The organism is Streptomyces sp. NPDC051322, from assembly GCF_040689485.1.
GTDB lineage: Bacteria > Actinomycetota > Actinomycetes > Streptomycetales > Streptomycetaceae > Streptomyces.
Genome location: NZ_JBFBAK010000009.1, coordinates 227,459 through 340,888 on the forward strand (window position 1 = coordinate 227,459; position 113,430 = coordinate 340,888).

Annotated in this window: 102 protein-coding genes, 1 tRNA gene and 3 pseudogenes (2 of these 106 only partly in view); 49 read left to right on the plus strand and 57 right to left on the minus strand. The window is 70.8% G+C overall.

Annotation, left to right across the window (positions count from 1 at the left end; all coding sequences use genetic code 11):
* The 5 genes from AB0436_RS22180 to AB0436_RS22200 all read left to right on the plus strand — a co-directional run.
* A protein-coding gene (locus AB0436_RS22180; protein WP_366469649.1) for a potassium/proton antiporter crosses the window boundary here: on the plus strand, positions 1–272 show its final stretch. It extends 1,243 nt beyond the left edge of the window; the window shows 272 of its 1,515 coding nt (coding positions 1,244–1,515); its start codon lies off the left edge, out of view; the stop codon is at positions 270–272.
* A 236-nt stretch (positions 273–508) separates the two neighbouring features.
* On the plus strand, positions 509–1,804 hold the full coding sequence (locus AB0436_RS22185) for an MFS transporter (RefSeq protein WP_366469650.1): 1,296 nt from the start codon (positions 509–511) through the stop codon (positions 1,802–1,804).
* A 66-nt stretch (positions 1,805–1,870) separates the two neighbouring features.
* Positions 1,871–2,242, plus strand: coding sequence for an FmdB family zinc ribbon protein (locus AB0436_RS22190; RefSeq protein WP_366469651.1), 372 nt, complete (start codon positions 1,871–1,873; stop codon positions 2,240–2,242).
* Between the two features lie 88 nt (positions 2,243–2,330).
* Positions 2,331–3,269 (plus strand): S-methyl-5'-thioadenosine phosphorylase, encoded by a 939-nt coding sequence (locus tag AB0436_RS22195; protein ID WP_366469758.1) that lies wholly within the window; start codon positions 2,331–2,333, stop codon positions 3,267–3,269.
* Positions 3,270–3,385: 116 nt separating this feature from the next.
* Positions 3,386–3,985, plus strand: a complete 600-nt coding sequence (locus AB0436_RS22200; RefSeq protein WP_366469652.1) for a hypothetical protein — start codon at positions 3,386–3,388, stop codon at positions 3,983–3,985.
* A 9-nt stretch (positions 3,986–3,994) separates the two neighbouring features.
* On the opposite strand, the gene AB0436_RS22205 is transcribed toward AB0436_RS22200, so the two are convergent.
* The gene (locus AB0436_RS22205; RefSeq protein WP_366469653.1) at positions 3,995–4,189 is read right to left on the minus strand and encodes a hypothetical protein; all 195 of its coding nucleotides are present in this window, start codon (positions 4,187–4,189) and stop codon (positions 3,995–3,997) included.
* Positions 4,190–4,295: 106 nt separating this feature from the next.
* Between AB0436_RS22205 and AB0436_RS22210 the strand changes: the two genes are divergently transcribed.
* On the plus strand, positions 4,296–5,309 hold the full coding sequence (locus tag AB0436_RS22210; protein ID WP_366469654.1) for a P1 family peptidase: 1,014 nt from the start codon (positions 4,296–4,298) through the stop codon (positions 5,307–5,309).
* 185 nt (positions 5,310–5,494) lie between these two features.
* On the plus strand, positions 5,495–6,241 hold the full coding sequence (locus AB0436_RS22215) for a DUF6227 family protein (protein ID WP_366469655.1): 747 nt from the start codon (positions 5,495–5,497) through the stop codon (positions 6,239–6,241).
* A gap of 92 nt (positions 6,242–6,333) precedes the next feature.
* Here AB0436_RS22215 and AB0436_RS22220 read toward each other — a convergent pair whose 3' ends face one another.
* The 4 genes from AB0436_RS22220 to AB0436_RS22235 form a co-directional block, all read right to left on the minus strand.
* Positions 6,334–8,337, minus strand: coding sequence for a fructose-specific PTS transporter subunit EIIC (locus AB0436_RS22220; RefSeq protein WP_366469656.1), 2,004 nt, complete (start codon positions 8,335–8,337; stop codon positions 6,334–6,336).
* Positions 8,334–9,305: a 1-phosphofructokinase gene (gene pfkB, locus AB0436_RS22225; RefSeq protein ID WP_366469657.1), complete on the minus strand. Its 972-nt coding sequence runs from the start codon at positions 9,303–9,305 to the stop codon at positions 8,334–8,336. Before pfkB ends, AB0436_RS22220 begins: the two co-directional genes overlap by 4 nt.
* The gene (locus AB0436_RS22230; RefSeq protein WP_366469658.1) at positions 9,302–10,063 is read right to left on the minus strand and encodes a DeoR/GlpR family DNA-binding transcription regulator; all 762 of its coding nucleotides are present in this window, start codon (positions 10,061–10,063) and stop codon (positions 9,302–9,304) included. The genes pfkB and AB0436_RS22230 overlap by 4 nt, the downstream gene beginning before the upstream one ends.
* Before the next feature lie 182 nt (positions 10,064–10,245).
* On the minus strand, positions 10,246–11,757 hold the full coding sequence (locus AB0436_RS22235) for an MFS transporter (RefSeq protein ID WP_366469660.1): 1,512 nt from the start codon (positions 11,755–11,757) through the stop codon (positions 10,246–10,248).
* 62 nt (positions 11,758–11,819) lie between these two features.
* On the opposite strand from AB0436_RS22235, the gene AB0436_RS22240 reads away from it, so the two are divergent.
* Positions 11,820–12,815 carry a WYL domain-containing protein gene (locus AB0436_RS22240; protein WP_366469661.1) on the plus strand — a complete coding sequence of 332 codons (996 nt, stop codon included), beginning with the start codon at positions 11,820–11,822 and terminating at the stop codon, positions 12,813–12,815.
* A gap of 61 nt (positions 12,816–12,876) precedes the next feature.
* Here the strand turns inward: AB0436_RS22240 and AB0436_RS22245 are convergent, their stop codons facing one another.
* Positions 12,877–13,857: a sigma-70 family RNA polymerase sigma factor gene (locus AB0436_RS22245; protein WP_365856019.1), complete on the minus strand. Its 981-nt coding sequence runs from the start codon at positions 13,855–13,857 to the stop codon at positions 12,877–12,879.
* A 182-nt stretch (positions 13,858–14,039) separates the two neighbouring features.
* On the opposite strand from AB0436_RS22245, the gene AB0436_RS22250 reads away from it, so the two are divergent.
* A complete protein-coding gene (locus tag AB0436_RS22250; protein WP_366469662.1) occupies positions 14,040–14,564 on the plus strand; it encodes an N-acetyltransferase family protein in 525 nt (174 codons plus the stop codon).
* A 28-nt stretch (positions 14,565–14,592) separates the two neighbouring features.
* On the opposite strand, the gene AB0436_RS22255 is transcribed toward AB0436_RS22250, so the two are convergent.
* Positions 14,593–15,375 carry a class III extradiol ring-cleavage dioxygenase gene (locus AB0436_RS22255; RefSeq protein WP_366469663.1) on the minus strand — a complete coding sequence of 261 codons (783 nt, stop codon included), beginning with the start codon at positions 15,373–15,375 and terminating at the stop codon, positions 14,593–14,595.
* Between the two features lie 93 nt (positions 15,376–15,468).
* On the opposite strand from AB0436_RS22255, the gene AB0436_RS22260 reads away from it, so the two are divergent.
* The gene (locus tag AB0436_RS22260) at positions 15,469–15,990 is read left to right on the plus strand and encodes a MarR family transcriptional regulator (RefSeq protein WP_366469664.1); all 522 of its coding nucleotides are present in this window, start codon (positions 15,469–15,471) and stop codon (positions 15,988–15,990) included.
* A 74-nt stretch (positions 15,991–16,064) separates the two neighbouring features.
* Here the strand turns inward: AB0436_RS22260 and AB0436_RS22265 are convergent, their stop codons facing one another.
* Complete coding sequence (locus AB0436_RS22265) at positions 16,065–17,606, minus strand: MFS transporter (RefSeq protein WP_366469665.1); 1,542 nt, start codon at positions 17,604–17,606, stop codon at positions 16,065–16,067.
* Positions 17,607–17,690: 84 nt separating this feature from the next.
* The gene (locus AB0436_RS22270) at positions 17,691–18,329 is read right to left on the minus strand and encodes a TetR/AcrR family transcriptional regulator (RefSeq protein WP_366469666.1); all 639 of its coding nucleotides are present in this window, start codon (positions 18,327–18,329) and stop codon (positions 17,691–17,693) included.
* 284 nt (positions 18,330–18,613) lie between these two features.
* On the opposite strand from AB0436_RS22270, the gene AB0436_RS22275 reads away from it, so the two are divergent.
* Positions 18,614–19,918 carry a M6 family metalloprotease domain-containing protein gene (locus tag AB0436_RS22275; protein ID WP_366469667.1) on the plus strand — a complete coding sequence of 435 codons (1,305 nt, stop codon included), beginning with the start codon at positions 18,614–18,616 and terminating at the stop codon, positions 19,916–19,918.
* Here the strand turns inward: AB0436_RS22275 and AB0436_RS22280 are convergent.
* Both AB0436_RS22280 and AB0436_RS22285 read right to left on the minus strand, forming a co-directional pair.
* Positions 19,891–21,591, minus strand: coding sequence for a class I adenylate-forming enzyme family protein (locus tag AB0436_RS22280; RefSeq protein WP_366469668.1), 1,701 nt, complete (start codon positions 21,589–21,591; stop codon positions 19,891–19,893). The genes AB0436_RS22275 and AB0436_RS22280 overlap by 28 nt on opposite strands.
* Before the next feature lie 90 nt (positions 21,592–21,681).
* Positions 21,682–22,026 (minus strand): ATP-binding protein, encoded by a 345-nt coding sequence (locus AB0436_RS22285; RefSeq protein ID WP_366469759.1) that lies wholly within the window; start codon positions 22,024–22,026, stop codon positions 21,682–21,684.
* A gap of 269 nt (positions 22,027–22,295) precedes the next feature.
* Between AB0436_RS22285 and AB0436_RS22290 the strand changes: the two genes are divergently transcribed.
* Positions 22,296–22,466 carry a hydrophobic protein gene (locus AB0436_RS22290; protein WP_366469669.1) on the plus strand — a complete coding sequence of 57 codons (171 nt, stop codon included), beginning with the start codon at positions 22,296–22,298 and terminating at the stop codon, positions 22,464–22,466.
* Positions 22,467–22,648: 182 nt separating this feature from the next.
* A complete protein-coding gene (locus AB0436_RS22295) occupies positions 22,649–23,521 on the plus strand; it encodes an RNA polymerase sigma factor SigF (protein WP_366469760.1) in 873 nt (290 codons plus the stop codon).
* A gap of 45 nt (positions 23,522–23,566) precedes the next feature.
* Here AB0436_RS22295 and AB0436_RS22300 read toward each other — a convergent pair whose 3' ends face one another.
* The 10 genes from AB0436_RS22300 to AB0436_RS22345 all read right to left on the minus strand — a co-directional run bounded on the left by AB0436_RS22300 (position 23,567) and on the right by AB0436_RS22345 (position 33,294).
* The gene (locus AB0436_RS22300; RefSeq protein ID WP_366469670.1) at positions 23,567–24,244 is read right to left on the minus strand and encodes a response regulator transcription factor; all 678 of its coding nucleotides are present in this window, start codon (positions 24,242–24,244) and stop codon (positions 23,567–23,569) included.
* Positions 24,241–25,575, minus strand: a complete 1,335-nt coding sequence (locus AB0436_RS22305) for a histidine kinase (protein ID WP_366469761.1) — start codon at positions 25,573–25,575, stop codon at positions 24,241–24,243. Before AB0436_RS22305 ends, AB0436_RS22300 begins: the two co-directional genes overlap by 4 nt.
* A 202-nt stretch (positions 25,576–25,777) precedes the next feature.
* The gene (locus AB0436_RS22310; protein WP_366469671.1) at positions 25,778–26,629 is read right to left on the minus strand and encodes an ABC transporter permease; all 852 of its coding nucleotides are present in this window, start codon (positions 26,627–26,629) and stop codon (positions 25,778–25,780) included.
* The gene (locus tag AB0436_RS22315) at positions 26,626–27,555 is read right to left on the minus strand and encodes an ATP-binding cassette domain-containing protein (RefSeq protein WP_366469672.1); all 930 of its coding nucleotides are present in this window, start codon (positions 27,553–27,555) and stop codon (positions 26,626–26,628) included. The genes AB0436_RS22310 and AB0436_RS22315 overlap by 4 nt, the downstream gene beginning before the upstream one ends.
* Before the next feature lie 183 nt (positions 27,556–27,738).
* The gene (locus AB0436_RS22320; protein WP_366469673.1) at positions 27,739–28,686 is read right to left on the minus strand and encodes a M56 family metallopeptidase; all 948 of its coding nucleotides are present in this window, start codon (positions 28,684–28,686) and stop codon (positions 27,739–27,741) included.
* 2 nt (positions 28,687–28,688) lie between these two features.
* On the minus strand, positions 28,689–29,072 hold the full coding sequence (locus tag AB0436_RS22325; protein ID WP_366469674.1) for a BlaI/MecI/CopY family transcriptional regulator: 384 nt from the start codon (positions 29,070–29,072) through the stop codon (positions 28,689–28,691).
* Positions 29,073–29,141: 69 nt separating this feature from the next.
* Entirely contained in the window at positions 29,142–29,927 is a 786-nt protein-coding gene (locus tag AB0436_RS22330) for a polysaccharide deacetylase family protein (protein WP_366469675.1), read from the minus strand.
* Positions 29,927–31,309 carry a UDP-N-acetylglucosamine--N-acetylglucosamine transferase gene (locus AB0436_RS22335; protein ID WP_366469676.1) on the minus strand — a complete coding sequence of 461 codons (1,383 nt, stop codon included), beginning with the start codon at positions 31,307–31,309 and terminating at the stop codon, positions 29,927–29,929. The genes AB0436_RS22330 and AB0436_RS22335 overlap by 1 nt, the downstream gene beginning before the upstream one ends.
* Positions 31,310–31,522: 213 nt before the next feature.
* On the minus strand, positions 31,523–32,743 hold the full coding sequence (locus AB0436_RS22340; protein ID WP_366469677.1) for a hypothetical protein: 1,221 nt from the start codon (positions 32,741–32,743) through the stop codon (positions 31,523–31,525).
* 41 nt (positions 32,744–32,784) lie between these two features.
* A complete protein-coding gene (locus AB0436_RS22345) occupies positions 32,785–33,294 on the minus strand; it encodes a SigE family RNA polymerase sigma factor (RefSeq protein ID WP_366469678.1) in 510 nt (169 codons plus the stop codon).
* 361 nt (positions 33,295–33,655) lie between these two features.
* Between AB0436_RS22345 and AB0436_RS22350 the strand changes: the two genes are divergently transcribed.
* From AB0436_RS22350 to AB0436_RS22370, 5 genes are all read left to right on the plus strand, one after another.
* Positions 33,656–33,731, plus strand: a tRNA-Arg gene (locus tag AB0436_RS22350).
* 399 nt (positions 33,732–34,130) lie between these two features.
* Positions 34,131–34,532: a hypothetical protein gene (locus AB0436_RS22355; RefSeq protein ID WP_366469679.1), complete on the plus strand. Its 402-nt coding sequence runs from the start codon at positions 34,131–34,133 to the stop codon at positions 34,530–34,532.
* 13 nt (positions 34,533–34,545) lie between these two features.
* Positions 34,546–34,788, plus strand: a complete 243-nt coding sequence (locus tag AB0436_RS22360; RefSeq protein ID WP_366469680.1) for a type II toxin-antitoxin system prevent-host-death family antitoxin — start codon at positions 34,546–34,548, stop codon at positions 34,786–34,788.
* Positions 34,785–35,231 carry a PIN domain-containing protein gene (locus AB0436_RS22365; RefSeq protein ID WP_366469681.1) on the plus strand — a complete coding sequence of 149 codons (447 nt, stop codon included), beginning with the start codon at positions 34,785–34,787 and terminating at the stop codon, positions 35,229–35,231. Before AB0436_RS22360 ends, AB0436_RS22365 begins: the two co-directional genes overlap by 4 nt.
* A gap of 397 nt (positions 35,232–35,628) precedes the next feature.
* Positions 35,629–37,191: a carotenoid oxygenase family protein gene (locus tag AB0436_RS22370; RefSeq protein ID WP_366469762.1), complete on the plus strand. Its 1,563-nt coding sequence runs from the start codon at positions 35,629–35,631 to the stop codon at positions 37,189–37,191.
* On the opposite strand, the gene AB0436_RS22375 is transcribed toward AB0436_RS22370, so the two are convergent.
* Positions 37,164–37,664, minus strand: a complete 501-nt coding sequence (locus tag AB0436_RS22375) for a hypothetical protein (protein ID WP_366469682.1) — start codon at positions 37,662–37,664, stop codon at positions 37,164–37,166. The two genes, AB0436_RS22370 and AB0436_RS22375, sit on opposite strands and share 28 nt — an antisense overlap.
* A 209-nt stretch (positions 37,665–37,873) precedes the next feature.
* On the opposite strand from AB0436_RS22375, the gene AB0436_RS22380 reads away from it, so the two are divergent.
* Complete coding sequence (locus AB0436_RS22380) at positions 37,874–38,281, plus strand: VOC family protein (protein ID WP_366469683.1); 408 nt, start codon at positions 37,874–37,876, stop codon at positions 38,279–38,281.
* Positions 38,282–38,592: 311 nt separating this feature from the next.
* On the opposite strand, the gene AB0436_RS22385 is transcribed toward AB0436_RS22380, so the two are convergent.
* Positions 38,593–39,705 carry an ABC transporter substrate-binding protein gene (locus tag AB0436_RS22385; RefSeq protein ID WP_366469684.1) on the minus strand — a complete coding sequence of 371 codons (1,113 nt, stop codon included), beginning with the start codon at positions 39,703–39,705 and terminating at the stop codon, positions 38,593–38,595.
* 239 nt (positions 39,706–39,944) lie between these two features.
* A pseudogene (locus tag AB0436_RS22390) lies at positions 39,945–40,314 on the minus strand (type II toxin-antitoxin system VapC family toxin); the annotation flags it as partial.
* A 24-nt stretch (positions 40,315–40,338) separates the two neighbouring features.
* Between AB0436_RS22390 and AB0436_RS22395 the strand changes: the two are divergent.
* Positions 40,339–40,437 (plus strand): annotated as a pseudogene (locus AB0436_RS22395) (branched-chain amino acid ABC transporter); the annotation flags it as partial.
* A gap of 32 nt (positions 40,438–40,469) precedes the next feature.
* Here the strand turns inward: AB0436_RS22395 and AB0436_RS22400 are convergent.
* Both AB0436_RS22400 and AB0436_RS22405 read right to left on the minus strand, forming a co-directional pair.
* Positions 40,470–41,615: a PP2C family protein-serine/threonine phosphatase gene (locus AB0436_RS22400; RefSeq protein ID WP_366469685.1), complete on the minus strand. Its 1,146-nt coding sequence runs from the start codon at positions 41,613–41,615 to the stop codon at positions 40,470–40,472.
* 160 nt (positions 41,616–41,775) lie between these two features.
* On the minus strand, positions 41,776–42,738 hold the full coding sequence (locus tag AB0436_RS22405) for a carbohydrate kinase (RefSeq protein WP_366469686.1): 963 nt from the start codon (positions 42,736–42,738) through the stop codon (positions 41,776–41,778).
* Positions 42,739–43,065: 327 nt separating this feature from the next.
* Between AB0436_RS22405 and AB0436_RS22410 the strand changes: the two genes are divergently transcribed.
* On the plus strand, positions 43,066–44,097 hold the full coding sequence (locus AB0436_RS22410) for a LacI family DNA-binding transcriptional regulator (protein ID WP_366469687.1): 1,032 nt from the start codon (positions 43,066–43,068) through the stop codon (positions 44,095–44,097).
* 15 nt (positions 44,098–44,112) lie between these two features.
* Here the strand turns inward: AB0436_RS22410 and AB0436_RS22415 are convergent, their stop codons facing one another.
* Positions 44,113–45,033, minus strand: a complete 921-nt coding sequence (locus AB0436_RS22415) for a class I SAM-dependent methyltransferase (protein ID WP_366469688.1) — start codon at positions 45,031–45,033, stop codon at positions 44,113–44,115.
* Positions 45,034–45,043: 10 nt separating this feature from the next.
* Positions 45,044–47,548: a YfhO family protein gene (locus AB0436_RS22420; protein ID WP_366469689.1), complete on the minus strand. Its 2,505-nt coding sequence runs from the start codon at positions 47,546–47,548 to the stop codon at positions 45,044–45,046.
* 124 nt (positions 47,549–47,672) lie between these two features.
* On the opposite strand from AB0436_RS22420, the gene AB0436_RS22425 reads away from it, so the two are divergent.
* Together AB0436_RS22425 and AB0436_RS22430 are read left to right on the plus strand one after the other, a co-directional pair.
* Complete coding sequence (locus AB0436_RS22425) at positions 47,673–48,650, plus strand: glycosyltransferase family 2 protein (RefSeq protein ID WP_366469690.1); 978 nt, start codon at positions 47,673–47,675, stop codon at positions 48,648–48,650.
* Positions 48,647–49,057, plus strand: coding sequence for a GtrA family protein (locus AB0436_RS22430; RefSeq protein ID WP_366469691.1), 411 nt, complete (start codon positions 48,647–48,649; stop codon positions 49,055–49,057). The genes AB0436_RS22425 and AB0436_RS22430 overlap by 4 nt, the downstream gene beginning before the upstream one ends.
* A gap of 31 nt (positions 49,058–49,088) precedes the next feature.
* Here the strand turns inward: AB0436_RS22430 and AB0436_RS22435 are convergent, their stop codons facing one another.
* Positions 49,089–50,771: an MFS transporter gene (locus tag AB0436_RS22435; RefSeq protein ID WP_366469763.1), complete on the minus strand. Its 1,683-nt coding sequence runs from the start codon at positions 50,769–50,771 to the stop codon at positions 49,089–49,091.
* Positions 50,772–51,090: 319 nt separating this feature from the next.
* Positions 51,091–53,559, minus strand: coding sequence for a serine hydrolase (locus AB0436_RS22440; protein WP_366469692.1), 2,469 nt, complete (start codon positions 53,557–53,559; stop codon positions 51,091–51,093).
* Positions 53,560–53,752: 193 nt separating this feature from the next.
* On the opposite strand from AB0436_RS22440, the gene AB0436_RS22445 reads away from it, so the two are divergent.
* From AB0436_RS22445 to AB0436_RS22460, 4 genes are all read left to right on the plus strand, one after another.
* Positions 53,753–54,481 carry a GPP34 family phosphoprotein gene (locus AB0436_RS22445; RefSeq protein WP_366469693.1) on the plus strand — a complete coding sequence of 243 codons (729 nt, stop codon included), beginning with the start codon at positions 53,753–53,755 and terminating at the stop codon, positions 54,479–54,481.
* A gap of 239 nt (positions 54,482–54,720) precedes the next feature.
* Positions 54,721–55,578 (plus strand): helix-turn-helix transcriptional regulator, encoded by an 858-nt coding sequence (locus tag AB0436_RS22450; RefSeq protein ID WP_366469694.1) that lies wholly within the window; start codon positions 54,721–54,723, stop codon positions 55,576–55,578.
* 180 nt (positions 55,579–55,758) lie between these two features.
* Positions 55,759–55,968: a DUF397 domain-containing protein gene (locus AB0436_RS22455; RefSeq protein ID WP_366469695.1), complete on the plus strand. Its 210-nt coding sequence runs from the start codon at positions 55,759–55,761 to the stop codon at positions 55,966–55,968.
* Between the two features lie 478 nt (positions 55,969–56,446).
* Positions 56,447–58,039, plus strand: coding sequence for a sodium:solute symporter family protein (locus AB0436_RS22460; protein WP_366469696.1), 1,593 nt, complete (start codon positions 56,447–56,449; stop codon positions 58,037–58,039).
* A 92-nt stretch (positions 58,040–58,131) separates the two neighbouring features.
* Here AB0436_RS22460 and AB0436_RS22465 read toward each other — a convergent pair whose 3' ends face one another.
* From AB0436_RS22465 to AB0436_RS22475, 3 genes are all read right to left on the minus strand, one after another.
* The gene (locus AB0436_RS22465; protein ID WP_366469697.1) at positions 58,132–59,247 is read right to left on the minus strand and encodes an ADP-ribosylglycohydrolase family protein; all 1,116 of its coding nucleotides are present in this window, start codon (positions 59,245–59,247) and stop codon (positions 58,132–58,134) included.
* 117 nt (positions 59,248–59,364) lie between these two features.
* Entirely contained in the window at positions 59,365–61,971 is a 2,607-nt protein-coding gene (locus AB0436_RS22470; RefSeq protein WP_366469698.1) for a bifunctional FO biosynthesis protein CofGH, read from the minus strand.
* A 425-nt stretch (positions 61,972–62,396) separates the two neighbouring features.
* Positions 62,397–63,224 carry a TIGR03619 family F420-dependent LLM class oxidoreductase gene (locus AB0436_RS22475; protein ID WP_366469699.1) on the minus strand — a complete coding sequence of 276 codons (828 nt, stop codon included), beginning with the start codon at positions 63,222–63,224 and terminating at the stop codon, positions 62,397–62,399.
* 204 nt (positions 63,225–63,428) lie between these two features.
* Between AB0436_RS22475 and AB0436_RS22480 the strand changes: the two genes are divergently transcribed.
* Both AB0436_RS22480 and AB0436_RS22485 read left to right on the plus strand, forming a co-directional pair.
* Entirely contained in the window at positions 63,429–64,946 is a 1,518-nt protein-coding gene (locus tag AB0436_RS22480; protein WP_366469700.1) for a CehA/McbA family metallohydrolase, read from the plus strand.
* Between the two features lie 234 nt (positions 64,947–65,180).
* On the plus strand, positions 65,181–66,416 hold the full coding sequence (locus AB0436_RS22485; RefSeq protein ID WP_366469701.1) for a PP2C family protein-serine/threonine phosphatase: 1,236 nt from the start codon (positions 65,181–65,183) through the stop codon (positions 66,414–66,416).
* Positions 66,417–66,470: 54 nt separating this feature from the next.
* Here AB0436_RS22485 and AB0436_RS22490 read toward each other — a convergent pair whose 3' ends face one another.
* Positions 66,471–66,809 (minus strand): MerR family transcriptional regulator, encoded by a 339-nt coding sequence (locus tag AB0436_RS22490; RefSeq protein WP_366469702.1) that lies wholly within the window; start codon positions 66,807–66,809, stop codon positions 66,471–66,473.
* A 630-nt stretch (positions 66,810–67,439) separates the two neighbouring features.
* Between AB0436_RS22490 and AB0436_RS22495 the strand changes: the two genes are divergently transcribed.
* A complete protein-coding gene (locus AB0436_RS22495; RefSeq protein WP_366469703.1) occupies positions 67,440–67,856 on the plus strand; it encodes an ATP-binding protein in 417 nt (138 codons plus the stop codon).
* 78 nt (positions 67,857–67,934) lie between these two features.
* On the plus strand, positions 67,935–68,603 hold the full coding sequence (locus tag AB0436_RS22500) for a methyltransferase domain-containing protein (RefSeq protein WP_366469704.1): 669 nt from the start codon (positions 67,935–67,937) through the stop codon (positions 68,601–68,603).
* A gap of 6 nt (positions 68,604–68,609) precedes the next feature.
* Here AB0436_RS22500 and AB0436_RS22505 read toward each other — a convergent pair.
* Positions 68,610–68,705, minus strand: a pseudogene (locus AB0436_RS22505) (mini-circle protein); the annotation flags it as partial.
* Between the two features lie 84 nt (positions 68,706–68,789).
* On the opposite strand from AB0436_RS22505, the gene AB0436_RS22510 reads away from it, so the two are divergent.
* From AB0436_RS22510 to AB0436_RS22525, 4 genes are all read left to right on the plus strand, one after another.
* Positions 68,790–69,512 carry a phytanoyl-CoA dioxygenase family protein gene (locus tag AB0436_RS22510; RefSeq protein ID WP_366469705.1) on the plus strand — a complete coding sequence of 241 codons (723 nt, stop codon included), beginning with the start codon at positions 68,790–68,792 and terminating at the stop codon, positions 69,510–69,512.
* A 47-nt stretch (positions 69,513–69,559) separates the two neighbouring features.
* Complete coding sequence (locus AB0436_RS22515; protein WP_366469706.1) at positions 69,560–71,074, plus strand: hypothetical protein; 1,515 nt, start codon at positions 69,560–69,562, stop codon at positions 71,072–71,074.
* 126 nt (positions 71,075–71,200) lie between these two features.
* Positions 71,201–74,152 carry a BTAD domain-containing putative transcriptional regulator gene (locus tag AB0436_RS22520; protein ID WP_366469707.1) on the plus strand — a complete coding sequence of 984 codons (2,952 nt, stop codon included), beginning with the start codon at positions 71,201–71,203 and terminating at the stop codon, positions 74,150–74,152.
* A gap of 253 nt (positions 74,153–74,405) precedes the next feature.
* A complete protein-coding gene (locus AB0436_RS22525; protein WP_366469708.1) occupies positions 74,406–74,561 on the plus strand; it encodes a hypothetical protein in 156 nt (51 codons plus the stop codon).
* Between the two features lie 149 nt (positions 74,562–74,710).
* Here AB0436_RS22525 and AB0436_RS22530 read toward each other — a convergent pair whose 3' ends face one another.
* Positions 74,711–75,232 (minus strand): hypothetical protein, encoded by a 522-nt coding sequence (locus AB0436_RS22530; protein WP_366469709.1) that lies wholly within the window; start codon positions 75,230–75,232, stop codon positions 74,711–74,713.
* A gap of 162 nt (positions 75,233–75,394) precedes the next feature.
* On the opposite strand from AB0436_RS22530, the gene AB0436_RS22535 reads away from it, so the two are divergent.
* Complete coding sequence (locus tag AB0436_RS22535) at positions 75,395–75,973, plus strand: hypothetical protein (protein WP_366469710.1); 579 nt, start codon at positions 75,395–75,397, stop codon at positions 75,971–75,973.
* 67 nt (positions 75,974–76,040) lie between these two features.
* On the opposite strand, the gene AB0436_RS22540 is transcribed toward AB0436_RS22535, so the two are convergent.
* On the minus strand, positions 76,041–78,437 hold the full coding sequence (locus AB0436_RS22540) for a PQQ-binding-like beta-propeller repeat protein (protein WP_366469711.1): 2,397 nt from the start codon (positions 78,435–78,437) through the stop codon (positions 76,041–76,043).
* 403 nt (positions 78,438–78,840) lie between these two features.
* Here AB0436_RS22540 and AB0436_RS22545 point away from each other — a divergent pair, with 403 nt between their 5' ends.
* Positions 78,841–79,488: a TetR family transcriptional regulator gene (locus tag AB0436_RS22545; protein WP_366469712.1), complete on the plus strand. Its 648-nt coding sequence runs from the start codon at positions 78,841–78,843 to the stop codon at positions 79,486–79,488.
* 1 nt (position 79,489) lies between these two features.
* Here the strand turns inward: AB0436_RS22545 and AB0436_RS22550 are convergent, their stop codons facing one another.
* Both AB0436_RS22550 and AB0436_RS22555 read right to left on the minus strand, forming a co-directional pair.
* Positions 79,490–79,729, minus strand: coding sequence for a DUF397 domain-containing protein (locus AB0436_RS22550; protein ID WP_366469713.1), 240 nt, complete (start codon positions 79,727–79,729; stop codon positions 79,490–79,492).
* The gene (locus AB0436_RS22555) at positions 79,726–80,562 is read right to left on the minus strand and encodes a helix-turn-helix transcriptional regulator (protein WP_366469714.1); all 837 of its coding nucleotides are present in this window, start codon (positions 80,560–80,562) and stop codon (positions 79,726–79,728) included. Before AB0436_RS22555 ends, AB0436_RS22550 begins: the two co-directional genes overlap by 4 nt.
* Before the next feature lie 84 nt (positions 80,563–80,646).
* On the opposite strand from AB0436_RS22555, the gene AB0436_RS22560 reads away from it, so the two are divergent.
* Together AB0436_RS22560 and AB0436_RS22565 are read left to right on the plus strand one after the other, a co-directional pair.
* Entirely contained in the window at positions 80,647–81,054 is a 408-nt protein-coding gene (locus AB0436_RS22560) for a hypothetical protein (protein ID WP_366469715.1), read from the plus strand.
* Positions 81,055–81,065: 11 nt separating this feature from the next.
* Positions 81,066–81,725, plus strand: coding sequence for a pyridoxal 5'-phosphate synthase (locus AB0436_RS22565; RefSeq protein ID WP_366469716.1), 660 nt, complete (start codon positions 81,066–81,068; stop codon positions 81,723–81,725).
* Here AB0436_RS22565 and AB0436_RS22570 read toward each other — a convergent pair.
* Positions 81,674–82,303, minus strand: coding sequence for a GNAT family N-acetyltransferase (locus tag AB0436_RS22570; protein ID WP_366469717.1), 630 nt, complete (start codon positions 82,301–82,303; stop codon positions 81,674–81,676). The genes AB0436_RS22565 and AB0436_RS22570 overlap by 52 nt on opposite strands.
* An 89-nt stretch (positions 82,304–82,392) precedes the next feature.
* Here AB0436_RS22570 and AB0436_RS22575 point away from each other — a divergent pair, with 89 nt between their 5' ends.
* On the plus strand, positions 82,393–83,532 hold the full coding sequence (locus tag AB0436_RS22575) for an NAD(P)/FAD-dependent oxidoreductase (protein WP_366469718.1): 1,140 nt from the start codon (positions 82,393–82,395) through the stop codon (positions 83,530–83,532).
* 16 nt (positions 83,533–83,548) lie between these two features.
* Here the strand turns inward: AB0436_RS22575 and AB0436_RS22580 are convergent, their stop codons facing one another.
* Both AB0436_RS22580 and AB0436_RS22585 read right to left on the minus strand, forming a co-directional pair.
* Complete coding sequence (locus AB0436_RS22580; protein WP_366469719.1) at positions 83,549–84,847, minus strand: MFS transporter; 1,299 nt, start codon at positions 84,845–84,847, stop codon at positions 83,549–83,551.
* A 106-nt stretch (positions 84,848–84,953) separates the two neighbouring features.
* Positions 84,954–86,222 carry an MFS transporter gene (locus AB0436_RS22585; RefSeq protein WP_366469720.1) on the minus strand — a complete coding sequence of 423 codons (1,269 nt, stop codon included), beginning with the start codon at positions 86,220–86,222 and terminating at the stop codon, positions 84,954–84,956.
* Between the two features lie 62 nt (positions 86,223–86,284).
* Here AB0436_RS22585 and AB0436_RS22590 point away from each other — a divergent pair, with 62 nt between their 5' ends.
* A complete protein-coding gene (locus AB0436_RS22590; protein ID WP_366469721.1) occupies positions 86,285–87,271 on the plus strand; it encodes a helix-turn-helix domain-containing protein in 987 nt (328 codons plus the stop codon).
* Positions 87,272–87,282: 11 nt separating this feature from the next.
* Here AB0436_RS22590 and AB0436_RS22595 read toward each other — a convergent pair whose 3' ends face one another.
* The 3 genes from AB0436_RS22595 to AB0436_RS22605 form a co-directional block, all read right to left on the minus strand.
* Complete coding sequence (locus AB0436_RS22595) at positions 87,283–88,899, minus strand: alkaline phosphatase D family protein (RefSeq protein ID WP_366469722.1); 1,617 nt, start codon at positions 88,897–88,899, stop codon at positions 87,283–87,285.
* Positions 88,900–89,050: 151 nt separating this feature from the next.
* On the minus strand, positions 89,051–89,518 hold the full coding sequence (locus AB0436_RS22600) for an ATP-binding protein (RefSeq protein ID WP_366469723.1): 468 nt from the start codon (positions 89,516–89,518) through the stop codon (positions 89,051–89,053).
* Between the two features lie 416 nt (positions 89,519–89,934).
* The gene (locus AB0436_RS22605; protein WP_366469724.1) at positions 89,935–90,330 is read right to left on the minus strand and encodes an STAS domain-containing protein; all 396 of its coding nucleotides are present in this window, start codon (positions 90,328–90,330) and stop codon (positions 89,935–89,937) included.
* Positions 90,331–90,596: 266 nt separating this feature from the next.
* Between AB0436_RS22605 and AB0436_RS22610 the strand changes: the two genes are divergently transcribed.
* Complete coding sequence (locus AB0436_RS22610) at positions 90,597–91,178, plus strand: sigma-70 family RNA polymerase sigma factor (protein ID WP_366469725.1); 582 nt, start codon at positions 90,597–90,599, stop codon at positions 91,176–91,178.
* Positions 91,179–91,231: 53 nt separating this feature from the next.
* Positions 91,232–92,425, plus strand: coding sequence for a zf-HC2 domain-containing protein (locus AB0436_RS22615; protein WP_366469764.1), 1,194 nt, complete (start codon positions 91,232–91,234; stop codon positions 92,423–92,425).
* A 16-nt stretch (positions 92,426–92,441) separates the two neighbouring features.
* Here AB0436_RS22615 and AB0436_RS22620 read toward each other — a convergent pair whose 3' ends face one another.
* Genes AB0436_RS22620 through AB0436_RS22630 form a run of 3 tightly spaced genes read right to left on the minus strand, consistent with a single transcriptional unit; the run spans position 92,442 to position 94,482 of the window.
* A complete protein-coding gene (locus AB0436_RS22620; protein WP_366469726.1) occupies positions 92,442–93,104 on the minus strand; it encodes a histone deacetylase in 663 nt (220 codons plus the stop codon).
* A 50-nt stretch (positions 93,105–93,154) separates the two neighbouring features.
* The gene (gene purU / locus AB0436_RS22625; RefSeq protein WP_366469727.1) at positions 93,155–94,006 is read right to left on the minus strand and encodes a formyltetrahydrofolate deformylase; all 852 of its coding nucleotides are present in this window, start codon (positions 94,004–94,006) and stop codon (positions 93,155–93,157) included.
* A gap of 29 nt (positions 94,007–94,035) precedes the next feature.
* Positions 94,036–94,482 carry a hypothetical protein gene (locus AB0436_RS22630; protein ID WP_365857285.1) on the minus strand — a complete coding sequence of 149 codons (447 nt, stop codon included), beginning with the start codon at positions 94,480–94,482 and terminating at the stop codon, positions 94,036–94,038.
* Between the two features lie 170 nt (positions 94,483–94,652).
* Between AB0436_RS22630 and AB0436_RS22635 the strand changes: the two genes are divergently transcribed.
* Entirely contained in the window at positions 94,653–95,960 is a 1,308-nt protein-coding gene (locus tag AB0436_RS22635; protein ID WP_366469728.1) for an ABC transporter substrate-binding protein, read from the plus strand.
* A 5-nt stretch (positions 95,961–95,965) separates the two neighbouring features.
* Here AB0436_RS22635 and AB0436_RS22640 read toward each other — a convergent pair whose 3' ends face one another.
* Positions 95,966–97,318 (minus strand): hypothetical protein, encoded by a 1,353-nt coding sequence (locus AB0436_RS22640; protein WP_366469729.1) that lies wholly within the window; start codon positions 97,316–97,318, stop codon positions 95,966–95,968.
* A gap of 297 nt (positions 97,319–97,615) precedes the next feature.
* A complete protein-coding gene (locus AB0436_RS22645) occupies positions 97,616–99,004 on the minus strand; it encodes a transcriptional regulator (RefSeq protein WP_366469730.1) in 1,389 nt (462 codons plus the stop codon).
* Between the two features lie 259 nt (positions 99,005–99,263).
* On the opposite strand from AB0436_RS22645, the gene AB0436_RS22650 reads away from it, so the two are divergent.
* Genes AB0436_RS22650 through AB0436_RS22660 form a run of 3 tightly spaced genes read left to right on the plus strand, consistent with a single transcriptional unit; the run spans position 99,264 to position 102,457 of the window.
* Positions 99,264–99,932, plus strand: coding sequence for a bifunctional DNA primase/polymerase (locus AB0436_RS22650; RefSeq protein ID WP_366469731.1), 669 nt, complete (start codon positions 99,264–99,266; stop codon positions 99,930–99,932).
* A gap of 54 nt (positions 99,933–99,986) precedes the next feature.
* Positions 99,987–100,763 carry an ABC transporter ATP-binding protein gene (locus AB0436_RS22655; protein ID WP_366469732.1) on the plus strand — a complete coding sequence of 259 codons (777 nt, stop codon included), beginning with the start codon at positions 99,987–99,989 and terminating at the stop codon, positions 100,761–100,763.
* Entirely contained in the window at positions 100,760–102,457 is a 1,698-nt protein-coding gene (locus AB0436_RS22660) for a transporter (protein WP_366469733.1), read from the plus strand. Before AB0436_RS22655 ends, AB0436_RS22660 begins: the two co-directional genes overlap by 4 nt.
* 57 nt (positions 102,458–102,514) lie before the next feature.
* Here AB0436_RS22660 and AB0436_RS22665 read toward each other — a convergent pair whose 3' ends face one another.
* Positions 102,515–103,378, minus strand: coding sequence for an alpha/beta hydrolase (locus AB0436_RS22665; protein WP_366469734.1), 864 nt, complete (start codon positions 103,376–103,378; stop codon positions 102,515–102,517).
* 576 nt (positions 103,379–103,954) lie between these two features.
* A complete protein-coding gene (locus AB0436_RS22670) occupies positions 103,955–104,647 on the minus strand; it encodes a metal-dependent transcriptional regulator (RefSeq protein WP_366469735.1) in 693 nt (230 codons plus the stop codon).
* A 167-nt stretch (positions 104,648–104,814) separates the two neighbouring features.
* Here AB0436_RS22670 and AB0436_RS22675 point away from each other — a divergent pair, with 167 nt between their 5' ends.
* The gene (locus AB0436_RS22675; RefSeq protein ID WP_366469737.1) at positions 104,815–105,594 is read left to right on the plus strand and encodes an SIS domain-containing protein; all 780 of its coding nucleotides are present in this window, start codon (positions 104,815–104,817) and stop codon (positions 105,592–105,594) included.
* Between the two features lie 26 nt (positions 105,595–105,620).
* Here AB0436_RS22675 and AB0436_RS22680 read toward each other — a convergent pair whose 3' ends face one another.
* The 4 genes from AB0436_RS22680 to AB0436_RS22695 all read right to left on the minus strand — a co-directional run bounded on the left by AB0436_RS22680 (position 105,621) and on the right by AB0436_RS22695 (position 110,789).
* Positions 105,621–107,069: a PAS domain-containing protein gene (locus AB0436_RS22680; protein ID WP_366469738.1), complete on the minus strand. Its 1,449-nt coding sequence runs from the start codon at positions 107,067–107,069 to the stop codon at positions 105,621–105,623.
* A 417-nt stretch (positions 107,070–107,486) separates the two neighbouring features.
* Positions 107,487–108,110 carry a pyridoxamine 5'-phosphate oxidase gene (pdxH, locus tag AB0436_RS22685; protein WP_366469765.1) on the minus strand — a complete coding sequence of 208 codons (624 nt, stop codon included), beginning with the start codon at positions 108,108–108,110 and terminating at the stop codon, positions 107,487–107,489.
* A gap of 110 nt (positions 108,111–108,220) precedes the next feature.
* The gene (locus AB0436_RS22690; protein ID WP_366469739.1) at positions 108,221–108,895 is read right to left on the minus strand and encodes a DUF4097 family beta strand repeat-containing protein; all 675 of its coding nucleotides are present in this window, start codon (positions 108,893–108,895) and stop codon (positions 108,221–108,223) included.
* A 55-nt stretch (positions 108,896–108,950) separates the two neighbouring features.
* Complete coding sequence (locus AB0436_RS22695) at positions 108,951–110,789, minus strand: BTAD domain-containing putative transcriptional regulator (RefSeq protein ID WP_366469740.1); 1,839 nt, start codon at positions 110,787–110,789, stop codon at positions 108,951–108,953.
* A gap of 376 nt (positions 110,790–111,165) precedes the next feature.
* Between AB0436_RS22695 and AB0436_RS22700 the strand changes: the two genes are divergently transcribed.
* Positions 111,166–113,067: a BTAD domain-containing putative transcriptional regulator gene (locus tag AB0436_RS22700; protein ID WP_366469741.1), complete on the plus strand. Its 1,902-nt coding sequence runs from the start codon at positions 111,166–111,168 to the stop codon at positions 113,065–113,067.
* Positions 113,068–113,276: 209 nt separating this feature from the next.
* On the opposite strand, the gene AB0436_RS22705 is transcribed toward AB0436_RS22700, so the two are convergent.
* Positions 113,277–113,430: the end of an amino acid adenylation domain-containing protein gene (locus tag AB0436_RS22705; RefSeq protein WP_366469742.1), read on the minus strand. 2,732 nt of this gene lie beyond the right edge of the window; the window shows 154 of its 2,886 coding nt (coding positions 2,733–2,886); its start codon lies off the right edge, out of view; it ends in the stop codon at positions 113,277–113,279.

Here is a 113,430-nt window from a genome sequence, read left to right on the forward strand (position 1 = left end):
TGCACGGCGTGGAGGTCGGCGAGCTGCGGCTGCCGGCCGGCGCCGCCGTCACCCTGGTCGTGCGGGACGGCAAGAGCTTCGTACCGGCACCCACGACGGTGCTGCGGCGCGGGGACGAACTGCTGGTGGTGGCGACCGACCCGGTACGGGACGCGGCCGAGGCACGGCTGCGGGCCATCGGACAGGGCGGCAAGCTGGCGGGCTGGCTGCACAACACCAACAGAAACAACGGCGGCACGAACAACAGCGGTACCATGAGCCGGTCGGCCTGACCGGTCGGCCCGACGTACCGAAGTCTCGAAGTCTCGAAGTACAGAACCACCTGATTCACCAACTCTGCCTGATGCAGAGCTGGCGCGACCGTATGGCGGTCGTGGCACCCTCCTCAGCGGGGCGGCCCGACATCTACCGCAGTTCCGCGCAAGAGGACAGCTCTCGGCAGCTCCCATACCCATGGCCTCGCATGCCGTGACCCGGGAGCGCCACCAGGCGGCAGAAAGGCAAGGCCGTGGTGTCCACGGTCTCCGATCCCCGACCCGGGTACGGGAAATTGTTGCGTACACCTGGCGCCTGGACGTTCCTGCTGCCCGGCTTCGCCGCGCGGCAGCCGTTCGCGATGCTGACCATCGGCATCGTGCTGCTGGTGCAGCACACCACCGGCTCGTACGGCAGTGCCGGCGTGGTCGCCGCGGTGACCGGCGTCGCGATGGCGCTGTTCGCGCCGCAGAGCGGGAAACTGGCCGACCGATTCGGGCAGGGCGCCGTACTGCTTCCCGGCGTCCTCGTCCATACGGCATCCGTGAGCGCGCTGACGGCGCTCGCGCTGGCGCACGCTCCGTTGTGGGCGCTGTTCGCCGCCGCCGTACCGACCGGGGCGTCCGTCCCGCAGATCGGGCCGATGGTGCGGGCCCGCTGGGCGGCGAAGTTGGACGGCTCACCGCTGATGACGACGGCCGCGGCCTTCGAGTCGGTGACCGACGAATTCACCTTCGTCATCGGGCCGGTGCTGGCGACCGCGCTGTGCACCGGGGTCCACCCGGCGGCCGGACTGATCGCCGAGGCCGTACTCACGCTGGCCGGCGGCATGGCCTTCGCGGCCCAGCGCCGCACCCAGCCCGCGGTCGGCGGCGGCACAGCTCAGCACAGGGCCGCCCGGCAGATGTCCGCGCTGTCGGTACCCGGTGTGCGCGTACTGGCCGTGGTCTTCCTCGGGATCGGCACGGTGTTCGGCGGCATGCAGGTCTCGCTCACCGCCTTCGCCGAGGAGATCGGCCGGCCCGGCGTGAACGGTCTGCTGTACGGGGTCTTCGCGGCCGGCAACATGCTCTCGGGCATCGCCTGCGGCGCCATCGCCTGGAAGTCCGCACCCCGGCGCCGGCTGCTCGTCGCGTACCCGGCGCTGGCGCTGACCGCGTCCGGGCTCTGGGCGATGCACACCGTGCCGCTGCTCGCGGGTCTCGGCCTGCTGGTCGGGCTGTGCATCGCGCCCGCGCTGATCACCGGTTACACCCTGGTGGAGACGCTGATCCCGGCCTCCGCACGGACCGAGGCGTTCACCTGGCTGACCGGTTCGGTGGCGCTGGGGCAGGCGGCGGCGGTCACCGTGGCCGGTCAACTGGCGGACGGATACGGCGCGAGCACCGGGTTCCTGGTGCCGATGGGCGGGACCGTACTGGCGCTGATCACCCTGCTGGCGCTCCGGTCCCGGCTGGCTCCGAAAGGGGTGGGCCGGGTGGTGAACGGCAGCGCGGCGAGTGCTGCCGAGCGTGTGATCGGTCACCGACCGCCGGTCTCAGTGGACTGATCCAGCGGAATAGGTCACTATAGAACGTCGTTAGCACTCACTGAGTGAGAGTGCCAGGAGGAGCAAGTGCCGACCTATCAATACCAGTGCACCGAGTGCGGCGAGGGCCTCGAGGCGGTGCAGAAGTTCACCGATGACGCCCTGACCGTATGCCCGAGCTGCGAAGGACGCCTGAAGAAGGTGTTCTCAGCGGTCGGCATTGTCTTCAAGGGATCCGGCTTCTACCGGAATGACAGCCGGAGCTCGTCGTCGAGCAGCTCGGCGCCGTCTTCCAAGACTGCCGCGTCCGCTTCGACGGGATCTTCCACGTCGGGCTCGTCCGCGTCGTCCTCTTCGGGCTCCGAGTCGAAGTCCGGGGCTGCGAAGTCGTCGACGTCCGCCGCGACGTCGTCCACGTCTTCGTCGAGCTCCAGCGGCAGCAGCAGCTCGGCCGCCTAGTTCAGCCTTGCCGGGACCCTGTCGTCATGGTGGACGACGGGGTTCTTGGCGTGTGCCGCGCCCGGATAGTCTGACCGGTATGGCGAATGTGGCGAATGCGGTCGGCGCGACGGTTGGTACAGCGGCCGGTACTGCTGGTACTGCGGCCGAGGCGGCGGCCGATGCGGCGGCCGATGCGGGGATCGGCGCCGAGATCGGCGTGATCGGCGGCTCCGGGTTCTACTCCTTCCTGGACGACGTGACCGAGGTCCAGGTGGACACCCCTTACGGGGCGCCGAGCGACTCTCTTTTCCTCGGCGAGATCGAAAGCCGCAGGGTGGCGTTCCTGCCCCGGCACGGACGCGGCCACCATTTGCCGCCGCACCGCATCAACTACCGGGCCAATCTGTGGGCGCTGCGGTCGGTGGGAGTGACGCAGGTGCTCGGGCCGTGCGCGGTGGGCGGGCTGCGGCCGGAGTACGGCCCCGGGACGCTGCTCATCCCCGACCAGCTGGTGGACCGTACGAAGGCCCGCGAGCAGACGTATTACGACGGCCACCCGCTGCCGGACGGCAGCCTGCCGAACGTGGTGCACGTATCGCTGGCCGATCCGTACTGCCCCAACGGCCGCAAGGCAGCCCTCGCGGCCGCGCGGGGTCGCGGGTGGGAGCCGGTGGACGGCGGCACCCTGGTGGTCATAGAGGGGCCGCGTTTCTCGACCCGGGCGGAGTCGCGGTGGCATGCCGCGATGGGCTGGTCGGTGGTCGGCATGACCGGGCACCCGGAGGCTGCGCTCGCCCGCGAGCTGGGGCTCTGCTACACGTCGATGACGCTGGTGACCGACCTCGACGCCGGCGCGGAGGCCGGCGAGGGCGTCTCCCACGAAGAGGTGCTCGAGGTGTTCGCCGCCAACGTGGACCGGCTGCGGACCGTGCTGTTCGACGCGGTGGCGGGGCTGCCGACGTCGGAACGGCCGGCATCGGAGCTGCAGGACTGTATCTGCTCGCATGCGCTGGACGGGCTCGACACCGGCATCGAACTGCCCTGATCCGGTGACGGGTTTGTCCACAACCGCCGGGTAGTCCACAAGCCGCAGCGGGATTCCACGGAAGCCTGGATCGTGGAGGGCGTTCGACAAGCTCCTCTCACCAGGCGGTGGTTGCCATGATCCCCATGCCCGTACCGGTCGTCTCCGCGCCCGAGCCGCGCGGTGTGCCGTTGTTCGCCCCGCTGCGGGTGCCCGGCGGCAGGCAGCGGCTGCGGCGGGCCCTGCGCCGCAGGCACCGCGCGCTGTCGGCGGGGCTGGTGGTCACCGCCGCCGCGCTGGTGGCGTGGGCGCCACCGGATCGCGGGGGCCCAGCAGCCCCGGACACACCACCAGCCGCACACGCCGCCCGGGCAGCGCCGGGTGCGGCTCATCGTCGGCCGGTGGTCCGGTCCGGCGTTCCCGGTGCCGGGAAGGCCGCTGTGGTGTCTGCTCCGGTGCGGATCGCCGATGCGGCGACGGTGCGACTGCTGGAGCCGGGAGACCGCGTCGATGTCATCGCGATCGGCGACCTTGACCGGGCGCCGGGCGCCGGGGGCGCCCCGGCCGGGGCACGCGTGGTGGCCACCGATGTCCGGGTGACCGGCGTACCCGACGTGGAGCGTGCCTCCCCGCCGGGCGGCGGAGGAGCGCTGATCGTGCTGGCCGTGTCGCGGAGCACGGCCACGGCGCTGGCGGGCGCGGCAGCCCACTCCGACCTGGCGGTGACCCTGTGCTGAGCAGCCGCGTCAGATGTGGTGCGGCGGCTTCTCGTCGAGGAAACGGGCCAGGTCCGCCTCGCCGTCCCCCGATGCGGGCCGCTCACCCCACCCGCGGTCCGTGTCGTCCGATGACTGCTGGTCGAGCGGATCGTCGAAGACCAGCTTCGGGCGGGGCCGTGGCTGCTGGTCGTCGCGCGGTCCGTGGGCGGGGGCGGAACTCATACTGCAAGGGTACGGCTCCCGTTCGACCGAGGTGAAGATGAACCCAGCAGGCACTCCGTCGCACCGACCGCCGCACCCGCCGACGCACCCGCCGACGCACCCGCCCGTGGACTCGCTGACGGACGTGGCCGGTCTCCGGGTCGGTCATGCCCGGGTGCCGGGCGGCCGGGCGCTGAGCGGCACCACCGTCGTCCTCGCTCCGCCCGGCGGTGCGGTCGCCGCGGTGGACGTGCGCGGCGGTGGTCCGGGCACCCGTGAGACGGATGCCCTGGACCCGCGCAATCTGGTCCAGCGGGTGGACGCCGTCGTCCTCACCGGGGGCAGCGCGTACGGACTGGATTCCGCGTCGGGCGTGATGAGCTGGCTGGAGGAGCAGGGCCGCGGCTTCCAGGTGGGTCCCGACCCGGCGCAGGTCGTTCCGGTCGTGCCCGCGGCGTGCGTCTTCGACCTGGGGCGCGGCGGCGACTGGCGGGCCAGGCCGGATGCGGCGACCGGCCGCGCCGCTGTGGAGGCAGCCGCCGGTACGGAGTCCGGCGCACCGGTCGAGCAGGGCAACGTCGGCGCGGGCACCGGCGCGGTCGCCGGCGGCATGAAGGGCGGCGTCGGCTCGGCGAGCCTCCTGCTCCCCTCGGGGATCGTCGTCGGCGCCCTCGCGGTGGTCAACGCGGTGGGGTCGCCGGTCGATCCGCTGACGGGCGTGCTCCACGGGGAGTACGGCTGGGGCCGGCCCGAATATCCACCGCCCGCGATGCACCAGGAGGCGCAACGGAAGCTGGCCGAAGCGCGCGAACACCAAGCGCATCCACCGCTCAACACCACCATCGCCGTGGTGGCCACCGACGCGGAGCTGACCCGGGCCCAGGCGCAGAAGCTGGCCGGTACGGCTCATGACGGACTCGCCCGGGCGGTGCGCCCGGTCCATCTGCTGCATGACGGAGACACCGTCTTCGCCCTGTCGACGGGCACCGCGGCCGTCCCGGACCTGGATGGGCTGAACAGCATTCTGGCCGCGGGCGCCGATGCCCTCAGCCGGGCGGTGGTGCGGGCGGTTCGGGCTGCGGAGTCCGTGCACGGGCCGGGGGGCAGTTTTCCCGCGTACCGCGATCTGTACCCGCGGTGATCTGACCCGCGATCCGTACCGATCTGACACGGCATCTACTGACTTGCCCTGACAGGTGAGTTGGCGAAGGAGGGCTGGAACTTTCGCTGTATCCCGGACGTTTTTCCGAACGAAGGCCCGTTGTCGGACCCAGGCGCTACGTTGAGTTCCGACCCCATGACTTGTCGCTACGGCCTGGAGAGACCTTGAGCGATCCGCACGAGACGACCGAGGCCCACCTCGCACGGCTCCTCGGCCGCGCCCTGAACACCTTCGAGCTGCCCGACTCCTCCGTCGAGCGACTCGGCTCCGCACTCGCCCACAGCAGTGCGCTGCACTCCTCGCACCACAGCTCGGGCGCCGGGCTGCACCGCGAGACCTACCGGCACACCTTCCTCCTCGCCGACGGCAGCGACCTGACACTCTGGGAGTTGGTGTACGAGACCGGCACCGGAGCGGGCCCGCAGCACGAGCTGTATCCGGCCGAGGACGAGGCGCGCCGCGCCGTCACCCGTATCCGCGGCGCGGACGCCGCGGAGATGTTCCCGGACGACGACGCGGACTGCGACTTCGACCTCATCAGCGCCCTGAAGAACGCTCCGGCCGCCGCTTCCGCCCGGACGTATGCCGCCGACCGCTCGGCGGATCACGCCCGTCGGCTGCTGCGCCGCGCCGAGAATCCGGATCGCCCCGGTGAGAGCGTGGCGCGCCTGCTGCGTTCCGCGTTCGCCCATCAGATCAGCCAGGCCTTCGGCAGTCAGTGCCACTTCGACAGCGGCCGGGCCGCCGGCTTTTTCCTCTACGAACACGCCTTTCTGCTGATCGACGGCCAGGAGATCAGCCTCTGGGAGGTCGAGCACACGGCGACGCCGGACGGCCGGCACATGTGCGAGGTGTACACATCGCAGAGCGACGCCCGTGACGCGATGGAGCTCCGGTCACGGGTGCGCTGAGCCTGTCCCGCCCGGGGGTGTCGGGCGGGGATACCAGGTGGGGTGTGCCAGGTGGGGCGTCAGTCGGGCGGGGCCTCGGTCGAGCTCGGGCGTCAGGCGGCCACCGGCTGGGCCGGCCTCTCCTCGGCCAGGTCGGTGGCGGGTTCGGCCGGCGCCGGGTCGGCGGTCTGCCGCATCCCCTTGAGCAGGACGACCAGTCCGGTTGAGACAACCGTGCCGGCGGCGATGGCGACCAGGTAGAGGAACGGGTTGCCGATCAGCGGGATCACGAAGGCGCCACCGTGCGGTGCCCGCAAGGTGCACCCGAAGGCCATCGACAGCGCACCGGTGACCGCGCCGCCCGCCATGGACGCCGGGATCACCCGCAGTGGATCGGCTGCGGCGAACGGGATGGCGCCCTCGGTGATGAAGGAGGCGCCCAGCACCCAGGCCGCCTTGCCGTTCTCGCGTTCGGTCCTGGTGAAGAGCTGCCCGCGGACGGTCGTCGCCAGCGCCATCGCGAGCGGCGGCACCATACCGGCGGCCATGGTGGCTGCCATGACCTTGAGGCTGCCGTCGGTGGGATTGGCGAGGCCGCCGACCGCGAAGGCGTACGCGACCTTGTTGAGCGGGCCGCCCAGGTCGAAGCACATCATCAGGCCGAGGATGACGCCGAGGATGACCGCGTTGGCTCCGGAGAGCCCGTTCAGCCAGTCGGTGAGCGCCCGTTGCAGGGAGGCGATGGGCTTGCCGATGACCAGCAGCATCAGGAAGCCGACCACCGCCGAGGAGATCAACGGGATCACCACCACCGGCATGATGCCGCGCAGCACCGGCGGCACCTTCACCCGCTGGATCGCCATCACCACGGCGCCCGCGATCAGACCGGCGGCGAGGCCGCCCAGGAAGCCCGCGTTGATGCTGAGCGCGATGGAACCACCGACGAAACCGGGGACCAGGCCGGGCCGGTCCGCCATTCCGTAGGCGATGAAGCCGGCCAGGACCGGCACCAGGAAGGCGAAGGCGATGCCGCCTATCTGGAAGAGCAGCGCGGCCCAGCTGGTGTGGTCGGTCCAGACGAAGTGCTCGGCCACCGAAGGCGCCTTGTCGACGGTGTAACCGCCGATGGCGAATCCGAGGGCGATCATCAGTCCGCCGGCTGCGACGAAGGGGACCATGTAACTGACCCCGGACATCAGCCACTTGCGCAGCCTGGTGCCGTATCCCTCGCCGGCTTCACCCGCCCGGTCGATGGGTGAAGCGGACGAGCCCGCGGTGATCTCGCCGCGTTCGGCCTTGTCGCGGGCCTCGGCGATGAGCTCGGCCGGCCGGTTGATACCGGCCTTGACGCCGACGTCGACGGTCGGTTTCCCGCCGAAGCGCTGCTTCTCCCGGACGGGGACGTCGTGCGCGAAGATCACCGCGTCGGCGGCGGCGATGAGCGTGGGGTCCAGACGGTCGAACCCGGCCGAGCCCTGGGTCTCGACGACGAGTTCGACCCCTGCTTCGCGGGCCGCGTTCTCCAGGGACTCGGCGGCCATGTAGGTGTGCGCGATGCCGGTGGGGCAGGAGGTGACGGCGACCACCCGGAAGGCGGCGGTCGGCGCGGCCGACTCGGCCGGCGCCGGTTCCGCCGCTGCCGCATCCGGGGTGGGGGCCGCGGCGACCGTCGCCGGTGTGTCACCCCGTACCAGGGCCGCTGCCGCGGCCGCGTCCACCACTGCGCGCAGCGCATCGGTGAACTGTGCGTCCATCAGCTTGCGGGCCAGCGCGGACAGGATGGTCAGGTGTGCGTCGTCCGCTCCCGCCGGTGCCGCGATCAGGAAGATCAGGTCCGCCGGGCCGTCGGGGGCGCCGAAGTCGATGCCCTCGGCGCTGCGGCCGAAGGCCAGCGTCGGCTCGCTGACATGGGCGCTGCGGCAGTGCGGAATGCCGATGCCGCCATCCAGGCCGGTCGGCATCTGGGCCTCGCGGGCGGCGACGTCGGCGAGGAAGCCGTCCAGGTCGGTGATCCGGCCGAGGGCCACCATCCGTTCGGCCAGCGAGCGGGCCGCTGCCTCTTTGGTGTCGGCGGTCAGGTCGAGGTCGACCAGGTCCGCGGTGATCATCTCGCTCATCGGGGGCTCCCTTGCTCCACCAGTACGTGGTCAAGCGGGACCTCCGCGGTCACGGTGACCGCAGCCAGGTCCAGATCATGTGGGGTCGGCATCACGCTGCCGGGTAGTTGCACCGCCGCCGCCCCGTGGGCGACCGCCGACCTCAGGGCGTCCTGCCCGGCGTCACCCCCGGTCGTGCGGAATCCGGCCGTGAGGAATCCGGCCAGTGAGGCGTCGCCGGCGCCGACGTTGCTGCGTACGGCGGCGACCGGGGCGGACCCGAAGTATGCGCCCGACTCCGTGACCAGCAGCTGGCCGTCCGCACCGAGGCTCGCCAGCACCGCGCGCGCCCCCAGGTCCAGGAGTTCGCCCGCCGCCTTGACCGCGTCGCCCACGGTGGCCAGGGGGCGGCCCACGGCCTGGGCGAGTTCGTCGGCGTTGGGCTTGACGACGTCCGGGCGCTCCCGGAGTGCCGCCAGCAGCGAGGGCCCCGAGGTGTCCAGCGCGATCCGCTTCCCCGCGCTGTGTGCACCGGCCACCAGGTCCGCGTACCACCCCGGCGCGAGGCCGGGCGGAAGGCTGCCGCAGCAGGCGATCCAGTCGGCGTCTGCCGCGTGCGTACGGATGGCGGTGAGCAGCGCGGCGGCTTCGGCGGCGGAGAGTTCGGGGCCGGGTGCGTTGATCTTCGTCAGGGTGCCGTCGGGTTCGGCGACCGAGATGTTGGAGCGGGTGGGTTCGGCGACTCGCACCGGCGCGACCAGGATGCCCTCGGCGACCAGCAGTTCGGCCACCACCGCGCCCGGCGCACCGCCCAGCGGCAGCACGGCGACCGTCCGGTGTCCGGCGACGGAGACGGCGCGTGAGACGTTGACGCCCTTGCCGCCGGGGTCCATCCGCTCGGCGGTGGCGCGCAGCACCTCGCCGCGTCCCAGGACGGGCACCTCGTAGGTGCGGTCCAGGGACGGGTTGGGTGTGACGGTGAGGATCATGCGCGTACGACCTCCGTGCCGGCCGCTTCGACGGCGGCGGCGTCCTCGGGGCTGAGCCCGGTGTCGGTGATGAGCAGGTCGACGCCGCTGAGGGCGCCGAACCGGGCGAAGTGCTCCTGGCCGTATTTGGCCGAGTCGGCGAGCAGGACGACGCGGCGGGCGGCCGCGGCCACGGCCTGCTTGACCGCGGCCTCGGCGAGATCCGGGGTGGTCAGCCCGGAAGCGGGCGAGAATCCGTTGGCGCCGATGAAGGCGACATCGGCGCGGATCTCACCGTAGGCCCGCAGCGCCCAGGCGTCGACGGCTGCGCGGGTACGGTGACGGACCCTGCCGCCGACCAGGTGGAGGTCGATACCCGGGTGGTCGGCGAGGCGCGCGGCGACGGGCAGCGCGTGGGTGACGACGGTCAGCCCGCAGTCCAGCGGCACCACGTTCGCGAGCCGGGCCACGGTGGAGCCGGCGTCGAGAATGACGCTGCCCTCGGCGGGGAGTTCGGCGACGGCCGCCAGCGCGATCCGGTCCTTTTCACCCGCGGCGGTCGACTCGCGCTCCGCGAGATCCGGCTCGAAGTCGAGCCGCCCCGCCGGGATGGCCCCGCCGTGCACCCTCCGCAACAGGCCGGCCCGGTCGAGGGCCTTGAGGTCGCGGCGGACGGTCTCCGCGGTGACCTGGAACTCGTCGGCGAGCGAGAGGACGTCCACCCGCCCGCTGTCGCGGGCGAGGCGGAGGATCTCTTGCTGACGTTCCGGTGCGTACATGTGGATTTACGTCCGTTCGATGACCGAACCTGTGGTTTAGCCGTCAGGTTACGAGGCCACATCCGGAAAGTAAACACATCCGGGCACATCTGGGCACGATCGGGCCTGCCCCGCGGCTGGAACGGGGCTGGAACGCGAGGTGGGGCCGGAGCAAAGCCCCGGCCCCACCTCGCACAGCCGCCTCAGGACACCGGCACCCGCTCCACCGCCCGCTCCTCCACCGCCACGACCGGCGGAGAAGCGATGGTCCCCGCCCCGCCCCGCTTCGGCAGAGCGAACATCACCAGGAAGATGATGCCGAGCACCGCGACGACCCACCACAGCGAGTCCATGAACGCATGGGCAAAGGCGTCGCCCACCGCCGACGGTGCCAAGCGGTCGCTGATCGAGCCGAAGAAGACCACCGACACCAGACCGAGCCCCAGCGCGTTCCCCATTTGCTGGACGGTGTTGATCAAGCCGGACGCCGAGCCGGCGTGTTCCTTCGGCACGTCGGAGAGGACCGCGTCGGTCAACGGCGCGACGATCAGGCCCATACCGACGCCCATGACGACCAGCGGCAGCGCCATCTGCCAGGGCGCGATACCGGTGCCGTAACGGTCCGCCTCCCAGATGTAGATCAGCAGACCGGCCATCATCGTCAGCGCGCCCGCCTGCAGTACCTTCCGGCCGAAGCGCGGCACCAGCTTCTGTACGGACATGCCCGCCGCGGCAGACACCGCGATGGAGAACGGAATGCCGGTGGTGCCCGCCTTCAGCGGGCTCCAGCCGAGGCCGATCTGCATGTACAGCGTCCAGACCAGGAAGAAGATGCCGAGCGCCACCCCGAAGGTGGTCTGCACGGCGATACCGGCCGCGAAGCTCTTGACCTTGAACAGCGAGAGCTCCACCAGCGGCGAACCGTCCCTGCGGGCCTTGTGCTTCTCGTACGCCACCAGCGCGGCGAAGACGACCGCACTGCCTGCCATCGACAGATATCCCCAGAGCGGCCATCCCAGCTCGCGGCCCCGGGTGAGCGGGTAGAGCAGCATCAGCAGGCCGAGGATGACCAGGACGACGCCGACCAGGTCGAGCCTGAGCGCCTTCGGCGCCTTGGATTCGCTGATGAACTTGACGCCGAGGATCAGACCTGCGATGCCCACCGGCAGGTTGATCAGGAAGATCGGCCGCCATTCCAGGCCCGCGATGTTCCACTCGGTGAGCAGCGCACCGAGCAGCGGGCCGGTCACCGCTCCGAGCCCGACGACCGCGCCGAACAGGCCGAAGACCTTGCCGCGCTCCTCCGCCGGGAAGGTCGCGTGCACGATCGAGAGCACCTGCGGCACCATCATCGCGGCCATGCCGCCCTGCAGGATGCGGGAGGCGACCAGCATCTCCGGATCGGCGGCGAAACCGCAGAGCGCGGAGGCCAGGGTGAATCCGGCGATGCCGATGAGGAAGAGCCTCTTGCGGCCGTGGATGTCGCCGAGCCGGCCGCCGGTGATCAGTCCGGCGGCGAACGCCAGTGCGTACCCCGCGGTGATCCACTGGATCTGGCTGAAGGTGGCGCCGGTGTCGTCCTGGATGGACGGGATCGCGATGTTCACGATCGTCACGTCGACCAGGTCCATGAATGCTGCCGTCATGACGATGGCGAGCGCGAACCACCGACGGCGGTCCGACTGCAGCACGGTCTGCTGGGGTGTGGAAGTCATGGCCTCAAGCTAAACGGGATATAGGACAGATGATGTCCCACTGATCCGGCATCCTGAAGTGCATGACGGACACTCCGGCACGGCTGCTGCAATTGCTCTCGCTGCTCCAGACCCCGCGGGAATGGCCCGGGGGTGAGCTCGCCGACCGGCTGGCCGTCAGCCGCCGCACCATCCGGCGCGATATCGACCGGCTGCGTGATCTCGGCTATCCGGTGCAGGCCACCATGGGCTCGGACGGCGGCTATCGTCTGGTCGCGGGCAAGGCCATGCCCCCACTGGTCCTCGACGACGAGGAGGCGGTGGCCATCGCGGTCGGGCTGCGCGCCGGGGCCGGGCACGCGGTGGAGGGCATCGAGGAGGCATCGGTCCGGGCGCTGACCAAGCTGGAGCAGGTGCTGCCGTCCCGGCTCCGGCACCGCGTGGCCACGCTCCAGGCCGCGACCATCCCGCTGACCAGCGGCGACGGCGCGAGCATCGACCCGGACACGCTGACCGTGATGGCCGGCGCGGTCACCGGTCCCGAGCGGCTGCGGTTCGGCTATCGGGCGGGGGACGGCCGGCAGACGAAGCGACTGGTGGAGCCGTACCGGCTGGTCTCCACCGGGCGGCGCTGGTATCTGGTCGCTTACGACATCGACCGCGAGGACTGGCGCACGTTCCGGGTCGACCGGGTCAGTGAGCCGTTCGCGACCGGAGCGCGGTTCGTGCCGCGTGAGTTGCCCACGGGTGACGCGGCCGAGTTCGTCATCCGGTCCATGTCGCGGCGGCAGCCTTCGGTCGACCTCGATGTCACCTTCGAGGCCCCCGCGGAGTTCGTGGCGGCCCGGCTGCCGGGTTCGCTGCCGGCGCCTCGGCCGCTGGGCGATCGCCGCTGCAGGCTGCGCGCTTCAGCAGCCGACTCGGTGGAGTGGCTGGGGCTGCGGATCGCCCTGGTGGACGCCGAGTTCACGGTCCATCAGCCACCGGAACTGGTCGGCTACCTGGCCGGCCTGGGCTCCCGTCTGACCCGCGCGGCGACACAACGAACCACTGGAAGCAACACAGAAGGAACCCCCTGACACGGGGGGGGTTGTGTCAGGGGGCTCCGGTATGGGGCGGCGGTGCGATTGCGGGGTGGTGTCACGCCGCCGCGTCGAAGCCGGTGTCGCGCGCCATCTTCTTCAGTTCGAGCAGCGCGTGCTTTTCGATCTGGCGGATCCGCTCGCGGGTCAGGCCATGCTCCTTGCCGACCTCGGTCAGCGTGCGCTCCCGGCCGTCCTCGATGCCGAACCGCATCTTGATGATGGAAGCCGTGCGGTTGTCGAGCTTGCCGATGAGGTCGTCGAGCTCCTCGCTGCGCAGCAGGGTCATCACGGACTGCTCGGGCGACACCGCCGAGGTGTCCTCGAGGAGGTCACCGAACTGGGTCTCGCCCTGGTCGTCCACCGGCATGTTGAGACTCACCGGATCACGGGCCCAGTCCAGCACATCGCTCACTCGCTCCGGCTTGGCACCCAGCTCGGCGGCGATCTCGGCATGCTCCGGGTCGCGGCCGTGCTCGCGGTTGAACTCCCGCTGCACCCGGCGGATGCGGCCCAGCTCCTCCACCAGGTGGACGGGCAGCCGGATGGTGCGCGACTGGTCCGCTATCGAGCGGGTGATGGCCTGACGGATCCACCAGGTCGCATACGTGGAGAACTTGAAGCCCTTGGCGTAGTCGAACTTCTCGACTGCGCGCACCAGGCCCGCGTTCCCCTCCTGGATCAGGTCGAGCAGCGGCAGTCCGGCTCGCGGGTAGCGGCGGGCCACCGCGACCACCAGACGGAGATTGGAACGGATGAAGATGTCCTTGGCGCGCTCGCTGGCAGCGACCAGCGCCTCGAGTTCCTCACGCGAGGCACCGGCGGCCTCGCTCTGCACGGAACCGTCGAGGATCTGCTGGGCGTACACCCCGGCCTCGATGGTCTGGGACAGCTCGACCTCCTTGGCGGCGTCGAGCAGCGGCGTACGAGCGATTTCGTCGAGGTACATGCCGACCAGGTCGCGGTCGGCGATCTCGCCGCCTCCGGCGCGAACGCTGCTTGCCCGGTCGGAACGACGGGCGACGGCACGGGTTGCCATGCGTGCTCCCTAACGTGGGTAACGTGATGAGGTCGGAAATCAGGGCCTCATGTGGTGCGGAACACCCTCTCGGGTGCCCTGCATCTGATGGAAACAACGACTGGAATCCGGACAGAATTCCCATGACACGCCTTCATTTTCGTGATCATGCAGTACCCTGTCCGGCCACCGAGGGAGAGCGGATGTCAGCGGGACGCGCAGAAGTGCAGGTCAGGCCCGGCAACGAGGGCGATCTGGTCGCCCTCACCGACCTTTACAACCACTACATCCGTGAGACCGCCATCACATTCGACACCGAGATCTTCACCCCGGAACAACGTCGGCCATGGCTGCTCTCCCACCCTGAAGACGGCGCACACCGTCTCCTGGTTGCTCAGGACGTTCCGTCTGCCCGCATCCTGGGGTACGCAACCAGCAGCGGCTTCCGGCCGAAGGCCGCGTACTCCACGTCGGTCGAGGCGAGCGTCTACTGCGCTCCGGACGCCGCGGGACGGGGCATAGGCACGCTGCTCTACAAGTCGCTCTTCGAGGAACTGCAGAACGAGGACGTGCACCGCGCGTACGCCGGCGTCACGCTGCCCAACGAGGCGTCGGTCCGGCTGCACACCCGCTTCGGCTTCACGCCCGTCGGCACCTACCGCGAGGTGGGACGGAAGTTCGGCCGCTACCACGACGTCGCGTGGTTCGAGAAGGAACTCGAGCACTGACCGCCCGCCGGCCCCCGATGGCTGCGTTTCAGCCGAACTGCAGCGACCGCTTCGCGAGCCCCATCCAGAAACCGTCGATCACATCGCGCCGGTCCTCGTCCCCGTCACCGGACGCCCCGAGCGTCACGAACAGCGGGGCGAAGTGCTCGGTGCGGGGATGCGCCAGGCGTCCGGCGGGAGACTTGTTCTCGAAGTCCAGCAGAGCGTCGATGTCCCGCGCCTGCAGCGCCTCCCGTCCCCAGTCGTCGAACTCCGCCGACCAGCCGGGCACTCCCCCACCCTGCCGCAGCGCCGCCAGGTTGTGCGTGAAGAAGCCGCTTCCGACGATCAGCACCCCCTCGTCGCGCAGCGGTGCGAGCTTGCGCCCGATCTCCATGAGCTTGCCGGGGTCGAGCGTCGGCATGGAGATCTGCAGCACCGGGATGTCGGCCTCCGGGTACATCTCCACCAGCGGCACGTACGCGCCGTGGTCGAGTCCCCGGTCCGGCACGTCCTGCACCGGTGTCCCGGCGCCGCGCAGCAACTTCCGTACGCTCTCGGCGAGTCGGGGAGCGCCCGGCGCCTCGTAGCGGACCTCGTAATAGTGCGCGGGAAAGCCCCAGAAGTCGTACGTCAGCGGCGCCGTCGCCGTCGCGCCGAGCGCGAGCGGGGCCTCCTCCCAGTGCGCGGAGACCATCAGGATCGCCCGGGGCCGCGGCAGGCTTGCCGACCAGGCCGCGAGCTGACCCGGCCAGAGCGGGTCGTCGGCGAGCGGCGGTGCGCCGTGTGAGAGATAGAGGGCCGGCATGCGCTCCGGGACGATGGCGGTCATGATGACGACTCCGACACTTGAAGTATCAAGCTTTCGCCTTCGACCATAGACCCATCTAGTTTAAACTTCAAGGAAGGCCGTACAGTGGAGGGCATGACCACGGCAACCCCGCCCGACCCGTCGGCGCGGCCCGACCCGCGCTGGCTCACCGACGATGAGCAAGGTGCCTGGCGCGCCTATCTCCATGCGACCACGCTCCTGGAGGACCATCTCGACCGCCAGTTGCAGCGCGACGCCGGCATGCCGCACGTCTATTACGGACTGCTGGTGCAGCTCTCCCAGGCGCCCGAGCGGCGGCTGCGGATGACGGAGCTCGCCATGCACGCCAAGATCACCAGGTCCCGGCTCTCGCACGCGATCGCCCGGCTGGCGCGGAACGGCTGGGTCCGCCGGGAGAACTGCCCCTCCGACAAGCGCGGGCAGAACGCCGTCCTGACGCCGGAAGGGATGCAGGTGCTCGAGCGGACCGCGCCCGGACATGTCGCCGCGGTACGCCAGGCGCTGTTCGACCGGCTGTCCCCCGAGCAGACCGAGCAGCTCACCGGGATCATGCGGCTGATCGCTGAGGGCCTGCAGCCCGAGGGCGCGGACGCGGATCTGCCCTGGCTCCGCTGATCGTGCTGCGGAGCCAGGGCAGATCCTGACGGTCGCTACCCGACCGCCGGTGCGCGACGGTCAGTGTGCGACGGTCAGTGCGCGATGACCGGGATCTGGATCTCGTCCTCGATCCCCTCGCTGTCGCCCGGGGCCGAGCCGGAACTGTTGCCCGAGCCCGTCACGGTCATCGAGGGACGGCCGGCGTTGATGAACGTCAGGGCGATCGCGGAGGCGACCGCCAGGATGCCCACCGCGACCCAGATGGCGTTGGTGTAGCCGTGCACCAGCGCCTGGGCCTGGAGCAGCTTCGGGCCGGCGCCCGCCGCCGCGTGCCCCGCGAGGTACGCGGTGGTGGCGGAGGCGGCGATGGTGTTCAGCAGCGCCGTACCGATCGCGCCGCCCACCTGCTGCGAGGTGTTGACCATCGCGGAGGCGACCCCCGCGTCACGCGGTGCGATGCCGTAGGTGGCCAGTGACATGGCGGGCATGAACGCCGTACCCATGCCGAGGCCGAGCAGCACCATGCCGGGCAGGATTCCGCCGGTGTAGGAGGAGTCGACCTGCAGCTGCGTCAGCAGCAGCATGCCGACGCCCGCCACCGCGAAGCCGGGGCCCATCAGCAGCCGGGCCGGCACCCGGGTCATCAGCCGTGCACCGATCTGGGTGGACCCGGTGATCATGGCCGCGACCATCGGCAGGAAGGCGAAGCCGGTCTTGACGGCGGAGTATCCCTGGACGACCTGCAGGTAGTAGGTCAGGAAGAGGAACAGCCCGAACATCCCGATGATGGCCAGACCCAGCGACAGGTAGATGCCACCACGGTTGCGGTCGGTGACCACCCGCAGCGGCAGCAGCGGGGCCTTGACCTTCGACTCGACCAGCGCGAACGCCGAGAGCAGCACCACGGAGGCGACGAACAGACCGATGGTGACGGGGTCCGACCAGCCGTTGGTCTCGGCGCGGGTGAAGCCGTAGACCAGCGAAGCCAGGCCGAGCGAAGAGAGAACGACACCGGGGATGTCCAGCGGCGAGCGGTTGCGGCCACCGGCCGGCTCCCGGATCACGAAGTAGGCGCCCAGCGCGGCCACGATCGCGAACGGGATGTTGACGAAGAACGTCCAGCGCCAGTTCAGGTACTCGGTGAGGAATCCGCCGAGCAGCAGGCCGACGGCGCCGCCACCACCGGCGATCGCACCGAAGATGCCGAAGGCCTTGGCGCGCTCCTTGGCGTCGGTGAAGGTCACCGCCAGCAGGGACAGTGCGGCCGGCGCGAGCAGGGCGCCGAAGACGCCCTGTGCGGCGCGCGAGCTGAGCAGCATCGCCTGGTTGGCGGCGGCACCGCCGACCGCGGACGCGGCCGCGAAGCCGATGAGTCCGACGACGAAGGTGCGCTTACGGCCGAACAGGTCGCCGAGCCGGCCACCGAACAGCAGCAGCCCGCCGAAGGCGAGGGCGTAGGCCGTGATGACCCACTGCTTGTTGGCGTCCGAGATGCCCAGGTCGGCCTGGGCGTGCGGCAGAGCGATGTTCACGATCGTCGCGTCGAGCACGACCATCAGCTGGGCCAGCGCGATGAAGACCAGCGCTCTCCAGCGATTCGGATCAGGGAGTGATATGTCGGCAGTTTTCGACATGGCGGGAGCCACCTAAGGACTTGGAGTGAAAAAGGACGAAAGACAGGGGGCGAACCGGTGGGGCGAAAGGCGGTGGGACGAACGTCAGGAGGTGCGCCGCAGATCTTCGAAGGTCACCGGTGACCCCGGAAGCGAGCTCCGCGCCGGGGCCTGAAGCCCGTCGAGGAACAGCTGCAGATGGCGGTGGACAAAGCGGTCGAGGCCGAGACAGGACGTGCCTGGCAAGGGCCGGGTGAGCTGGAACAGCGCTACGAAGAGGTCTCCGACGGCAATGTCGGAGCGCAGCTGCCCCTCCTGGCGCGCGCGGTCCATGAGGGCGACGACGGACCTCTCGAGCCGGTCGCGCTCCGCCAGGATCTCCGGGTCGTCGCGGTCGAAGCCCTCGGAGCGCATCGGGCACAGGGCGCCGATCTTCTCGTCGGCCGCCGCGTGCACGAAGCGGCGAAGAGCCGTGAACCCGTCGGGCTCCTCGGCGGCGGCCGCCTCCACCTGGTCCGCCACATGGGCCATGACGGAGAGGACCACCTGCCGGAAGAGGGCGACACGGTCGGGGAAGTGACGGTAGAGCGTGGCATTGCCGACACCGGCCCGGCGGGCGATGTCGTCGAGGGGGACATCGGGCCCCTGCTCGACGAACATCTCACGCGCGGCCGAGATGATCCGCTCCCGATTGCGCAGGGCGTCGGCCCTGGGGCGCTGCCGGGCGGCGGTGGCGGTGTCCACGGCAACCATCCTTCCTTCAGTGGTGAGTCGGACTCGGTAAGTGCGACTCGGTAAGTGAGTTTGGCGCAACCGGGGGAAGTTTCCCCGGTTCGCTGTATCCAACGGTGCAAACGGGGAAAGCGTCCCCAGTTATTTCCCCTCCTTTTGTGACCTGCATCACGTCATTTCGCCGCAAAACCGCCCGACCGGCCCACCCAGCGCGCGCCCCCACCCCCACCGACGGAGGGTGATCGCACGAGCGCAGCGAGGAATCGCCCGGCTGCCGTGAGCCCGAAGGCGAAGGCATGCATCCGACCCGCCCCCGGATACGTATCTCCCGCCGCCCGGTGACCGTCGTCGTCCTGTCCGCGCTCGCCCTGGCCGGGCTGACCTCGGCCGGTGCCACCCTCGGTTCCGGTTCCGCACGCGGCGGGCCCGCGGCGTCCGCCGGGCTCCCGCCGCACTCCGACCGGGCGGGCTCGGCGCTGGCACTGGGCCCCTGCCGGATCGGCGGCTCGATGGGCGTCCAGATGTCCGAGGGGCTGTCGACCGCGCCCGGGTACGCCCGCTCGACCGGCCGGATCCATGCGCTCACCCTCATGATCGACTTCCCGGACGCGCCCGGCAAAGGCAGCGCGATGAGCCGGTTCGACGAGTTCTTCCCGCAGACCGCCGCCTGGTACCGGACGGCTTCGTACGGGCGGCTCGACTACCGCCCCGAGGCTCCCATCAAGCACTGGCTGCGGATGCCCCGACCGTTCGACGCGTACGGCATAGAGCGCGGCTCGCCCTACAAGCCGGGCTATCACCACCTCGCCGAGGACATCGTGTCCGTCGCCGACCGTCAGGTGGACTTCCGCAAGTACGACCTGATCAACGTGATCGCCACGCCGAACGCGGGTCCCTCGGCGCTCGACACCGTGCTCTCCGTGACCTTCTCCGGCAACGACGACGCCCCGGTCGCCGACGGTGTCCCGCTGTCCAACATGTCCTTCGTCTACAGCCGCCAGGACGACGGCTCGGGCTCCTACTCCCACACCGGCTACCGGGTGCTGCCGCACGAGAACGGCCACACCTTCGGCCTCCCCGACCTCTACACGTCCAGCGGCGGCGGAGCGGTCGGGCACTGGGACATCATGTCCGAGGACTGGGGCGCCAACAACGACATGCTGGGCTGGCACAAATGGAAGCTCGGCTGGCTGGACGACCGCCAGATCAGCTGCGCCTCGGCGCAGGGCGTGTACGACACGGTGCTCTCCCCGCTGGAGATCAGGGGCGGCACCAAGCTCGCCGTGGTCCCGCTGTCGGACTCCTCGGGCTATGTCGCCGAGGTCCGTACCCAGGCGGGCAACGACGGAGAGGTCTGCCGGCCCGGAGTACTCATCTACCGGGTCGACGGGGACGTCGACACCGGCCAGGGTCCGATCTCCGTCAAGGACAGCACCCCGGACAGCGGCGGCTGCACCCTGAGCCCCAATGTGCAGGCGGAGCTCTCCGACGCCCCGTACACGGTGGGGCAGACCTTCACCGACCGGGTGAACGGAATCCGCATCACGGTGGCCGCGAAGGACCGCTCCGGCAACTACCGGGTGCGCGTCACCCGCTCCTGAACCGGCCCGCGCAGCTCCCGCTTGAGCACCTTGCCGGTCGCGTTGCGGGGCAGCGGCTCGTCCCGTACGAAGACGTGCGCCGGGACCTTGAAGCCGGCCAGCGACGCCGCCGCGTGGGCCCGCAGCTCGTCGACGGTGACGGCGGAGCCCGCCCTGAGCTGAACGACGGCGGCCACCTCCTCGCCGAGCACCGGGTGGGCGACCCCGATGACCGCGGCGTCCAGTACGTCCGGATGCTCGTGCAGCACCGCTTCGACCTCGACGCAGTACACGTTCTCGCCGCCGCGGATGACCATGTCCTTCATCCGGTCGACGACGGTGACCCGCCCGTCCCGGACGGTCGCCAGGTCCCCCGTCCTGAACCAGCCGTCCTGGAAGGCGGCCGCGGTGGCCTCGGGGGCGTTCCAGTACCCGCGGACCAGCGCCTGCCCGCGCAGCCACAGCTCGCCGATCTCTCCCTCGGGCAGCGGCTCGCCCGCCGGGTCCGCGATCCGTACCTCGGTGGCCGGCGTCGGACGGCCTGCGCTCTCCGGGTGGGCGCGGTATTCGGCGCCGAAGATGGCCAGCACGCCGCCGCTGGTCTCGGTCAGGCCGTACCCGTTACGCGGTTCGATGCGCTCGCCGTACCGCTCGGTCAGCCGGGTGACCAGATCCGGCGGGGCGGCGGCGCCGCCCGTGTTGAGCATGGCCAGGCTCTCCAGGCCGTCCCCGTGCTGCTCGGCAGCGGCCAGCAGTTGCAGCGCGGTGGCCGGTACGCCCGCGTAGTACGTGATGGCGTGCCGGCGGATGGCCTCCAGCGCCTTGCCCGCGTCCCACTTGTGCATCAGCACCAGCGTTCCGCCGGCAGCCATCGCCGAATAGACGCTGGTGAAGGCTGCCACGTGGAAGAACGGGAAGGTCATCAGCGCCACCGGCGCCGGTCCCTGGCCGGGGATCACCCCGCGTTCGAGGGCCGCCGCCGCGGCGAAGTACCGCGGGTTCAGCATGGCCCCGGCCTGCGCCAGATGGGTGGCCACCGCGCCCTTGGGGCGCCCGGTGGTGCCCGAGGTGTAGATGATGGTGGCGTCGTCCTCGGCGTGCACCTGCACGTCCGGCGGACCCAGCGCGGGATCGGCGGCCGATCGCAGCTCGAACCGCTCGGTGCGTTCGGCCACCTCCCCGTCATGGTGGAAGGTGACGGTCCACGGCCGCTCACCGTGCAGCTCCGCCTGCCGCCGCGCCCACGGCTCGACCCGTGCGAGTCGCTCCCCGTCGACCAGCAGCACCCGGGGGCCGCAGTCGTCGAGCGCGTAGCCGAACTCGTCCTCGGTCCACCAGGCGTTGAGCGGTACGGCGACGAGTCCGGCCAGCTGGGCGGCCCAGAACGCGATCTGCCACTCCGGGTGGTTGCGCATCGCGACCACCGCGCGGTCGCCCGGCCTCAGTCCGTACACCTCGACGAAGCGGCGGGCGAGTCCGGAGGCCTCGGCGAAGAACTCGCCGTAGGTGTACGTCGCGCTCTCGGCCACCAGGAACGGTGCGTCGCCGAAGGACCGTACCGTCTCGACGAACTCGCGGAGCGTGCGTGGCCCGTTCTCGAACACCGGGGAGCCGTCCTCGGCGGCGGTCACGGCGAAGGGTGCACCGGGCGCGCAGAGCGCGGCCTCGATCTCGGAGGGTTCGGACTGCGGCACAGAGTCCCTTTCCAAGCGCTTGCTCAGTACGTTCGGACGCTATGCCTCCGGCTCCGCTCCGGTCAATCCGTCCCGGCCGCCCCGAGCCGTTCATCGACTCAGCGTCGCCGACACGACCTTGCCGCCGTCCGGCACGGACCGTACGGCGACCGTACGGGCGAGCCGCTGCACCATGGGCCAGCCGAAGCCTCCGGTGCGGCCGGTCAGATCGGGGGTGCGGTCCTGGGGGTATGCGGGGCTGGGGTCGGCGACCGCGACCTCCAGGGACCGGCGGTCGGCACGGAGCCGCAACACGGTCACGCCACCGGCATGCCGCAGTGCGTTGGTGACCAGCTCGGAGGCCAGCAGCACCAGGTTCTGGGTGGTGTGCGGGGGTGGCGCGGGGTGCAGACCTGCGAGAAAACCGGACACGGCATCCCGGGCATCGGCCGCCATCTCCGGGTGGCAGCTCCAGGCCGCCAGGCCTGCCCCGCGGCTGCGGGCGATGGTGCCGCCCTCGCCCTTGTCGTCACACTCGCCGTCGAAATCGGCGCTCATACCGCCTCACCTCGTCAATCCGAATGCCACTCGCTTCCTTTCTGCCACACGCCTACCCCGACCCTTCTGAGACAAAGTTTACTCACCCTGATTCATCCGCATGCGTGAACAGAGAAATCAAGGGCACAAGGATGGCCGAAGCATCGATGAAGTGGAGGCGAATTTCCATGGTTCCCGTTCTTCTTGTACTCCTTCTCGCCCTGATTCTTTTCGGCGCCGGATTTGCTCTGAAGGCGCTGTGGTGGATAGCCATCGCCGTGCTCGTGGTGTGGCTGATCGGGTTCGTGGTCCACCCGGCAGGGGGCACAAGCCGTAGGGGCCGGTGGTACCGCTGGTAGGTGTCACGCCACCGCAGTCAGGCGGTCGGTGCGGGGTACAAATCGGTATAAATACTCCCAAACCGGCCGCCTTTCGGCCCTGGACGATTGAAGCCGCAGACTGGGGGCAGGAGCGATTACCTAACCGAGTCCGCTACTTGGGAGGCCGAAAAATCATGATGCCGATGTCTGCAGCAGATGCCATGACCAAGTCAGGACCTGTGTCATCCGCACTTGCTCCATCGGCGACGGAAGTCGAGGGGCTTCCGTGGATCGAGGACGCGGGCAAGATCGCCCCGCGCGATGCCCGACAGCTTTCCAAGGTCTTCTTCGATCAGCTCCAGGTACTCGAAGAGGGCACCCATGAATATCAGTACGCCCGCAATACCTTGATCGAAATGAATCTTTCGCTCGTCCGGTTCGCCGCGAACCGATTCCGGCACCGCGGCAGCGGCGAGATGGAAGACATCATTCAGGTCGGCACCATCGGCCTCATCAAGGCGATCGACCGCTTCGATCTGAGCCGGGAAGTCGAATTCACCACCTTCGCGGTTCCTTACATCGTCGGGGAGATCAAGCGCTTCTTCCGTGACACCAGCTGGGCCGTCCATGTGCCCCGCAGGCTCCAGGAGCTCCGGGTGGAGATCGCGAAGGGCAAGGAACGCCTCGCGGTCACCCTGGACCGCGACCCGACGGTCGCCGAGCTCGCCGAGCACCTGAATCTGACCGAGGAAGAGGTCGTGGAGGGCATCGTCGCCAGCAACGGCTACACGGCCGGCTCGCTGGACATGCCCAGCGACGCGGCCGATGGCCAGGCGCCGACGAACGGCCGTACGTTCGCCGATGTGCTGGGGGAGCCGGACCCGGCGATGCAGACGGTGGAGGACCTGCACGCGCTGGCCCCGCTGATCAGCCGGCTGGACGGGCGCGAACGCCGCATCGTGGAAATGCGCTTCGGCGAGGAACTGACCCAGTCGCAGATCGGCGAGCAGCTCGGCATCTCCCAGATGCATGTGTCCCGCCTGCTGGCCCGCATTCTCAAGCGCCTGCGCACCGGAATGCTCGTGGAGGACTGACGTACGTTCCACGTTCCCCCGCGCCGCGGTCACCGTCCCTTCGGGTCAATCGGTGGCCGCGGCGTTGGGGTGGGTGAGCCCGAGGTCGTAGGCGAAGATCACCGCCTGGATCCGGTCGCGGGCACCGATCTTCGCCAGTACCCGGCCGACATGGGTCTTGACGGTGGACTCCGACAGGACCAGACGTTCGGCGATCTCCGTGTTGGTCCAGCCGCGGCCGATCGCGACGAGGATCTCGTGCTCCCGCTCGGTCAGCGCGGTCAGCCGCGGGTCGGCTGCGCCGTCCTGCGGGCGGCCGGGCAGGTGGTGGGCGTAGGTGTCCAGGAGGCGCCTGGTGAGGGCGGGCGCGATGACCGCGTCACCGGTGGCCACGGCGCGGATACCGGACAGCAGTTCCTCCGGGCGCGCGTCCTTGAGCAGAAAGCCGCTGGCCCCGGCGCGCAGCGCGGCATGCGCGTATTCGTCCAGGTCGAACGTGGTCAGCACCAGGACGCGTGAACGCCCACCGGCGGCGGTGATCCTGCGGGTGGCCTCGATGCCGTCCATTCCGGGCATCCGTACATCCATGAGCACCACGTCGGGACGGAGTTCGGCGGCCTGCCGTACGGCCTCGGCGCCGTGCGCCGCCTCGCCGACCACATCGGTTTCCGGCACGGACTCCAGCAGCATCCGGAAACCGAAGCGCTGCAGAGGCTGGTCGTCCACGATGAGCACGGTGGTCATGAAACGCCTTCCGGGGTGTCGGGGAGCGAGGCGGTGCCCACCGGGGTGGCGGGAAGCGGCACTGCGGCCACCGGCGTCTCCGGCAGCCGCGTCTCGGGCAGTGGCGTCTCGGGCAGTGGCGTCTCGGGCAGCGGCGTGAGGTCGAGAACCGCCCGCGCGGTCCATCCACCGCCCGGCCGTGGTCCTGCGGTGACGCTGCCGCTGTACAGCGCGGCGCGCTCGCGCATCCCCGCCAGACCGTGCCCCTCCCCGTCGCCCCGTGCCGGCGGCAGAATCCCGGGGGGCGGTCCGGTGTCCAGTACCTGGATACGCAACCGGCTGCCGCGCAGGGCCACGGCCAGCTCGATCCGGGTGCCGGCGCCGGCGTGCTTCAGGGCGTTGGTGAGCGCCTCCTGCGCGATGCGGTAGACCGTCAGCTGCACACCGGGGTCCAGCGCGTCCACCTCACCGGTCGTGCGGTAGACGACGTCGGGACCGGCGGCGCGGATACGCCGGCACAGCGCGTCGATGTCGGCGATGCCCGGTTGCGGGCTGAGCTGCGGGGCGTCCGCTTGTTCGCGCAGCACGCCGAGCATCCGCCGGAGCTCGCCCAGGGCCTGCCGACCGGTGTCGCCGATGAGTTCGAGGGCCTGGGCGCCGCGTTGCGGAGTGACCTTCGCCGCATAGGCACCGCCGTCGGCCAGCGTGATGATGACGGACAGATTGTGGCCGACGATGTCGTGCATCTCGCGGGCCACTCTGGTGCGCTCGGCCGCCGCGGCCAGCTTGCTGCGCTGGTCGCGTTCGATTTCCAGCCGGGCCGCGTGGTCGCGCAGACCGGCGAGCTGAGCCCGCCTGATGCGCACCACCAGCCCCAGGGCCAGCGCCGCCGTCGTGGCGCTGAACAGGACGAACATCGCGTCCCCCACCGGCACCGCGGCCGCCAGCCGTACCGCGACCAGCGCCATCGCGCCGGCCATCACCGCGCAGGCCCACGGCAGATGCCGTAGCCGTCCGTGCAGAGCCAGGCTGTACAGGGCCACCATCAGTGCCACGTCCGCCCGCAGCCAGACGCCGAGCGACCACTGGAACAGGAACACCGCGGTGACCAGCGTGAACGTCGCCGACGGGGATCTGCGCCGCCACAGCAGCGGGAGCACCAGAGCGGCCTGCAGGGCAAGCACCTCGGCGACGGGCGGCCGCGGGACGTCGACGGCCGCGTCCGGCGGGCGACCACCGTGCACCAGGTCCGGTACGCAGAACATCAGGACGACACCGAGGGCCACCGCGGAGTCCAGCAGCCATGGGTGGTTCCGGTCGGTCTGCCGCATCCGCCTGGCGACCCGGGACATCCGCACGACCAGCGGATGTCCCCACAACGGGTCGAGTTCCCCGCCGGGGAACACCGTCGCGGCTGCGGCCGGCGCGCCCCCAGGAGTCACGGAAGTCAAGGAAATCACCTGTCCATCGTGCGGCACGGGAACCGGTGCGCGGCCCCCGAAGACCGCAGCCACCACGCCACCGCGCCGCGTGTGCCACCGCGTGCCGCCGTGCTCAGGCGTCGGTACGCACCAGTCGCCAGGCGGCACCGGCCAGGGCCAGCACGGTCCAGGCCAGGAACACCAGCAGCCCGGCCGTCGGCGTCAGGGTGTGCGCCGCGTGGTGCACGGCGAACATCGACTCGCCCGCATTGCTGGGCAGGTAGGGCTCCACCGTGTTCTGCCAGGAACTCGGCAGCAGCGAGATCAGTCCGGGTACCAGCATCAGCGCGCCGACCAGCACCGAGATGCCGCCAGCCACCGAGCGCAGCAGGGCGCCCAGCGCGGTGCCGATCACGCCGACCAGCCCCAGGTAGAGCCCGGCGCCCAGCAGACTGCGGACCACGCCGCTGTCCGACATGGTCAGGGCGGCCGGAGTGCCGGAGACTATACCGCCGGCGATCTGGAACGTGACGAAGGCACCGACCAGCCCGAGGACCAGGGCGATCAGGCCGAACACCGCCGCCTTGGACCACAGCACCGGCAGCCGGCGCGGTACCGCCGCCAGGGTGGAGCGGATCATGCCGGTGGAGTACTCGCCCGCCGTGACCAGTACGCCCAGCACGCCCAGTGCCAGCTGGGCGAAGTTCGTACCGAACAGCGACAGGCCGACCGCCGTGGAACTGGCGAAGTCGGGGTCCATGTGGTGCCCGGAGGTGAGCCGGGACTTGTACTGCGCCGCGGCGATGAGTCCGAACGCCACCAGGAACACCAACCCCAGGGCGAGGGTGATCCAGGTGGAGCGGAGCGACCACAGCTTGGCCCACTCCGAGCGCAGCACGCGCCGCCCGGTCACCCGGTACTGCGGGCGGGCGCCCCGGGAGGTGGGGGCGACGGTGGGTTCGGGCGTGGAGGTGATGGTGCTCATGCCGCACTCCCGGTCGTCTCGGTGGTGCCGTGGTATTCGACCGCGTCCCTGGTCAGCTCCATGAACGCCTCTTCGAGGGAGACCGCCCTCGCGGTGAGTTCGAACAGCGCGATGCCGGCCTTCGCGGCCCTGGTACCGATCTCCCTGGGCGACATCCCGGTGACGTCCAGCTCCTCGGAACCGGCCCGGCCGGTGATCTCGACCCCGGGACCCGCCAGTACCTCACGCAGCCGGGCGGGGTCCTCGGTGGCGACCTTCACGGTGTCCCCGCCGGCCTGGCCGACCAGCTCCTGGACGGTGGTGTCGGCGAGCAGCCTGCCCCGGCCGACCACGATCAGATGGTCCGCCACCAGCGCGATCTCACTCATCAGGTGCGAGGAGACGAACACCGTACGGCCTTCGGCGGCCAGTCCGGTGAGCAGGTTGCGGATCCACAGCACGCCTTCCGGGTCGAGCCCGTTGACCGGCTCGTCGAGCATGACGGTCGCCGGGTCGCCGAGCAGCGCTGCGGCGATGCCGAGCCGCTGGCCCATGCCCAGGGAGAAGGCACCGGCGCGCTTCTTCGCGACGGTCTGCAGGCCGGTCATCTCGATGACCTCCTCCACCCGGCGGCGCTCGATGCCGTGCGTGTACGCCTGTGCCATCAGGTGGTCGTACGCGGACCGCCCGGGGTGGATCGACTTCGCCTCCAGCAGTGCACCGACCTCCTGGAGCGGCGCGGTGTGCTTCGCGTACCGGCGGCCGTTCACGGTGACCGTGCCTCCGGTGGGGGCGTCCAGGCCCACGATCATGCGCATCGTGGTGGACTTGCCCGCGCCGTTGGGCCCGAGGAATCCGGTGACGGTTCCCGGCTTGACGGTGAAGTCGAGCCGGTCGACCGCCGTCTTCTCTCCGTACCGCTTCGTCAGCTGTTGTGCAACGATCATGGAATCGTCCTCGCCTTCGGGTGGTGGGCCTCCCCGACCACCTCAGCCTCAGGCTAGGAACAGGATCAGCGCGAACCGTGGTACCCGGGCCCCATCTGCACGGGGCCCGTGGTACCCCGGTACCACGGGCGCGGTCGCAGGGGCGCGCGGCTCCGGGCTCAGGTGCGTACGGACGGGTGAACCTCAGCGCGGATGCACGGTGCAGTGCGCGGCTCCGGCGGTGTTGGCCGTCGTGGCCGCGTCGAACAGCCCGTCGATGTCGTGGCCCGCCACGGCCAGGCTGGCGCAGCAGGCCACCAGCAGGGCGGCGAACGCCAGAGCGGGCCGGCGGCGCACCGGCGGGGGCGGCGCGAGCAGGGCTCTGACCCGCTGCGGGACCGGGCCACCGGTGGCTGCCATCGCCGCGGCGGGCGCACCGCGGGTGGCGAGGGCCGCGCGGGCCACCGCACGGGCCACCAGGCCGCGGTCGGCGACGACGGCTCCGGCCTCCTCGTCCGCCCAGCGTTCCAGGGCGAACCCGCCCGCCCCGACGACCCGTCGCAACAGCGGGTTGACGGCCGCGGTGAGCTGCAGCACCAGCAGAAAGACATGATGGCGGTGGCGCAGATGGGCGCGCTCGTGGGCCAGCAGGGCGCGGCGCTCGTCGGCGGACAGCGCGCGCAGCATCCCGGACGACACCACCACCCGGCCCGGCAGGCCGGGCAGCGCGAAGGCGGTCGGCACCGGATCGTCGACGACCACGAGGTCACCGGCGACCGGCAGGTCCCGGCACTCGCGCCAGGCGTCGACCATCAGCCGCGCCTGCCGCCAGGACACCACCGTCAGCGTCACCGCGCAGACCAGCACGGCCATCGCGCACGCCGCGGCCACCGGCCGGTCGACCGGGGTGTCCGCGGCCAGCAGGTGCGGCGACCACCGCCCCTCCTCCGCTACCTCGGGGATCTGGCCGACCAGGGTGAACCCGATCATCGCCAGCACCGTCACCCAGGCGCCGGCCGCGATCACCGCAGCGGTGGTCAGCAGCCAGGCAGCCGTGCGGGGCGGCAGCCTGCGGCCCGCCGCCGGTGCGGTCAGCGCGACGACCGCGCTGACCAGCAAGGGCAGCCAGAGAGCGAAGCCACTGATCCCCACGGCTAGTCCTCCGGGTGGCCGCGCAGCAGCTGTTCGAGGAGCTTCTCGTCCTCGGCCGGCAGCTCGGAGACGAAGCGGGCCAGGACCGCGGCCCGGTCCCCGCCGTGCTCCAGCAGATCGCGCATGCCCGCCGCCGCGTGGCCGGCCTCGTCGCGCACCGGGGAGTAGAGATACCCGCGCCCCGCGCGTTCCCGGGTGACCAGCCCCTTGTCGTACAGCCGGGACAGGATCGTCAGGACCGTGGTGTACGCGGGCCTCCCGGCCACCTGCTCGCGCACGGTGCCCGCACCCACCGGTTCCCCGGCCGACCAGAGAGCCGCCAGTACCTCGCTCTCCAGCTCGCCGGGCGCCCGGCGCCCGGAAGCCCTGCGGTCCTGCTCGCTCACGCGCCCCGCCCCTTCGTCACCGTCGGGTGCCCAAAGTACTCCGCAGCCGGCCGCCCGGACCCGCCGCGGTCACCCTTCCCGACCGGCCGGGCCACGGGTGCCGTGCTCGCGCAGCGGACCGACCTGCCAGCCGCGTCCCTGGCAGGCGTCCAGGATCCGGGGCAGCGCGAGGAGGGTGTTGCGCCAGGAGCCGACGGCCGAGGTGCAGTCGGAATCGTGCAGCAGGACGGTGCCGCCCCCGCGCAGGTCGGCCATCACCGTGTCGTGGACGCTCTCCGGCGTCGCCCGCCTGCGCCAGTCCTCGCCCCAGGCCGTCCACAGCACCGGGGTGAGGCCGAGACGATGGCAGGCCAGCTGAGTGCCGGAGGTGAGCACGCCGTACGGGGGGCGGAAGAGGCGCGGCGCTGTGCCGGTCAGGCCGCCGACCGTATCGCGGGCGCGCGCCAGGTCCTCGTACGTGGAACGAGGTCCGCGCAACAACAGCGGACGGTGCGCCCAGCCGTGCAGCGCCACCTCGTGTCCGGCTGCCGCCATCTCCCGTACGAGCCACGGCGAGCGCACCGCCATGGAGCCGAGCAGGAAGAACGTGGCCCGCAGCCCCCGGGCTTCCAGCAGTCGCAGGAAGTGCGGGGTGGACAGATGGTCGGGGCCGTCGTCGAAGGTGAGCGCGACATGATCCGGCCGCCCCTGCCCGGACAACCGGGGCATGAACCTGTTGCGCAGCGGCCCGAAGGCGGCGACGGTGGGTGCACCGTGCGCGAGGGCGAGCACCGGCAGCGCGACGGAACCCGCCTGCAGCAGGGTGCGGGCCGACCGTGCCGACCGGGCTGCCCCGGTTGTCCGCTGAAGTGTCATCACCTGTCTCCGTCCAGGAAGTGGGCCACCGTGCCGAACCGGCCCGGCACGTCTCCGTACGCTTCGGCGAGCGGGGCCCCGATGCCCATCGCCAGGGTGGCGGCCACGGTCGCGACTATCACCGGGACGCCGATCCGCGGTCGCCTCCGGCCGGCTGTACGTACCGGTCGCCGCGCCGGCGCCCCGGGGCCGGGGACGTTGAGGTCCATCGCCACGGGGCCGGGGGCGCCGCGGTCCACCGCTTCGGCGATGACCTGCGCGGGGCCGCCCACCGGTCGGTGGGCCATCAACTCCAGTCCCAGCTCCCGCTGTTGCCGCCCCAGCGACCCGTACAACAGCTCGGTGAGCACCGGCACCAGCTCGCCGGGCCCACGGATCCAGCCGGCGAGCCCCGCTTCCTGCAGAGCTGCCGCGTTGGTCTGCCCGTGGCCGGGTATGCAGCGGTAACTGGCAACCGGCAGACCGCTGGCGAACGCCTCGAGCGAGGTGAGGCCGCCCGCGTTCTGCACCAGCACGTCCGTGGCGGCCATCAGCGCGGGCATGTCGTCGACCCAGCCGTACACATGCCGGAGCCCGTTGCGCCGCAGCGTCTCGGCCAGTGCCTCGTTACGCCCGCACACCACCACCGGCACCGCGACCCCGCTCGCCTCGATCTCGGCGGCCACCCGCTCGACGGGGCCCACCCCCCAGGACCCCGCGACCAGCAGAGCGAGCGCGGAACGCTCGGGCAGCCCGAACCGGGCCCGGGCGGCCCGCCGCTGCTCCACGGTGCCGGGGGCGAACCGGGCACCGGCCAGCGGCCCGCTCACGCTGACCCCGGCAGCGCCCCGGGCGTGCGCCTGTCCGGCCGGTATCGGATGCGCGGCGAGATGCACGTCCACCCCGGACGCCACCCACAGGGCATGCACCGAGAAGTCGGTGAGATAGGTGATCGCCGGCACCGCAAGCCGCCCCCGCAGGCGCAGCCTCCCCAGCACCTGGCTGGCCCCCGGGTAGGTCGAGACGACCGCGCAGGTGTCCGCCGGTATGGCCCGCAGCGTCCGACGCTGCGCGCTCCCGAACAGCGCCCGCACCGCGAGCCCGGGCCGGCCGGTGTGCTCGGTCGCCGCATAGATCCGCTGGTAGCCGACGGGCGCCCAGGTCAGCAGCCGGTGATAGACGCCGGCCAGCAGCCTCCCCAGCCGGGCGGGCAGCAGCTCCAGAAAGTCGTGCCGGTCCACCAGGAACCCGTCGCTCCGAAGCCGCAGTGCGATCTCCTCGGCCGCACCGTCGTGTCCCGCGCCCACCGCCGCCGAGATGATCACGACCCGCCGGGCCGCCGGCTCCTGCGGGACGGACTGTGCGGACGTCCGGTCCTCTGCCGGGCTGTCACAAGGGAACACGGCCGATCGATCTCCTTACGGACCTGGCCTGGAAACGACGGGACGAGCACCGACCCCGCCGCCGAACCAGGTTCCAGGCACGCAAAGCCGCAGCCGGAACGGTCCGCCGTTGCGACGGTCCGGTTCCGGGACTGCGGCGAACCTACTACATGATGTAGAAACAACGGAACGCCCACCGGTATTCGCCGGACCGCCGGGCGTCCCTTACTGCCCCTACCTCAACTTGCGCCACTTCGGGTCCAGCGCGATCGCCTTCAGCTCGGCAAGCGTAAGAACCGGTTCGGTGCGGGTCGCGGCGCTCGCCTGGTCACCGGTGTTGAAGGCGGAGACGACGACCCGGAAGCCGTCGGGCGCCACCGCGTCCGCCGTCCACTGCACCACGCCCGCCCCGCCCTTCTCGCCCACCTGCTTGTTCAGACCCAGCACCGTCCCATTGGGGAGGGTCGTGCGGTCGCCCTGCGGCGTGACGTCCGACATCTTCCGCTGGACGTTGATCTGGACGAGGCTCTCGCCCTTCCCGTCGTTGACCACGGCGAACGCATAGCCGTCCTGGCTTCCCCGCCCGGAGACCTTCAGGTTCTTGGGCAGCGACTGCAACAGCGCCTTCTGCACGGACGCGGCACTCGGGTCCGGCGTGCCGCTCTCGGGCGCACCCCCGGCGGACTGCTTCTCGGGCGCCGGGAGCGTGGCGAGCACCGGCTTCCACGCCCCGGCCGTGACCAGCGACTTCAACTGGGCTGAGGAGAGCGGCGGTTCAGGTCGACTGACCGGAGCGCCCTTCTCCGCTGCGGCGTTCCACTCGCTGACGTCGACCCGGTAGCCCTCGGGCGTGACGAGCGAGGCGGTCCAATCCTTGGTCTCGGCCCGGTGGTCCGGGTACTCGTAACCCTTGTCGATCTTCAGCCAGGAGCCGTCGGCGAGCGTCTCGGCCGTGCACGAGTCGTGGCGCACCATCACCGCGCTCCCACAACCGGACTCCTTCATGAACTGCGCCACCGCCGAGGGGCTGATCCGGTCCACAACCAGTGAGATCGCACCCTTGCCCTGGCCGTCGTCGTACACCCCATAGGCCAGCGGCGGGGGCGCACCGCCCGAGCCGCGGCCGGCCGTTTTGGTGAGCTTCCCGCCAGGGAGCAGGGACTTGAGCGTTTTGACCATCTGATCGCCGGTGACCGCGCGCGGCCCGGACTCGGACGGCCCCGCCACCGACACACGGTGCACTCCGCCCCCGTCGAACATCCCGCCCGCATACGCCCCGCCGAACCCCACCAGGGTCAGGGCGACCACACTGCCGGTGACGGCCGCCGTGCGTCGGCGGAGGATCGCCCGGCGACCCCTGCGCAGGCCTCCCTCGACCAGCGCGGGGCGGTCGTCGAGTCGGAAGCTGTCGCCGGTTCGGCGGAGCGAATCACTCAGCTGCTCTTCAAACGGCATAGCAAACCTACCCATTCACCTAGATACGAAGCGAAAGCGTCTTAGAGGGAGGCGAACTCCGCCAGGCTGCCGCCCAGGTGGTCGCGCAGCTTCGCCAGCGCCCGCACCGCCCTGGTCCGCACCGCGGCCGAGCTGACGTTCAACACATCGGCGGTCTCCTCGATGGAGCGGTCCTCCCAGTACCGCAACACCACCACCGCCCGGTCCTTCGGCGCGAGGCGCGCCAGCGCATCCAGCAGTGCCACCCGCAGCGCCGGGTCGTCACCCGCCGCCGTCCCCTCGGGCACCTCGCCGACCGGGCGCTCGGTGGCCGAGCGGCGGCGCTGGTGGGCGAGGAAGTTCCGCACGAGAACGGTCTGCGCGTACCCGGCCGGATTGTCGATCCGGGCGATCCTCCCCCACAGCGTGTACATCCGCCCCAGCGTCTCCTGCACGAGGTCCTCGGCGAGGTGGGTGTCGCCGCTGGTCAGGAGGCAGGCAGAGCGATAGAGATGACTGGCCCGGCCGACCGCGAACTCACGGAAGTCGTCCGTGCGGGCCTGTCGCCTCATATGCTTCCCGTCTTCTTCCTGCATGGCCTTACATCTCTCTGATGCGGCGGACCCGGCCGAATGTTTCATCCGTCGCCGGTCAATCCCGGATCAGGTCTGCGCCGCGCTCGGACGGCCGCCTGAGTTGCTCGAGGCGTTGTGAGTACGGCCGGTCCCGACGGACGGGCAGCGCACAGCGCAGCGGCGAACGACCGATCCGGTACCCTGTCGAGGGTCAGATGGTCACCGGTCGCATCCTCGGCCGTGCATCCCCGATCCGCGCGCTCAGGCAGACGGTCGCGGGGCGTCTGACCCGGGACTTCCCAGTGCCGAACCGATGGCCCGCTTGTTATGGTTTTCGGCAAGGTTTCCTACAAGCCCCGCCTTCGTAGCTCAGGGGATAGAGCACCGCTCTCCTAAAGCGGGTGTCGCAGGTTCGAATCCTGCCGGGGGCACCAGTGCAGAAGGGGCCCACCTCCGGATTTTCGGAGGCGGGCCCCTTCTGACAACGCCAAACGCCGTGCAACAGGCAGCCTGTTGACGCCTATCAGACTGGTAGACAGACCAATGGGCTGTCCCCGGTGGAGATCGACCTCGGCCAGATCTGACCCACGCGCCGCTCAGTAGCCAGCAGCGCGTGAGGAATGCGTGAGCGATGCGCGGGCGGACAGCCCGGTACAGGGCAGCATGAGCCGGATCAAGAGGCTCGCAGTGCGGTTCTGACCAGGGGAGACAGCACCGCGCGGAAGCGTGAGGCACTTCCCGGCAAGGATTCGATCCCACTCCTGAAGCGGGTGTCGCAGGTTCGAATCCTGCCGGGGGCACCAGTGCCTGACCAGCGCGTTTACCTCTCACGGGTGGGCGCGCTGGTCGTCGTAGCCATGGCATTAACCATGAATAGGTTCCAGAACCACGGCGAACACCAATTCGGCGACCTCAAGACCGGCAAGCTGACCGCCGAGATGCTAGAGCTCTTCTACGCCCGTCTCCGCCAGCGCCAGGACCAGTGCGAAGGCCGGCGCAACGGCAAGACCGACCCGACGACCAAGCAGAAACACGTCTGCGAGCCGCTCGCCGCGAACAGCACCCGCCAGATCCATTTCGTCCTCCGGCGAGCGCTCAATCGCGGCCTGCGCTGGGGCTACGTGACGACGAACGTCGCCGCCTTGGCGGAGCCTCTGCGCACCCGCCCGGAGCCTCGCACATCGGGTCCTACTCCATGTGCACGAGATGTTTACCCATGCGCTTCACTCGAGTAGTAACATGTAGTACATGGAGACCACGGCCCGCGAGTTCAACCAGAAATCCTCCCAGATCCTCGCCGCAGCAGCCCGCGGAGAAACCGTCACCGTCACCAAGAACGGGACCCCCGTCGCACGGGTCGTCCCGATAAGCGACACCGAGGTGCCCCCGTACCCGACCGACGCCATGGGCGACCTCGACCTCCCCGACCTCGGCCTGCCCGACCTCAACGACGAGGAGATCGAGGACACCCTCAAGGGGATGGGCGCGTGAGCCTGGTCGCCGTCGCCGACACCAACGGCCTATACCGCCTGCTCGACCCGAAGCTCGCCGGCCACCGGGAACACAAGAAGGCCCTGGCAGCAACCAGCCACCTCATCATCTCCCCCATGGTTCTGGCCGAACTGGACTACCTGATCGCCACCCGTGCCGGAGCCCAGAAGGCCCTGATCGCGTCGCGCTTCATCGAACGTAACCTCGCAATCCGACGCTTCGAGGTGCCCTCCGTCAGCACTCACCTGAGCGCGGCGATCGCGGTCGCCGAAGGCTACGCGGACGCCGACGGCGGCAAAGGCATCGGCCTCACCGACGCCATGAATGTCGCCCTCGCCGCCGCCTACCGCACCGACGCCCTGCTCACCACCGACCACCACTTCCGCATGGTCCGGCCCCTGACCGGCCACCCAGCATTCCGGCTCCTGCCCGAAGATCTGTAATCACGGCAGATCTGTAATCACGGCGGCCTTGCCTGCCCCGGGACGCTCGCTCGCCGCTTCGCAGGGCGCCGTCTCGCAGTGGTTCGATCAGCCTTGGGTGTCCGGCCCAAGGGGTGGCAGGTCCCACACCACGTCGCCTTCCACGGACAGAACCCGTCGCTCCCCTCAAAGCAACTGCGGTGCTCGCCGGGGCGTGCAGCCTGCTCCGACCTCGGCAGACTGAGCTCCTCCAGCGGCTTGCCATGACGCGGCGGCCTCCGGGGGGGTGGTGCCAGCACCACCCCCCGATTCGGGGCCTGGGCCACCTGCTTCACGGGCGACCGCGGAGGAGGGTTGCTCCCGTCACCACGAAGCCGGCCGACGGAGCCGGACACCGACAAGGGAGCGAGGAAGCATGATGGCCAGTCACACCCGGCGGAGACTCCTCAAGGGCGCGGCGGTCGCGGCAGCGGGCGGTGTGGTCGGGGGCGGCCTCGGGCCCGGCTTCTTCACGGCTGCGGCGCAGGCGAGCCCCGTAGCCCCGAAGAGCGGCGGGACCGGGGCGACCCCGTTCCTGGAAGGGGCCTTCGAGCCGGTCACCGAGGAGCTGACCGCCTTCGACCTCAAGGTCACCGGTCGCATCCCGCGTGACCTGGACGGCCGCTACCTGCGCAACGGCCCGAACGCGCTGGCCCTCGAGGATGTCCGTGCCCATCACTGGATGATCGGCGATGGAATGGTGCACGGGGTCCGGCTGCGCGGCGGGCGCGCGGAGTGGTACCGCAACCGTTGGGTGCGGTCCTCGCAGGTGACGGCGAAGCTGGGAGAGGCCTACCCGGGCCAGGTGCCGCCGGACGACTTTGCCTGCAACACGCACGTGATCCCGTACAAGGGCCGCATCCTGGCGATGCAGGAAGGCGGGCCGCTGCCGTACGAGCTGGACGGCGAACTCAACACCGTGCGCCCGTACGACTTCCGCTCCACGCTCAAGGGTGCTTTCGCCGCGCACACCAAGTACGACGCGGCGGCCGACGAGCTGCACGCGATCGCGTACTACCCCACCTGGGACCATGTGCGCCACACCATGATCGACCGGACCGGCAGGGCGGTGCGGACCACGCGGATCCCCGTCGCGGACGCGCCGATGATGCACGACTTCGCGCTCACCGAGAAATACGTGGTGATCGTGGACGTGCCGATCACTTTCGACGGTGCCGCCGCGGAGGCGGGCGCGATCGTGCCGTACGTGTGGAACGACCGGCACCCCATGCGCATCGGGCTGTTGCCGCGCACCGGCGGCACCACGCGCTGGTTCGAGATCGACCCCGTGTACTACTCGCACACCCTCAACGCCTACGACCAGGGTGACACGGTCGTGGTGGAGTACATCGGGTTCCCCGCGCCGTTCTACGCCGCCGGGCGCGGCATGGGCGGGCCCTGCGCGACCGGGTCCCCGACGCTCGACCGATGGACGATCGACCTGCGCGCGGACCGGGTCCGCAGTGTTCGGCTGGACGACCGTCCGCAGGAATTCCCTCGCATCAACGAATCCCTGGTCTCGCGACGGCACCGCTATGCCTACACCGCGAGCGCGGCCGAGATGTGGCGCGCGTACGAGACGGTCGACGGGGTGCCGCCGGACGAAAAGTTCACCAACTACCTGATGAAGCACGACATGTTGCGGGGCAGCAGACAGCTCCACCGTTTCCCCCGGGGCGCGGCGGTCAGCGAGCCGGTGTTCGTCCCGCGGCGCGGGGCGCGGGACGAGGACGACGGCTACGTCCTGTCGTACGTGAACGACCCCGACCGCGGCGCGACCGACCTGGTGATCCTCTCGGCCCAGGACTTCGGCGGTCATCCGCTGGCCCGCATTCAGCTGCCCGGCCGGGTGCCGCTGGGATTCCACGGCAGCTGGATCGCGGACGCCTACCGGAGATCCGCAAAGGGCGGACCTCACAGCACAGTCGTCCCGCGCCGGTAGTACGCGACCGCCGTGGCTGCGAGGAGGGGCGCCCACGCCAGCAGCGGGGAGTAGCAAACGACGAGAAGCACTTGCTGGGTCGGCGTCTGCGTGACACGTCCAATCAGCCCTGCTGCCTGGGTGCAGGCGAACCACCCCCCGATGGTGCACAGCACCGTCGCCCCGAGCAGGGCGGGGATCACCGCCGCGAGTCTCTGCACGCGCCGTCCGCCGATGAGCGGGAGCCAGCGGGGTGCGACCTCGCCCCAAGGCCGCACCAACCCGAGTGTGAGCAGGGCGAGACCTTCGGTTATCAAGGTCAGCGAGACTGCCACTGCCACCTCGCGGCTGTTCCGGCCCAACTGCTCGGCCACCGGGAGTCCGGCAACCTGAGCGATCCGCCACAGGCCGGACGGCAGAGTGACAAGCGGGACCGTGTGGGCGGCGAGGGCAGCCCAACGTGGAACGTCGGGCAGCGCGTTGATCGTCAGCATGCCTTCCATCGTGCTGACTCCGAGATGCCCGCACGTCAGCACGCAGGATGACGGGCTCCCCCATCCGGGGGAGCGGCGGAACGAAGCGGAACACGTTCTCGGCGACGGCGGCCGAGACATCGAGCGTGCTGCCGTAAGCCTGAGCTGTGTACGCGAGCGATGAGCGCAACCGGTGGCGTCCGCAGGGGAAGTCGGAGAGGCTGGTCCGCATGGTTTCGGTAGTACAGAACGTGGCGATCGACTGTGCGGATGCGTACGAACTGGCCCGGTTCTGGAGCCGGGTGACCGGCCATCCACTGCATCCGGAGGACAAACCGGGTGATCGGGAGACTCAGGTGCTGCTGGCGGAGGGCCCAGTGCTGTACTTCAACCAGGTGCCCGAGTCCAAGGAGATCAAGAACCGGATCCATCTGTGTCTGCGCCCCGAGACCTCGCGTGAGCAGGAGGTGGAACGGCTGCTGGGGATCGGTGCCACGTTCGTCACCGATCACCGGAACCCCGATGGCTCTGGCTGGGCAGTCCTCGCCGACCCCGAAGGCAACGAGTTCTGCGTTCTGCGCAGCGAGTCCGACCGGGTCGCGGTGAATTCCTGGAGGGCATCGGTCACTGACGGCTGACCGCGCGGAAGATGCCGGCCGTGACCGTGGTGGCCAGGCGGCCTGCGATGTGCGCGCCGGTCAGGCGCAGTGCGGGGCGGCCTGCGGGGGTGTGATCAACGTCGGCGCCCAGCAGCAAGCGCCGCGATGACGTCGGCCCGGATCACCGTGCCCGATGATGCCGGGTCGTCCGGGACGTCGACCGTGCGTCCTTGGGCGAACGCGTCCCGCAACCGCCGTTCGAGAGCGTTGAGTTCGCGGGGCTCCCGGTTGTAGCCGGGCGGGCATGGGGCACAGCTCGGCGGCTCCCCCGAGCGTTGCAGGCGGCTCCCTCAGCCGGTGTGGCGGATCCGGAAGCGATCGGGTTCCGCCGGATCTCGATCGACGACTTGGACGGGCGCCCAAGCCCATTGCCACACGTTGATGCCCGGCGGGCGGGTGAACTGGATCTGCCCGCGGGTGCCTTCGACTGCGACGCGCGGCCAGGATGCGGCGATGCGGGCCCGGTCCGCGCCGTGCGAGCGCAGCACTTCAGCGAGGACAGCGACCGTGTCGTAGCCCTCGAAGGCGACGAAGGAGGGCGCTTCGGCCAGCCGCTCACGGAGGGCCGTCTCGACTCGTGCGCCGAGGGGGCTGAGGCGCTCGGGCAGATAGCGCAAGAACGGGACCGCCGCGCTGTCGTCGCCGAGCAGCTTCGCCCATTCGGCGAACTCCGGTTGCCCGGCCGGAGCACCGATCATGATCCCGGCGAGGCGCTGGTCTCGGCGGACGGACTTGACGATCGACACGGCCGGTTCCGGGTGGCCGACCAGAAGAAGGAGGGCTGTCGCGCGATGTTCGACGAGCAGGTCGCACACCGCGGTGGGGGCGAGCGCGCGCATGTCGAGTTCGATGACGGCGCCGCCGCGCGGAGCGAGGTAGTCCCGCAGAATGCGGGCCCCGGATGCCCAGTAGACACTCGACTCGGCTGCCACGGCGATGCGACTGTGGCCCGCGCCGAGGAGGAAGTCCGCGTAGATCTGCCAGCCGTGGGACTGCGCCGGGGCGAGGCGCGCGACCCAATCCGTTGGCTGGTCGGTGAGCGCGTCCAGCACCGCTGACGAACAGAGGAACGGCAGGCCGAGGGCGTCGGCCCTGGCAGCAGCGGCGCGCGCGACGACGCTGTGGTACTCCCCCGCCAAGGCAGCCACGCCCAGGCGGGCCAGTTCGTCCACGGCCGCCGCGGCCCTCTGTGGATCAGCCGCGGTGTCCCGGACCGCCAGCTCGAGTGGCCGTCCGGCGATCCCGCCGGCGTCGTTGACTTCGCGAACGGCCAACTCGAGTCCGGCGCACAGGTGTTGGCCGGCCTCGACCCAGCCAGGCCGAGTCAGCGGAACGAGAGCGCCGATCCGGACCGCTGATGCGTCAGTCCGCTCCGCTCGAGATGGGGATAGTGGCGCATGCATGGGTTGATGTCTCCCGAGTGGCGCTTCGGTTGGTGTCTGCCCGGACCCCAGAGTGAGGGTCAGTGGCGCAGAGAGTAGCCGAGCCGGGAGTGGCGGGCTTCGGTGCCGGGTCCCGTGGCCGTCGGCCGGCCCTCGTACGCCGATCGAGCTTGTCGACACGGCCGGCGTGGCTGGGTTGGCTCCCGGTAGGTGCGAGAAGCGATCGAACCCGTTGGGCCACATCCATCCGAGCCCGGGCGTCAGCCCTGGTAGGAAACCTTCGGGCGGGTGACCGGCACGACGGTGAGCAGGTCGCCCAGCCCTTTGAAGTCGGGATTCGTGGTGAAGAGGGGGCAGGCCCTCGGCCACGGCGATGGCAGCAATCATCAGGGCGGCCACCCGGCGGCGCGGCTTGCGGCCCGCGCTGATCACCGCGGCGCAGATGCGGCCATAGATGCGGGCCGCGTCCGCGTCGAAGGGGAGGGGGTCGAACTCGTTCTCGGCGCGTTGGAGGACGTCGAGCCTGCGGGCACGTTCGGCGTGTTCGTCGTAGCCGCTCTGTTCGTCGTTGCGACGGACCTCGTGCGGGCCGGCGGACAGCTCGGCCAGGGTGATAGCGGTGATCGCCAGCCGTGACCGGCGGCCGATCAGGCCACCGTCGGCCTGCACCTGTGGCGCCGCAACGCGCTGCTGAGCACCCTCGGCGGCACCGTCGTCCACGTGGCACTGGCCAGTACGGTCTTCGCCCACTGAGCCGATCGGACCCGCCGACCCGGCCATCTGTCCTAGTCGATCTGCCGTTCCGGGTCCGCATCTCCTGGCCACTGCACCGCGACCATGGCCACGTCGTCGCTGAGCCTGGAGGCCGCGTAGTGCTCCAGGTCCTCCCGGACGGCCCGCAGCAGCTGGGCCGGGGAGCGGCCGCGCAGACCGGCGAGTCGTTCCGCGAGCGGGTAGAAAGCACCCTCCGCGTCGCGGGTCTCGATCACTCCGTCGGTGTAGAGGAGCAGGATGTCGCCCCTGGCCAGCGGGCAGGTGCCCGGCTCCTGTGGGTCCTGGCCGAGATCGCCAAGACCGAGGGGCAGAGCGGGTACGTCCGAAGTCAGCGTGCGCACCCCGTCGTCGCGCAGCAGTAGTGGCGGAGGGTGCCCGCAGCTGACGAAACGCAAGGTCCGACCGCTGTCCTGCACATCGACCACCACGGCGGTGATGAAGCTCTCCGGGCCTGGTGAGCCGGGCGGAGCGGGGGGTGGCGGGCCGGGCGGAAGCGCCGACGTGCCGGACGGTGACCGTGACGGTTTCGGCGAGGACATGGCAAGGTCCGCGATGTCCTCGCGGATCGCGCGGTCGACGTTCGCGGGAAGCTCCCGCAAGGGGACCCGGTTCCTGGCGGCACGCCGGAAGGCACCGATCAGGAACCCGGCCAGCTCCGTGGCCCCCAGCCCTTTGCCCTGCACGTCGCCCACGATCAGTCTGGTGTCCCCGCCGTCGAGGCGGGCCACCGCATAGAGGTCTCCGCCGATGGCCGCTTCGTCGTCGGCAGCCAGGTACATCGACGCGAGCGTCAGCGAGCCCAGGCTCTCCGGCAGCGGCGGCATGAGCGCCCGTTGGGTCACGGCGGCCACCCACCGTGCCTGGGCGAGCTCGCGCTCGCGCCGGGTGCGCGCGGCGGCCGCCATCACGGAGGCTCCGCTGATCAGCACCATGGTGATGAGGACAATGGTGAAGTTCTCGTGGCCCAGCTGCGCGTTGTTACCGCCCGCTGCCACGGCGGCCCCGATGGCAGCGACAGCCACCACCAGTACGGGCACGGCGCCCAGAAACACGGCGGACAGCGCGGGAACCGCCACCAACAGGCCGGCGATCCGCACCCGCGAGCCACCCAGCTCGTCGACCGCCAGCAGAACCGCTACGACCAGGAGCGCAGCCACGCATCGGGCCCTTGGTGAGCGCATCATCCGTGACCCTCGCGGCCGACCCGGCCCTTCGCTTGGCCCCATGGAACAAAACTACTCACATCACCGGCGAACCGCTCGGTCGTACGGCCCTGGCCACGGCGCGAGTCGGTCCCGCTGGACGTCGAAGGCGAGGTTATGCGCCGTCGGCTGCCCCGGCCTGCGCCAGCTGGCTCTGCCACGGCGGGTTGGGGCCGGCGACCGAGCAGGTCAGCGCCGCGACCTGAGTGGCGAACAAGCACGCCTGGGCCACCTCGCCGAGACCGAGCTCGGTCATCCTGCCGCCCAGGAGTCCGTGGCTGCCCAGGTGGTGCAGCAGCCCGGCGGTGAAGGAGTCTCCTGCGCCGACCGTGTCGACCACCCGCGTCGTCACGGCGGGCACCTGCAGCCGTTCACCGTCGAGCGAGACGAGGGCGCCGCCGGCGCCGCGGGTGATCACGACAAGGCGCGCCCCGGCGGCGTGCCAGACGTCGCACGCCCGCTCGGGCGATGTTCCGGGCAGGAGGAGGTCCAGGTCGTCCTCGCTCAGCCGCAGCACATCCGCAAGGCCGCACCAGTGCGTCAGCCGAGCGCGGTAGACATCGGGGTGAACCAGCATTGGCCGGACGTTGGGATCGATGCTGATGGTGGCCCGAGGGGCAGCGGCGGCCAGGAACTCCTCCACCACCGCCGCCCCCGGCTCGCACACCAGGGCCAGTGACCCGGTGTGTACGCAGACCGTGTCGGACAGATCCACCCCGGCCAGTTCCTCGTTGCTCCACTGCCAGTCGGCGGTGGCCTGTGCGTGGAAGGAGAACGCGGCCTGCCCCTGGGCGTCCAGTTCGGCCACCGCCAGTGTGCTGGGCTCGGCGGCCGCGACAGCGTCCGAGAGGTCCACGCCGGATGCCTCCAGGTGAGCCCGGAAGAGGCGTCCGAACACATCGCCGGACAGCCGCGCGAGAAAGCGGGCCGGGGTGCCCAGCCGGGCCAGCGCCACTGCCGTGTTCGCGGGTCCGCCACCGGGCAGCACCCGCAGCGCGAGCTCGTGCGGGGCGTTTGCGGGTTCGGTGAAGGCGTCCGCGACGCACTCCCCCAGAACGGTGATCTGACGCGGGCTCATGGCTGCTCTTCTTTCCGGACGGTACGGGAGCGTGTGTCGGGAGCAAGGCGTGGACGTTGCCGGAACGGGAGTCCATCATCCTCGGCAAGGGAGTGTCAACGATGACATAAGTCAACGCTGACACACACGGCCGGTCTGCACAGCGCCGACTGGAACGGCGCGCTCACCCTCGAGGAAACGGAGGTGGGGACGGAGGTAGTGTCGTAGCGGATTCCGAGGCCGCGAAGGCCGCCGGAGTCCAAGCCGACTGACCACGCAACCCTGCTCTCACAGGCTCCGGCCCGGGCCGCGGTCGGAATCCAGGAGCCCCGGGAGACGGTTTCCGCCATGGCAGCGAGCCGACGCCCCACCCTGGCCGACGTCGCCCGGGAAGTAGGGGTCAGCGCCAAGACGGTCTCCCGTGTGCTCAACCAGGACGGACCCGTCTCGGCGCGGACCAGGAAACAGGTGCTCGCCGCCGTGGCCGAACTCGGCTTCCAGCCGAACCTCATGGCCCGCAACATCCGCGTCGGCGGACCCGACACCACCATCGGGCTCGTCGTCCCCGACCTCGGCAACCCATTCTTCGGAGCCGTGGCCGGCGGCATCGAGGAAACCGTCCGCGATCGCGGTCTGACCCTGCTCATGGGCTCCTCCGCGGAGGACGCCGAGCGGGAACGCGACCTGACGGACACGTTCCTCGGACGCCGGGTCAGCGTCCTGATGGTCGTGCCGTGCGAGGGCGCCGACCACGCGCACCTCAAGATCCACCGCGCCGCGGGCCTGCCCGTCGTCTTCATCGACCGGCCGGCCGTCGGTCTTGCCGCGGACAGCGTCGTCAGCTCCAACCGCTCAGGCACCCACGACGGCGTGGCCCACCTGATCGCACACGGCCACCGTCGCATCGGCTTCATCGGTGACCTGCCCGTCAGGCTCTACACCCGCCGTGAACGCCTGTCCGGATACCGCTCGGCCTTGCAGGAAGCAGAGCTCACGTACGACCGCTCCCTGGTCACCAGCGCCCACGACCAGCAGGCGGCCGCCGCCGCGACCTCCCGGCTGCTCGGCCTGGCCGATCCCCCCACGGCCCTGGTCGCCGGCAACAACACGGTCACGTTGGGCATGGTCGCCGAACTCGCCCGCAGCGAGCGGAAGGACGTCGCCGTCGTCGCCTTCGACGACGTGCCGCTCGCGGAGGTGCTGGAACCGGCCCTGACCGTCGTCGCCCAGGACCCCGGTCAGATCGGCAGGGCTGCCGCGGCCACCGCCCTGGCACGCCTCGACGGCGACCGCGGCCGCGCCCGTACCGTCACCGTGCCCACCCGACTGATCGTCCGAGGCTCCGGCGAGCGGCCTGCCTCTGCGCCGCACCGTGCCTGATCACCTGGCCCGCCCTCAGTCCCGCACCCTCAGGAATGCCGAGGTCGACGCGGTACCCAGGAGTTCGAAGCGGGAACCGGGTCGGGACAGGTGCTGGTCGGCGGCCTGCTTGACCTCGTGCCAGCGGGCGTCGCCGTAGTCGTCGATGACGATGGTCCCGCCGGGAGCGGCGATCTTCTCGGCCCATTCCAGGTCGGCGCGCACACCATCGGCGGAGTGGTCGCCGTCCACCACGATCACGCCGTACGCACGGTCGGAGACCCGCGTGCGGACGTCGTCGTCGCCGGAGAAGCCCCGCACGATACGGGCCTCGGCGCCGGGCGTTCCGCCGAAGGCGAGATTGGCGCGGAGGACGTCCAGGCGCACCGGGGTGCCCGTCGGGTCGGCCGCCTCCCGGGTACCGGGCTGGAGTTGGCTGCCGGCCAGCGGGTCGACGATCGTCAGCCGGGGCTCGATGCCGGCCCGGTGCAGCATCCGGAGCAGCGACGCCGCGAACAGCCCGTAGAGCGTGCCGATCTCCAGTACGTCCGGGTGGTCGGCGGGTGCGAGCAGCGGGACGGTGGCGAGCTTGCCGCAGACGTTCTGCGTCGAGCCCGCGAGGCGGCCGACGCCGAGCATTTCCAGCGCGATCACGTTCCGGTAGGCGAGCACCACATTGCGGCGCGCGACGGCCCTCGGCGCGCCGGTCACCGCGGCCACCTGGCCGACCAGGGTGTCGAGTTGAGCGGCGGTCGGGGTGCGGGGGCCGCTGCGGGCGGTTCCGTCGACGAGCAGTCCGAGCGAGCTGTGCTCGGCGCGCAGCGCCGCCACCTCCCGCCTGAGTTCTTCGATCTCGGGGCGCAGCCGGTCCGTGTGGCGCGTCACGCGCCGGTCGACGAGCACGGCGGCGGGTCGCAGGACCCGCCGGGCCAGCGGATTTTTCGATAGAGCGAACATGCCGCGGAACTTACGTCAGCTGTTCCGCCCGGCGGACCACGTGCACATGGTGGTCGGATGAATGCTTCGTGACGCCGAGTCGACGGGAGAACACCGCGATGCCGATCAGTACGAGAACAGCAGCGGAACCGGCTGCTCCGCCTGCCTTCAGGCCCGGTGGCCGGAACGAGCAGTCCACCGTGCCACCGCCGTGCAGCGGCGCGGCGACCAGGCCCAGGTACGACGCGGCGGGCCGCCCGTCGCACGTCCAGCCGGCGATACGGGGCGCGGACAGCACGGCGTAACCGGTGGCGGCACGGGGCAGTACGGCGTGCACGCCGCTGCCGGAAACCCGCAGGGACACGGCGGCCGACTTCTTCAGGCGGTCGACGGCGGTGGCGAGTCTGCCGCGGTCGAGGCAGCCGACGCTCCAGTCGGCCGGCGCCGCCGGGCGGCCGGCCTTGTCGCGGAAGGTGATCCGCTCGCCCGTCCCGCGCACGGTGCCGAGCGAGGCGACGGCGGCCCGGAACTTCGGCAGCGCACCGCGCAGTTCGACCGCCGGGCCGGAGCCGAGGCGCGCCGTGCCCCAGAAGTCGGGCGCCGACAGGTACGCCTCGCGGCCGACCGGACACACCCGGGAGGCCGGCACGGTGTAGACGGCCGCGCCGAGCAGCGCCTCCTGGTTGTGGAACGGTGAGGAGCCGTAGCGCGGTCTGCCGGTCGACGGGTCGGTGCCGGCGCCGGTGACGACCCCGGCGGGCAGCGTCGGTGGCCGTACGGTGACCAGTGGCGGCACGTCCTCGCGGACGGTGACCGGTGCGCGGCCCGGTTCGGTGCGCAGCCGGGCGCCCACCGAGAAGATCGCGTCGGTGACGGGGTTGTCGAGGCTCTGGATGACGCGTCCGCCCGAGGTCCAGCCCGCGCCGAGCGCCCGCATCATCGTCGTGTAGGCGTCCGCCGTCATGCTGCTGTAGTAGCCGGCGCCCTCGCCGCCGATGAGCAGCGGATCGTTCGAACTGACCTGGGCGCGGCCGGGGTCGGTGCGGTAGGCGGGCCAGCCGTCGGCCTTCCTCACGGCGGCGGCACGGGCCGCCTGGTCGGGGCCCCAGGTCGGGTACGCCGCGAACTTCACGAGCTTGGCGTGGTCGCCGTACGCCATGGCCGTGGTGGCCTGCCCCAGCAGGCTGCCGAACAGCAGGACGGCGGCCGCGGCCGCCGACCAGCGACCGCGGCGGCGCACCAGCAGCAGCCCGGTACCCGCACCGGCCACCGCGAGGACGAAGAGCGCCAGGGACGGCTTGCTGGACAACGCGTTCGACGCGGCGCCGAGCCAGAGCACCGCCAGCAGCCCGGCGCCGTACAGCACGGGTCGCCTGCCGGGTCCGCCCCGGGACAGCGCGGTCCACGCGGCGATCACCACCACTCCGGCCAGCACGAACGTCTCCCGGTACGGGCTGCCGTTGGGTATCGCGAAGGCGTGCCAGGCGAGGCTGGTGGGGCCCCACTGCAGGGACACCGCGACGGCGACCACCAGTCCGACCCAGCCGAGACGTTCCCGCGCGGGGACGTTCCGGTCGAAGGCCAGCCCGCCGACGAGCAGCAGCGCGCCGGCCCCGACGAAGACGGCCGGGGAGAGGAAGCTGTACGTGCCGGGCATGGCCCTGGCCAACACGGCGGTCCACGGCGACGGCGAGAAGGCGGTCGTAGCGCCGGGGTAGGCGTGCCGGGTCCCCAGATACACGGGCAGCAGCACGGGCGCGGCGAGCGCGACGCCCAGCGCGACCCGCCAGGCCGCCCTGCCGACGGTGCGCGCCCGCTCCCGCGCGGAGGCATCGCGGTCCAGCAGCAGCCGCAGGATCAGCGCCAGGGCGGCGCCGAGGGTCGCCATGTAGGCGGTGTAGAAGTTGGCCAGCCAGGCGAGCGCGACGATCAGCGGGCCGAGGACGGGGCGGCGCGCGGTACGCGCCCATTCGCCCACCAGACACAGCAGGGGGAAGGCGATCAGGCCGTCCAGCCACATCGGGTTGTACGAGGCCTCGATGAGCGACCACCCGCAGAGCGCGTAGCAGGCACCGAGAAGCGCTGCGGCCCACCACGGGGCGGCGCGGGGGGAGTTGCGGGTGGAGGTACGGGACAGTCCCGGCAGGACGGCCGCCATGGTCGCGGCGGCCACGGCCATCTTGAGCACGGTGACGACATACACCGCGAGATCGATCCGATCGCGCGGGAACAAGCCCACCAGCAGGGCGAACGGACTGGTCAGATAGGTGCCGAGATCGGGCAGCGAGGCCGCACCGAACCCGGACTGCCAGTTGAGCAGCAGCCCGCCGTGTGCCGTGCCGTGCAGCAGATCCCACAGGTGGGCGTGGAAGGGTACGAACTGTGCCCCGAGGTCGTTGATGCCACGGCTGTGCGGGCCGAAGGGGTATTGCCGTGCGACGGCATCCCCGGCGCATACGGCGACCGCGGTGATCAGGGCGGCGAGGGGTGCGCTACGGCCGTGCCGGCGGCCGCGTACGAATTCCAGGGTGGGCATGGAAATCGAATATTCCATCAGCCGCGCGGAAACTGGGCAAGGGGCCGGATTCGTTCATGAGTCAGCTGCGCGAAGTTCATGTGTGTCCACCCCTCCGGTCATGCCGGTCGGGTGTTGTTTATCCGTGCTGATCTCGATAGTCGTCCCGTGTTTCAATGAAGCGGAAATCATCGAACGCTTCCACCACCATGTGACGAGGGAACTCGTCACGCTGACCCAGGACATGGGCCACGCATTCGAAATCGTCTATGTGGACGACGGAAGCACGGACACCACCCTCGATCTGCTCGAGGCGTGCGCACGGGCGGACCCGCGCGGACGGTACATCTCCTTCAGCCGGAACTTCGGCAAGGAAGCCGCGATGCTGGCGGGCCTCCAACATGCGGCCGGCGATGCGGTGGTCATCATGGACGCCGACCTCCAGCACCCGCCGGAACTCGTCCGCCGCATGCTCGAGCTGCACGCCCAGGGCTACGACCAGGTCATCGCCCAGCGCACCCGCAAGGGCGACCGCGTCACCAGAACCGTCATGGCACGCGCCTACTACTGGCTGATCAACCGCCTCGTGGACGTCGAACTGGTCGACGGAGTCGGCGACTTCCGGCTCCTCTCGCGCCGCACCGTGGACGCGGTCCTGCGGCTCTCCGAGAACAACCGTTTCTCCAAGGGGCTGTTCGCCTGGGTCGGCTTCCGCACGACGACGTTTGCGTACGAGAACGCGGTGCGTGAGCAGGGCCGCTCGAAGTGGAGCTTCGGCAAGCTCCTCAACTACGGCCTCGACGGACTCATTTCCTTCAACAACAAGCCGCTGCGCGCCGCGCTCTACCTCGGTTTCCTGCTTCTCTCGCTCGCGATGCTGTACGCGGCCTGGATCGTGGTCGCGACCCTCGTCAACGGCGTGGACACGCCCGGCTACGCGACCCTGCTCGTCGCGATCACGGCGCTGTCCGGCGTGCAGATGGTCATGGTCGGGGTCGTGGGCGAGTACGTCGGCCGCATCTACTACGAGGTGAAGCGCCGCCCGCACTACCTGGTGGCGGCCACCGACCAGGACGTACGACGCCGGGCGGAGCCGGATCGCGGGGAGCTGATCCACCGATGACGAGCCGGCGGACAACGGCCCAGCTGATCAGATTCGCCCTGGTCGGAGCGGTCAACACCGGTACGTACTACGTCTGTTACCTGGTGCTGCTGCACGGGGCGGGGCTGCCGTACGTCGGCGCGCACGTCCTCGCCTTCCTCCTGAGCATGGTCGGCTCGTTCTTCCTGAACAGCCGCTTCACCTACCGGACCCCGCCGACCCTGCGGAAGTTCCTGCTCTTTCCGCTGACCAACGTGGCGAACTTCGCCATCACCACCGGCGGTGTCTATCTGCTGGTCGATCGGCTCGGCATGAACGACACCTACGCACCACTGATCGCGGCGGCGGCCGCCATCCCCATCACTTTCCTGGTATCCCGCACGATCATGCTGCGCCCGGAACCCCGGACGCTCACGGACGCCTGTTGAGGGTGGACACTTTTCCGGGCGGAAGGGGGTCTCAGCCGCCCGGTGTCACCGGGTGCTGGAGCTCGGTGGGGCACGGGGTTCCGCGGGGCAGCTGGTAGGGCGACGCCAGGTGGTAGACGCCGGCCTTCGGGGCGAGGAGTTCCGTCCACTCGTCGCCGTCGGCGTCCTTGTCGGTCTTCGTCAGACAGCCGTGGACGTTGGCGAAGGTCTTCGGTTCTCCGTCGGTCCGCTGCTTGGACGCGTCCGTCTCCTTCGGGCGCGGGAGGCTCTTGCCGTTGTCGTCCACCAGGCCGAGCCACGGGGAGTACGGGACGCGGATCAGCACCCGGCCGGCCGCCTTCACCTTGATGGTCAGCTCGCCCTCCGCGGCACGCTGCACCGTCGCCGGCGGTTCGGCCATCGGGGTCGGCGCGTCCACGGCGAACAGCTGCCAGTTGGCGTCGCCCCAGACCCGCTTCAGGTACGGCTGGCCGTCCTGGACCAGTTTCTCCTCCTGGGTACCTCCGGAGGAGTCCGGCGCGCCCTTCGGCAGGACCACGTACCGCACGGCCCAGCGGTCGAGCCAGGTCCGGTAGTTGTCGGCGTCCAGGGTGTCGTCGTAGAAGAGCGGGTTGCGCTCCATGTCGGCCTGGCGGTTCCAGCCGCGTGCGAGGTTGACGTACGGGGCGAGCGCCGACGCCTCGCGGTGGCTGCTGGCGGGGACGACCTCCACCCGGCCCTTGTCCGCGCCCACCGTCTCCAGCTGGTTCACCAGCGGGGCCAGTTCGCGCGTCCAGGAGGCGGCGGGGGCGGTGCGCACGATGTCGTCGACGCTCTTGAAGCCGATCCAGACGTTGAGGCCGATGAAGGCGATCCCCACCGCGTACCACTTGCGCGAGCGCGGCACCGTGTAAGGGAGGGCGGCCAGCATCACCACCCCGGCGAAGAGCATCGGGAGGCGCGATATGTTCGAGCCGATCTCGGAGGAGATCAGCCAGGTCAGCAGCACGCCCAGGGCGTAGACGCCCGCGCCGGTGCGGACCGTGCGCCAGTCCTTGGGGACCAGGAACAGGATGAAGATGCCGTACAGGAACGGCAGCGAGGCCGTTCCCACCGACATCGGCTGGGTGCCCGAGAAGGGGAACAGCCAGGCGGAGAGCGCCACGACGGCGACCGGTGCCAGGCCGACGGCGTACGCCCCCGGACGGCGCTTGTTGAGGAACAGCGCAGCCGCGACCACCCCGAGGAACAGCCCGGCGACCGGACTGCTCGCGGTAGCGATCCCGGCGAGCGGGGCGGCCACCGCGGCCTTCGCCCAGCGTTTCGTCCGCCAGCGGTGCGGCCAGCAGAACACCGCGGCGACCGAGGCGAGGGCGAACAGGGTGCCGAGCCCGAAGGTCACCCGGCCGGACATCGCGTTGCACAGGAAGGCGAAGTCGGCGGCGAGCGCGCAGACCAGCGGATTGCGGACGGCGCGGACCCGGACCAGGATCAGCGCGGTCAGCGCCGCCGAGCCCGTCCCGGCGATCATCATCGTGGTGCGGACGCCGAGCAGCGACATCAGATACGGCGAGACCACGCTGTACGAAACGGGGTGCATCCCGCCGTACCAGGCGAGGTTGTACGCGGAGGCCGGGTGACGGCCGACGAACTCGGACCAGGCGTCCTGCGCGGCGAGGTCACCGCCGCTGTTCGCGAAGAAGAAGAACCAGACGATGTGCGCCACGGCGGCCACCACGGTCGCGATGACGACGGGGTGACCCTTCGCCCACGTCCAGCCCCGGTCGGCGCCCGGCCACCATGCGGCCGACCGGCCCCGCGCGGGCAGGGCTGTGCCGCCCCCGGCGGGGCTGCGCCGGTCTTCTTCACGCGTCGGCTCTGCAGTGGTCACCAAGGCTCGCTTCTCCCGCGAATGTCCCCCGAAATCTCCTGCGAAGGAGGACGCCGTCCCTGCGCCCGGAGTTGCCCCCCAGCGACGCTAACACGTACGAAATGGGCTGCCGCCGCCGGTCAGAAATACCGGCGGCGGCAGCCCAAGGGTGCCGCCCGGTGGCTCAGCCGAGCCGGGTCAGCTTGGCTCCGAAGCCGGGAGCGGCCAGGTCCTGCTGCAGCGCGACCGGTGCGGACACCATGCCGGGACCCGACCCGACCGTCAGCCGGCCGACCACGGTCCCCGCCTTCGCCGAGTGCGGCACGGCCTTGCCGGCGTCCCCGATGTGCAGGTCGGCCTGCAGGCCGGGCCAGCCGACCGCCCTGAGCTCCTTCGTGGCGACGACCGGCGTCTTCCCGCCCAGCCCGTCGTCCACATACCCCACGACCTCGCCCTTCTTCACGACCGTGGCCGATGTGACGTCGTGCTGCGCCGCCTGGATCAGCTTGTAACTGTTGTCGATCGCCCGCTGCAGCTTCGAGTCCAGCGTGGTGCCGGTCTTCTGGCCCATCACCACACCGACGATCCGCCGCGACTTGCCGTCGATGATCGTGTCCGCGGCCCAGAGCAGGTTGCCGCCGGCCGGAGTGGAGGAACCGGTCTTCACGCCGCTCACGCCGGGCTTCAGCAACAGCCGGTTGTTGTTGTAGATCATGTTCGGGATCCCCGGGATCTTGATCTGCGGGGTGTTGACGATCTCCCGGAACACATCGTTCCGCATGACCGCCTTGGCCAGTTTCAGCTGGTCGGTGGCGGTGCTGACGGTGGTCGCGGTGAGACCGCTGGGGTCGGTGTACGTGGTGTCGGCCATGCCGAGATCGGCGGCGGCGTCATTCATCTTCTTGACGAAGTCCTTGGTCGGACCGTCCCAGCGGGACAGCAGCCGCGCCGCGTTGTTGCCCGAGGGGATCATCAGCAATTCAAGCATCTGCTTCTCGGTGTACTGCTGCCCCTCCTTGATCGGAGCCGTCGACTCGTCGGGAGAGTTGGCCTCCTGCCCCGCCTGCTTGTCGACAGTGATCTTCGGTCCGGTCTGCTTGCCGGTCAGCGGGTGATCGTGGAGCACCACGTACGCCGTCATCACCTTGGCCATGCTCGCGGTCGGCGACGGCTGCACCTTGCCGTGCGTACCGAGGCTGCCGACCCCGTCGACCTCCACGGCCGACTGGCCCTCGTCCGGCCAGGGCAGGTCGAGCCCGCCCTTGAAGGTGTACGTGGAGTCTGCGGTGAGCCCGAGCTGGGGAGCCGGCAGCGGTCGTACGGCCTGCACGATCGCAAAGATGATCGCCAGCAGCAGGACCAGCGGCGTCCAGATCTTGAACCGCCGCAGCACGGTGCGGACCGGAGTCTGCGGCGGAGGCGGGGTGTTGGTCAGCTCGGCCAGCAGGTCGAGCGGCGGCTTGGGCGGCAGCGGCTGCTGCCGGGTCCGCTCGACGGCGTCCGGTTGCGCGGCCGCCTCGGCGGACGGGGCAGCCGAGGACGACTTCGCCGCCCAGTTCGGGACGGCGGGCTTCTTCCGCTCGCCGGGTACGTCGTCGGGGCGCAGCGGGACGAAGGTGCTGCGCTTCAGGGCGGTGGTGGGCTGGTCCACGGCGGGCCGCTTGGGCATCCGGAAGACGCCGGTGGGCTGATCGGCGGGCGGCGTGTCGGCCGCGTCCGTGGTTTCGCCGTCCGGCGCTTCGTCGGCGGCCGCGTCGGCGGCCTCGTCGTCAGCCGCGTCGGCGGCTTCGTCGTCGGCCGCGTCGGGGGCCTCGTCGTCGGCGTTGCGGCTGCCGGTGTCCGGGTCGGTGTCCGATTCCGGGCTTGCCGCCGAGGCAGCCGGGTCGGCGGGCGCAGTGCTACCCGCGTCGACCCCGGAGTCAGGATCGCCGCCCTCGGTCACGTTCGCCGCGGGCTCGGCGTCTTCATCGGGCTCCGAGTCCGCTGCCGAGGCAGCGTCAGCGCCGGAAGCCGCATCGGCATCGGAGTCCGCATCGGCATCGGAGTCGGCATCGGCCTCTGTACGGGCCGCTGCGCCGGCGGCAGCATCCGGAGCCCCACCCGCGGCTTCCGCGCCCTCTGAGGCGGCTTCAGCGCCGCCCTCGGCGGGCTCATCGCCGCCGTCCGCCTCGGGTGCGGGCCCGGAAGCGGCCGACTCGTCGTCCCCGTCCGCGCCGTGCACATCGCCCGCATCATCCGCGGCCGGTTCGTCCGCCCCCGCGGGCGCGTCGGCACCCGAGCCGTCCCCGTCGGACGGCGGGTCCGCGGCCGCAGGGGTGTCGTCGACCTCGGGCGAGGTCGCCTGAGGCAGCACCCGGGTCCGCTCGGCCTCCGGCGCGTCCGCGTCCGCACCGGCACCGGCACCGGCACCGGCCGACGGCGTACCGGAACCCGCATCCGCATCCGTATCCGCACCGGACGGCGAATCCGCCCCGGCGACCCACGCCGCCACCGCCTCCCGCAGTCGCGCGTCACCCGACTGCGATCCCGTCACCGCCCGATCGTCCGGATCAGGCACCGCCCGGAAGACCGCAAGCCGCGGATCGCTTGTGCCCGAAGTCGCCGCCCCCGACGACTTCCGCTGCTCCGACTTCTCGGGGGACTCGCCCGCCACCGATGCCTCCTGGATACGCCGCGCGGGAATTCCCGCCTGTCCGAACCATCTACCAGTGTCCTGTGTGGGCGCTTAACCGCCGCACCGGACGAGAACGACATAAGTATCGATTACCGCACGAAACACCCAGGCGCTCTCGACAGACCAATGTGAGAGGGGTCACCCTGTCATTCATCCACGCGGGGAGGCATGGATGGGCAGGAGCCGTAGAACGATTCCGGAAGAGCTTCTACTGCTCGCTCTGGACCCGACCACGGGTACCACAGCGCAGCCGCAGTCGCTCGACCTCGGCCTGGCCGGGGCCCAGCTAGTAGAGCTGGCTCTGGCAGGACGGATAGCCCCTGATGGGGATCGTATCGCCGTGGTGATGGCACGGCCGACAGGAGATCCGACACTGGACTCCGCACTGGAACTGCTGCGCAGACGCGGCAGCCCGGTTCGGGCGGTCCACTGGATTGGCGGGCCCCGGCTGGGGCTGCGCCAGATTTACCTCGCTCATCTGGAGCGGTGCGGCATGGTGCATGCCGTGGCGGGCCAGATGTGCGGAGTGCTGCCGACGACTCGCTACCAGGCGACGGAGACGGCAATCAGCAGGGACATCAGGTCCCGGCTGGACAGTGCGATCCGCACCGGCGTACCGCCGGACCCGCGGACCGCGGCGCTCGCCGCGCTCGCTCACGCAGTGGGGCTCGGCAAGCACCTCTACCCCGGCAACGAGGGGCGTTCATCGCGCTCCCGCCTCCGGGATCTGATCAGGCACGATCCCATGGGCGGCCTCGTGGCACATGCCGTGATGGACGTTCAGAACGGCGCGGCCGCACAGCCGCGACGGGCAGCACCCGCACCAGTCAGCAGTGCACCGATGCAGTCGCACCACGGGGCGATGGCCCACGGGTCGATGGCCCACGTGGCAGCGCACTGAATCGACTACTGACGACTGGTTGCACTGACGACCGGGCCCCGGCCCGGAGACGCAGCACCAGTCCGCCGCACCGACGTCCCCACAGACCCGGTTCGGGAGCCGCATGACGCGCGGGGCCGGCACACAGCCGGCCCCGCGCGCTCACTCTCTGGCCATTTCCCAGCGCAGTGCGTTGCATTGATGGCAATCTTCTGGGCACCAAGGCAGTAAGCAGGCACAAAGCCGGAGGTGCAGTTCCCGTGGCGTCCAACGTCAATCCCACTGTCAGGCGACGCCGACTGGGTCAGGAGCTCCGCAAACTGCGCGAGCAGAAGAACATGACGGCCGAGCAGGTCGCGGAGCGCCTGCTGGTCTCCCAGTCGAAGATCAGCCGCCTGGAGAACGGCCGCCGTTCCATCAGCCAGCGAGACGTCCGCGATCTCTGCGGGGTATATGAGGTCGAGGACCACCGCATCGTCGATTCGCTGATGCAGATGGCCAAGGACTCGCGCCAGCAAGGCTGGTGGCACGCCTTCGGCGACATCCCGTACAGCGTCTACATCGGTCTGGAGACCGATGCCGCCTCGATCCGGGTGTACGAGTCGCAGGTCCTTCCGGGCCTGCTGCAGACGCGTCGCTACGCGGAGGCGCTGATCACCGGCGCGATGCCGGAGACCTCGACGACCGACATCGAGAAGCGCGTCCAGGTCCGGCTGCGCCGCCAGGACCGGCTGCAGGCAGCCGACTCCCCGCTGCGGCTGTGGGTGGTGCTCGACGAGGCGACGTTGCGCCGGGTCGTCGGGGACCGGCAGTCGATGATCGAGCAGCTGGAGTTCCTGATCGAATGGTCGCAGCTGCCTCATGTCACCCTGCAGGTGCTGCCGTTCGAGGTGGGCGCGCATCCGGGAGTCACCGGGCAGTACGCGATTCTGGAGTTCCCCGATGCGGGCGATTCGAGCGTCGTCTACATCGAGGGCGTCACCAGCGATCTCTACCTGGAAAAGGCGCCGGACGTGCAGCGGTACAGCGTGATGTACGAGCACCTGCGGGCCCAGGCTCTCAACGCGGATCAGACACGTCAGTTCATTTCGGACGTAGCCAAGGAATTCGCCCGCTGAAACGGCAATTCGCAAGACGTCGGCGGACGATACACCGCACAGCACCCCGGTGGAAGACTCCAGAGGTATATGCCATCCGGTCGAGTGAACGCCCGTCTCACGGGGACACGTTGACGAGTAGCGTCAATCGCGCCATCAAGAACGGTGGCACCACTGGACACTGGCTAGACCGGAGCGAACATGGCGATTCAGCAGGGTGCAGACGAGAAGTGGATCAAGTCGTCCTATTCCGCGGGAAACGGCGCATGCGTCGAGGTCAAATCCCCCGCTGTGCAGACCATTTCGGTAAGGGATTCCAAGGTCACCGCGGGTCCGCGTCTCGATTTCGCCCCCGGATCATGGACTGCGTTCGTCACAGATGTGAGCCGGGGCGCCTCCGACCTCGCCTGATGCCTCAGGCCCTTCCCGCCGCGCGACAGACAGAGCCCTCTCGACTGGACCGCCGTCCCGGCCGAGGGGGCTCGGCCAGTACGTCGACGCGGTTACAGGAGCGAAGCAGTCCGGAACCCCTCCTGATCTCGGCCGCACGGGACCCGCATCCCGTGCGGCCGTTCTGTATGAGCACGCAATGAGCACGCAATGACCGCGCATGACGAAGTGTTCGCCCATGGTGTGGCCCCCGTCACTGCGAGAACAACTGCCCCACGGGTCAAGAGCAGGCAAAATCGTTCTAGTTGCTGATCTGCGTTCATGCTTGTGACCACGAAAACCCTTGACCACCCCTCCGGACGGAGGGTTCAATCCGTGCTGTCCCCTTCTCCCGCACGGGGGCGCCGCCCACTCGACGTACTGGCGAAGTGCTCCCCGTTCATCCCGGCGAACAGTCATCAGGGTGAACTCAGTACCGGCGGACCCCTGGAGGGGGCACATGAACAGTCTCGACTGGGCCGTGCTCATCGGCTATTTCGGTGTGATGATCGCGATCGGCCTCTGGTCGCACAAGCGCGTGGACGATGTGAGTGACTTCTTCACGGCCGGCGGCAGAATGCCGTGGTGGCTGTCAGGCATCTCGCACCACATGTCCGGATACAGCGCGGTGATGTTCACCGGCTACGCCGGAATTTCCTACCAATACGGCATCACCTCATTCGTCACCTGGTCATTGCCGATCGCCATCGGCATCGGGATCGGGGCGAAGCTCTTCGCCCCACGGCTCAACCGGATGCGTTCGCGGCTGCGCGTCTCGTCGCCGCTCGAATACCTGAAGGACCGCTACAACCTGCCCACCCAGCAGGCGCTGGCGTGGTCGGGGCTGCTGCTGAAGATCGTGGACGTCGGCGCGAAGTGGGCGGCCATCGCCACCCTCCTTTCGGTGTTCACCGGGGTCACCCTCACCCAGGGCATCCTCATCACCGGCATCATCACCGCCGTCTACTGCACGGTGGGCGGCCTGTGGGCCGACGCGCTCACCGAACTCGGGCAGTTCATCATCCAGTTGATCGCCGGCGTGGCGATGCTGGTCGCCGCGATGGCCAAGCTGGGCGGCTTCAGCGCGCTGTGGACCATCTGGGACAAGCTGCCCTCCGGCCACTCCGACCCGACGGCGGGCCCGTACACGGTGACCTTCCTGCTGGCGTACCTCTTCATCAAGACCTTCGAGTACAACGGCGGTATGTGGAACCAGGCCCAGCGCTACATGGCCACCGACTCCGCGCGTTCCGCGACGCGTTCGGCGCAGCTCTCGGCTGTGCTGTGGATCGTCTGGCCGACCGTCCTCTTCTTCCCCATGTGGTGCGCTCCGCTGCTGGTGCACGCGCAGAAGCCGGACGCCTCGGACTCGTACGCCCTGATGACCGAGTCGCTGCTGCCGCACGGTCTGCTGGGCCTGGTCGTGGTGGGCTTCTTCTCGCACACCATGGCCATGTGCTCCTCGGACGCCAACGCGATCTCGGCGGTCTTCACCCGGGATATCGTCCCGGTGATATCGAAGGCGGCGCGCAGCTGGAACAGCCGCACCGGGCTGCTGGCGGCGCGGATCTCGACGCTGTCGTTCCTGGCCCTGTCGATGGCGCTGGCGACCCAGATCAACTCGCCGACGTTCAAGGACATCATCACCGTCGTCATCAAGTGGGTGGCCGGACTGATGGGTCCGATCGCGATCCCGTTCATGCTGGGTCTGCTGCGCAGCTTCCGTAAGTCGGGGCCGACGGCGGCGCTGGTCAGCTGGGCGGCGGGACTGCTCGCGTTCTTCTTCACCAACTACCACCTGGACGGCTCGACCAACACGGACGTCGCCCTGGAGTGGCAGGTCTCGCTGCCGCTGGCGATCTCGCTGGTGCTCTACATCCTCATCGGCTTCATCCGGCCCGAGGACACCCCGGAGCGCGATGCGATCATCGCGAAGATCAACTCGGACGGCGAAGGACCCGGCACGGGACCGGACGCGGCCGCCGCCACGGTGCCGGCTCCGGGCGCTCCCGGCGACGAGAAGGTGCTGGGACACGAGGGCGCCGGCAGCTGACGCCCCCGGGTGGGTGGGCCCGTCCCGGGGGGCGGGCCCACCCACGTCCGGCACTGGACGACACCGGACGGCACCGGACGAGACCGCACGGCTCAGCCCCGCGGATACCGGGCCAGCCAGCCGGGTGTGCTGAGCGCCGGGCCGTGCAGGGCGGGCCCCTGGGTCATCTCCATCGCGAAGTCGTCGGCGAGCTCCAGGACGGTGGCACGCCCCTCCAGCTCGGCGAGCCAGGCCGGCGGCAGTGCGGTCTCGCCGTGCAGGGCGCCCAGCAGGGCGCCGCAGATCGCCCCGGTGGCGGCCGACGGGCCGCTGTGGTTCACCGCGAGCCGCAGACCGTGCCGTACATCCTCGCCGACCAGCGCGCAGTAGACGCCGATGGCGAGCGCGTCCTCGGCCACCTCGCCGTTGCCCAGCGACTCGACGCGCTCCGGGTTCGGCATGCCCTGGCGTACGGCGCCGAGCGCGTGCTGCAGGGCGTCGGTCACCGGTTGGTGGCCCGGGCGGGCCGCGAGCTGGGCGAGGGCGCGCTGGACCGCGGCGTCCAGGCTGTCGCCGCGCCCCAGACCGTGCACGGTCACCGCGAAGGCGCCGGCGCTCAGGTAACTGGTGGGGTGGCCGTGGGTCTGGGCGGCGCATTCCACGGCCAGTTGGAAGACCAGTCCGGGCTCCCAGCCGACGAGGAGCCCGAAGGGCGCGGAGCGGCTGACCGCCGCGGCGTCGCGGGCGGTGGGGTTCCTCGGATGTTCCAGGGTGCCCATCACGTCGTCGCCGAGGCCGAGCAGACAGGTCGTTGCCGGATCGCGGCGGGTGTAGAGCCACTCCTCGCAGGCGAGCCAGCCGTTGTCCTTGCGGCGCTCGTCGGGGCCCCAGTCGTTCTGGGTGGCGGCCCACCGCAGATGGGCGCGGTAGACGTCGGTGGGCGGGTGCCAGGCGCCGGTGTCGCGCCGCACCTGGGCCCGTATCAGTCCGTCGACGGTGAACAGCGACAGCTGGGTGGCGGCGGTGACCGCGCCGCGTCTGCCGAAGGCGGGGGCCAGGTCGGTCAGGCCGTCCGGGCCGTGAGTCTCGCGTATCGCGGCGAGGTCGAGACCGGCGACACCCGCGCCGAGCGCATCACCGAGGGCGCCGCCGAGCAGACAACCGCGGACGCGGCTGCGGAAGTCCTGTTGCTCGGTCCGGCCCCAGAGGGGAGTGGGTGATGCGCTCATGGCGAAGCACTCTAATCGACCGCCCTCACGCGCCCAGGTCCTGTCCGGTCGGTCTTGTCGGATCAGCCCGGGGCCCCGGCAAAGATCGGCCGTACAGGACCCAGGAGTCGTCGGCCGTCACTCCCCAAGCACCGGCAGCAGCTCCGGCAGATGCCCGTCCGACGCCGCGGCCGCCCGTACCCGCTCCTCCGGCACCTCGCCGTACAGCGTCGTACGGGGCCGGGCCGGCCGGCCCGCCAGATCCGCGATGCCGACCAGGTCCTGGACCGAGCGGTACGAGCCGTAACTGGAGCCCGCCATCCGGGAGATGGTCTCCTCCATCAACGTGCCCCCCAGGTCGTTCGCCCCGGAGCGCAGCATCTCGGCGGCACCCTCGGTGCCCAGCTTGACCCAACTCGTCTGGATGTTGGTGATGTACGGGTGCAGCAGCAGCCGGGCCATCGCGGTGACCGCCCGGTTGTCGCGGGTGGTGGGGCCGGGGCGGGCGATGCCGGCCAGGTAGACGGGGGCGTTGGTGTGGATGAACGGCAGGGTGACGAACTCGGTGAAACCGGCGACGCCGTGAGCGAGCGCGGTCTGCTGGATGCGGGCGAGCGTGCGGAAGTGGCCGAGCCAGTGGCGGGGCTGGTCCACGTGGCCGTACATCATCGTCGATGAGGTGCGCAGGCCCAGTTGGTGCGCGGTGCTGATGACCTCGATCCAGGTGGCCGTCGGCAGTTTGCCCTTGGTGAGGACCCAGCGGACCTCGTCGTCGAGGATTTCGGCTGCCGTGCCGGGGAGCGAGCCGAGGCCGGCCTCCTTGGCCGCGGTGAGCCATTCGCGGACGGACATCCCGGTGCGGGTGGCGCCGTTCACCACCTCCATCGGCGAGAAGGCGTGCACATGCATGCCGGGGACGCGTTCCTTCACCGCCCGGGCGATGTCGAAGTACGCGGTACCCGGCAGGTCCGGATGGATGCCGCCCTGCATGCACACCTCGACCGCGCCCACGTCCCAGGCCTGGGCGGCCCGGTCGGCGACCTGGTCCAGCGACAGGGTGTACGCGTCGGCGTCGGTGCGGCGCTGGGCGAAGGCGCAGAAGCGGCAGCCGGTGTAGCAGACGTTGGTGAAGTTGATGTTCCTGGTGACGATGTACGTGACGTCGTCGCCGACCACCTCGCGGCGCAGCTCGTCCGCGATCCGGGTGAGGGCGTCCAGCGCCGGTCCGTCCGCGTGCAGCAGGGCCAGCGCCTCGTCGTCGGTGAGCAGCGTCGGGTCGGCGGCGGCCTGCGTCAGCGCCTGCTTGACGTCGGTGTCGATACGCGACGGCACCATGCCGGGCGCCGCCTGTTCACGCAGCGCCTCCCAGTCCCCGTAGACCTCGTCGAAGTCGTCACGCCGGTCGGAGGTCCGGCCCTCGGTGTCGATGGTGTGGTGCAGGTCGGTGCGGCCGGTCGCGGTGAAGCCCTCGTCCGGTTCCTGCCAGGGCAGCCCCTGCGGGATGACGTCCTCGCGGGCCAGGCCGGTGTCCGGATCGGCCAGGGCCCGGACGTGCGGCAGCAGCCGCGGGTCCAGCCAGGGCTCACCGCGCTGGATGAACTCCGGGTAGATGGTGAGCCGTTCACGCAGCCGGAAGCCGGCGTCCGCGGTCCGCTCGGCCAGTTCGTCGATGTGCGGCCAGGGGCGCTCGGGGTTGACGTGGTCCGGGGTCAGCGGGGAGACCCCGCCCCAGTCGTCGATGCCGGCACCGATCAGCAGCGCGTACTCGGCGTCCACCAGGTTCGGCGGCGCCTGGATACGGGCCGACGGTCCCAGGATGTGCCGGGCCACAGCGATGGCGGCCGCCAGCTCCTCCAGTTCCGCGTCGGGCATCGCGCGCATCGCGGTGTCCGGCTTGGCGCGGAAGTTCTGCACGATGACTTCCTGGATGCCGTGGTAGGAGCGCGCCGTCCTGCGCAGTTCGAAGAACGCGTCGGCGCGCTCCTCGTACGACTCGCCGATGCCGATCAACACCCCGGTGGTGAACGGGACGTTGGAGCGCCCGGCATCCTCCAGCACCCGGAGCCGTACGGCGGGCTCCTTGTCGGGTGAGCCGTGGTGCGGGCCGCCCGGCTCGCTCCACAGCCGGGTCGCCGTCGTCTCCAGCATCATCCCCATCGAGGGGGCCACCGGCTTCAGCCGCTGCAGGTCGGTCCAGGACATCACCCCCGGGTTGAGGTGCGGCAGCAGCCCGGTCTCCTCCAGCACCCGGATGGCCATCGCCCGCACATAGGCCAGCGTGTCGTCGTACCCCTCGGCCTCCAGCCACTCCCGCGCCTCCGGCCAGCGGTCCTCCGGCCGGTCGCCGAGCGTGAACAGCGCCTCCTTGCAACCCATCGCCGCCCCCTGCCGGGCGATCGTGAGCACCTCGTCGGGCGACAGATACATCCCGTGCCCGGCCCGCCTGAGCTTGCCGGGCACGGTGACGAAGGTGCAGTAGTGGCAGGTGTCGCGGCACAGCCGGGTCAGCGGAATGAACACCTTGCGCGAGTACGTGATGACCCCCGGCCGCCCGGCCGCCTCGAGCCCCGCATCCCGCACCCGGGCCGCCGAAGCGGCCAGGTCACGCAGGTCGTCGCCTCTCGCCTGCAGCAGTACGGCCGCCTCCGCGGCGTCGATGGCGACACCGTCCCGCGCCCTCCTGAGCGCACGGCGCATCGCGTTCGCGGTGGGGGCTGCGGGCTGCGCAAGCTGCGGATCAGTCATGCCGTCGAGCATACGAGCGGCCTCGCCGAGCGGCCGCAGGGGCCGCGCGCCGCAGCGGCGATGCCTCAGGGGTGCAGTTGGTGGCCGCTCCGGAGGTGACGGCTGCACACCACTGTCGCTCCACGCGGGTGGGCCGGCCTGGTACGGCAGCAAGCTCTTCGTCGCAGACGATGTCGGGCACAGCATCCGCGTTTTCGGTCTCGCCGACCTGGCTCGACGCGGCAGGGGCTGCGGGAGCCGAGGCTTCACTCATGTCCTGCCGCAGTCGGCCTCGTACACCCCGCCGTCGTCCAATACGTCGATGCGGGGCGGCGACGCTCGGCGACCTGCCCGGCGATCCGGTCGCGGTGACCCGCCCCGGAGACCACTGAACGGGCGACTTCGCCGCCGTCGCCGGCCGATCCCTTCACGGCCTTGAGCACACCTCAGAGGTGTTCCGCGTACGCGTCGAGCGCGCGCAGCACCGTCTTCTCGTCACCCGGCGGCAGCTGCAGCACCACCTCCTCGATGCCGAGCTCCGCGAACCGGGCCAGCTTGCCGGCGCTGGGTACTACGGCGTACGGCACGACCTGGAGGGTTGCCGGGTCGCGGCCCGCGTCCGTCCACACCTGGCGCAGCGCCGGGATCGACTCGCTCAGGCCGCGGCCGCCGATCGGCAGCCAGCCGTCCGCGTACTCGGCGATGCGCGCGAAGAGCTGGGGGCCCGCGGCCCCGCCCACCAGGGTGCGGACCCTGCCACCCCGCGGCTTGGGGTGGGCGTGGCTGGCGCGTACCGAGCCGAACGTCCCGGTGTACGCGGTCGGTTCGGCCGCCCACAGCGACCGCATCAGCGCCAGCCGGTCCCAGCCGACAGCCCGGCGCTCCGCCCACTGCACGCCGTGGTCGGCGGCCTCCTCCTTGTTCCAGCCGAAACCGAGGCCGAGCGTGAAGCGGTTGCCCGACAGGTGGTCGAGGGTCGCGATCTGCTTGGCGAGGTCGATCGGGTCGTGCTGAGCGATGAGCGTGATGCCGGTGCCCAGGGTCAGGGTGTCGGTCACCGCGGCCGCCTGGGCCAGCGCCACGAACGGGTCGAGTGTCCGGCCGTACTCGTCGGGCAGCTCACCGCCCGCCGGGTACGGCGTGGTGCGCTCCACCGGGATGTGGGTGTGCTCGGGCAGGTACAGCCCGGCGAAGCCGCGTTGCTCCAGTTCACGTGCCAGGCGCACGGGGGTGACAGTGAGGTCCGTCAGGAAGATCGTGGTGCTCAGCCGCATGGGGTCAGCCCTCTCCGTGGGTCGGGTGGCCGCCCGAGGATATGCCGGGCCCACAGGAAAACCGAGGCGCGGCGCCACCCGGCCGCCGGGCCTCCACCTGGAGGCGCCCTTCCCTTCGCGCCCGGTTCACGGCTCAATACAACATGAGGAATCGGTTCGACCACACCGCTCGTGCGATCCACCGGACACCTGGAGGCTGTCGGTATGACCACTGGAGAGACGGCCGGCGAGCTGGGCAGGCGAGGTCTGCTGGTGACGGGCGCCGCCACCGCGCTTACGTCGGTAAGCGTGAGCTTCGCGGAGCCCGCGGGCGCCGCGCCCGGTGACGGGCCTCCCGCCGACCGGACACGGACCGTGCACGGCACGCTGCCGCCCGGGTCGCCGGACTACGTGTACCTCCCGGTGGAGGTACCGCACGGCGTAAGGGAACTGGCCGTCTCCTACACGTACGAGAAGCCGCCAGTCCCCCCGGGCACCCAGGGCAACGCGCTCGACATCGGCATCTTCGACGAGCGGGGCACCGCACTCGGCGGGGACGGGTTCCGCGGCTGGTCGGGCGGCGCGCGCAGCGAGTTCTTCCTGCGCGCCGACGGGGCGACACCCGGCTATTTGCCGGGGCCGATCCGGGCGGGCCGGTGGCACATCGCGCTGGGTCCGTACACCACGGCCCCCGCCGGCCTGTCGTACACCGTCACGGTCACCCTGCGGTTCGGGCCGGCCCCCGTAACGCCGGAGCCGGTGTATCCGCCGGTGCGTGCGAGGGGGCGCGGGCGGGCCTGGTACCGCGGCGACTGCCACATCCACTCGGTGCACTCCGACGGGAAGCGCACGCCCGCCGCGATCGCCGCGCTGGCCCGCGCCGCCGGGCTCGACTTCATCAACACCAGTGAGCACAACACGAGTTCCGGGCACAGCGCGTGGGCCGGGCTGTGGGGCGACGACCTGCTCATCCTCACCGGCGAGGAGATCACCACCCGCAACGGCCATGTGCTGGGCATCGCCACCGACCACGGCACCTGGGTGGACTGGCGCTACCGCGCCCGCGACAACCGCTTCGGCCACTACGCCCGGGAGATCCGCCGGGCCGGCGGCCTGGTCGTGCCCGCCCACCCGCACGCCACCTGCATCGGCTGCAACTGGAAGTTCGGCTTCGGCGAAGCGGACGCGGTCGAGGTGTGGAACGGCCCGTACACGGTGGACGACGAGGTGTCGGTCGCCGACTGGGACAACACCCTGGTCAGCGGCGCTGGCTGGACCCCGGCGATGGGCAACAGCGACGCCCACCGGGACCCGGACCGGGTCGGCCTGCCGCAGACCGTGGTGCTCGCCGACGAACTCAGCCGGGAAGCCATCCTGGCCGGCATCCGGGCCGGCCGCTCCTACATCGCGGAGTCCTCGGCGATCTCGCTCGCCTTCGGCGCGTCCGGCGGCCGCGCGCGCCACGCCGGTATCGGGGAACGGCTCCGGGTGCCCGCCGACACCCCGGTGACGGTCCGGCTCGAAGTCACCGGGGCGCCGTCCGGGTGCACGGCGGACTTCGTCACCGACCAGGGGACCCTGTACTCGGTCGCGCTACCGGCCTCCGGGGCGGCGGCGGTGGAGTGGGCGACCACACCTGCGTACGCCGCTTACGTACGAGCAGAAGTCCGGCACCCACCGGTGGTGCCGGGGCTACCGGGACCGTTGGCCGCGCTGACGAATCCGGTGTTCCTGGGCGGCTGAGGCCAGGCCGCCCCGGCTGGAGGGCGAACGGCGTTCCGGCGAATACGGACGGGTCTGCGGTGAGGTACGGGGGCCTCGGTTCGCGCTGAGATCGGCGGGCGGTGGACAGGCCCGCTGATCAGCGGTTATCTGGGTAGTGCGGCCGCTTGGCCGTACGCCCGGCGGCGACGTCGCGGAGAGGCCCGGTAACACGGGGCGGCTGCGTCAGCGGTCCTTCAGAAGGCGGGTGGCCTCATGGACGAGATGACCATCGTCGGCTTCCGGGCGCTGGATGACCTTTTGCATGAGTTCGAGCAGGTCGGCCTCGGGGAGCTCCCGGAGCTGACCAGCCGCTGCGCAGCCCGGCTGGGTCTGCGGGACGTGACGATCTACCTCGCCGATGTGCAGCAGGATGTCCTCATCCCCATGCCGGGATCCGGGACACCGGAGGACGACCCGGAGCCGCCCGTTCTGGATATCGATGACAGTCTCGCCGGCTGGTCCTACCGCACCGCCTCGCTGCGCGTCACAGAAGCCGAGACGGGCGGGCTTCAGTTGTGGACGCCGATGATGGACGGCGTCGAGCGTATGGGTGTACTGGGCCTGCGCGGTGATCGCCTCGACGCCCCGACCCTGCGGTTCTGCCGGTCGTTCGCCACACTGCTCACCTTGATCGTGGTCTCCAAGGGCAGCCACAGCGACATCTTCACCGGCGTCAAGCGCAGGGAGCCGATGCGTCTGCCCGCCGAAATGGTGTGGGCGTTCCTGCCGCCGCGCACGCTGCAGGCCCAGAATGTCCTGTCCACCGCTGTCCTGGAGCCCGCCTACAGCATCGGGGGGGACGGCTTCGACCACTCGCTCATCGACCACACCCTGCACACCACGATCCTGGACTCGATGGGCCACGACCTGAAGGCCGGTCTGACCACCTCGGTGGCCCTGGCCGGGTGCCGCAACGCCCGACGCAGCGGCGCTGACCTGAAGGACCTGACCGGCAACGTCGACGACACCCTCGCCGCGGAGTTCCCCGACCGGTACTGCACGGGTGTCTTCACCCACCTCGACCTGCCCACCGGCGAGCTGACCTGGACCAACGCCGGTCATCCCCCGCCGCTCCTCATCCGCGATCAACGCCTGATGCACGGCGCCCTCGAACGCCCCCCGGAGAGCCCGCTGGGCCTGGGCACGTTCACCGGCCACGAGCGGCACGTGCACCACCAGCAGCTCCAGCCCCGCGACCGGGTCCTGCTCTACACCGACGGCGTCACCGAAGCCCGCTCGGATTCGGGCGAGATGTTCGGCCTGGACACCTTCGCCGACTTCATCATCCGCGCCACCGCCGCGGGAGAACCTGCCTACGAAGTCCTGCGCCGCCTCATCCACTCGATCCTCGCCCACCACAATCACCAGCTAAGTGACGACGCCACCATCGTGCTCTTCGAGTGGCAACCGGGACCGCAGCTACCGCCCGTCACGCCCGTCCTCCTCTGAAAAAAGGTACGGGCGGTCGGCTCGGCGGTGTGTCGTTCGGCGGTGCGCGTCCGGTCAGGCCGAGGTCTGTGATCCGGTGTTGTCGGCGCGCAGCTCTTCGTTGATGCGCTGGGCTTCTGTGAGCTGGTCCTCGAGGATGACGATGCGGCAGGCCGCTTCGATCTGGGTGCCCTGATCGACGAGTTCGCGGGCGCGGGCGGCGATGCGCAGCTGGTAGCGGGAGTAGCGGCGGTGGCCGCCCTCGGAGCGCAACGGGGTGATGAGGCGGTTGTCACCGAGCGCCCGGAGGAAGGCGGGGGTGGTGCCGAGCATGTCGGCGGCCCGGCCCATGGTGTAGGCGGGGTAGTCGTCGTCGTCGAGGCTGTCGACGGGGCGGGAACTGCTAGGGGGCATAAACCTCTTCTTTCGAATTCCTTCGAAGGACGCATCGAGGGGCCCGGGTGCCGTACGGCACTCGGGCCCCGAGCTTTCAACACCATCTGCCGGCTGATTTACGCCGGCCTTCTTTTTCCGCGTGTCCGCCTGGAAGAGCGGAGGTGCGGGGATCGCGGATGTGTGACCGGGGACCACCTTCCGTTCCGGGGTCTGCGGTACCCGAGCGGTCTGTTCCTCGCCCGGGCGATCCTGATGGCGGTGAGCTCCTTCCTCGTTCCATCAATGGGCTGTACTGCTGAATGTTGCGGGTGTTGCTGTGCGACCCCTGGGGTCGCTCGGCCCGGCAGCCAGTGAAAGGACCCTCCACTTCCGGCCCTGCCACTCCCCTGCCGTTCCGCCTCTTGCTTGACCTGCATGCGCGGCAGTTCATGTCTGCCGCGCTTCTCTGCGACTTCTTGGCTACGAGGGAAACACTAACTCCGGCGAGCGCTCATGTCTACTCTCCGGGCAACAGATTTCCGACACGGCCGGAGCTCCATATCCTGGCCCGTACGCCCGCCGAATGAGGTAGCGGATGGGTTGGAAGTCCGGATCCCGGGGCACAAGCCTGGACCAGCGCTACAACCGACGCAGGCGGGGTGTCAGCACATGACCGAAACCACGACGACCGACACGGGAAGTGCCTCCTCCGGCGTGATCCTCGAGGCCGACAGCCCGGCCGGCGTGCCCCGCGCCCGCGACATCGCCCGGTCCTTCGCCGACGGACTCGTCCCGGTACCTGCCACCGAGACCGCGGAAACTCTCGCTCTGGTGGTCACCGAACTGACCACCAACGCACTGCGTCACGGCGGCGGCCGCTACACCCTCGAGCTGAGCGCTACCCCGGATACGGTGAACGTCGCCGTCAGTGATCCCAGCCCCGCGCCCCCACGGATGCGGACCCCCGACCTGAGCGGCGGCACCGGCGGCTTCGGCTGGCGCATGGTCCGCACCCTGACCAGCAGCCTGACCGTCACCTTCGACCCCGGACAGGGCAAAACCATCCTCGCTCGCCTCCCCAGGTGACGCGCCGGACCCAGGGAACGGCAACGCTCGGCGACACGGTCGTGAACACCGTCCGCACCAGGAACTACCGTGGCGAGCATGGTCGAACACGATGCCCTCGCTGCCACCCGCGATGCTTACGACGCTGCCGCCCCGACCTACGCGCAGCTGTTCCGCGACACGCTGCGCGACAGTCCCCTGGACCGCGCGATGCTGGGCGCCTTCGCCGAGGTCGTCACTGCGAGCGGGGACGGCCGGGTCGCGGACCTGGGGTGTGGGCCCGGCCATATCACCGCTCATCTGGACGAGCTGGGGCTGGCGGCGTTCGGTGTCGATGCCTCTGCTGCGATGATCGAGTTGGCCCGACAGGCCTACCCGGGACTGCGGTTCGACGTGGGCTCGATGGCCGCGTTGAACATCGCTGACGGCGTGCTGGGCGGCATACTCTCCCGGTGGTCCATCATCCACACCCCGCCGCAGGAACTCCCCGTCATCCTGGCCGAGTTCCACCGCGTGCTGGCACCCGGCGGCCACCTTCTGCTCTGTTTTTCGGCAAGCGATGATCCGTCTCACCTGACGCAGGCCTTCGATCACACAGTCGCCGTGGCCTATCGATGGTCGCCTGATCACCTCGCCGCGATGCTGCGCGAGTCCGGGCTGGCGGAGGTGGCCCGGATGGTTCGCAAGCCTCAGCCGACCGACCGACGGCAGTTCCAGGAGGTTCAGCTGCTCGCCCTTAGGCAGGGGCCATCTCGCCGGCAGGGCTAGACGCCCCTCGTACGCGGCGACGTGTTGGTGCAGCGGGGTGTCGACCGCTGTTCGCATCTCGGGGTCGGGGTCATCGTCGGTCGCCGCGGTGAGCGGACCCGCCGGCCATGATTGAGAAGAGCCTCGATGCGGGCGGCGGCGGAAAACCCTTCGCTGACGGCAGTCCCGTCGCTCTAGGGTCACCGTGTGCTGAGCGACAGTCAGGTGAACGAGTTCGCAGAGCGAGGCTTCGTCCTGGTACCCCAGGTGGTACAGGGCGACCTTCTGCGCCAAGCGGCCGGGCGGATCGACGAGGTCGTGGCCGCCGACCCGCCTCCGACCGGCACGCTGGGCCAACACTTCTACTTCCTCCGCACCAAGGACGAGCCGGCGCTCAGAGCGCCATTGACCCGCAGCCCTGCGTTCGGTCTCGCCGAGCAACTGGCCGGGACCGGGACATTGAAGTACCCCGGGCAGGTCCAGGTCGCACTGAACATCCCGCCGTACCCACACCGTCCTGGTGGCCCCCACATCGATTCCGACAGGCCGGAGCCGACCGGTGAGCCCGTGCAGGGCACGTTCACGCTCCTGGCCTGCATCCTGATGTCTGACCAGCTCACGGAGAACTCCGGCAACCTCTGGGTCTGGCCAGGCACCCATCTCACCCACGCCGCATACTTCCGCGATCACGGCCCGCAGATGTTCTGCGCCTACCCACCGATCGATTGGCCCGAGCCCGAACAGATCAGGGGACGGGCAGGGGACCTGCTGCTCGCGCACTACCTCCTCGGCCACAACATCGGCGGCAACTACGCATCAGACCGGACACGACGTGCGCTGTACTTCCGCATCAGCGCCCGGGACCATGACTCCCATCGAAACGACTTCCTCCAGGACCCGTGGCTCGACTACGGGCCCCTCACGCCCTGAGCCGGCCCGGCGCCCGCCGGCCCAGCCCCGCTGGCATAGTGCCCCGCATGCTCCGACGGATACGGATCACCCGACGCCCGGCCGCCCTGGCGGCGAGTCTCGCCGCTGTCCTCGCCACGGCCGTGGTGCCCGCAGCGGCCGACGGGTCACGCGAGGTGGCGTTGCGGCTGGGGGCCCCGGGGACTTTTCGCATGTACAACGCCGACGAGGGCGCCGGGGCCGCGAACAGTGACTTCGTGGTGCCCGTCGCCGTCGAGCGCAGCGACGGCGACGCGGCCCGCAACGTCAAGGTCGTGGTGGATACGTCGGGGCTGGCCGGTGTCGCCCGGGCGGCGAAGGGCGGGTACGGGAACTGCACCGGCGGGGGCCCGGTGTTCACCTGCGAGTACGGCGACGTGCAGAACGGTGACGGGGAGGCCAACGCGCCCTTCACCCTGCACGGTGTGGACGGCGTCGAGCCGGGGGACAGCGGGACCGTGACCTACACCGCGACAGCCGACAACGCGGCCCCGGTCGCCGGCACCACCCGGATGACCGTGGGCGGTCCCACGCTGCATACGCCCAAGGCGGAGAAGGCGGTGAAGGGCGTCCGGCCGGGGAAGTCCGTGTCGCTGACCCCGAGGTTCGCCAACCACAGCCGGTTCACGACGAAGCGGGGCGTCGCCCTGCGCATCAGCGCGCAGGGCGGTCTGCGGCTGACGTCGCGCCCCGGCAACTGCTCCTTCAACACCACGTACACCTCGGCATGGTGCACGTTCGCCGCCAAGGCCGCACCGGGCAGGGCGTACCGCACCAGCTCCCCGGTCAGCTATACGGCAGGTGGGGCCGGGGAGTTGACCGGGACGGTGACCTACAGCTGGTCGTCCGACACCGGAACGCCCGACACCGGGAAGCCCGACACCGGGAAGCCCGACGGCCTCACCGTGCGCGGCAAGGGCGCTCCGCTGACCCTGACCAGGACGGCCGACCGCGGCCTGACGAGCGACGGCAGCAGCAGCGTCAGAGTCGAGACGACCGTGCAGGCCGACTACGAGCCGGTGACGGCAACCGTCCGGGGCCGGGTCGGCGACACGGTGAAGGTGCGGCTCGGGCTGCGGGATCTCGGTCCGGGCCGGCTGAGCGACGCGGAGGCGCTGGGCCGTTTCGAGGTGGTCCCGCCGGAGGGGACCACCGTCACCTCCATCCCGTTCACCTTCGAGGACTCCGGCGGCTCCTGGGCGTGCAAGCGGCCGGAGAAGCCCGGCGGGGCGGTCGTCTGCGACATCGGTTACGACGACTTCTCCGAGGTGCGGCACGAAGGGGGCACGACCGCCATCGACTTCCACATCCGGATCGACCGGCAGGTGCCCGGCGCACGGGGCACCATCCGCACGTACAACCCGTACGACCGCACCCCCGGAAACGACACCGCGTCCATCCCGCTCGATGCTTCGCCCGCCCCGCCGTACCGGCCCTACCGGGATCCGCTCGCCCGGGCCGCGGTGGCCGGCATGGTCGTGGTGGTCGTGGTCCTGGTGGCCCGGTACCGGCGTCGGCGGGGGCGGCCGCACAGCCGTTCCTGACGCGAAGAGCTTGTGCAGAGGACCCACCCAGAGCTGACGTACCCGCCATGAACAAGGCAAACTGGCCTGTGCGCTACCAGCGACACAGCGACACCGAAGTGGGCATGGGCAGGGGGCAGGGCAGCTATGGAGCGTGACAGCGGGCCGCGCGTGCCGGAGCAGCGGGCTCCGCGGCAGAGCCGGGGTGCCGGGCTCTGTTTCAGCGTGCTCGGGCCCGTGCGCGCATGGCGCGACGGTGAGCCGCTGCCCCCGGGGTCACCGCAGCAGCGCGCCCTGCTGGCCGCGCTGTTGATGCGGGACGGGCGGACCGCGACCTCCGGTGAGCTGATCGACGCGATCTGGGGCGAGGAGCCGCCGTCGCAGGCGCTGGCCGCGCTGCGGACGTACGCCTCCCGGCTGCGCAAGATCCTCGACCCGGGCGTGCTGGTCAGCGAGTCCGGTGGATACGCGATCCGGGTGCGGGCCGAGGCTGTCGACCTCAACCAGGCCCAGCAGTTGGCCGCCCGGGCGGAGAAGGCGACCGCGGCCGGGGCCCGGACCGAGGCCCGCGAACTGATCGCCGAGGCGCTGGAGCTGTGGGACGGCGAGCCGCTGGCCAACGTGCCGGGACCGTACGCCGAGACCCAGCGCGCGCGGCTCGAGGAGTGGAAGCTCCAGCTCATCGAGTCCCGGCTGGACATGGACCTGGAGGTCGGCGCCCACGCGGAGGCCGTCTCCGAACTGACCGCGCTGACCGCCGCCCACCCGCTGCGCGAGCGGCTCCGCGAGCTGCTGATGCTGGCGCTCTACCGCAGCGGACGGCAGGCCGAGGCGCTCGCGGTGTACGCCGACACCCACCGGCTGCTCGCCGACGAGCTCGGCGTGGACCCGAGGCCCGAGCTCTCCCTGCTCCAGCAGCGGATCCTCCAGGCGGACGCCGAGCTGGCCCGCCCCGCCGAACCCGCGGCCCCCGCCGCGTCCACCGCGCTGCGCCCGGCCCAACTCCCTGCCACGGTGCCCGACTTCACCGGCCGGGCGGCCTTCGTACGGGAACTGGGCGACCGGCTCGCGGCCGCCGAGACCTCCGTGATGGCCGTGTCCGCGCTCGCCGGCATCGGCGGTGTCGGCAAGACCACTCTCGCCGTCCACGTGGCACACGCCGCCCGCCCGCACTTTCCGGACGGCCAGCTCTACGTCGACCTCCAGGGCGCCGGGTCCCGGGCGGCGGAGCCGGAGACCGTACTCGGCGCGTTTCTGCGCGCGCTCGGTACGAACGACAGCGCCATCCCCGATTCGCTCGACGAGCGCGCCGCGCTCTACCGCTCCGCACTGGACGGCCGTCGGGTGCTCGTGCTGCTGGACAACGCGCGTGACGCGGCGCAGATCCGGCCGCTGCTGCCCGGTACGGCGGGTTCCGCCGCCCTGGTCACCAGCCGGGCCAGGATGGTCGATCTGGCGGGCGCCCATCTGATCGACCTGGACGTGATGTCCCCCGAGGAGGCGCTGCAGCTCTTCACCCGGATAGTGGGTGAGGAGCGGGTCACGAGCGAACGCCAGGCGTCCCTGGACGTGGTGGCCGCCTGCGGCTTCCTGCCGCTCGCCATCCGTATCGCCGCCTCCCGGCTCGCCGCCCGCCGCACCTGGACGGTGTCCGTGCTGGCCGCCAAGCTCGCCGACGAACGCCGCAGGCTGGACGAGCTGCAGGCGGGCGACCTCGCGGTCAAGGCGACCTTCGAACTGGGCTACGGCCAGCTGGAGCCGCAGCAGGCACGAGCGTTCCGCCTGCTGGGCCTGGCGGACGGCCCGGACATCTCGCTGGCGGCCGCCGCCGCGATGCTGGACCTGGAGCTGCACCGGGCCGAGGACGTGCTGGAGTCCCTGGTCGACACCTCGCTGCTGGAGTCGGCCGCGCCCGGCCGCTACCGGTTCCACGACCTGGTGCGCCTCTACGCGCGTTCCTGCGCCGAGCGGGACGAACAGCCGCAGGTGGAGACGGAGTTGGCGCTGTCCCGGCTGCTGGACTTCTACCTGGCGACGGCCGCCCGGGTGTACGCGATCGAGCGGCCCGGCGACCGGCTGGCGGACCACCTGGAACCGACCACCTACGACGGCCTGGTCTTCACCGACCCGCACGACGCGCGTGACTGGCTGTACGCCGAGGCGATGTCGCTGCTGGCGTGCGTACGGCAGTCGACGGGCCCGGGCACGGTGCGGCGGGCGGTCGATCTGCTCTGGTCGGCCCTCGATCTGGCGGAGTCGGGCGCCAACTCCAAGGAGTACGCCTCGGCCGCCGGCCTGCTGCGGGACGCGGCACGCGCCGAGCAGGACCCCCGGGCGGAGGGGCGGGCCGCCATCGCCCTGGCCTACGTCCACCATGTCGCGGGCCGCTTCGACCAGGGCAGCCGGGAGGCGGCGGAGGGCGACCGTCTCGCCGGGGACACCCAGGACGCGTTGTCCCGGTGCTGGGCGGCCAACCTCCGCGGCATCATGGCCTTCTACCAGAACCACTTCGAGGAAGGCATCGAGCAACTCAGCCGCGCCGTCGCGGGTTTCCGCGCATGCGAGGACGCGGCGGGCGAGGCGAGCGCGCTGTGCAACCTGTCGCGGCTGCACCTCGTCACCGGTGACGTCGCCACCGCCGTCGACCTCTCCCGGCAGGGCACCGAGATGTACGACCGGATGGGCCACGCCCTCAAGGGCGCCAACGGCCGTTACGCCCTAGGCCTCGCCCTCACCCAGAGCGGCCGCCTCGACGACGCGTTCGATCAGCTGCAGGGCGCTCTCGAGGTCTTCCGGGACAGCCGCCAGCGCCTCTGGGAAGGCATGGCCCTCTTCCGGATCGCCGAGGTCGACCTGGCCGCAGGACGCCCCGCCCAGGCCGCGGCCGGCGCCGAGATGGCGCTCACCGTGCTGCGCGGCATCGGCGGGGACTGGCGGCGCGGCAACGTCCTCACGGTCCTGGGCCGCGCCCTGTCCGGCATCGGCCAGTCCGGCCGCGCCCGGGTGTGCTGGCAGGAGGCGCTGACCATTTACGAGGGTCTCGAGTCCCCGGAAGCCGACCAGGTACGGAAGCTGCTGGCCCCGCTCGCAGCGGCCTGACCGACGCCACGGGCGGCGGCCGTCCCGGGGCTGCAAACGGTGTCCGGACCGGCGTTCATCATTCGTTTATCGGCGCCCGCCATGCTCATTCCATCGACGATCCGTCGCATCGGGGGGCAGACGGATCGACGCGGCCTCGCACCGGGGGAACTAAGGTGAGCGGCCGGCAGAACGCCCGTCCGGTCAGCACTCGGGGGAGTGACCGGACGGGCTTCGGCGCCCTATCCACCGCAGTATCAACGGGAGTTGCATCATGGCGACAGATCCTACGAACGACAGCACGGTCGACCCGGACAACGCGCACATCACCGACAAGCCCACCGTGGTGTCGCCCGACAACGCGCACATCACCGACAAGCCCACGGTCGTGTCGCCGGACAACGCCCACATCACGGACGAATCCGTCTGACCGTCCGGCCGGGTCCTCCACGACGGGGACGGGGGTACGGGGGCAGCGGGGGAACGGCCGCGGTGGCTCGGAGGGGAGCCACCGCGGCCGTCGCTGTGTGTGCGGGTCGCTGCGTGTGCGGGTCGCTGCGTGTGCGGGTGCGGGGACGCTCAGTACCGCAGACTGACCGACTGAACGACGCACTTCGTGACCGACGAGACCTTCGAAGGCTCGTCCATCGGAACCTTCAGCGTCGCGCTCGAGCCGCTGTACACCTGGACGTCCGCACTGCCGCCATCGACGTAGCTGCCGTCCGCGGCGAGGAAGCTCATGGTGACGGTGTAGTTGTGCGTTCCGCTGCCGGAGGCCGCCGTCACGTTCACGGTGGCCGATGTGCGGCCCTTCTTCACGCAGGTGACGACGGCCGCCCTGGCCGACGCGGTGGGCGTGGCGCTCGGCGTGTACCTGCTGGTCGTCGACCCGCTGCTCGAACCGCTCGACGAGCCGTAGTAGTCGTCGTCATCGTCGTAGTGGTGATGGGTGGTCGAACTGCTGTGGCTCTGACTGCTGGAGCACCCGCCGCCGTGCGAGGTGTGCCCGTGGTGACTCCGTGAGAATCCGGTCAGCGAAAGGACCACGGCCACCACGACGGTGCCGAACCTCAGCCGCCTCGTCAATCGTCTTGTCAGCATGTTGTTTCCCCCGTTTCGGCCGACACCGTAGCAGTCCCGTACCGTCCGTTGCCTTGGTCGGCCGCGACCTGATACGCACCCGATACACGGGGCACCCGTTCCACATGGCGGGGCCCCACACCCCGGCGTAGCGTCGAAATCGAGATCCGCCGAAGGAGACCGATGATGATCCGCAACGTCCTTGGCTCTGTCGTGGCTCTTGTCGGAGCGGCGGCCGCCGTATTCAGCCCCTTCCGTATCTGGTACGACGGCCGTCACGGAAGCGCCTATCGCATCCAGGACCTCTTCACCGGCATCACCAACGCCCGGCCCGACACGGCCGCATCCATCCTCATCCCGTTCGCCGTCGCCGCGGCGATCACCGTGATCGGCGTGCTGCTGCGGTCGCGGCTGCTGGTCTTGCTGGCCGGTGTCATCACGATCGCCTTCACCGTCCTGTGGATGGTCCAGGTGGGCCGGGTCCAGCACGGCCTGACGCTCAGCGGTAACGGAACCGGGCTGGATGTGGGCGTGGCGATCGCCTGGGCCGGCGGGATCCTGCTCCTGATCGGAGCGGCCCTGATGAGCGGCCGGAAGCGGCGGCCGCGGCGGGTGGGGCGCGAGTATGCGGCGCCGGCGTCTTCCGGGCCCGACAACACGGGCCGGATCTCGTCGTCCGATCTGCCGGAGGATCTGACGGCTCCTCCCGAGCGGGGGCCTGGCCGGCCGGGGGAACCGGGGCAGTGGGGACCCCGCGAGTAGCGACCCGCTGTCTCCCGGGGCTCTGCCCAGGGGACCGGGGGCGAGTCCCCGGGAGGGCTTCGCGGCGTTAGCCGCGGCCCGTGCCGGTCCCTTTCACCGCGTCGAGCGCATACACGCACCGATCCTTGCTGCACGCGTACACCACCCCACCCCGCACCACCGGCGACCCGGTGATCTCACCCCCGGTGGCAAGCTTCCACCGCAGCTGCCCGCCCACCGCGTCCAGCGTGTAGAGGCAGTGGTCGGCGGAGCCGAAGTGCAGGCGGCCGTCGGCCACCACAGGTGCGCCGACGACCTCCGCGCCGGCCGCGAAGCGCCACTTGGGCGTGCCGGTCACCGCGTCCAGCGTGTAGAGCGCACTGCCGCTGCCCAGGTGGACGTTGCCCTGGGTGACCAGCACCGGGTGCACGGACTGGCGGGGCTCCGTGGCGATGCGCCAGCGGTCCTTGCCGGTGGTGGCGTCCAGGGCGTACACCGTGCCGAGGTAGTCGGCGAGGTAGACGCCGCCGCCCGCCACCGCGGGACCGGGGGCGAAGGCCGGCGCGCAGAGGAAGACCGCGGGGGCCTCGAAGTGCCAGCGGACCCGGCCGGACACCCGGTCGACGGACAGCACCCGGGTGCCGGCCGTGACGTACACGTAGCCGTCGTCGGCCGAGGTCACCCTCACCGGTACGCCACCGCAGGCGGCCGCGTCACCGACCGGGTACGACCAGCGCTCGGCGCCGGTACGGGGGTCCAGCGCGAGGAGCCTGGCGTCCTTCCAGACGTACACCGTGTCGTCGTGGATCGCAGGCCCGGCCTCCGGCGTCTCGAAGTCCGTCTGCGCGCCGGTAATCTCCCAGAGCTTCTCGCCGTTGGAGGCCTCCCAGGCCTGGACGCCGCCGCCGCGGGTGCCGGTGACGAGGGTGCCCCGGTCGGCCTGCAGCGAGTAGACCCAGGCGTCCGTGGTCAGCCGCCAGCGGTCGCTGCCGTCGGTGCCGTCGAGTGCGTACAGGGTGGGCCCGTCGGAGGCGTGGATTCGGCCGCCGGACACGGCCATCGCCCAGGCCACGTCCTTGGTCTTGAACTGGCGCCGACCGCTGCCCACGTCCAGCGCGTGCACCTCGAAGGAGGTGACGTACAGCAGGTCGCCGTCGACGACCGGCGTGCCCCAGACGTCGTTCGACATCCGGAAACGCCACGGCCGCCAGCGCGCGGGCCCCTCCGGGGCGGAAGCGGGCTGCGGACCCGCCGGGGACTGCCGCACCGGTGCGGGCTGTGCCGTTGCAGGAAGGGCGGCCTCGGCGGCGTTGACCCCAGCGGGCGGCCGTACCCACCCGGTGGCCGGTCCGGCCGGTGCGACGGCGTGAGCGCGGGCCTCGGCGACCCGCGGCCCCGGCCCGATCGGCACCGGCGCACCGGCCAGCCGCACCGGCCCGTCCTGCGGTCCTGGCTGGGGAGCGAGCTGGGGACCGGGCTGTGGCCGGCGCGGCGGCTGGTGCTCGCGCTGCGGCGCGGGCGGGTAGGCCGGCGGCTCGTAAGCGGGCATCGGCGGCGGGGACGGATGCGCCGGCCTGGGCACCGGCGCGGGGCGGCCGCCCCGGCGGGCCTCGATCATCGCGGTGGCCCGCTCCGGCAGCCACGCCGACGCGGTACCGCTGTCGTCGCCGCCGGCGGAGAAGAGATGCGGGGCCAGCTGCGCCTGCAGGTCCTCCGGGCTCGGGCGCTGCAGAAACTCCTGCTGCATACACGCGTCGATCAGCGGTCGCAGCTCATCGGGCAGGCCCTCCAGGTTGGGGCCCTCCCTGAGCAGCATGAAGACCGTCTCGACCGGGTTCGCGCCGTGGAACGGCGCGTGACCGGTCGCCGCGAACACCAGCGTGGAGCCGAGCGAGAAGACATCGCTGGCGCCCTTCACGTTGCGCGAGTCCTTGGCCTGCTCCGGCGACATGTACGCCGGGGTGCCCACCGCGACATTGGTCATGGTCAGCCGGGTGTTCGAGACCCCGGACGCGATGCCGAAGTCGATCACCCTTGGCCCGTCCTCGACCACCAGCACATTGGACGGCTTCAGGTCCCGGTGCACCAGCCCGGCGCCGTGGATGGACTGCAGAGCCTCGGCGATCCCCGCCGCCAGCCAGCGGACCGCCTGGGCCGGCATCGGACCGCACTCGTTCACTATTTCCTCGAGGGAGGGCGCCGGGACGTACGCGGTCGCCAGCCACGGCACGGCGGCGTGCGCGTCGGCGTCCACCACGGCGGCCGTGTAGAAGCCGCTGACCGCGCGGGCCGCCTCCACCTCGCGGGAGAAGCGGACCCGGAACAGCTGGTCCTCGGCGAGCTCGGTCCGGACCGTCTTGATCGCCACCCGGCGGCCCGAAGCGGAGCGTGCCAGGTAGACCAGGCCCATGCCACCGGCCCCGAGCCGTCCGAGCACCTCGAACGGGCCGATCCTCCGCGGATCGTGCTGCGTCAGCTGCTCCACCGTGCCTGCCACCTCCCCGTACGGGCCCCGGGGAAGGGGCCCGCTCTTACCGCTGCGTTCAGCGTCTCACCACTGGGCACCGGCCGACGGTGCGCACCCCGATTGTTGCTGGCCGAGGCAGCGGTTGCGAACCCGGGGGCGGATGGGGGTGTCTCGGCATCTTTCGGACATGAGGCGGGGAGCCACCGCTGTCAGGGCCGCACCCGCCGCGCGCTGCCCCCCACCAAATCGAACGAGCAACCAGAAATTAACCCTGACCGCTTTTAAACCAAAGTTGTCCACGGATGTTATCCACAGCCTGTTGATAACATCATCGACTTCCGGGACCCGCCCCTATACCAGCCCGGACCCCATTTGCAGTGCATCAAATCGCGCTCCGATCACCCGTCGGTAAGCTGACGACATGACAGGACAAGTACGCACCGTCGACGGCCGCGTAGCCGGACGACGCGGCCAAGCGACGCGGCAGAAGCTACTCGACTGCCTCAGCGAAATGCTCAGTTCCTCGCCCTACCGGGACGTCAAAGTCATAGACGTCGCCCGCAAGGCGGGCACTTCTCCCGCGACCTTCTACCAGTACTTCCCGGACGTCGAGGGCGCGGTCCTCGAGCTCGCCGAGGAGCTGGCCAAGGAGAGCGCCGGGCTGACCGAACTCGCATCCGGCCGTTCCTGGGTCGGCAAGGCCGGCTGGCAGGCAGCCGACGAATTCGTCGGGGGGTTCCTCGATTTCTGGCGAAAGCACGACGCGATTCTCCGGGTCATCGACCTCGGCGCCGCGGAGGGCGACAAGCGGTTCTACAAGATCCGCATGAAGATCCTGAACGCCGTCAACGGCTCCCTCACCGACGCGGTCAAGGAACTCCAGTCGAAGGGCAAGGTCGACAAGGACGTCAGCCCGGCCGCGATGGCGGGTTCCCTCGTCACCATGCTCGCCGCGGTGGCCTCGCACCAGAAGGGGTTCCAGACCTGGGGCGTCAAGCAGGCCGAACTCCGCCCGAACCTCGCCCTTCTGGTACATCTGGGCATCACCGGCAAGAAGCCGACCAAGTAGGTCAGTCCGGGAGCCTGTCCAGGAACGTCGTCCAGGCGGCCGGAGGGACGGTGAAGACGGGGCCTTCGGGGACCTTGGAGTCGCGGATGTGGACGGCCTCGGGGTGCGCGGCGACCTCCACGCAGTTGCCGCCCTCGTTGTTGCTGTAGCTGGACTTGTGCCATTCGTAGGCGACCTCGAGGCAGGCACCGCCCTCGTTGCTGCTGTAGCTGCTCTTGAACCAGGCCAGTCCGGTGCTCATACCTGCTCCGCCATCCTCTCGATCAGTTCCGCGGACTCCCAGGGCGTCAGCGCCTGGGCCCGCAACATGCCGAAGCGGTCGAGAAGTTGATTGACCTCCTGCGGCCTGGAGATCAACGTACCTCCGGTCTGCCCTTCGGCGTACCCCCAATTGCGCCCGTCCGGTGCGCTGATCAACGCGATCGGCCCGTTCAGCCCCGCGTGCACATGCCGTGCCGTCGGCATCACCTGCACCATCAGGTTGTGCATCGAGCTCATACACTCCAGTACGTGCAGCAGTTGCTTGCGCAGCACCTCCCGGCCGCCGATGGGGCGCTGGAGGACCGACTCCTCGATGACGTACGCCACGATCGGCAGCGGGTCGCGGGTCAGCACCGCCTGGCGTTCCAGCCGGGCCTCGACGTTCTTGTCGATCTCCGCCTCGGAGAGCTGCGGCACCCGCACCTCGTACAGGGCCTGGATGTAGTCCTCCGTCTGCAACAAGCCCGGGAAGAACATGTTCTCGTACGCGCCGATGCTCGCCGCGACCTTCTCCAGCCGCACCCACCCCACGAACGTGCGCGGGTACTTCTCCTCCTCCATCAGCGCGATGCAGGACTTGAGCGCGCCCCGCGCGTCCAGCACCGTGTCCGCGTCGTGCAGGAAGCTGGTGGTCGGGATGCGCTCGCCGCGTTCGTACGCGCCGGCCAGGGACTCCGAGATCAGCAGCCGGTTCCCCACGTCCTGCCGGGTCAGGCCGGCCCGCGCACGGAAGTTCCGGATCAGCTCCCCCACGTGCATGCGCGCCGGGGACGGCTGCGTCGCGCTCGTCTCACTCGCCTTGTTGGCCGCCACAAGAACCTCCTGCCTCTCCACATCGGCCCGATGTGCACCGAGTACATCTGGTCACGCTACGCAATCGCGGCGATGCTCGTAGGCATGACGAGCGAAGATCTCCCGGACTGGGTACCCGCGTCCGGCCACCAACTCCGGCTCGCCGGCATCCACTTCGACGCCATCCGGGTGCGGGGTGTCCGGGGCGAGGCGGTTCTCCATCATCTGGCCAGGCTGACCGACGGGCAGCCGGGACCGGTCGTACGGGAGGTCGCCGGGGGCCGCTGGACGTACTTCCTCATTCCGCCCGGGACCAGCCGCGACTACGACTGGCCGCCCGGCGCCACCTGTTTCGGGCCCGCCGTGCGGGACCAGTACGTCGGTGTGCCGGCGCCGGACGGCAACACGTATCCGCTTCACTGGCGGTGCGATCCGCCGGTGGCCGGGGTCTTCGTGGACCCGGAGGTGCTGCATCAGGTGATCACCGCCCAGTTGTGTCACGAGCCCGAGTGAGAATGACGCCCATGGACGACTTCGACGCCTTTCTGCACACCCTGCGGGTCTGGGACCTGCCCGAACTGCCGCGGTTCGACCCGGACACCGCCCCGGAAGCACCGCTGCCGCTCTTCCGGGAGTGGCTGCGGGCCGTAGCTGCGGCGTGCCAGCCCGAACCGCACAGCATGACGCTGGCCACCACGGACGCCGAGGGGCACCCGGACGTGCGGACGCTGATGCTGCACGGCGCCGACGAGCGGGGCTGGCACTTCGCCTCGCACGCCACCAGCGCCAAGGGCCGCCAGCTCGCCGAGCGTCCGTACGCCGCGCTCGGCTTCTACTGGGCGGCGCAGGCCCGGCAGGTGCGGGTGCGGGGACCCGTCGTCGCGGCGCCGGAGGCCGAGGGGCAAGCCGATCTGCATGCGCGTTCGACGGGCTCGCTGGCGGCGGCACTCACCGGGCGGATGAGCGACGTGCTCGGCTCGCAGGCGGAGTTGGCGCGGGCATCGGCCGAGGCGTGGGACCGCGCCCAGGTCCACCCCGACCTGCCGGTGCCGACCTGGACGCGCTACGTACTGGCGCCCACTGAGGTGGAGTTCTTCCAGGGCGACGCCCAACGCCGCCACGTCCGGCTGCGTTACCGGCGTGCCGGAGGCGGGGGCTGGGTGCGGGAGCTGCTCTGGCCGTAGGACTCACCGAGGGCGGGGGGCGGGTCCGTGCTCAACCGGGCGTGCAGATGTTGGTCACGGAAGGCCTCGGTGCGCTGGGCCTCGTGCATCCCGTCCCGTTTGGTGCCCTCGACGAGGTAGCCGCACCGCTCGGCGACCCGGCAGGAGGCGATGTGCTCGACGGCGTGGCCGAGTTCGATGCGGTGCAGGCCGCCCTGCTCGAAGGCCCAGCGGGTGCACAGTTCCAGGGCACAGGTGGCGAGGGAGCGGTGGCGGTGTTCGGGCAGGATCCAGTAGCCGACGGCCGCTCGGCGCATGTGGTGGTTGATTCCGCTCAGTCCGACGCTGCCGACGATCGTGCCGGATTCGGTCACCGCGAACTGCGCGAGCTCCCGGCGACCCAGGCCTTCGGCGCGGGCTCTGATGGCGGCCCGCGCGTCGGACAGGTCGGCGATGGGCCGGCGCGGGGTGTTCCAGCGCAGCAGCTCCGGGTCGGTGAAGCCGCGCAGCAGTACGTCGGCATCCGCCGGCTCCCAGGGGCGCAGGCTCAGCCCGAGACCGTGGATCTCGGGCCGGGTGTACGGGTCGTGGTCGCTCATGCGGTCCATTCAACCGCGTGATCCATTCGCAATCGGTTCTGTCTTTGACCGAGCCCCATCAACCGAATAGGCCCGTTACGCTCCGATTCATGGACGATACGAACGACGCGCGGCCCGTCTACGTGATCGGAGCGGGACCCGGCGGCCTCGCCGCGGCGGTCGCGTTGCGGGAGCGGGGCGTACGGGCCGTGGTGCTGGAGAAGTCCGAGGATGTCGCGGCCTCCTGGCGCAGTCACTACGACCGCCTGCACCTGCACACCACCCGGCGGCTCTCCTCGCTGCCGGGGCTTCGGATACCCCGTTCCTTCGGCCGGTGGGTGTCGCGCGACGACGTGGTGCGCTATCTGGAGAAGTACGCGCAGTACCACGATGTGGAGATCGTCACCGGCGTCGAGGTCATGGATGTGACCCCTGCCGAAGGCTCCGGCTGGCTGCTGCGGGCGACCGGTGGCCGGGAGCTGACGGGGCGGGCCGTGGTGGTGGCCACCGGCTACAACCACACCCCGAAACTGCCGGACTGGGCGGGCCGCGACACGTACACCGGCGCGCTGGTACACGCGGGCGACTACCGCAACGCGGCACCGTACGCAGGCCGGGACGTGCTGGTGGTCGGCGTGGGCAACACCGGCGCCGAGATCGCCGTTGACCTGGTCGAGGGCGGCGCCGGGCGGGTGCGGCTGGCGGTCCGGACGGTCCCGCACATCGTCCGGCGCTCGACGGCCGGCTGGCCGGCCCAGGCCACCGGCATCCTGGTGCGCCGCATGCCGACCCGCCTGGTCGACCGGGCGGGCGAGTTGATGTGCCGGATCGCGGTGCCGGACCTCTCGGCGCAGGGGCTGCCCCGCCCGGACACCGGGCTCTACTCGCGGGTGCGCGAGGGCGCGATCCCGGTGCAGGACGTCGGCCTGATCGACGCGGTGCGCACCGGTCGGGTAGAACCGGTGGCGGCCGTGGACTCCTTCGAGGACGGCAAGGTGGTGCTGGCCGACGGCACCCGGATCTCACCCGACGCGGTGATCGCCGCGACGGGTTACCGGCGGGCCCTGGAGCCGCTGGTGGGGCACCTGGACGTGCTGGACGGACGCGGCCGCCCGATCGTGCACGGCGGCCGCTCCCCGAAACACACGCCCGGCCTGTACTTCACCGGCTTCACCAACCCGATCAGCGGGATGTTCCGCGAACTGGCGATCGACGCACGGAAGATCGCGTCCGCCCTCGCGGTGAAGTGACCGGAAGCACCGACAGTCAGGCCGCCAGGGCCACCGGTCGGCGTCTGATCACCAGGGCCATCAGCGCCGCCGCCGCGCAGAGCGCCCCCGACGCGTACCAGACCACGTCGTACGAGCCGAAGACGTCCCGGGCCAGGCCGCCCAGGAACGCGACCAGCGCCGCGCCCACCTGGTGGGAGGCCAGCACCCAGCCGAAGACGATCGCGCTGTCGTCGCCGTAGTGCTCGCGGCACAGGGCGATCGTCGGGGGGACGGTGGCGACCCAGTCGAGGCCGTAGAAGACGATGAAGAAGATCATCGGTGGGTGCACGGCCGGGGCCAGCAGCATCGGGAGGAACAGCAACGAGATGCCGCGCAGCGCGTAGTAGACCGCGAGCAGGCGGCGGGACTCGAAGCGGTCGGTGAACCAGCCGGAGGCGATCGTGCCGACGACGTCGAAGAAACCGATCACCGCGAGCAGCGACGCGGCCGCCGTGATGGGCATGCCGTGGTCGTGTTCGGCCGGTACGAAGTGCGTCTTGACCAGGCCGTTGGTGGACGCGCCGCAGATCGCGAAGGTGCCCGCGAGCAACCAGAACGGGCCGGTGCGGGCTGCCCGGAGGAGTACGCCGACCGCCCGGCGGGCCGCCCCGGTCATCGGCGGCGGCTTCGGAACGAACACCGGTGAGCCGTACGGCGATGTGTCCACATCGGCCGGGTGGTCGCGCAGCAGGATCCACACCAGCGGGACCACCGACAGCGCGGCGAGCGCGACGGTGACCGACGCGGGGCGCCAGCCGTGGTGTTCGACCAGCCAGGACAGGCAGGGCAGGAAGACCAGTTGGCCGGATGCACCGGCCGCCGTGAGGACCCCGGTGACCAGGCCCTTCCTGGCCACGAACCAGCGGTTGGTGACGGTGGCGGCGAAAGCCAGGGCCATCGATCCGCTCCCCAGGCCGACCAGGACGCCCCAGTAGAGGACCAGTTGCCAGGCCGCCGTCATCCACACGGTGAGCAGCGACCCCACGGCGATCACGGTGAGCGCCACGGCCACCACCCGCCGGATGCCGAAGCGGTCCATCAGCGCCGCCGCGAACGGCGCGGTCAGCCCGTACAGCGCGAGGTTGATGGAGACCGCGAAGCCGATGGTGCCGCGCGACCAGTGGAACTCCTCGTGCAGCGGGTCGATCAGCAGACCGGGGAGTGAGGAGAAGGCCGCGGCTCCGATGATCGTCACAAAGGTGACCGCCGCCACGAACCAGGCGCGGTGGGGTCGCGGGCGGCGTACGGCTGGCGGCTCGCCCCAGCGGGCCCGGGGCTCGGTTGTCTGTGTCACTGCGTCAGCATCGCCGGACGGGGCGGCCGGAACGAGTGGCCCGAAGGACAGCGTTCGCTAGGATCGGGCCACGCGGGGATCGAACCACGCGAGGATCGGCCACGCCTCACGTCTTGCGGCGCAGGCCCCGGATCGCGGGCACCGCGAACAGCACCCCGCACACCAGTACGTTGATCACCACCCCGGTGACCAGCACCTGCTTCATCCCGACCGCGTCGGCGACCGGGCCGGCCAGCGCCCGTCCCACCGCGAGCATGATGAGAGAGCCCGCGACGTCATAGGCGTGCAGCCGGTTCAGCGCGTCCGAAGGGACGTGCGTCTGGACCGTCGTCGACCACATCACCAGCCAGAACGCGAAGGCCACACCGCCCACGAAGAAGCCCGCGGAGAGCAGTGCGAGCGGTACGTCGTAGGCCAGCACCAGCAGGTTGGCGATCACCCCGAAGAGCGCGAAGGTGCCGGCGAACAGCGGGCGGCGTGGCCGGGCCCGCATGGCGATCAGGCCGCCCACCGCGTTGCCCGCTCCGTTGATCGTCATCATCAGGCCGTACATCGCGGAGCTGTGCCGTTCGGTGACCACCACCGCCTCCAGCGGGGTCAGCGGGCCGAGCACCGTCACTCCGTACACCGTCCAGACCGCGATCACCCCCCACAGCCAGTTGCGCGCCCGGAACTCTCGCCAGCCACCCACGATTTCGGCGACCAGCGTCTCGCCCTGAGTGCGGGCCATCGGCGCCATCCGGATCAGGAAGAGGCAGATGCCGCTGACCGCGAAGGTGCCGGCGTTCGCCCCGAAGACCGTGCCGGGGCCGCCCAGACCGGCCAGCGCGCCGGCCGCGGCCGGTCCGGCCATCGTGGTCAGCGATTCGGCCACCCGCAGCAGCGCGTTGCCGCGCTGCACGTCGGGCACCACCTTCGGCAGCATGCTGGCGACACCCGGCTGGAAGAGCGCGGCGCCCAGACCGTTGACCGCGCTCAGCCCGTACACCAGCCACAGCGGCGGGGCGCCCGACGCGAAGACCACGGCGAGCACGGTGGTGGCGATCAGCCGCATGGAATCCGCGAGCACCATCATCCGGCGCGGGGTGAACCGGTCGGCCAGCACCCCGCCGACGATCACGAACCCGGCGAAGCACACCATCCAGGCGCCGAGCGCGAAGCTCACCGAGGAGGCGCCGTGGCCGGTGTCCAGCAGCCCGGCGGCGAGCGCGACCGGGACCATGCCGTCGCCGAAGCGGGCGACCGTGCGGGCGGTGAAGAAGAAACGGAAGTTACGGTTCCAGAGGGTTTTCGAGCCCGGGGCCTGTACGGGTGCTGGTACCGGTGTCGCTGCCGGATGGGGAATGGCCTGACCGGCCGGGCGCTTGTGGGTCACAGTGGTTCTGCATATCAAGGAGTGGTCTGGACCACCAGACCCGTCTCACGGGAGGTACGCACATGCACCGTCCGCACCGGGTCGCCGTCCTCGCGCTGGACGGGCTGCTCCCCTTCGAACTGGGCATCCCGCACCGGATCTTCGACCGCCCGGTCGGCCCCGGCGGGCGCCAACTGTACGAGGTCGTGACGTGCTCGGTCCGGCCGCCCGGCCCGGTCCGTACCGACGCCGACTTCTCGATCACCGTCGAGCAGGGCCCCGAGGCGCTGGCCGCCGCCGACACGGTGGTGATCCCCGCCTCGTACGAACTCGGCCCGGTGTACACCGAGGGCAGGCTGACGGACGAACTGGCCGCCGCTTTCTCGCGGATCAGGCCCGGCACCCGACTGGTTTCCATCTGTACCGGTTCCTACGTACTGGCCGCCGCCGGATACCTCGACGGCCGGCCCGCCACCACCCACTGGTCGTCCGCCGAACACTTCCAGCGGCTGTTCCCGTCCGTCCGGGTGGACCCCGACGTGCTGTTCGTCGACGACGGCGAGGTGCTGACCTCGGCGGGGGTGGCCGCGGGCATCGACCTCTGCCTGCACATCGTGCGCCGCGACCACGGCGCCGCCGTCGCCAACGACGTGGCCCGGCGCACCGTCGTACCACCGCACCGGGACGGCGGCCAGGCCCAGTACATCGAACGTCCGGTCCCCGAGGCGCAGTCAGCCTCCACGACCGGTGCGCGCGCCTGGGCGCTCGGCCGGCTCCACCAGCCGATCCAGCTGCGGGACATGGCCGAGCAGGAGTCGATGTCCGTGCGCACCTTCACCCGCCGCTTCCGCGAGGAGGCCGGGGTCAGCCCCGGCCAGTGGCTGACCCGCCAGCGGGTGGAGCTCGCCCGCCGGCTGCTCGAGTCGTCGGACCTGTCGATCGACCGGATCGCCCAGGAGGCCGGGTTCGGCACGGCCCAGTCGATGCGGCAGCATCTGCAGGCCGCGCTGGGCGTCCCGCCCACGGTCTATCGGCGTACCTTCCGCGCCGGGGCGGGAGTGAACGGCTGAGCCCCGGGCCGTCAGAGCAGGTGCACCCCGGGGCGGCCCGAACGCACCTGCAGCCGGGCCTGCGTGCTCGCGACGGCCTTGCGGCTGAGCACGGTGTCGACGACCCGCACCTGGGCACCGACCGACTCCTGGCCGATGTCGAACAGGTGGTAGCCGCGGTGCGCGTCGACGACCTTCCAGTGCGGGTTGTCGGCCTTCAGCGGGTCCCACTGCCGGTGGAAGGCCGCCTGGTCCTGGTCGCCGCCGCTGCTGATGGACGTACCGACGAACTCGGCGCCGACCACCGCCGACGAGGGCTCGGCGAAGTCCTTCTTCAGGTCGCTGATCATCGTGAAGTGACGGTCGCCGGAGAGCACCAGCGGATTGCGCACCTGCTGGAACTGCGCCATCAGCGCGTTGCGTTCGGCCTGGTAGCCGTCCCAGGCGTCGTAGTACCAGAGCTTGCCCGTACCGAGCTGGAGATCGGTCTCGGCCATCATGATCTGCGAGGCGATGACGTTCCACCGGGCGGGCGAGCGGCGCAGCCCGTCCAGCAGCCAGCGGTGCTGTGCGGCGCCGAGCATGGTGAGCTTCGCATCCTGGGCACCGGACTGGGTGGTGGCCTGGTTGCTGCGGAACTGACGGGTGTCCAGCACGTTCAGCCGGATGAGACGGCCGTAGTCGAAGCGCCGGTACATCTGGATGTGCGGACCGTCCGGCACGGCGGTCGCGCGCACCGGCATGTGCTCGTAGTACGCCTGGTAGGCGGCGGTGATCCTGCGGACGAAGGCGTCGTGCGACTGCTTCGACGGGTCCTGCGGCACCTGGCCCGCGTAGTCGTTGTCGACCTCGTGGTCGTCGAAGGTCACCACCCACGGGGTGTGCGCGTGCATCGCCTGCAGGTCCGGGTCGGTGCGGTATTGGGCATACCGGTTGCGGTAGTCGGCCAGGCTGTACGGCTCGTCCGTCCCCTCGTGCACCCGCACCGACGAGCTGACCGGCTTCGACTCGTAGATGTAGTCGCCGACGAAGAGGACCAGGTCCGGGTCCTGGGCGCGCATGTCGGCGTACGGGGTGAAGAAGCCCTGCTGCCAGTTCTGACAGGACGCCAGGGCGATCCGCAGGTTGCGGCCGACGGCGAGCGGGGAAGGCGCCGTACGGGTCCGGCCGACGGGCGAGATCTGGCCGCCGCAGCGGAAGCGGTACCAGTACTGACGGCCCGGCTGGAGCCCGGTGGCGTCGGCGTGCACGCTGTGCCCGAGCTCCGGGACGGCCTGCGCGATGCCCTGGCGCACGACCTTGCGGAAGCGGCTGTCGTCGGCGACCTGCCATTCGACGGCGACCGGGGCGGCCGGCATACCGCCGCCGTTCAGCGGGTCGGGGGCGAGGCGGGTCCACAGCACGACGGCGTCCGGCAGCGGGTCACCGGACGCGACGCCGAGCGTGAAGAGCCCGGCGGGCAGGGCGGACGTGCGGGACCGGACGGGGGCGGCGGATCGGGCGGGGGCGGCGGCGTCCGCCCGGTCGGCGAACGGAAGCTGGGCGGCGGCCGCGGCGCCGAGTACCAGCGCCGACCCGGCCAGGAAACGACGGCGGGCGGGGTGGGTGGAGCGGGCTCTGTCGTCTGCGGACCAACCATCTGCGGACATACGAATGGACTCCCTCTGCTCCTGTGTCCTCTGTGTCGTACGAAGATTCACAGGTCAGAGGGCTCGAGCCGTTGAACGCCGCGCGTCGTCCGTATGACGCTTCACGGAAGGGTGGTCCGACCGGGCGCACCAGGGCGTACCTGTCGGGGCGTCAGAAGGACCCGGTGGCGGCCGCTCCCACGGGTGCTCCCGCCACCCCCTCGCATGCCGCCCGGTCCCCCTCGCAGGCACCCCGGTCCACCTCGCACCAGATGGACTTGCCGTGCCCCTCCGGCTGCCAGCCCCACCGGTCCGCGAGGCCGTCGACCAGTTCGAGCCCCCGGCCGTTGGTGTCCTCGCCCTCCGCGTGCCGCGGCCGGGGCGGACAGTCGCTGGAGTCAGCGACCTCGACCCTGACCGTGCTGTCCGCGGGACCGAACAGCATGCGCAGCACGGCCGGGCAGCCGGTGTGCACCACGGCGTTGGTGACCAGTTCCGAGATGATCAGGATCAGCGTCTCGGCGAGCGGCTCGTCATCCCCTATGCCGCACCCGACAAGCCGGGACCGAGCCCATCTGCGGGCCCGCCCCACATCCGCGGGATCGGGTCCGACCGTCAGCTGAACCTGAAGCACCTGCACCGCTCACACCATCCGAACCGGCTGGGGGACCTCCCAGGCTGTTCAAGCACCGGGGGGACATCGCCTAGCGCCTCCCGGGAGTCACGGACCGTGATTCCCTTGAGAGACAGCATGGTTGACGTACAGTCACCGCAACAAGCGCTTCGGGCATATTCCAGCGGGAAGGAGTAGGCGTAGTGCATACTGTGCGACGCCTGCTGCGGAGAGTCGAACGAAGGCGCTTCTCGCACCCGCGTACGGTGCGAACGGCGCGCATTCCCTTTCCGGGCACCACCCGATGGGCAGCGCCGGGAGATCCGCGCAACACGCTCATTCGCATCCCACGGAGCGTACCGGAGCCGGGCGCCGACTCCGGGCCGTGACGGCTCACGCGCAGGACACAACCCGATGTCAACGCTCGGTGACTCTGTTCCGGATCAGGCCGAGAGGGGCTGGGGGTCGTCGGCGGTGGCCTGTCGGGTATCCGGGTAGACGTCGAAGAGGCGGCGGACGCCCAGCGCCGCCAGGACCTTGTTGACATGGGCGGCCGAGCCCTGACCGGACATGCCGCCGACCCGGCCCTCCGACGGGAGGATCAGGCGCAGCCGACCCTGGCAGGAACGCATCAGGCGGCGGGTGGCGATCAGTACGCCGACGCCGCTGGAGTCGCAGAACACCACGTCGGAGAGGTCCAGGACCACATCGTGACAGCCGACGGCGACCGCGTCGTGCACATGCTGGCGGACCGCGGGCGAGCTCACCAGGTCCAGTTCGCCGGAGATGCGCAGCACGACCCAACCGCCCTGCTCGGCTTCGTCCACGTTCAGCATCACGTGACTGGCCCTTCAGCTGTCGGTCCGGAAGATCCGGAAGTTCCCGTTCCTTTTGGCGGCTGCCCCACCATTCGGTCCATGAAACACCGCCTCCACCTATAACACGCAGAAGATTTCGGACAGAAATGATCGGACGCGGGAGGTCAGGAGCAGCGGCCGGCCGGTCACGTTTGACGTCTGCAAGGTCGTACTTGGTACAAAGGGGAGCGCTCCACCGACGCACCCGACTACTGTCGAACGAGCGAGAGCAGACGTTTGGGGGCTCCATGCCGAAGGACGCACCACCCCGGTGGGACCGCAGAATGCAGCAGCGGCTCGCCCGGGGCGAAGCGGCGGCGCTCGGCGAGCTCTATGACCGGTTCGCGTCCCTCGTGCACAGCCTGGCTCATCGGGTGCTGGACGACGACGAGGCCGCCGACCGGATCACCCGTGAGGTCTTCGGCTACGTCTGGGAGCACCCCGAAGCCTACGAACCGAAGGACGGCTCGATGAAGTCCTGGGTGGCCACCCTCGCCCACCGGCAGGCGGTGCAGCGGCTGCGGCAGTCCGAGGCCGCCTCGCTGGCCACGAGCGGTGACGGAAGCACCGAGGAGCTGGAACGGAAGGTCCGCAGGGCCTCGGCGGCCGCCCGGGCCGACTACATCGTCACGTCCATGCCCGCGCCGCTGCGGGCCGCCCTGGAGCTCGCGTACTTCCAGCGCCGGGACTACCGCCAGACCGCGGCCGACCTCGGCGTGACGGAGGACGAGGCGCGACGGCGGCTCCGGCTGGGGTTGCAGCTGCTCTCCACGGCCAACACCCGTCCCGTCGACGGGGCGTCACCGCCCGGATACGGAGGGGCGCTGTGACCGGGCCGGCCGGACAGCCCGCCGGGCCACCGGAGGAGGAACCGGTGCCGTGCATACCGGGCCCGCGGGGTGCGGCCGACGATCTCTCGATACTGCCGGAGCCGCCGGTGACGCTCTCCCACCGGGTGCTGAAGTCGCTGCTCGGCGCCTGGGCGCTGTCGGCGTGCTCCTTCGAGGAGACCGACGCCGTCGAGGCGCACCTCACCGACTGCGCGCCGTGCGCCGACGAGGCGCTGCGGCTGCGGGACGCGGTGGCGCTGCTGCACTCCGAGCGGAATCTGGACCTCGACCCGATGCTGCGCTCCCGTGTGCTCCGGGGGTGCCTGGGGCGCCGGCCGGCCCGCATACCGGTGCCGGACTGGGCGGTGCCGTACGACGCGGAGACGGCCCGGCTCGACGCCCTGCTCAACGACTTCGGTGACGCCGAATGGCACGCCCCGGTGCGGCTCAAGTGGTACGAGCACGAACAGGCGGCCTCCCGCCGGACCACGGTCGCCGGTGTCATCGGGCACCTGCTGACGGTCGACGGCCTGGTCTCGGCGGCCCTCGGCCTGGACGACGCGCTGCGCAAGGTCCTCGGCGACACCTCCCCGACCGCACCGGACGGCCAGTCGTTCCCCCGTTCCCCGACCGAGCGCACCACGCGGTACTGGCGCGCACTCGCCGCCCCGCCGACCGGGACGATCCGCGAACCGTGGCGCGAGCAGAGCCACACGCTGATCCGCACGGTCTCCTTCGCGGGCGGCGGGACGGCGGAACTGCCCGTGCCGTACGGCGAGTTCAGCCTGCCGCTGCGGGATGCGATGCTGGACCGGGCCTTCGAGTGCTGGGTGCACGCGGCCGACATCGCGGAGGCGGTGGACTATCCGTACGAGCCGCCGGCCGGCCCGCATATGCACCGGATGATCGACCTGGCCGCCCGGCTGCTCCCGCCCACGCTGGCCGGCCGACGGCGGGCGGGGCTCGCCGCCCCGCCGCGCGAGCTGGTCCCCGCCGGGGCGCCCGGCCGTTCGCTGCGGCTGGAGATCGAGGGCGCGGGCGGCGGTGACTGGTACATCGCGCTGGACTCCCCTGGTGCGGTGGGCTCCGCGGACCACGCGGTGGCGCATGTCGCACTCGACGGAGCGGAGTTCTGCCGACTGGCGGCCGGGCATGTGCCTCCCGATGAGGCCGTGGCGGGCCAGGACGGCGACCGCGAGGCGATCCGGGACGTGCTGTCCGCCACGGCTTCGATGTCACGGCTGTAGCAGGGGGTCCGGGCCGCTAGGGCGTCCGGCTGCCCGTGGCGCCGGGGCGGGTGGCGAGGTACTCGGCGGAGCGCTCCGGGGTCCATCCGTGGGCTTCCATGAGGCCGGTGGCGAAGTTGCCGAGGTACGCGGCGGAGGGCGCGTTCAGCTCGGCCTCGGCGAGGCTCCACGGGGCGGTGAAGGTGAAGACCGGGATGCCGTCGATCGCGCCGGGGCAGACCAGGGTCTCGTACCGGCCGGGGCCGAGCCGGTCGCGGCCGGTGGCGAGCGCCCGGGTCAGGTCGATGTCCGTGCCGGGGTCCCGGTGCATCTCCTGGGCGGCGATGTCGCTGAACTGCTCGGCGGTGACGAGGTAGGCGCGGGCGGGCATCTCGCCGGCCCCGTCGGGGTCGTAGAAGCCCATGCCGCCGGTCCACACGAGCGACTCCAGGGCGAAGTACAGCACACCGGGCAGCAGCACCGGCACGGTCTGCTCGGGCAGTCGGCGGTTGCGGCAGCCCGGGTAGTGACGCGCCCCACCGGATGGCCGGCCGCCTTCGATGTAGTACGCCAGGCGGTCGGCGTGCATGTTCGAGCCGTACGCCGCGTACCACACCAGCCCGTCAGAGGCCGAAGCACCGGCGGCCGTCGGCTCCACCCGTCGGATGCGCCGGACGGTGGCCTGCCGGATGTCGTCCATGACGGACGACGCTATCAGCGGCACCGACGACAGGACCTGGACGACAGGACCTAGTCGAAGACCACCGTGCGGCGGCCGTTGAGCAGGATCCGGTGCTCCGCGTGCCACTTCACCGCTCGGGCCAGCGCCCGGCACTCCACGTCGCGGCCGATCGCGACGAGCTGCTCCGGGGTGACGTCATGCCCCACCCGTTCGACTTCCTGCTCGATGATCGGGCCCTCGTCCAGGTCGGCCGTCACATAGTGTGCGGTCGCGCCGATCAGCTTCACACCACGGGCGTGCGCCTGGTGGTACGGCTTCGCGCCCTTGAAGCTCGGCAGGAAGGAGTGGTGGATGTTGATGATCCGGCCGTTCATCGCCTTGCACAGGTCGTCGGAGATGACCTGCATGTAGCGGGCGAGCACCACAAGCTCGACGTCCTCGGCGCGGACGAGTTCCAGCAGCTCGGCCTCGGCGGCCGGCTTGTTGTCCTTCGTCACCGGGATGTGGCGGAACGGAATCCCGTACGAACCGACCAGCTCGGCGAAGTCGGGGTGGTTGGAGACGACCGCCGCGATCTCCACCGGCAGCGCGCCGGTGCGGGAGCGGAACAGCAGGTCGTTCAGGCAGTGGCCGAACTTGCTGACCATCAGGACGATCCGCATCCGCTCGTCGGCCCGGTGGATCTGCCAGTCCATCGCGAAGGCGTCACCGACGGCGGCGAAACTCGCCCGCAGCTTGTCCAGGGACACCGGCTGCTCGGCGGCGAAATGCACCCGCATGAAGAAGAGACCGGTGTCCCGGTCCCCGAACTGCTGACTGTCCTCGATGTTGCATCCCGTGATGAACAGATAGCTCGACACGGCGTGCACGATGCCCTGCTTGTCCGGGCAGGAGAGAGTGAGGACGTACTGGTCGGTCATGCGGAACAGGGTGCCACAAACGTTCGGCCTCAGAGGGCTCTGGTCATGATGTGGAGCACTTCCAGGGTCCGCGGAGGCGCGTCCGGATCGTCCGCGTCGGCGGTGGCCAGCCGGACGTGGGCCTCCCGTGCCGCCCGGACCGCCTCCGGCCAGCCGTGATGTTCCATATAGACCGATACAGGAGCATCCGCTCCCACTTGGTGCATGATGCGCAGCACCCGCAGCACCGCGACATCGACGAGCGCGGCCTCACCGGAGTCCCGGAACACCGTGCCGACGTACTTCTCGGCGGACCAGTTGTCGAGCCAGGTGTCCTCGACCAGCCGGTACACGGCGTCAGTGATGTCCCCGTACTCCGCCCGCCCGGCCAGCCAGCACTCCTGGTGGAAGACCGGATCGGAAAGCATATGCAGCGCCGAGCGCACATTGGCGCGCCAGCGCCACCACGGCATGTCGTTGAGCGGCATGCCGCCCATGGTGGTGGAGCGACGGCCGTGACGGGAAGCGTTCGGGGAAGCTTGCACGATTTCGATCGTACGTTCCCCGGTTGTGGAGGCTTCCCGCCCCCTGGAATTCACTCTGCGGTCACCCGCCGTTGAGGGCGGGCCACCGGTGCGTTACCCGGGGCACGGAAGGGTCCGGGGACATGACCGGTTGGCGACGTTCCTTCACCGTCCTCGCACTCTGTATGACTGTGGGGGCCACACTGCTCACCGGCTGTGGCGGGACGGCCGGCGCATCGGGGGGCTCCAGGGACCCCGTCACGGTCATGACCTGGGCCACCGAAGGCACCGACGCGACCAATATGCCGGGGATGCCCGCCATGGCGTCGGCCTACGCACGCTGGGTGAACGCACAGGGCGGCATCGACGGGCACCGGCTCAGGATCGTCACCTGCAACGACCACAACGAGCTGCTCGGCGCGGCGGCCTGCGCGCGGCAGGCGGTCACCGACCACGCGATCGCGGTCGTCGGCTCGTACAGCATCTACGGGCAGTCGTTCATGCCGCCGCTCGAAACCGCCGGGATCCCCTACATCGGCGGCTACGGCGCCTCCTCCGAGGAGTTCCGCTCGTCGCTCTCCTATCCGGTCAACGGCGGGCAGGCCGCACTACTGGCCGGCAACGGCAAGCAACTGGCCCGCGACTGCGAACGGATCGCGCTGGTACGGCCGGAGACCGTCGACGGCGACGAGCTGCCGGTCCTGCTCGACACCGGCCTCGCCGAGAGCCACCGGGGGCCGGCCACCGACATCCGCACCACCGCGGACGCCGGCGAGTACAGCGGCCCCGCCGGGGCGGCGCTGACAGCGGCGGGCGCCGACCCCGGACTGCCGGGCCGGATCGGAACGGCGGCAGCGGCCGCGCGGGCCGCCGGGGGATGCGTGACGGCGGCCCTCGGCGACCGCACCGAGACCTTCTTCGACTCCTTCCGGCGGCTCGAAAGGCCCGGCCAGAAGGTCAGGGTGGCCTCGGTGCTCGGCAGCGTGAGCCAAGGGCTCATCGACAGCACCGGCGGCGCCAGGAGCCCCTTCGAGGGGGCGTACGTCACCGGCTGGTACCCGCAGGCGAGCGATCCGCGCTGGCAGCCGATGCGCGACGTGATCGACAAGTCCGCGTTCGACGACAACCGCATCGACCCGGCCGACGCGGGCGTGCAGACCGCCTGGATCGCCTACTCGGTGCTGCGGCAGACCATCGAGTCGCTGCACCGCGACCACATCACGGCGGACGATCTCACCCGTGCGCTGGACAGCGGCCTCGCCGTGCACACCGGTGGGCTCACACCCACCCTGCGGTGGCGCTTCCAGGACCTGCTGGCATCGCGGGACTTCCCGCGGCTCGTCAACCACCGGGTGACCTACCAAGTGGTGCGCGACGGGCAGCTGGTGGCGGTGCAGAAGGACGCCGTGGATGTGGGGCCCACGCTGGAGAAGGCGTCACGGGCGGAATGAGCGGGTCAGAGCTGGTCGCCCCGGCGCTCGGTCAGGCTGTACTTGTCGGCGATGGCGTTCCACAGGGTCGACGCCTGCTTCTTCGCCGAGGTCGCATCGCCACTCGCCTTGTCGCCCCGGCCGGCCTCGGCGGTGCGCTTGGCGTGGCCGTGCTTGCAGCCCTTCTTACCGGCGGCCGCGACCTTCTGGGCCCAGGCGGCGTACTGCTCGTCGGCGGTGGCCGACGCGTTCCACCCCTTGGTGAGGGACGCCGACAACTGCGCGTTGTTCGGGAGCTTGTCGACGGCGAGGGCGCCGAGCCGGGTCACCAGGCCGCGTCGCTGCTTCGCCGCGCCCCGCAGATCCGCCGCCGCCTTCGGCAGGTTCTGGCAGGACCTGATGTTGCCGACCGCGGCGATCACGGCCGAGCGGCTGTTGTTGCTGTCACCGAGCAGCTTGTCCAGCGAGACGGCCTGCGGCCTGGCCGGGTCGGCAGCGGCCTGCGGCGACTTCGATGCCTCCGCCGACGTGGCGGCGACCGGCTCCTTGTCGTCCTTGCTGCCGCCCGATCCGCCCCCGCTGAGCAGCGCCCCCGCCCCGAGACCGAGCACCGCACAGCCGACGACCACGGCGGCGATCAACGGCGTACGGGACCGCCGCCGCTCGTCTCCTTCGGCGGCGCGGGTGACGGGCTGCGGGGCGTACGGCTGTGCCGGTGGCTGCTGCTGGTACGGCTGCTGGACGTACGGGTCGTTGCCGTAGGGCTGTTGCGGGTCGAAACGGGGCAACTGCTGCGTTTCGCCGGCCGCTTGCGGCCCCGTCCCGCCACCGTCCGTACGGAAGAGGCTGTCGAACTCGGCGGGCGGCTGCCGGTCCTCCGGGGCACCGGGTCTGATGCCGTACGGAGCCGCGACGGGGGCGGCCGGGACCGGCGGCAGGAATTGCGTCGGGTCGGCGTCGGAGCCGAGCGGTCCGGGGGCGGGCTGCTGCTGGTAGCCGAGGAACTGGGTCGATTCCGCCGGGTTCTCGGGCGGCAGGGATATCGGCGCTATGTACTGCGTGGCGTCGCTGTCACCCGCGCCGGGGACGGCCTCGGGCGGCAACGGCTGGGCGTAGGGAGGGGGTTGCGGGGCGGCCTGCTGGTACGGGGACTGGTAGTGCGGGGGCTGCGCCTGCGGGGGCTGCGCCTGGGGAGGCTGCGGCTGGGCGGCCTGCGGGCCCCAGGGCTGGCCCCACGGCTGGCCGCCTGCGGGCACGGTGTGCTCACCGGCAACCTCGGGCACGTACGGCCCACTTCCATCGGCCGGCATCACGACACCTTCGTGCGCGCGCCGCACAGCGGGAAGCTGCGGCTCGTCGCCCTGTCCGTTCTGCGTCACCGGGACTCCTACTGCGCGTGGACCTACGGAATCGTCGGTTCACGCTACCGGGTGAACCTAGGGGTCTGCTACGAGGTGGGGCGGGAGCGCTGCGCGGGGCTGTTCCCCCACCCTCCCCCAGCCTCCGGCCGGGGGGACCCCCACCTTCCCGAACCGGGGCTCCGCCCCGGACCCGGCTCCTCAAGCGCCGGAGGGGCTGGAATGTGCCGGCCTTGTGCCAATCGTGCAGGCACAGACGGTTACCGACCGGCAAAACCCAGCCCGGCCGGCGCTTGAGGCCACCCGCCCCGCCGCCCCCTACGCCGCCTGGAGATCCATCCGCGCCCCCAACTCCCGCACCGGCGCCTCCTCCCCGTACGGCTCCAACCGCAGGCGCAGGTCCTCCAGATACTCCGCCCCCCGGCTGGACCGCACCGTGCCCAGGAGTTCCACCGCCCTCATGCCCGTGCGGCAGGCCTGTTCGATCTCGCGTTGCTGGACCTGGGCGGTGGCCAGCAAAGTGAGGGCGATGCCGCGGCGGCGGGTCTTGGTTTCGGGGAGGCCGGAGAGGGACTCCTCGGCGCGGCGGGCGCAGGCCGCGCCCTGGCCGAGGTCGCGGTGGCAGTGCGCCAACTCGTCGGCCAGGTAGGCACCGTCGAAGTGGGCGATCCACGCCGGGTCGTCGCCCGACCGGGTGGCGGACTCCGCGCGGTCCATCGCGGCCAGCGCCCGCCCGGCCGCCGCTTCGGTGGCCCGGGCGTCGCCGAGCAGGGCGTGGCCCCGGGCCTCCGCCGCGTGGAACATCGCCTCGGCACGGGGCGTGACCCGGCCCCTGGCGCCCTCCTGCGCGGCCCGGGCCAGTTGGGCGATCTCGCGGGGGTTGCCCAGTTCGGCGGCGAGGTGGCTCATCGACGCGGCCAGGACGTAGCCGCCGTAACCGCGGTCACCCGCCGCCTGGGCCAGCCGCAGGGCCTGGATGTAGTAGCGCTGGGCGAGGCCGGGCTGGCCGGTGTCGACGGCCATGTAACCGGCGAGTTCGGTCAGCCGGGCGACCGCGGCGAAGAGCTCCCGTCCCACCGCCTCGCGGTACGAGCCGGCCAGCAGCCCGGACACCACACTGTTCAGGTAGTGGACGATGATCGGCCGCACATGTCCGCTGCCGAATCGGTGGTCGAGCTCGGTGAGCGCCGCCGTGGTGGCCTGCACCGCCGCGACGTCGGATGCTCCCACCCGCGCCCCGGTGGCCCGCGCCACCTGCGGGTCGGTGCCGGTGATCAGCCAGTCCCGGCTCGGCTCGACCAGGGCCGATGCGGCCACCGTGGAGCCGGAGAGGAAGTCGCGGCGCCCGACATCGCTGCGCCACAACTCGCAGACCTGCTCGATCGCGCCGAGCACGGTCGGCGAGAACTGCAGCCCCACGCCGGAGGCGAGGTTCTTGCCGTCGGCCATGCCGATCTCGTCGATGGTGACCGTGCGGGTGAGCTTGCGGCCCAGCGCCTCGGCGATGATGCCCGGCGCCCGCCCCCGCGGCTGCTGGCCGCGCAGCCACCGGGCGACGGACGTCTTGTCGTAACGGAGATCGACGCCGCGCTCGGCGCCGACCATGTTCACCCGGCGGGCGAGACCGGCGTTGGAGCAGCCGGCTTCCTGGATGAGCGCCTGCAGTCGTTCGTTCGGCTGACGGGCGACGAGAGGCCTGGCGGCCATGAATACCCCCTGTGGCGTGCGGCGATCACTGCTCTGGTCAGGTTGATCACTGCCCGGCAAATGTCGGGAGAATGCGGTGGAAGCCGGGAGTAATCCCGGCACTCTCCATGCATCCCCGCAGAGGAATACCCGTTCACCGGGGTGCAACCTCATGCGCGCCCCCGCTCATGCCTCCATGCGCCCCGTATGCCGGAGGACCGCCGCTCTCCCGGACAACGAGGGCCCGTAACCCCAGGTGACGGCGGGAGTTGAGCTGTTCGTGAAAGAGACCATCACCGCCGCCGAAGCCGCCCACATCCCGCAGCAGCGAGCGGAGCTGCTGCTGGACAGCGCCGTACGGTACGCGGAGGAGCGGCACTGGGACGTGCTCCCCGGCACCTGGCTGGAGGCGATGGAGGGCGTCGAGCGCTGCTCCTGCGCGGACCCGGCGTGCCCCGCGCCCGGCGCACACCCCACGCGCCCCGACTGGGCGACCCTGGCGACGGGAAGCGCCGTCGCCGCCCGCACCCTGTGGTCCCAGCAGCCGAGGGCCTCGGTGCTGCTGCCGACCGGGCGCACCTTCGACGCCATCGACGTGCCCGAAACGGCCGGTTTCCTGGCGCTGGCGCGGATGGAGCGGTTGGGCATGGAGCTCGGCCCGGTGACCTGCACCCCGGACCGCCGGATGCAGTTCTTCGTACTGCCGGGCGCCGGCGCCAAGGTGCCCGCTCTGGTCAGCGGGCTGGGCTGGACCCTCTCCGCCGTCGACCTGTCGGTGCGCGGCGAGGGCGACTACGTGGCTGCTCCGCCGACCCGGGTCGGTTCCGGCGGGGCCGTGCAGTGGGCCCGCCGGCCGACGGTGGCCAACCGCTGGCTGCCGGACGCGGAGGAGTTGATCAACCCGTTGGCCTATGCCTGCGGTCAGGGGGCCCGGGGCCGCCGCGGCTGAGCGCCGCGCCCGTAGGGTGTCTGCAAGAGCAGGGACTTCGAAGGGCGTCGCACCATGCCGGACCAGGCAGCCGTACGCGTAGAAGGACTGTGGAAGCGGTTCGGGGAACAGATCGCGGTCGCCGGGATCGACCTCGAACTGCCCGCAGGCCGGTTCATCGGCCTGGTGGGGCCGAACGGCGCGGGCAAGACCACCACCCTGTCGATGGTGACGGGTCTGCTCCGTCCCGACCAGGGCACCGTCCGGGTGGCCGGCCACGACGTGTGGCGGGACCCGGTCGCGGTCAAGTCCCGAATCGGGGTACTGCCCGAGGGCCTGCGACTCTTCGAACGGCTTTCCGGGCGCGAACTTCTCGCGTACAGCGGCCGGTTGCGCGGCCTGCCCGGCGCGGAGGTGGACAAGCGGGTCAGCCAGCTCCTGGACGTACTGGATCTGGCGGGCGCCCAGCACAAACTCGTCGTCGACTACTCGACCGGGATGCGCAAGAAGATCGGTCTGGCGGCGGCCCTGCTGCACAACCCCGAAGTGCTCTTCCTGGACGAACCGTTCGAGGGGGTCGACCCGGTGTCGGCGCAGACCATCCGCGGGGTTCTGGAGCGTTACACCCGCTCCGGCGCGACGGTCGTCTTCTCCAGCCATGTGATGGAGCTGGTCGAGTCGCTCTGCGACTGGGTGGCGGTGATGGCGGCGGGCCGCATCCGCGCCCAGGGGCCGCTGGCCGAAGTACGGGGCTCCGCGCGGTCCCTGCAGGAGGCGTTCCTGGAACTGGTGGGCGCAGGCAGCGTCGATACCGGCGACAGTCTCGACTGGCTGGGCGGTGGCCCCCGATGACGGCCGCCGCCCAGGGTCCGGCCGCTCCGGGTCCGGCCGGACCGGGACCGGACCGTCCCGAACCGGCCGGATCCGGACCGGCTGCCCCGGCACCGTCCGGGCCCGCCACGGCCGCACTCACGCCGGTCCTGGTCCGCCTCAAGCTCTCGCTGCTCCGCAACGGGCTGCGCCGGTCCTCCGGCCGTCGGGCCGCATACATCGCTTCGATGCTGGTCGCGCTGTTCTTCGCGGCGCTGCTGCTGCTCGGCCTGGTCGTGCTGCACGGCAACGCGCACGCGGGCACCCTCACCACGCTCCTGCTGACCGTCCTCGCGGTGGGCTGGGCCGCGATGCCGCTGTTCTTCCCCAGCGGGGACGAGACGCTGGACCCGAGCCGTCTGGTGATGCTGCCGCTGCGCCCGGAGCCGCTGGTACGCGCGCTGCTGGTCTCCTCGCTGGTGGGCATCGGCCCGCTGTTCACGCTCTGTCTGGTGCTCGGCTCGGCGATCGCGGTGGCGACAGGACCGGCGGCCGCGGCGGTGGCCGTGCTCGGCGTCCCGCTCGCCCTGCTGGTCTGCGTGGCGCTGGCCCGAGCGGTGGCCGCCGCCAACGTCCGGCTGCTCACCTCCCGCAAGGGCCGCGACCTCGCGGTACTGAGCGGACTGGTGATCGCGGTCGGCATCCAGGTGGTCAACCTCGGCGCGCAGCGGCTCGGCAGGGCCGGTGGCCTCTCCGCGCTCGACCCGACCGGCGACATCCTGCGGTGGCTGCCGCCGGCGTCGGCGATCGGCGCGGTGGACTCGGCGGCCCATGGTTCGTACGGGCAGGCCGCGGCGCAGCTGCTGATCGCGGCGGCCTGCCTGGCACTGCTGCTGCTGGCCTGGCAGCGCACCCTGGTCCGGCTCATGACGGCGCCGGACGGCTCGACGCTCGCCGCGTCGGGGCCCGGCCGCAAGGAGTCCGCGGCGGGCATCTCGCGGTTCCTGCCCGGCGGCCGTACCGGCGCGGTGATGCTGCGGACGCTGCGCTACATCTGGCGGGACCCGAAGACCAAGGCGGCGTGGATCGCCTCGCTGGCGATCGGCCTGATCGTCCCGCTGTTCAACGCCATCCAGGGCAGCGGCTCGGTCTACTTCTCGTGCTTCGCCGCGGGGATGCTCGGCATCCAGATGTACAACCAGTTCGGCCAGGACACCTCGGCCTTCTGGATGGTCGCCCAGACGATCTCATCGGAGCGGGACGCCTACGCCGAACTGCGCTCGCGGGCGCTGGCGTTGCTGGTGATCACCCTGCCGTACACGGCGCTGGTCACGGTGGTCACCGCGGCGCTGCTCGGCGTCTGGTCGGCGCTGCCCGAGGCGATGGGGCTGGCGTTCGCACTGCTGGGCGCGATGCTGGGGACGGGGGCGGTGACCTCGGCGCGCTTCCCGTACTCCATCCCCCAGGACAACGCGCACAAGAACGTCGCGCCCGGCCAGGCGGGTCTCGCCTGGATCTCCATCTTCGGCGGGATGGTCTCGGCGGCCCTGCTCTGCTCCCCGGTGATCGCGCTGCTGATCACCCTGCATCTCACCGGGGCCCGGGGCTGGCTCTGGGTGCTGCTCCCGCTGGGGGTCGTGTACGGGACGCTCGTCGGCTGGCTGGGGCTGCGGGTGGCGGCGCCGCAGGCGGCGGCCCGGCTGCCGGAGATCCTCACCGCCGTCAGCAAGGGCTGAGAAGCCGACGCCGGTCCGGGCGGCCGCGCGGACCGGCTGCTTCGCGGCGCCGACCGGCTACTTCGCGGCCACCGCGTCCAGGAAGGGCTCGATCGCCGCGCGCCACGCCTCGGGCTGGTCGTAGTGGACCAGATGGGCGGCGTCGGCCACCTCGGCGTACTGCCCGCGGGGCAGCACGCGGACCATTTCCTGGGATTCGGCGCGGCCCAGCTCGCCGTCGAGGCCGCGGACCACCAGGGCGGGGCACTGGACCTGGGCGAGGTCGTCCCAGTGCGCGTCGTAGACCCAGGTCTCCCGGGACATCAGCATCTGCCTGCGGGAGAAGACCGGGCGCCAGCCGTCGGACCGCTCGGCCATCACCTCGGCGTAGAACTCCCCCCGGGCCGGATTGGGGCGTTCCACCCAGGGATCGTCCTCGCCGAACCACTTCCGTACGTCGGCGAGGGTGGCGAACGGCACCGGCCAGGACTTGAACCAGTCCTCCCACTCCCGCTGCGACGCGATCCCCAGGGCGGAGGCCCGCATGTCGCAGATGATCACAGCCCGGACCAGGTCGGGGCGCTTGGCGGCGAGCTGCCAGGCGGTCAGCGCGCCCATCGAGTGGCCGATCAGGGTGACCGGACCCAGGCCCAGCTGGACCACCGCCGCCTCGGCGTCGGCCACGTAGGCCTCCCGGGTGTAGGGGCCGTGGGCCGGTTTGTCGCTGCGGCCGTGGCCGCGCTGGTCGAGGGCGACCGCGCGATGCCGCTCGGAGAGCCAGCGGGCGGTGGAAGCCCAGTGCGAGGCGCGGCCCATCAAACCGTGCAGCAGTAAGACGCCGGGAGCGGGGTCCGGCCCGCCGCCGCGCTCCTTGGGCGGGTCGGCGAACTCCCAGGCGGCGAGGCGTACGCCGTCGGGTCCGGTCACGTCGATGCGCCGCATGTGTTCTGGCACCCCCTTCATTCCCCCGGGTGGTCGGTCCCGCTCGTCCGGCAGGCCGTGCTGCACGGCCCGTCCGTCTCGCCGGGCCCATCAGGTCACGTCAGGCTATCGAACTCGCATTCGAAAATGCGGTTGCCGCCCTGAACACCCCACGTTCGAGTGACACCCGGCAAGGATTGAGGGTTGCTGCCGCGGGGAGATTTTCTGCGGGAGGCGGACCACTCGGGGATGAGGGTCCGACAGGCCGACCCTGGGAGCTCGGGGCTCCGGGTCGGCACATGGGGAGGTCAGGCCCCGGCGCTCCAGGGCGCCGGGGCCCTCCTCGCTCCGGGTCCTGGTCCGAGTCCGGGCCCCGAGCCGAGTCCGGCAATCCGCGCATGCCAGGCACATCCGGCCTGCTCCCTCCCCTAGGTCCTGTCCGGCCGCTCCCCTGGCCGGACGGGCGAACCGAGCCGCATCAGCCCCGCGCCGTCAGGCCATCCGGGGCCAGCCTTGCACGGCTTGGGCACCTCCGGGGCTTTTCCTCCGCAATGCACAGTCGCCTGCACGGCCGTCTGCACGGTCATCGCCGAACGGCTACTGCTTGGCGACGAAGACGTGCGAAGCCACGTCGGCATTGAGCTCCGCGGCCTCCCCGCCGCTGCCCACCAGCACACCGCCCGGCGACTCCGTGACGCTCACCACCGAACCGGGCTGCACACCCGCGCGGCGCAGCGTGTACATCAGCTGGGCGTCCGTCTGGATGGGCTCGCCGATCCGCCGGACGACCACGTTCTTCCCGTCGGCCCCCGGGTCCAGGTCGGCCAGGGACACCATGCCGGCGTTCAGGAACGGATCGGCCTCGGCCTTCTCGCCCAGCTCCTCGAGGCCGGGAATGGGATTGCCGTACGGCGACTCGGTGGGGTGGCGCAGCAGCTCGAGCACCCGCCGCTCCACCGCCTCACTCATCACGTGCTCCCAGCGGCAGGCCTCGGCGTGCACCTGTTCCCACTCCAGGCCGATCACGTCGACCAGCAGACACTCGGCCAGCCGGTGCTTGCGCATGACGCGGGTGGCCAGCCTGCGGCCCTCGTCGGTCAGCTCCAGATGACGGTCGCTGGCGACCGCCACCAGGCCGTCCCGCTCCATCCGGGCCACCGTCTGGCTGACCGTGGGGCCGCTCTGGTCGAGCCGCTCCGCGATCCGGGCCCGCATGGGAACCACCCCTTCCTCCTCGAGCTCGAGGATGGTGCGGAGGTACATCTCCGTCGTGTCGATCAGCCCGCTCATACGTGCCCCTATGTTCCGCTGCGTTCCGCTGCCGCTTGTTGCCCTGGCTCAAGTCTGACGCATACCGGCGACAACCGGGCCGGGCCGGACGCAGCGGTCCGGGCTCGGCCCGTATGCGCGCGGTGCGGTGTTGACACCGCGCTGGTCCGGACCGCACGGTGATCCGCATGAGCAGCGAGAGCCGCGGGAACAGCGGGAGCAGCAGCCTTGCCGGGGAGTTCTTCGACGCCGCGATCGGCCTGCTGCGGCTGGTACGGGACGAGGAGCAGCAGAACGTCACAGCGGCCGGTACCGCCGTCGCCGACACCGTCGAGGCGGGCGGCAGGCTGTTCGCCTTCGGGGCGGGTCACTCCTCGCTCGCCGCGCAGGATGTCGTCTACCGGGCAGGCGGCCTGGCCCTGATGAACCTGCTGGCCGTGCCGGGCACGGTCGGCGTCGACGTCATGCCGGCCACCCTCGGCTCGGCCCTGGAGCGGGTGGACGGCCTCGCGAGCGCCGTGCTCGACTCGAGCCCCGCCCGCCGGGGCGACCTGCTGGTGATCATCTCGCTCTCCGGGCGCAACGCGCTGCCGGTGGAGATGGCCATGAACGCGCGAGCACTGGGGATCAAGGTCATCGGGGTGACCTCGGTGGCGTACACGAAGGAGACGAAGTCCCGGCACGCCTCGGGCAGCTACCTCAAGGACCACTGCGACATCGTGCTCGACAGCCGGATCGCGGTGGGCGACGCCGAGCTCACCTTCGACGGGGTCGACGCGCCCTTCGCGCCCGCCTCGACCGTGGTCACCAGTGCGCTGATGCAGGCGATGATGGCCACCGCGGCGGGTGAGCTGGCCCGGCGCGGCATCGAGCCGCCGCTGCTGCGGTCCGGAAACGTCGACGGCGGCCACGAGTGGAACGGGCGCGTCATGACGGAGTACGGCGACCGGATCTTCTACCGGCACTGACCACCGCAGACCCTCTCCCCAGCGGGCTACGGCGCACCGCTCCGCAGGCTCTGCGCCAGGTCGACCGCCGACGCCACCCGGACCGCGACGCTCTCCGCGTACACCGCGTCCGGCCGTTCGAAGGCGCTGCGGCTCGGCCCGCGCAGAAAGGTGACCACGCCGAGCGTCCGCCCCCGGCTGCGCAGCACCGTGCACAGCGCGTGCACGGTGGACTCGGGCCACTGTCGGTCCGCCGCCCACTCGGCCGCCGCGGGCCCGGCCGCCGGCGCGCTCGCGCGCACCGCGCCGATCCGTTCCACGGCCTGGAACGCCGGGTGCCCGGCCGGATAGCGCACCGGCAGGGAGGCGCCGGCCACCGGCAGACACGGTCCGTCCGCCCGGCCGGACGGCGTCCCGGCAGCCCGGACCAACCGCCCGCCGGGCTCCCCGGTGGCCTTGTCGATCAGCGCGACGTCGATCAGCGCGTGGTCGGCGAAGCCCGCGAGCGCGTAGTCCAGATACGACGCGGCCGCTTCCATCGGGTCCTCGCACTCGGCGGCCGCATGGGACGCCCGGTGCAGCTGATTGCTGCGGAAGCGCAGCCGGCTCGACTCCTGCTCGGCCAGCTTGGCCTCGGTGACGTCCCGGAACAGCCAGCCGACGCCGAGCGGCACCGGTGACTCGGCGAGCGGTGAGGCCAGCCGCAGAAAACCGCTGCGCCAGCACCGACGCCGTTCGCCCTCCGCGGTCCGCAGCGTCACCCACAGCTCGGTGGGGGCGGGCAGCGCGCCTTCGGCCAGCACGTGTTGCAGCGCGCCCTCCAGTTCGTCCACCCCCTGCACGATCAGTTCGCCCAGGGGTCGTCCCAGCAGGGTGGTGCGACCGGCGCTCAGCGCCCGCGCCGCGTGGGCGTTCACCACGGTCGGCCGCAGATCGACGTCGACCAGCACGACGCCCCACGCCGCGTCGTCGAACATCGCCTCGCTGAGCGCTATCCCCCGTTCCAGATCGATCTGGGCGTGCACCTCGCCGAAAGCGCAGTACACCCCGGCGGGCTTACCGTCGGTGCCGCGCACCCCGGCCGACTGGGTCCGCACCAGCACCCGGCCGCCGTCCTTGCGCAGCAGCGCGAACTCGTGGACCTGCCGCCCCTCACCGGTCATCGCGGCCATCAGCCGCCCCTGCACCTCGTCCGCGTCGGCGGTCCGCACCGCCCAGCCCGCGAAGCCGGTACGCCCGACGGCCTCCTCGGCGGACCAGCCGAGGATCCGCTCGGCCTCGCGGTTCCAATGGGTGATCACGCCGTCCGCGTCGAACGCGCAGAGCGCGGCGTCCATCCCGTCGAGCAGCGCGGCCAGCAGATCGGAGCCTGCCCCGCCGGGGCCGGCAGCCGGTTCCTGGCCCGGTCCGGACCCACCGGCCGCTCCGGATCCCCCGCCCGGCTCCGGCTCGTCGGGCCCCAGCGCGCTGGTCGCCTCGATCCGGGAAGCACTCACCTGGTACCCCCAACAGGACGTGTCCGCTGCATGTACTGCACGTACCGCACGTCGGATCATTCAACGCGAACGTGATGCGTCACACACCGCGTTCGGTGAAAAATTTGCGTCCCGATAAATCACTTGAGCCGCGTCGGGGCGGTGCCTAATGTGGGTGTCACGCCGAAAGGAGGTGGTTCGGAAGTGAAGTCTTCTCGGACTCGCGAGGTGGCTGCGGGCTGACGGCCCGTTGTCGCACTCTGTGCAGTGCCGGCAGACCGCCGGCCAATCCCAAGCAGTCACCGACCCGCGGGCTCGCCGGTAAGTCCGGCCGGCTCCTCTCCGGAGGAACCAGAGCCCGCGGGTTTCTGCCTTTCCGGAAGCCGTGACCAGCCGATCCGACGGCCGTGACCAGTCGGCTCCCGCCCGGCCGCCGGGCTACGGACAGAGCCGCTCCACCCGCCAGCCGCCGCTGCCGCCCACGAACCGCAGCCGGTCGTGCAGCCGGTTCTCGTGACCCTGCCAGAACTCCACGGTTTCGGGTGTGACCCGGAAACCGCCCCACTCCGGTGGCGCCGGCACCGCACTGCCCTTCGGGTAGCGCTCCGCCAACTCCTCGTAACGCGCAGTCAGCTCCTCGCGGGCGTCGATGACCGACGACTGGGCGCTCGCCCAGGCGCCGAGCTGCGAGCCGTGCGGACGGGTACGGAAGTAGGCGACCGTCTCCTCCCGGGGAATCCGGGCGGCCGTGCCCGTGACGATGACCTGGCGGGCGATCCGGTGCCAGGGAAAGAGCAGCGTCACCGCTGGATTGGCGGCGAGTTCGCGACCCTTGCGCGAGCCGTAGTTGGTGAAGAAGACAAAACCGCGCCGGTCGTAGTGCTTGAGCAGCACGGTGCGGGAGGACGGCCGGCCCTCCGGTGTAGCGGTGCCGACCACCATGGCGTTCGGCTCGAACAGACCGGACTCCACCGCCTCCCCGAACCAGCGGGAGAACTGCTCCATCGGCCCGGGGGCCAGCTCCGACTCGGCGAGGACGGTGGTGCGGTACTGCTCGCGCATCGCGGCAAGATCCAGATCATGGTTCGACACAGGGCCATCCTGCCGCACAGGCCGCGAGTACCGAGGGCCCCGCTCGCGTCACGGCATGCCCGCGTCACGAGGCGCCCGCGTCACGACGCGAGCGACACGTCGCCCCCCACAGTGCGCAGTTTGATGGTGCGGGCCGAGCCGGGGTCGTCGTTCACCGAAACGTTCGTCCTACCGCCCGTCGACTTCGCGTCCACCGCGTAGGAGGCGGTGCCGGGGACCTTCACCGACACGTTGCCGCCGTTGGTGTCCACGTCCACCTTGTCGGGGGCCTGGGTGAAGTTCCCCGACATCTCTCCTCCGGAGACCCGGGCCACCAGACTCTTCCCCGCAAGCTCCGTGGCCCGCAGCGAACCGCCCGTGGTGCGCGCGTCGACCGTCCCGTCCAGGTTCTTCACCGTGATACTGCCCCCGAGCTCGACCAGCCGCACGGACACCAGCGTCCTGGGCACCTTCACGTGATAGGTCACATCGCAGTCGGAGTCGTCGATGGGGCCGCAGTCGGGGCCCGCGGAGAGCGACAGTTTCCCGCCGGACACCTCACGGCCGGTCTTCGGCTTGTCCCCCGTGTACGTGATCGTCTCGGTGACGCGCACGGTGCTGCCCGAGTCGCCGATCACCTCCATGCCGCCGCCGGGGGCCTCGATGGAGAGCGCGGTCACCTTGTCGGAGACCGTGAACGAGCGGGTGTCGGTCTCCTGGTTGCTCCCTCCTCCCTTGCAACCGGTCAGGAGTGCGCCGCTCAGCACGGCGGTCACGGCCGCTACGAGACAGGATCGGGTGAGGGGTGAGGGCTTCACTGGTTCTCCAGGGTTACTTCGCCGCGTGCGCGCGAAGGGGGGGGACGGTCGGCGTGGTGTTGGGGTGTCCTTGTGTTGCCGCATAGAGCCGCACCAGCTCATGGCAGCGATACTGCAGCCGGCCTTCCCGGTCGACGCCGCTGATCTCCAGCAGCGCCGCGTCGACCAGGCTTTCCAGGCCGATTTCGGCCTCGGTCTCCGAGACGCCGAACCGGGCTGCCGCCCAGCCTACTGAGAAGGGGCCGACGCCGATCCCGCCGAGACCGGCCAGCATGGAACGGGCATGGCCGTCGAGCAACCGCAGGGAAGGCAGCAGGACTTCACGCATGCTCAGGTCACGGAAGGTCAGCTCGGCCAGCCGGGTCCACGGGTCGGACAACCGGCGCGCGAGCCAGGCGGCGGGCCAGTGCGGCCGCGATGCCAGCCGGGCCCCGGCAATACGCAGCGCGAGGGGCAGCCCGGCGCAGTAGGCGACCAGGTCGGCGGCGGCGTCCCGGTCGGCGGCGATCCGGGACCGGCCCGCCGCCGAGGCGAGCAACGCCAGCGCCTCGGCGTCGTCGAGCGGCGGAAGGGCGAGAGTGTAGGAACCTGCCACCCGGGTCAGTTGGGTGTGGCAGGTCACCACGACTGCGGCATCCGCACTGCCCGGCAGCAACGGGCCCAGCTGACGTTCGTTGACAGCGTTGTCCAGCAGGATCAGCAGACGCTTGCCCGAGGTGCGGGTGCGGTAGAGGCGGACCAACTCCTCCAGGTCGTCCGTGATCGGGCGCCCCTCGGAGAGGGCAGGCTCGCCCAGCGCCCTGAGAAGCATGACGAGCACCTGCCGAGGCTCTCTCGGCACCCCGTCGGGACCGCGCAGGTCCACGTACAACTGGCCGTCCGGATAGTGGTGGGCGCCGGCGTGCGCCGCGTGTACGGCCAGGGCCGTCTTGCCGATGCCGCCCATCCCGGTGAGCAGGATCCGGCGCGGCCGCGAGGAATCCCTGGTACCGGCCGGTGCGATCACCGAGGCGAGCGTGGCCAGTTCGGCGCTTCGGCCGATGAAGTCGTCTATGTCGGGTGGCAGCATCGCCGGTATCTCCGGGTGCCGGCCGGAGGCCATCGGGGCGGGAGACTCCTGCCCCAGCTCACCGCCGAGTACCGCCTGATAGGTGAGATCGAGGGCGGCGCCCGGGTCCACCCCGAGCTGTTCGGCGAGCACCTTGCGGCCCTCGTGGTACGCGAGCAGGGCGTCGGACTGCCGGCCGCACCGGTAGAGCGCGGTCATGAGCTGGGCGCGCAACCGCTCGTGTGCGGGGTACTCAGCGACCAGCGCGGTGAGTTCGGCGATGATCTGCTCGTGCCGGCCGAGGGCGAGGTCCGCGTCGATGCGGTTCTCCAGGGCACGGGAGCGAGCCTCCTCGAGTGGTTGCAGCTCCACGTCCTGCAGATGTTCGGTGACGTTCGCGAGTGCGGGCCCCTGCCACAGGTCCAGCGCCGAGCGCAGCAGCTCACCGGCCCGCTCGAACTGCTGCCGCTGCAGGCACTCCCGGCCCTCCTTCGCCTGTGCCTCGAACCGGTGCAGGTCGACGCGACTGCTGTTCGTGACGAACCGGTAGCCAGGCTGTTGCCGCACGATCTCCACCTCGTCCCCCAGGTGTTTACGCAGCCGGGATATGTAGGTGTAGATCTGGGCGTTGGCGGTGGCGGGCGGATCCCAGCCCCACAGCAGGGAGCTGAGTCGTGAGTCCGAGACGACACGTCCCCGGGCCAGTAGGAGGGCGGCCAGTACCGTATGCACCTTCGAGCCGGACAGCGCGACCCGGTCATCACCGTGCCACGCCTCAACTGGACCGAGAATTCGGAAGTCCATGCATCGCCCCGTTCAGTGGTTACACCATGCGTACAACTCGTAAACGTAGGAGAAGGGCCTTTCGGGCGGTTATCACTTCGATTTCGGTCGCAGGTCGGTGGCACTGTCCGCGTTCATGCGGGGCTCCCAAGTGACATAAGACACACGCACCTGACCAGCAGTTATGGAACCAACATCGAGCCACCGCAAAACCGCAGTTCAGCCTCCTGCCAGAGGCGGCGACCCACCCAAATGAAGTTCGAATTTCAACCACATCTAAAAGTCACCTCCTCGCAAGTGATTCACCTGTGGATATACCCGGCAGTAGGTGCTCACAATGTGGACACCGGTAGCATCCGGGACATGTGCTGGTCAACGGGGGGAAGGATCCTGCACGATGAAAGAAGCTGTTTTCAGACTTCTCGGGCCGTTAGACGTTCGGATCGACGGGGAATCGATCCGGCTCGGCGGCCCGCGTCACCGCACCATCCTCGCCATGCTGCTGCTGACGCCCGGTCGGACCGTGTCGGTGGACGCACTCACCGACGCGGTATGGCCGAGCGGCGCACCTGCCACGGCGCGGAACCAGATCGCCATCTGCGTGGCCGGGCTGCGCAAGCTCTTCAAGGACGCAGCGGGGCCGGGCGAACTCATCGCCACCTCGCACCCGGGCTACACCATCAATCTCCTCGAACACCGCATCGACGTCGCGGAGTTCGATGAGCTGGTGAGCCGTGCACGGGGGGCCACACGCAAAGGCCGGCCCGAGGAAGCCTGCGACCTCTTCACCGAGGCGCTCGCCCTCTGGCGCGGCCGCTTCCTGGACGGCGTCACCGGTCGCCGGATCGATGAGGAGGCCACCCGGCTGGAGGAAACCCATCTCGACGTACGCGAGGAACACGCCGGGTTGCGCCTCGAACTGCGCCGTTTCGAGTCGCTGATTCCGGAGCTCACCGCACTGGTGACGGAACATCCGCTCCGGGAGCAGGCCAGGGCCCATCTGATCCTGGCCCACTACCGGGCGGGACGGAGGGCAGAGGCGCTGGAGGTGTTCCGTGAGGGCCGTGACCTGATGGTGCAGGAGCTGGGCATCGAACCGGGTCCCGAGCTCCGGGAACTGCACGAACTCGTGCTCCACGACTCTCCCGAACTATCCGGTTCGACCGCCATACCCACCGCTGCTCCGGAGGAGAGCGCGCCGGCCGAACTTCCGTCGGCTCCCGCGTCATTCACCGGCCGGGGGGCGGAACTCGCCTCGCTCGACCGGTTGCTGGACGAGCGGTCCGGCCGTGCCCCGGTGGCTGTGGCCGCCATCAGCGGAGTCGCCGGCATCGGAAAGACGGCGTTGGCACTCCACTGGGCGGACCGGGCCGCCGAGTGCTTCCCCGACGGACAGCTCTTCACCGACCTGCATGGCTTCGACGAACGGAACACGCTGATCTCGCCGTTCAGCACACTCGAACGGTTTCTCCGGGCGCTCGGCGTACCCGCCTCGCGGATACCCGGCGACCTGGGCGGCCGGGCGGCGCTCTTCCGCAGCGTGCTCGACGGCAAACGGGTGCTGATCGTGCTGGACAACGCCCGGTCATTCCACCAGATCCGGCCGCTGATGCCCGGCAACGGCCGCTGCTGCGTGGTGATCACCAGCCGCGAGCGCATCGAGGACCTGATCAGCCACTACACCGTGGTCCAGGTCGGGCTCGGCGCCCTCGCCCCGGCGGAAGCTCCTCAATTGCTCGCCGAACTCGTAGGCGAGCAAAGGGTGGCAACCGATCAGGCGGCCGCGCTCCGGCTGGGCGAACTGTGCGACGGGCTTCCGCTGGCCCTGCAGATCGCCGGTGCCCGCCTCGTGTCCAAGCCGCACTGGTCGGTACGGCATCTGACCACGCGGCTGGAGGATCCGGCTCGGCTCATGGACGAACTCAGCCCCTCGGGAAGCGGGGTACGGGCCGGATTCGAGCTCAGTTACCGGGCCCTGCCGGTCGCCGGTCGGCGGCTCTTCCGGCGGCTCGCTCTGCTGAACACGGCCGACTTCGCGGCATGGGCCGGTGCCGCCGTACTCGATACCGATCCGATGGACGCCGAAAGCCTCGTGGAACAGCTCGTCGACGCCCACCTGGTGGAGGTCGTGCCGGGCTCGGGTCCGCCCATCCGCTACAGGTTCCAGAACCTGGTGCGGCTCTTCGCCCGGGAGCGGGCGGAGGCCGAGGAGAGCGACGAGGAGCGAAGAGCCGCGCTCGAGCGGTTCCACAACGGCTGGCCCGCCCTCGCATGCGTGGCAGCGCGATCACGGACGTGAGCAAGGGAAGCCCGGGCGTGCGCGGCCAACACCGCCGGCCGCGCACGCCTTGGAAGCCCCGGGGCGAACCCGTGAACCCGTAACCCTGACACAGGACCGTCACCCGGGCAGCCCCACAGGCGGGTGGGGCAGCCCGGGTCGTGCCGGTCCTGTCCGGTCGTTCTGCTGCCGGACAGGACCGGCGCGACCGGATCGATGGGGCCTGGCGATCAGTCCGTGTCCGCGGCCAGTTCGAGTTCCCGGCCGAACAGCGCGGCGACCGCCTTGTAGACATGCTTCCCGTTGTCCGAGTTGGTCATCACCACACAGCCGTTGCCGGAACGCAGCTGCATCGAGGTCAGCGCGCGGAAGCCCGCGGTCTGA

Excerpts from the sequence above, each read along its gene's own strand:
- AB0436_RS22670 (WP_366469735.1), bottom strand. The coding sequence starts at position 104,647 with ATGAGCGGGCTGATCGACACGACGGAGATGTACCTCCGCACCATCCTC.
- AB0436_RS22315 (WP_366469672.1), bottom strand. The coding sequence starts at position 27,555 with ATGATCGTTGCACAACAGCTGACGAAGCGGTACGGAGAGAAGACGGCG.
- AB0436_RS22545 (WP_366469712.1), top strand. The coding sequence starts at position 78,841 with ATGACAGGACAAGTACGCACCGTCGACGGCCGCGTAGCCGGACGACGC.
- AB0436_RS22405 (WP_366469686.1), bottom strand. The coding sequence starts at position 42,738 with ATGAGCCCGCGTCAGATCACCGTTCTGGGGGAGTGCGTCGCGGACGCC.
- AB0436_RS22495 (WP_366469703.1), top strand. The coding sequence starts at position 67,440 with ATGACCGAAACCACGACGACCGACACGGGAAGTGCCTCCTCCGGCGTG.
- AB0436_RS22595 (WP_366469722.1), bottom strand. The coding sequence starts at position 88,899 with ATGTCCGCAGATGGTTGGTCCGCAGACGACAGAGCCCGCTCCACCCAC.
- AB0436_RS22420 (WP_366469689.1), bottom strand. The coding sequence starts at position 47,548 with ATGCCCACCCTGGAATTCGTACGCGGCCGCCGGCACGGCCGTAGCGCA.
- AB0436_RS22675 (WP_366469737.1), top strand. The coding sequence starts at position 104,815 with ATGAGCAGCGAGAGCCGCGGGAACAGCGGGAGCAGCAGCCTTGCCGGG.
- AB0436_RS22265 (WP_366469665.1), bottom strand. The coding sequence starts at position 17,606 with ATGTCGAAAACTGCCGACATATCACTCCCTGATCCGAATCGCTGGAGA.
- AB0436_RS22565 (WP_366469716.1), top strand. The coding sequence starts at position 81,066 with ATGGACGACTTCGACGCCTTTCTGCACACCCTGCGGGTCTGGGACCTG.
- pfkB (WP_366469657.1), bottom strand. The coding sequence starts at position 9,305 with ATGATCCTCACCGTCACACCCAACCCGTCCCTGGACCGCACCTACGAG.
- AB0436_RS22520 (WP_366469707.1), top strand. The coding sequence starts at position 71,201 with ATGGAGCGTGACAGCGGGCCGCGCGTGCCGGAGCAGCGGGCTCCGCGG.
- AB0436_RS22205 (WP_366469653.1), bottom strand. The coding sequence starts at position 4,189 with ATGAGTTCCGCCCCCGCCCACGGACCGCGCGACGACCAGCAGCCACGG.
- AB0436_RS22590 (WP_366469721.1), top strand. The coding sequence starts at position 86,285 with ATGCACCGTCCGCACCGGGTCGCCGTCCTCGCGCTGGACGGGCTGCTC.
- AB0436_RS22485 (WP_366469701.1), top strand. The coding sequence starts at position 65,181 with ATGGACGAGATGACCATCGTCGGCTTCCGGGCGCTGGATGACCTTTTG.
- AB0436_RS22560 (WP_366469715.1), top strand. The coding sequence starts at position 80,647 with ATGACGAGCGAAGATCTCCCGGACTGGGTACCCGCGTCCGGCCACCAA.
- AB0436_RS22515 (WP_366469706.1), top strand. The coding sequence starts at position 69,560 with ATGCTCCGACGGATACGGATCACCCGACGCCCGGCCGCCCTGGCGGCG.
- AB0436_RS22660 (WP_366469733.1), top strand. The coding sequence starts at position 100,760 with ATGACGGCCGCCGCCCAGGGTCCGGCCGCTCCGGGTCCGGCCGGACCG.
- AB0436_RS22645 (WP_366469730.1), bottom strand. The coding sequence starts at position 99,004 with ATGGCCGCCAGGCCTCTCGTCGCCCGTCAGCCGAACGAACGACTGCAG.
- AB0436_RS22620 (WP_366469726.1), bottom strand. The coding sequence starts at position 93,104 with ATGGACGACATCCGGCAGGCCACCGTCCGGCGCATCCGACGGGTGGAG.
- AB0436_RS22290 (WP_366469669.1), top strand. The coding sequence starts at position 22,296 with ATGGTTCCCGTTCTTCTTGTACTCCTTCTCGCCCTGATTCTTTTCGGC.
- AB0436_RS22385 (WP_366469684.1), bottom strand. The coding sequence starts at position 39,705 with ATGCATGCGCCACTATCCCCATCTCGAGCGGAGCGGACTGACGCATCA.
- AB0436_RS22535 (WP_366469710.1), top strand. The coding sequence starts at position 75,395 with ATGATGATCCGCAACGTCCTTGGCTCTGTCGTGGCTCTTGTCGGAGCG.
- AB0436_RS22525 (WP_366469708.1), top strand. The coding sequence starts at position 74,406 with ATGGCGACAGATCCTACGAACGACAGCACGGTCGACCCGGACAACGCG.
- AB0436_RS22460 (WP_366469696.1), top strand. The coding sequence starts at position 56,447 with ATGAACAGTCTCGACTGGGCCGTGCTCATCGGCTATTTCGGTGTGATG.
- AB0436_RS22375 (WP_366469682.1), bottom strand. The coding sequence starts at position 37,664 with ATGCTGACGATCAACGCGCTGCCCGACGTTCCACGTTGGGCTGCCCTC.
- AB0436_RS22340 (WP_366469677.1), bottom strand. The coding sequence starts at position 32,743 with ATGCCGTTTGAAGAGCAGCTGAGTGATTCGCTCCGCCGAACCGGCGAC.
- AB0436_RS22570 (WP_366469717.1), bottom strand. The coding sequence starts at position 82,303 with ATGAGCGACCACGACCCGTACACCCGGCCCGAGATCCACGGTCTCGGG.
- pdxH (WP_366469765.1), bottom strand. The coding sequence starts at position 108,110 with ATGCGCGAGCAGTACCGCACCACCGTCCTCGCCGAGTCGGAGCTGGCC.
- AB0436_RS22575 (WP_366469718.1), top strand. The coding sequence starts at position 82,393 with ATGGACGATACGAACGACGCGCGGCCCGTCTACGTGATCGGAGCGGGA.
- AB0436_RS22230 (WP_366469658.1), bottom strand. The coding sequence starts at position 10,063 with ATGTACGCACCGGAACGTCAGCAAGAGATCCTCCGCCTCGCCCGCGAC.
- AB0436_RS22250 (WP_366469662.1), top strand. The coding sequence starts at position 14,040 with ATGTCAGCGGGACGCGCAGAAGTGCAGGTCAGGCCCGGCAACGAGGGC.
- AB0436_RS22310 (WP_366469671.1), bottom strand. The coding sequence starts at position 26,629 with ATGAGCACCATCACCTCCACGCCCGAACCCACCGTCGCCCCCACCTCC.
- AB0436_RS22285 (WP_366469759.1), bottom strand. The coding sequence starts at position 22,026 with ATGGCGGCCGATGCCCGGGATGCCGTGTCCGGTTTTCTCGCAGGTCTG.
- AB0436_RS22410 (WP_366469687.1), top strand. The coding sequence starts at position 43,066 with ATGGCAGCGAGCCGACGCCCCACCCTGGCCGACGTCGCCCGGGAAGTA.
- AB0436_RS22530 (WP_366469709.1), bottom strand. The coding sequence starts at position 75,232 with ATGCTGACAAGACGATTGACGAGGCGGCTGAGGTTCGGCACCGTCGTG.
- AB0436_RS22455 (WP_366469695.1), top strand. The coding sequence starts at position 55,759 with ATGGCGATTCAGCAGGGTGCAGACGAGAAGTGGATCAAGTCGTCCTAT.
- AB0436_RS22275 (WP_366469667.1), top strand. The coding sequence starts at position 18,614 with ATGCATCCGACCCGCCCCCGGATACGTATCTCCCGCCGCCCGGTGACC.
- AB0436_RS22380 (WP_366469683.1), top strand. The coding sequence starts at position 37,874 with ATGGTTTCGGTAGTACAGAACGTGGCGATCGACTGTGCGGATGCGTAC.
- AB0436_RS22345 (WP_366469678.1), bottom strand. The coding sequence starts at position 33,294 with ATGAGGCGACAGGCCCGCACGGACGACTTCCGTGAGTTCGCGGTCGGC.
- AB0436_RS22665 (WP_366469734.1), bottom strand. The coding sequence starts at position 103,378 with ATGCGGCGCATCGACGTGACCGGACCCGACGGCGTACGCCTCGCCGCC.
- AB0436_RS22235 (WP_366469660.1), bottom strand. The coding sequence starts at position 11,757 with ATGACTTCCACACCCCAGCAGACCGTGCTGCAGTCGGACCGCCGTCGG.
- AB0436_RS22630 (WP_365857285.1), bottom strand. The coding sequence starts at position 94,482 with ATGGGCGGCATGCCGCTCAACGACATGCCGTGGTGGCGCTGGCGCGCC.
- AB0436_RS22295 (WP_366469760.1), top strand. The coding sequence starts at position 22,649 with ATGACCAAGTCAGGACCTGTGTCATCCGCACTTGCTCCATCGGCGACG.
- AB0436_RS22610 (WP_366469725.1), top strand. The coding sequence starts at position 90,597 with ATGCCGAAGGACGCACCACCCCGGTGGGACCGCAGAATGCAGCAGCGG.
- AB0436_RS22445 (WP_366469693.1), top strand. The coding sequence starts at position 53,753 with ATGGGCAGGAGCCGTAGAACGATTCCGGAAGAGCTTCTACTGCTCGCT.
- AB0436_RS22635 (WP_366469728.1), top strand. The coding sequence starts at position 94,653 with ATGACCGGTTGGCGACGTTCCTTCACCGTCCTCGCACTCTGTATGACT.
- AB0436_RS22695 (WP_366469740.1), bottom strand. The coding sequence starts at position 110,789 with ATGGACTTCCGAATTCTCGGTCCAGTTGAGGCGTGGCACGGTGATGAC.
- AB0436_RS22700 (WP_366469741.1), top strand. The coding sequence starts at position 111,166 with ATGAAAGAAGCTGTTTTCAGACTTCTCGGGCCGTTAGACGTTCGGATC.
- AB0436_RS22220 (WP_366469656.1), bottom strand. The coding sequence starts at position 8,337 with ATGAGCGAGATGATCACCGCGGACCTGGTCGACCTCGACCTGACCGCC.
- AB0436_RS22655 (WP_366469732.1), top strand. The coding sequence starts at position 99,987 with ATGCCGGACCAGGCAGCCGTACGCGTAGAAGGACTGTGGAAGCGGTTC.
- AB0436_RS22430 (WP_366469691.1), top strand. The coding sequence starts at position 48,647 with ATGACGAGCCGGCGGACAACGGCCCAGCTGATCAGATTCGCCCTGGTC.
- AB0436_RS22475 (WP_366469699.1), bottom strand. The coding sequence starts at position 63,224 with ATGCGGCTGAGCACCACGATCTTCCTGACGGACCTCACTGTCACCCCC.
- AB0436_RS22480 (WP_366469700.1), top strand. The coding sequence starts at position 63,429 with ATGACCACTGGAGAGACGGCCGGCGAGCTGGGCAGGCGAGGTCTGCTG.
- AB0436_RS22305 (WP_366469761.1), bottom strand. The coding sequence starts at position 25,575 with ATGTCCCGGGTCGCCAGGCGGATGCGGCAGACCGACCGGAACCACCCA.
- AB0436_RS22200 (WP_366469652.1), top strand. The coding sequence starts at position 3,386 with ATGATCCCCATGCCCGTACCGGTCGTCTCCGCGCCCGAGCCGCGCGGT.
- AB0436_RS22465 (WP_366469697.1), bottom strand. The coding sequence starts at position 59,247 with ATGAGCGCATCACCCACTCCCCTCTGGGGCCGGACCGAGCAACAGGAC.
- purU (WP_366469727.1), bottom strand. The coding sequence starts at position 94,006 with ATGACCGACCAGTACGTCCTCACTCTCTCCTGCCCGGACAAGCAGGGC.
- AB0436_RS22260 (WP_366469664.1), top strand. The coding sequence starts at position 15,469 with ATGACCACGGCAACCCCGCCCGACCCGTCGGCGCGGCCCGACCCGCGC.
- AB0436_RS22415 (WP_366469688.1), bottom strand. The coding sequence starts at position 45,033 with ATGTTCGCTCTATCGAAAAATCCGCTGGCCCGGCGGGTCCTGCGACCC.
- AB0436_RS22470 (WP_366469698.1), bottom strand. The coding sequence starts at position 61,971 with ATGACTGATCCGCAGCTTGCGCAGCCCGCAGCCCCCACCGCGAACGCG.
- AB0436_RS22300 (WP_366469670.1), bottom strand. The coding sequence starts at position 24,244 with ATGACCACCGTGCTCATCGTGGACGACCAGCCTCTGCAGCGCTTCGGT.
- AB0436_RS22370 (WP_366469762.1), top strand. The coding sequence starts at position 35,629 with ATGGCCAGTCACACCCGGCGGAGACTCCTCAAGGGCGCGGCGGTCGCG.
- AB0436_RS22255 (WP_366469663.1), bottom strand. The coding sequence starts at position 15,375 with ATGACCGCCATCGTCCCGGAGCGCATGCCGGCCCTCTATCTCTCACAC.
- AB0436_RS22330 (WP_366469675.1), bottom strand. The coding sequence starts at position 29,927 with ATGACACTTCAGCGGACAACCGGGGCAGCCCGGTCGGCACGGTCGGCC.
- AB0436_RS22360 (WP_366469680.1), top strand. The coding sequence starts at position 34,546 with ATGGAGACCACGGCCCGCGAGTTCAACCAGAAATCCTCCCAGATCCTC.
- AB0436_RS22240 (WP_366469661.1), top strand. The coding sequence starts at position 11,820 with ATGACGGACACTCCGGCACGGCTGCTGCAATTGCTCTCGCTGCTCCAG.
- AB0436_RS22490 (WP_366469702.1), bottom strand. The coding sequence starts at position 66,809 with ATGCCCCCTAGCAGTTCCCGCCCCGTCGACAGCCTCGACGACGACGAC.
- AB0436_RS22550 (WP_366469713.1), bottom strand. The coding sequence starts at position 79,729 with ATGAGCACCGGACTGGCCTGGTTCAAGAGCAGCTACAGCAGCAACGAG.
- AB0436_RS22245 (WP_365856019.1), bottom strand. The coding sequence starts at position 13,857 with ATGGCAACCCGTGCCGTCGCCCGTCGTTCCGACCGGGCAAGCAGCGTT.
- AB0436_RS22500 (WP_366469704.1), top strand. The coding sequence starts at position 67,935 with ATGGTCGAACACGATGCCCTCGCTGCCACCCGCGATGCTTACGACGCT.